The organism is Candidatus Eremiobacterota bacterium (genome assembly GCA_031082125.1).
Lineage (GTDB): Bacteria > Vulcanimicrobiota > CADAWZ01 > CADAWZ01 > Ess09-12 > Ess09-12.
This window is the reverse complement of the sequence record JAVHLM010000001.1, coordinates 259,972-375,314: the sequence shown is the minus strand read 5'-3', so window position 1 is coordinate 375,314 and position 115,343 is coordinate 259,972. Positions and strand designations below refer to the sequence as shown.

Here is a 115,343-nt window from a genome sequence, read left to right as displayed (position 1 = left end):
CAGGGAGGCCCGCCATGGCCCTCACGAGGGGGATCAGCATGATGTAGGCGTTTGAGAGGCACGAGGCAGGGTTTCCCGGCATGCCGAAAATGAGGGTGGCACCGGTTTTCCCCAGCAGCGTCGGCTTCCCCGGCTTCACGGCAATGCCGTGGAAAAGGACTTTTCCAAGCCTGCTCATCGCTTCGGCGAGCAGGTCTTTCTCCCCCACGGAGCTTCCTCCCGCTATGATGATGATATGGAAATCCCTGAAAGCCCTTATCGCCTCCTCAAGTTTCCCGGCATCGTCTTCCACCACGTGCCCGGAGAGGATCACCTCGGCGCCATGGGCTTCCAGCAGGGCCTTGAGGGTCGAGGAGTTGATATCGTATATCTGCCCCTTACCAAGGGGCCCTCCCGGCGGGACCACCTCGTTGCCTGTGGGTATCACCGCCACGCGGGGGCGGCAGAAGACGCAGGCTGTGAGGGCGCCCAGTGCCGCCAGCACGCCAATTTTTGCCGGTGACAGGAAGTCGCCCCTTCTGAGCACCGCCTGTCCCTCTTTTATGTCCTCTCCTGCCGGCGAGATATGCTGGCGGGGATACACGGGCTTATGGACCAGAATAAGGTCACCGCGGCACTCAGTGTGCTCGACCATGACTACAGCATCGGCGCCCCGGGGGACCATGGCCCCTGTGGCTATCTGGGAGCATTCTCCCCTGCCGATTTCCCTGGAAGGCGCTGAGCCGGCGTGGATTTTCTCCAGGCACCTGAGGCTCACGGCGTTGAATTCTCCCGCGCCGAAGGTGTCCTCGCTTCTTACGGCATAGCCATCCATTGCGGCGCGGTCGAAGGAGGGTATGGGCAGGGGTGCCGTGATATCGGCAGCGAGGACTCTCCCGGAAGCCCCGGCAAGAGAGATCTCCTCTTTCTCTGCGACAGGTGCGGTGTGCTCGCGGCAGATGCCGAGGGCTTCCTCCAGTGATATGAGCGTGCCAATCGGCTTCATTGCATCTGGCTCCCCTTTAACGCTTCAAAGGCCATGTGGGAAAGCTCGGGAAGGATGAGCCTTTCCATGGCGAGCCTTGCTGCATGGGGTGAGCCGGGGATCGCAATGACAATGAGCCTTCCTATGAGGCCTGCCGTCGCCCTGCTCATCATGGCACGGGTGCCTATCTCCTGGAAGCTCAGGTGCCTGAATAATTCGCCGAAGCCGTCGATTTTCTTTTCCAGGAGCTTCTCGACGATGTCAACGGTCACGTCACGGGGAGAGATGCCTGTCCCTCCTGTCAGGATGAGGACTTCAGCCTTCTCTGCGCTGGCCACGCTGAAAATGAAGCTCTCTATGCTGCCCCTTATATTCTTCAGGAGATGGCGGCTCGTGATGATATGGTCTTTTTCCCCGAGCAGATCAATGATTATCCTTCCTGATTCGTCATCTTCCAGGGTTCTCGTGTCACTCACCGTTGCCACCGTGACCTTTACCTGGCGGCAGGCCTCTTTTCCATGCGGTTCCATGCTCATGGGCTCTCCTTTTCCTCAGAATCCCTGCACCTCATAATGCCGCCCCTCTCGCGGCTCCTAAGCCTTGGCTCCCAGCCATTTCCTTATTGCCCTGGCCTTTTTCATGAAGGCTTTCACCCGGCCGGGATCAACACCGTTTCGCCACAGTCCGTCATATTTGAAGTATGAGCCTACGATAAGAGCGTCAGCACGGCCGAGATATCTCTCCATATTCTCCAGGGTGATGCCCGATCCTACAAGCACAGGGATAGTGACGGCATCCTTGACGGCAGCGAGCTCCTCCATGTCGGTCTCGGCACCCGTTGAGACACCAGTCACTATAAGGCCGTCGCTGAGCTGAAACTGCGCGGCTCTTGCGGTTTCCGCTATGTCCACGTCGGAGGTGAGGGCATGGGAGCTGTGCTTCTTTTTGATGTCAGTGAGGACCAGCACTTTAGAGGCCCCGATCTGCCGCCTGTACCTCAGCAGATCGCCGGCACACCCGTCGATAATCCCTTCATCGGCCACGTGGGCGAAGACAAATCCCTCGGCCCTGATAAAATCAAGCTCCGCCGCCATCGCGCACGCCAGGGCCTCCCTGTTGGCGGCGGCTAGAATCTGAATGCCGCAGGGGAGTCCCGTCGATTTCCGGACCTCGTAGGCAATGACGGCCATGGCGGCTACGATCTCCGGTCCCACGCCCCCCTTGAGGTAAGGCACGTCGTGCATGTTTTCAAGGGCAAGCATGTCAATGCCGCTTTCACGGTAAATGCTCGCCTCCTCGAGGGCTTTCTTCAGGACCTCTCCAAGGGATGCCTGCGCCGGCGGCGTCCCCGGGAGTGCGTCGAGGTGGATCATGCCTATGATGGCCTTGGAATCCTTAAGAACAGTGTCACGCCCCATGGCGATCTCCCTTCCTGAGCCGGGACAAGGCGCAGGCAACAGCGCTTCCCACGGCGGCATTGTGCAGTATGAGGGCTTTGTTAGCTTCAAGAGAGCGCCCCCCCGTGAGGGCATGAAGCCTTTCCAGAAGGTATGGTGTCAACTGCTTGCCTTTCACCCCGCCCTGTGAGGCCTCAATGAGAGCCTTTTCAGTGGCATCCTGCAGCTCTCCGAAGGGTATCTCGTGCTCCGGGGGGATAGGGTTGGCAATCACTATTCCCCCTCTCAGGCCAAGATCCCACTGTGTCTTGATGATTCTGGCGGCCTCTTCGGCGGTGTCGGCCCTGCAGTCCACAGGGAGGCCGCTTGTGCGCGAATAGAATGAGGGGAACTCGTCGGTGCCAAAGCCGATGACCGGTACGCCCAGCGTTTCGAGCCTCTCGAGGGTAAGGGGCAGATCGAGGATGGATTTTGCCCCGGCACATACGACCGCAACGGGCGTGAGGGAGAGCTCGGTGAGATCGGCCGATATGTCGAAGCTCATTGCGGCGCCGCGGTGTACGCCGCCGATGCCTCCGGTGACAAAGAGGGAAATCCCTGCCATGGCGGCGCAGCACATTGTTGCCGAGACGGTCGTGGAGCCATGCCCCCCCCGTGAGACGAGAATCGCGATGTCCCGCCGGCTCGCCTTGCTTACCTCGCGGCACGCGGCAAGAAACTCAAGCTGCTCATCGCTGAGTCCGACACAGATCATTCCCCCGATAATGGCGATCGTTGCCGGATGAGCCCCTCCCCGCCGGACCTCTTCCTCTACAGCCCGCGCTGTCGCCACGTTGTGGGGATAAGGCATGCCGTGGGAGATAATAGTGGATTCGAGGGCCACGACAGGTGCCCCTTCACGGAGCGCTTCCGCCACTCCGGGGTGGACCAGGAGGGGGTGGTTCTCATTGCTCATTGGGGAAGAAGTCTTTCATGATTGATTCAAGCAGGGAACTGCTGAGTGAGGGATGGACTGATTTATAGACCTGGAGCGTGGCAATCGCCGCTGCCATGCCGTATGATATTGCCCTGTCAATCGGGATGCCCTCCAGTATGGCCCAGATGACTCCCGCAGCGAAGGCATCGCCTGCACCGGTCACATCTTTGGTAGTCACTTCCCTGGAACGGCGGTGAAGGGCCTTCTCGCCGGCAAGCCACATGACTCCGTCAGAGCCAAGGGTGATGAAAAGATGCTCAAGGCCCTTTCTTATGAGCCTCCTGGCACCGTCTGTCATCTCAGGGTAGGAGAAGAGGGGCATGTCCAGCAGGGTTTCAAGCTCCTCCTTATTCGGCGAGAGGTACGTCACTTGCGCGATTCGCGAAAGGATTTTGGGCGCTTTGTCCGTTGAGGTGGGCTCAACCCAGAGGGGGACCCGCCGGGCTGAGCAGAAGTCGGCGATATATTCAATGGTGTGTTGCGGGATGTTGCAATCGGTCACCACGAGGGGAGCCTTGCCGAGGAGAGCTTCATAGGGCTCGAGGACCTCGGGGGTAATCCTGTCAAAAATGGCCATTGCGGAGATTCCTCCGTAGAGATCGCCATTTTCATCGAGGATTGCCTCGAATATGGCCGTATGCTCATCGGCATTTATTTCAATGAGCTTTGTGGCTATGCCATTTCTCCCGCACTCTTCAAGAATGCTGTGGCCTTCGGGATCATTGCCCACTATGGTGATGAAATGCGGTATTACGCCCAGCATAGCAAGGTTCTGGGCAATGTTGAAGCCCACGCCGCCAAAGCTTCTCTCAAGGCGCCCGATGGTTGAGGTGCGGGGCTTGAGTTTCGCGAAGGGCCTCCCTTTAAGATCGACTGATGCGCCGCCAATGATAACTGGTTGTTCCATTTAACACAGTATAGCAAAAAATCCTTGATTCCTCAAGAGGGTTCTCTTCCCGGGAGGATAAAGTTTATAAGGATAATAGATTTTTTCGGTAAAAATTTCTTTTCTGGGAGGCTGAATGAGTTCCCATGACCGGTCCTTGAAGAGCCGTGAAGTGGTGCAGAGCAAGAGGCTTCTTTTCCTTATTGCCGTCGTGCTTCTCATAACGGCGGTGGCCCTGTTCTTTATCATAATGAGGCTTTCCCGGTCAGGCAGCAAGATGCACAGCTCGGTGGTGAGCCTTGAGGCTGACAACGCCGAAAGAAAAATCAACGCTTTTTTCAGGCCTCTTCTTTCATGTCTTGCCATCACCAGGATGTGGGGTGAGGGAGGCGGCCTTCCTCTTAACGATGAAAAGGCGCTCACGGCAAGGTTTATCCCCATACTCATCCAGTATCCGGAGATCAATGCCCTCATAGTGGACGATTCTGACGGCAAAGGGTACGGGCTTTTCAGGGCCAGCGAAAAGTGGGTCTCGGGCCTGCGGGTGAATAAGGATGCTTCGACAGAATGGGTTTACCGTGACAGCACATCCAAGGTGATTGGCTCGGGAAAGAATGCCCCCGGAAACGGGGGAGACCTCGCGGCCATGATGAACATAGAGAGCGCTCATGCGGTGGATTACTATGACGGCGCCTATCACTGGATGGCGCCCTGCGTGGTTCCGGTCTCCAGTCTGCCCGGTATCACCTGCCTGTCGGGGTGGAAAAAGGGGGAGAAAGGGGGAATCGCCGCCTTTAACGTGGCGATTTCCCAGATCGCCACGCTCTTTTCCCCCCTCGACAGCGCGGTGGGAAAGAAAGTATTCATCCTTGCCAGCAGGGGAGAGATTATCGATCTTCTCCCGGACTGGGCAGCCACTCAGTCTTCAGGGGATGATCTCAAAAGAATTCTCTCTCTACGGGGGAAGGCCGACCCTGTCATCACTGCCACGGTGGCTGACTGGAAGGCCAGGGCAATGCCCCTCTCGGTGCCTTTAAAGCTCACCCTGGAGGGAAAGACCTGGTGGTATGATATAAGGAAAGTATCTTATGGAAGGGACGACCACTGGGTTGCCGTGGTGCTTCCCGAGGGGCCTCTTTTCACCGAGATGAAAAGCAGCACATTGCTCCTTATATTCATATCCATCACGGTCTGTCTGGTCGGCGGAGGATCGGTCATCGTCCTGGTGAGGAGGTACCGGGCGATCCTCGCGCACCTTGACAAGGAGAGGGAGTCACTTCCTGCAGGGGAGGAGGAATATCTCTCCCTTATTAAAAAGGGGGAGAGCTCGTCCCTGGAGTTCAAATCCTCACTGCGCTGGGATGTGAAGAATGCCTGCAAGGAGGCAAAACTCGAGGAGGTCATCCTGAAGTCCATAGGGGCCTTCAACAACTCGGAGGGCGGCATCCTTCTCATCGGGGTCAATGACGAGGGCGGAATCCTGGGTATTGAAGCCGATTACGGCACGCTGAAGGAGCCGGGAAAGGATTTCTTTGAGCTTCACCTCAGGAATCTGATAAATACAGAATACGGCATAGAATACGCGACCAAGTGCCTCGCCATCGGCTTCCCCATGATACAGGGTCGGGAGATATGCGCCATTCTGATAAAAAGAGGGGAGCGCCCCCTTTTTACCAGGATATCGGACAAGGGCGGCCAGAAGGTGGAAAAATTTTTCGTGCGCTCAGGAAATGCCTCAAGGGAAATCGCGCCGCTGTCCGAGCTTACCCGCTACCTTGCGGGGCGCTTTCCCATCAGTCAGAATGGAGGAGAAAAGCAATGAGCAGAAAGTACCGTGTCCTCGCCGCAATGGCCATAGCCCTGCTTTTTCTCTGCGCCTCATGCGAGCCGGTCTATATTCATGATGCCGTCCGGAGCGGCGACATGGCCAAAGTGAAAGCCATCATTGAGAAGAACCCCGATCTCGTCAACTCACCTGACGCGGAGGGCCTCACACCCCTCCACATGGCGGCAGAGAAAGGGAATCTCCCCATGGTGGAATTTCTCGTCGGTAAGGGAGCCGAAATCGGGGCAAAGGACAAGAAAGGGCAGACTGCCCTCTACCTTGCGGGAAAGCAGAATCATCTCGAGGTTGCGGAGTTCCTGAGGAAACAGGGAGCAAAGGAGTAGATTCCGCCGGTGGAGGAGAGAGCACCGGCGATGTCGTAGTATGGACAGACATCCAATGAAACGAGGTGCGCTCATGAAAAAGTATCTGTTCTGCCTTGCAGCGGCTTTGCTTCTCGCGGCATTCCTTGCTCCCTGCCCATGTGCCGCTGCCGGTGATGATGCCGAGACAAAGTCCGAGGTGCAGGCCCTCAACGATTTTCACATAATCATCTACCAGATATGGCATAAGTATTATCCGGAAAAAGACTATGAAAATCTGAAGAAAGCCCTTCCCGAGATAAAGACCCGCGCAGCCCTCGTTTACAAGGCGCAGCTCCCCGGCATCCTGAGAGACAGGAAGAAGGCCTGGGATGCCCAGGTGGAAAATCTCAAGGAATGCGTGAAAAAGTACGGCGAGGCTGCCTCGGGAAATGACAATGAAAAGCTGCTTGCCGCGGCGGAAAGCCTTCACAGCCAGTATGAAAAAATGGCGCGCGTCATAAAGCCCACCATCAAGGAAGTAGATGACTTCCATGTCGTGCTCTACAACATCTATCATAAGTATATCCCCGACTATAACTACAAAGCTCTCCAGAAAGCAGTTCCAGAGCTTGCAGAAAAAAAGGACCTCCTCATGAAGGCGTCGCTCCCGAAGCCCCGCAGGGAATCAAGTACCTATCCCGCAAGGGTAAAGAGCTTCGAGACGGCGCGCGAGGGGCTCTCAAAGGCCGTTGACGGGCTCTCCGAAGCCATCAAGACAGGCGATAAAAAGAAAATTACCGAAGCCGTTGAGAATGTCCACAAGGAGTACCTCAAGGTGCAGCAGGTTTTTGAGTGAGGGATCACGGAGTCATGAGTCGATAAAGGGATAGTCTCCCCCGGAGGAAATGGAGGAAGGGGGATTTTCCATAAGGCTCTCCATCTGCTCCAGCTTCTTCTCGAGCTCAATGAAGTCATTCTGGAAGGGATCGTTGAAGGAGAGGGTTCTCGAGGGAAGGAACGTGAGGGGCCAGAGGGTGCAGAATACGTTCCAGCCAATCTTCACCTTCGAGAGGTCTTTCAGCCTGAATGCCTCGGGATTCTCGGCGTCGAAGTGCATGCCATACCTCTTGATTAGCTCGCCCCTGATGAGTGCCCTTGTGTCCAGCGGGGGATCAATCGTGGCCCAGGCAATCTCCTCGGGCGTAAAGAGCCCCTCAACGAGCTCTGACCGTGCAAGCTGGTAGTAGTAGCCTTCATCGTCAAGCTGGTGGAACTTGAAGTCAGCCTTGGCTACTTCGTAATAGAGGCGCCAGCGCTTCACGAACTCTTCGTAAGAAAGCTCATTGAGCTCCAGAAAGCCCCTGAACTCGCTGAAGGATTTTTCGTCCAGGGCATTCTCGAGGAGCTCAAGGGTATAGAGCTCGCCGGGCCACTTGTCGGGACACTTCAGGGTGATCCAGGCGATCCAGTGGGCTATCTCGCCGATTTCACCAAGCGTTCCCCTTCCCCGGCAGATTTCCTCGATAAGGTCCTTCTTGGTGACCCAGTCTATCTTCTTGTAGAGAAGGTGGGGATTAATCTCGAGGCATGACAGCACATATTCCCATTTCTCCAGGAGATCCCTCAGGGCGTCATTCTGGAGCGCCGGGCCTGAAAAATGCTCTTTCGCCCTGGCGAGATACTTCCTCTGGATTTCCAGGGCCGTTGCTTTCTCTCCACTGACGAGCTCGAGCTTTTCCCTGAGAGAGGTGTCGCATGCCACGACCTTCAGGGCATCAAGGGGATCCCTGAGCCTGACCTCCTCAAAGGTGACGCCATCCTCTATCATCTCGATGATGAGGCCCGTGATGCCAAGCTTGAGATAGACGCCGATGGATGACATATTGGTGTCGCTGAAAAGGAGGTGCATGCGCTTTTTGCGCCTGAAGGCCGAGAGAGGCTCCAGGAAGCAGTCCCTGAGATCGATGAGGGGCCTTATCTCGTCATCAAAAAATATTCTCGCCACGGCCTTCATGGCCATGGCGCGCTGGGAGATCTGGAAGAGGGAGCGGTACTCCCCGCTCTCCTTCGAGGGAATCTCCTTTACCTCAGGGAGGGTTATTTTCCCTGATCCCGAGAAAAGGGTCCTCGTGCAGAGGAAAGGCACGAGATCCTGCTGGTAGCGGTGGAAAACAAAGGGCGAGATGACAAGGGAATAGAGCTGCACGAGGGGATAGAAAAGGATATAGGAGAAGTCCCCCTGGACCTTGACAAAGTAGCTTGTAAAGCACTCTTCGCTTCCCAGGATTTTCTGCGCAAAATCGGCGAGCTTCTCACCCTTTTCCTCCATGCCCTTCAGGCCGGAGAAAAATGACACGAGGAGCCCCGAGCCGAATGAAAAGCCGGCCGTGATGAGGAACATGATGATGAGGGGGATGTAGGAGACAAGGGTGAGAATTCCATAGGCGGCGTAAAAGAGAGGCGCTGCCAGCAGGATGACAAACCTGCCGGCAAATGGCATGTTATCTTCGACAAGGTAGTTTTCGTGGGAGCTGATATATTTTCCCGAGGCGTCCCTGTTACTCTTGCCGATAATGATCTTTCCCTGGAAGGGGCCTGAAGAGTCCTCTTTCAGAGGGGTGAACATTCTGAGCATGTCAAGGATGATCAGCATCATAAGGGCAGGCAATGCGAAGAGGTGCATCCAGGAAAGCCCTGTAAAGAGCATATGAAAGAGCACTATCACGAAGGCGGCCATCAGGAGTGGGCCGAAAGAGAATTTGCTCTCGTCAAGGGACAGCTGCTCTCCTGAGGTGCCAAGGCCGCCGGGATCGTCATTCACTTTCTTTATCATGTCCCTCAGCAGCTCGGTCTGCGCCTCGTGGTAGCGCGCCGCCTCCCTGGCCGTGCGGCATTCGGGGGTAGCCATCTCGACGAGGCCGTCAAGAAAACGGGAATGGAGGGCCTCATAGTTGAAGAGCCCTCCATTCTGCATGAAGATTCCCTTTTTCCTGTAAGCTCCCGGGAGCACCTTGAGCCTCAGGCTGATGAGGCGCTCAAGGGCGTCATATATCCTGAGCCGTCTTACCTTCCCGGAGTCTCCCTTGTCGTCTGAGATGATGAGGGCGAATTCTGTCTCGTAGCCATAAATTCTCTCGTTCACCGCCGCGCTCACTTCTCCGGGACAGAACGGCTTTTATTCCCCTTCCGCAGGGATCTTGAAGTCATTGACGTACTTTTCCGGGCACGTCCTCGCGTCTTTCACTATTGCCGCTATGACAGGGTGGGTCCGCTCCTCGCCGGTGGTTTTTGCGTTTCTTGCTATATATTCTGCCCTCGCTATGACATTCTCCTTTTCGCTGGTGACCATTGCGCTTCCCTCCTCATTGATATCTTTCGCACCTTCATTGTATGATATTTTTCCCTGAGAGTCTGTACTATAAGACACAGAAGAGTTCACAAATGTTACATTATTGTAACGTCTGGATCGCCAAAAATGGCTTTACAGAGGCACTTCTGCCTGCTATAATAAAAGGTGACGGAGGATATTCATGATGAGGACCATGACATTTTCAACGCAAAGCCCGCTGCATCTCTCCATATACGGAGACGGTGCAGTCTTTGCATTGAAGAGGGTCATGGTGAGCTCGGGGTAAAAGAACGCTATTTTGCCAGCTCTTCACAGGGCCCTCGAATGAGGGCCCTTTTTATTATGCCGGGAAAGGAGGTGAGCACGATGAGGATGACCAGGGAGCAGATTCAGAACAGGATCAGGGTGTTCATGGAGAAAATGGCTAAAGTCAGGGAGAAAAGGGAGGTGAGGACCGCTCATGGAAAGTACAGGATCAGGCGGACAACCTTGCGGCGATATGTCTAGCGGTCCGGCCGGTGACCACCCGGGGTGAGGCCGTCTCGAAAGAGGCGGCCTCATCTCTTGTACAAGCTACTTGCCGCTGCCGATTGGGAGGTACACCACCTCATTGCCGCACCATGCAATGAATTTTTCGAAGTCATTGAAGCTCAGACCCACCGTGGCAGTATTCACGTTGGGATGGAAGTTGACGGTGGCTTCCTTTTTAAGGTCTTCATCGAGGACCACTTTCACCGCTCTGGCATGGTCGTTGATCAGACCGAAGGGCGAGACTGCACCCGGCATGAGCCCCAGGCAGTTCAAGAGGCGTTCAGGAGAGCCGAAGCTCAGCCTGTCCTCTCCCAGTGCCGCAGTAAGGGTTTTCATATCGGGGCTCTTGGCGCTCAGCACTGTGACAAGGTAGTGGTGGCTCCCCTTCTTGTTGCGGAGGAAGAGGTTCTTCAGGTGGGCTCCCGTGAGGGAGCTCCAGTGCTTCTCGGCCTCTTCGACGGTATAGACGGGAGGGTGCTCGTGGAGGGTGAAGGCAATGCCCAGGCTCTCCAATGCCGCAATGACTTTCTGTGCTTCCTGTTCCATGATCATACCACCTGGCCTTATAGTAACGCTTCGTCGCTCCACCCGAGCTTTATCAGGTCAATTCTCTTCAAGTCACTGACCCCTATTCCATACTCCCTGTCGGCAGCCTGGATATGGTTGACAGGCGTCACCGGGCGGTTCTCGCCGAAGGAGGCGACCCTCTTTTTCAGCAGGAGCTGGGCTCCCAGGGCATCGAGGGCCACGGGATCGGTGGAGACCATGATGCCTTTATAGGGCCACACATAGCGCGGGTCGAAGTGATGGGGGCCCCGGCCGTAGAATTGAGGCGTCAGCAGCACCAGGATGTTGAGCCTCGTTTTTCCTTTCACCACGGGGAGATTCCAGATGGCTCCAAGGGAGGCACATGAGTTGTCATGATACGACGACGGGTTATCAACAAACATGATGTAATTCTTGATGCATCCCCCGATACCCGCCCAGTGATGGCTCCTGAGGGGCCTCACGTTGATGAGGGCAGTCGAGGCCGCCAGGGTCTCCCGTGCGCCCCTGTCATCAGCATGGACATTCTTTTCATCGACGCCGGCGCTCTCGACGCGGCTTTTTATAATCTCCACGAGCTCGGGGGGCGTGGGCAGGTATTTCCACACATTGCTCTTGATCCCCACCCTGTCAGAAGGGGTGACTACTTTCTTCCATGCCCCGGCGGCATTGGGCGCCTGGAATAACCGGGTGACCGCTTCATCGAGCATCTCTCCCAGGATCCTGCTGTCCAGGGTGCCATCATCCCTGACGGCCCGGGCATTCCTTACGAGGACTACCCGGGCTTTCCCCTGTCTCTCCTGGGCCTTTTCACTGCCGGCCACAGCCTGGCCTGCCAGGGCCGGGAGCCCTGCCGCCGCCAGCAGTGCCGTGGTAGCGGCAGCCTTCATAAAATCACGGCGCGTGACGATGCTTTTATCTTTCACAGTGGTCCTCCTTCAGAAGCTGCAGTACCTTCTCCGCCAGCCGGGCTGCCTCCGCCTGCGACGGCGCGTCAAAAACCGAGAAGACAAAGTTTCTCGTGGTCCTGGCGCAGGTCCAGCAGCCATTTTCCGTTTTGACAGGGCCGCCGGTGGGGGCATCGGGAAGATAGGCCCTGGTAAAGGATTGAAAAGCCTGCCCGGCATCTTTCCTCGTTTTGTATGCGATGAGCAGCAGGGAGCAGGGAGGATTGCCGCTGCCATACCGGGCCAGCACTGCCTCAGTGTCCCTGCTGAGAGAGAGTATATTCTTATCTGCCAGGAAGTAAAGGCGGTTCAGCGAATCAACGGTATGGAAATACCGGCACGACTTGAGGCCTTCAGAGGGAAGGTGATCGAGGAGCCGGGGCTTTCTTTCCGGCGCCGGGAGAGCCGCCGCAATGCGCTCCCCCATGGCGAGGGCCCCCATTTTCGAGGAGGGTGTGTCTTTGTCGGCGATGACGCAGACAAAATACCTGCTCTTCCAGAAGCGCAGGAGGCCGGCCATGTATTCGCCCCCCTGCCCCGCGCTCACATTCTCCTTTTCGAGCTCATAGGAATAGATGCCGTAGGCGTCCCCGGGGCTCCCCATGTCAAATACGGCCACTTCCAGGGGAGGCTCTTCCTGTTTCTCGTAAGTGCGCACCGCAACGGAGGTGAAGCCGTAGGCAAGATAGATCTCGCCGCCGCCGTCGATATAGTCGAAGATCGTCCTGCGATCAAAAACCCTTTCGGTGCCACTCACCTTCCATCCCTGCACCTCCGCAGGAAAAGCATGCCACGCCGGGGGCGGGGGAGTTCCATCGCCGGCAAAAAGAGCGAGAAGCAAGAGCATGTACACCATGGCGGAAGAACCTCTTTCTCCTAATTGATTCGGCACCGGGCCGCCGAATCACTGCAAGGTCACCTGCTTTTCGGCAAAAGAGTCTGTCCGCTTACCAGCATTCATCTACCGTTTCATAGACACCTGGTTTTAAGGGGTTGATTTCCATGTCAGAGACACAGGTGTCATCATACTTTGTCCCTGCATATACCTCCCCGATGATGAGCTTCACGGAAGAGGTCATTACCGGCTTGAATGAGAATGCGTCGGCTTCATAGGAGGCACTGCCTCTCTTAGGAAAGGCGATCTTCTTCCGTGAATTGTCTGAAAACTCAAGGTACGCGACCTTGAGCTGGTTGTTTTCAAAAAAAAGCCTGCCAGAAGGAATTCCTCCCCTATTCTTCCCGTAACCGGGGTAAATAGTGATTGCCGAGACCTCTTTCTTTTTTCCCCAGCTTATTTTTACCCATTCGCCCTTACCGGGGCCTTTTACCCCTTCCACCCAGGCGGTATTGAGATCTCCGTTCGAGTTAAATGCAGAAAACGCGTCAAAGACATTTTCAGGGAGGTACTGGCTCCCGGCGCTTGAAGAAGCAGTGACCTGCAGGTCCAGCAGCTCTGGCCTTACTTCAGATATGGCGGTGTCATCATACTTTTTTCCCTTGTACACCGAATCGATTTGAAGGGCAATGCCGTCAGCGCAGAGAAAACGGCCGATCTCAACATCATGCCATTTTATGCTGTCTTTCAGTTCCATTGACTTCCTGAGGACACAGAAGCCCCGCGTCACCCCGCGGTTGCTGAGCCTGCAGAAATCGAGCCGGACCTTCCGCGGCCTGTTGTTGGCCTGGAAAGCCTCTTCACTCTTTCCATACCCTGCCAGTATCGACACGCCGGAGAGGGGACCCCCCTTGAGCAGGGAGAATCGTGACTTCACTGGGATCCTGAGGCGCTGGCCGCATCCCGGCCCTTTCACTCCCTCGGCCCAGCAGGTGGCCGGGTCGCCGTCTACCGCCTTGTCCGCGGAGTAGCGGAAAGAGTTCTCCAGGACCGAAGTGGCACTGAGGGGAGGGTGACCCCATCGGAGCCAAATATCATCAACAGGCTTATAGTTTTCAAAATGCCAGACGATGGTATTCCCCTTTATCGTGAAGCCGGGAGGCGACACACCTACGAGAAAGTTGTAGGTGCAATCTGCCTTCATGGCATCCATATCATCTTTTACACGGGTATAAAACGATGCGAGCTTTTCTTTGAAAGGAGGTGTGTAGTACTCCAGGGAAGTGTTCTCGGAAAGATCGGCCTCCATATCGACATTCTTTATTGACTGGCTCCACGTCGATCCTGTTTTCATCATGTAAGAGAGACTCCAGAAATGGTCAAGCCCGCCCAGGAGATACTCGTAGGAGCACCTGATTGTTTTCTCCTCACCTTCATTGAAATGGGTCTTCCACATGTACCACTCCGAAGAGTAAATGCTCTCCCAGAAATGCTCGGAAGAGCCGGGAGGCGCAGCTTTCTGCGAGGGAAGGCCCAGTTTTTTCACTTTTCCCTTTTCATCCTTCAGTATCCACGTGTTTTTTTCTTTTTTTATCAAGGCTGAACGGTACTGCACAGGGATATCATTGACGGAGACAGAGAAATCCCGGGGTTTTCGGAGCCCCATCTTCTCGTTGGGCTTGTGCGGCCTGGCATGGGGGAAGCCTATTTCCACGGTATTCTCCCTGCCGGGGTTGCAGAGAGAGTATATTCCTTCAACAAAGGCAAAAGGCGGGGTGATCCTGATGAGCACTTTCTCTTCTCTCAGGACAAGGTTTCCCTTACCGGTCAATACGATGTGCTCGCCTTCGCCCCCGAAAAATCCGGGGTTTGCAGAGGCAGGGGATGCCGCCCTCACCGCCATGAGAACGGCAAGGCACAGTATGACAAAGAATCCGTCTCTCTTATTCCTCAATGTCGGCAGATACCTCATGGCAAGGTTCTCCTTCAGGCCTTTACAGAACTGAGGCTTCTCAGAGGCCTCCTGTTATTTGCCTCCCTCTGTTTCTAGATCAATTTCTTTTTCTTGAGCATTTCCTTGAGCTCGGTGGAAAATCCGCTCCCCTTTTGATCCGGCCAGAAGAAATCGGAGATGCGCCAGACCCCGTCCTTTTTTGTCAGCTCCACGATTCTTATCACTTTTTTGCCTCTCTCCAAGGTCAGAGTCACCGGCACAGTCGCTTTCACGCCCTTTATTTCCGCATTTCCTATGGCATATTTCTTGAGTAATACCTGGGTCGGGTTGAACGGCTGAGCGTCGATCAGGTCCATATCGTTATCCTTCCAGCTCTTCATGGCATTTACCTTGGCAAATACTATTGATAACATGCTATATAAATCAGGCTGAAAGAGCTCCTTGACCTGGGAGAAAGTTTTCCTGAAATCATTTTTGCCGGCATCTTGACCCTTCCCGTCAGCAACGGGAGAATTTTTGAAATACCATGCATAGCAGGCGTCCACGACCTGTTCCGGTGTCTTCTCGGCAGCCTGGACGGCAGAGAGCGCACCTGCGATAAGAATAAGGCAAAGACAGAGAGCGAATATGTTTTTGAGCATTGTTTTTCCTTTCTTTGCACAGGAGATATTTTTGGAAACCCGTTAGCTGTCCCTTCTTTCGTATAAACACTACTAACGGGTAGAGCTATAGAGTGTGTTGATTATTGTTTAATCCCTTCTACCTTGGCAAATCCGCGACTGTCAGTCGCAGGATCATTCAGCCATCTGGCCGGGTTTGAGTCAATGACTTTGTAACGACCAGGTTTTAGAGTAATATTTGGACATACCTCCCACCATGTATTATCACTCGATATGCTTTTGGCCTGCCATGGTCCGTACATGGTTCCATCTTCATATTGCAGCCCTATCGTGCCGGGGGTGATAGGCTGATTCGAGCTAAAAGAGTGGTAAGTCACTATTTTAGTGATCTTGTGCGGCGTTTGGATAACAAAGGTCGTGGGTGACGTAGGGCGCGATGGCCCTGATAATACCCACTTGCCAGACTCATCCCGAATCACACGGGGGGAAAAGCTGTGATAGTTGTTAAAAAGCTCCACCTTTTTACCCGGTGGCTCAGTGGATGAAGTACCCGCAGTGGGAGAGTCGTCTTGAGTCCCTTTCACACTCACTGTGGTGGAGCCTTCCTTGATATTTCCTTCGCTGTCGGTGACACGTACTGCATAGGTCCTGCTCCCGACCTGACGGTGAGTCACATATACAAGGTCTGTACTTTTAGAGCTGCTGGCACAGAGCTTATCCCACTTCTTTCCGTCCTTGTACCAGTCATACTGAAAGGGAGGCGTTCCGCCCTGAACTATAGCGGTAAAAGATGTTTCCTCACCGACAGAGGCTGTCGTCGCTGATGCAGTGATGGATACTGAGAGCGGTGAGGATGCGGCTGTCTGAGGGGAGGTGACGATGACCCTGGTGTTCGCCTGGGCGGCGGTATCGCTGCTGTCCCTCACTATCACCGACTCGGTGAACTCCCGGGGCTTCCCCAGATTCCACTGGATGGCAGAGGCAGTGAATTCCTCCTCCCTCTTGCCGTTCTCATACCACTCATAGGTATAGGGCGGCACACCTCCGCTGGGCTTTGCCACAAGGCTCACCTTAAGCCCTGTCGGGCCGCTCAGCACGGGGGGATCAAGCGTCACCGTGAGGGGTGTGGATGCGGCTGCGTTCCCTATGTAACGGTGCTGGTGGTTTATCGACACATAGGTATTGAAAGCCCCGCAGTCAGTATCAAGGCACTTGTGACTGTGCTGGTGGCTTATGGGCACATAGGTATTGAAAGACCCGCAGCCCGTATCCAGGCATCTGTGAGTGTGCTGGTGGTTTGCCGGCACAGGCTGGTTGAAAGACCCGCAGCCCGTATCCAGGCACCTGGAGCCGCTCCCGGGAGATGGTGGAACAGAAGCGCCACCCAGTGGCTTGATCAAGATTACGACCGCGGCATCATCTTTATTCTCGGGCAGGTAGGGATAGGCGTACCAGTTGCCGGCGCTGAGCACAGTGCCTTTAGAATTCCCAGCATTCAGGTTCCTTATTACTCTTCCATTCGGTCCCTTGAGCCAGAAGCCTGCCCCTGAATCGGCTGCGCCGACTATTGTACCGCCCGCTGTCAGATTCAAACCGCTGCACTTCAGCGTCCCGTCAGTCCCGCGGCCTCTGGTCTGGTGGCCCTCCAGTGACACATTCTGAGCCCATGCCGGCACCACGAGCGCCAGGCACAGGAATGAAACAATAAGCATGGTGACCAGCAATTTTGACATAGTTTATATCTCCTTTCTTAATGAAAACCCTTGCCATATTCAGTTGCTGCTCAGTAACAGGAGTGACGCACAGGGGCGCAGAATGACCCTTACCGGTGCCGAGCGCGAGGAGGAGCAGCAGATACAGCATAATAGCATACTTCGATAAATCGGGGCGAGACTCCTATTTTACCCGCCGGTGTACACCCCGGATCCAATTACTTATGGAGCTGAGAGCATGAAAGACGAATGCCTGGCAAGGATGACAGGCAAGGGGCAGATCACTCTGCCGGCCCGCACTCAGAATTTTCATCCATCCGGGCCGACTCCTGGTAAAGCTCCTCGCCGCCGGGGGCTTTTCTCTGTCCTTCAGGTGATACAATCTGAGTCTCCACCCCATGCTCTTCATAAGCGCGGCCTTCAAGCGGCAGCCTTGATAATTGAAGGAATACCAACCACAATGTGGAAATACTCAATTATTACCATCGAAAAGGGGTGAGCGGCGTGAAAAAACTGGGGTGGGAGATTCTCTTTTCAAGCTTCCTGATTGTCTCTTTGCTGCTTGTTCAGGCGGGGTCCGCATCGGCGAATGCGGTGTGGAAGATTGATTTCTCTTCCGATATCAGGCCTGAAGGGGTGAAGACCTCTACGAACTACTGCTGGGATGGATCGAATTACCTCACCATGTATACCAAGGACAGCTCGCTGAGCATCCATTTCACCCTCGCCAAGGATGACTACAAGGGCTATTCCCTCAAAGTGACCGACAGGGGGACCATCCTGAACATGGAGTCTGTACCGGAGCACGGGGGAGGAGTCTTCTCTCCCTATAAGATCTCCGTGAACGGCGTTCCCGTTGCCGAACATGTTGACATCAAGTGGACAGCAGATAAAACCACAGGATATGACATCGGAAAATACCTCAAGGAAGGCGAGAACGTCATAATGCTCAGCCTCCTGATAGACGCGAGGACCAAGTACGAGGTCAAGAGCCTCACGCTGGAAAAATAACATGCCGGCGCGAAGGGAAGCCACTGCAGAACTGTCCCGGCTCACTTCCACAGGGAATGAATAAAAGAATTCCAGTCCGTGGTTGCCGAGGTGTCCAGCCCTGTTGAATATGAGGGAGGGATTTCGAATTTATCATCCGCAGGCAGATAAATACTCACAAGACAGCATTTACTCCAGTCAAATCTGTCATCCGGGTTGTACCTTTCAGCATAGAACTTGAAGTTCTGCGTTCCCGTCTCGAGATCAGACGACACCAGTGAAGCAGCATCTTTCAGGCTCTCACTCAGCACAGTGCTCGCACTCACCGATTTTGCAAAAAGTCCCAGATCACGCAGGTTATAGTCAGCGGTAAACTGTTCGGAATAGCCCTCTGTATAGGGTTTCTGTACGAGTGCCCGAAGCTCTTTTTTATACGCAGAGTCAGTAAGAGCGTTGTTGCACTCCCTGGCAAAGACGGTGAAATGCTCATGCACAGGGCCTATTTTCGCCAGCGCCACGGCAGTGTAAGCAAAATGCTCAATGTTAAACTGGATTTTATGCTCTCTGAAAGTGTCGAATGCAAGCCCCTCGGCAATCGCATTGGATGATGCATAAGGATTTGAAGATATACGTTCCAGAAAGACAGCATAAGGCTCGAATGGAAGGGAATTCTTACCCCACACGGCAGGCGGTGAGGCGACACAATAGTCCACTGAGTCCCTGATCTGATAAAACGTTTCATAACCTCCCATGAGACAGCAGCTTATTACCAGAATCTCTATGTTTTTTCCAAGCTGTGTCCGAATGGAGAGGAGTGACTCCTTGAGCTGAGGCATTGAGATGAAATTAAAGGTGGCATAATCCAAACATATGTCGCGCCGGATATTCTTCCTGCCGGAAGAGCCTTTCAAGGCCGGCCCGCTTCCGTGGTTCCAGAAATCAACGATATGATGCCGGGCGGGATAATACGCCAGCGATTGCTGCGCGAATTTCTCAAAGACCCTGTAATCTCCTGAATCCTCGTTTCTGCCATAATCAAAACAGGGAGAGGAAATAGACGACAAATCCGCATCTTTTCTTATATAATACATCTTTGTATTCGTCTTCTCCTCATCAATGAAGGCAACTGCGTGCATACCGGCCGTAGAGCCGGCTTTCTCCATGTACTTTATCACCTTTCGTGAGATATAGCTGGGAGATGAACCAAGGTCGTTGTCTGAGGCGATATAACAGATATAGAGCCATTCCTTTTTCAGGGGCGAATCATCTCCAGGCGGTATCAGCACCGCATCATAGTCCGGCGTGTTTACTGCGGTAACCTTATCTGCACTGACAGAGACAGTGAGTGCTGTGGTTTTCAGCCCTTCGCCGGTGAAGGTCAGTGTGGCATTTCCGGCAGGGATCCCTTCGAGCTTGAAATATCCTCTCTTATCGGTATAGACCTTTTGCGAGGGATAATCCAGGGTAACGCACAGGTCTGCCGCAGGCCCGTATCCCGGCATAACCGCCTTCGTCTCTTCTGTCTTACTGCCCTCTTCTGATGAAGAAAGGGTATAGCAGTACCCTTCACAGGAGCCCGATGCAGAGCTCTCTTCTGATGACCCTGAGGGCAGCACTGAGTCTCCTAACGAGTTTCCACCGTTGCTGCAGCCCGAGATCACAGTCACGGAGATGAGGATGAGCAGGAACAGCAGACACAGGCAATACATGGTAGTTCTCATTTTCCACCGCTTTCTGTGTGAAGCATTGTGCCATTCATTCCTGCAACCCACCCGTGGAGAGAGTCAAGAAAAAACACACCACGCAGCCACAAATCAGTTCCAGAATCCTGAGAGACCCAGTGAGCACCGCCATCTTCCGTATTCAGAATGATGCCATCAGGTCCCACTGCCCATCCATTTCGGTTGTCGGCAAAGAATATATCTTCCAGAGTTCCTGTCATGCCGCTATTCTGGCGCGTCCAGTTACTTCCGCCGTCCGAGGTATGAAGTATGGTTCCATTATATCCGGCAATCCATCCCTCCTGCGGGCTCGTAAAAGTAATACCCCTGAGGTGGGAATCCACCGGTGAGTTCTGGGCAATCCAGGTAGTGCCGCCGTCTGCAGTGTGAAGTATTGTGCCTGATCCGGCGATCCATCCCTGTTTCTCATCTACGAAGGCCAGATCAAAGAGAAGGGTTTCTGTGCCTGAAACCTGCTGATTCCAGTGATCGCCACCATCTGAGGTATGAATGACAGTGCCGTTGGATCCCACGATCCAGCCACAGTCTGCATTGATGAACTTAACGGCATAAAAGGAGGCAGGAACAGTCACTCCGGAGGTCTGTCTGCTCCAGGTGGCTCCACCATCGTCAGTGTGGAGTATGATATCAGAAGCTCCTGCGATCCAGCCGGCGGAAGCATTTACGAAGTAGACCGAATTGAGGTTGCCTGATACTCCCGAAATCTGGGAGTGCCACATTTTTCCACCGTCTGAAGTGTGTAGAATCGCGCCATCAAGCCCTGCTGTCCACCCATTGCTTTCATCGGTAAAGTGGACGCTCACGAAGTCGCTGGAAGAGCCTTCGCACTGTGCCTTCCATGCGGCGCCCCCATTGTCAGTAAAAAGAATCACGTTGTGCTCGCAGGCTGTCCATCCGATGGCGCCCTCTGCAAAATACATATCCCGGACAGAGGCTGTTGTTCCCGACACCTGAGAGGACCAGCTCATTCCCCCATCATCAGTATGAAGCAGAGTGCCTCTATCACCCCCGGCCCATCCGGTGCTTTCATTCACGAAAAACAGGCACTCCAGCCGCTCACCTGTAGTGGAGCTCTGAGTCTCCCAATGAACACCTCCGTCAGTGGTGTGAAGAAGCATTCCCCCGAGCCCTGCGGCCCATCCCTGATTGGTATCGATAAAAAAGACCGCGAAGAGGGATTCAGGGCTGTTCTCCATTTTGAGCCAGGTTCTGCCGGCATCAGCAGTTCGAAGGATGGTTCCGTTTCCCCCTACGATCCATCCTGCCTGACTGTTCACAAAGCAGACATCGTGAAGATCGTATCCTCCGCTTACCGTCTCCGGGATCCACGTGGCACCTCCGTCATCGGTATGGAGCAGTGCCCCGGACAATCCCACCGCCCATCCATGAGAGCTGTCGGTGAAACACACGGCTTCCAGCGTGCGCTGCGTGCCGGACACCTGAACCTGCCAGTGTGCCCCGCCATCATCTGAATGAAGAATGGTCCCGTTCTCACCTGCCACCCAGAGGTATCGCTCATCCACGCAGCAGATATCATACAGGGAGGGGCACTTCCCGGATGTGAGCTGATTCCAGCGGGAGCCTCCATCAGCGGTGTGCAGGATAACGCCATCAGAGCCCACCGCCCAGCCATTATTCCTGTTGGAAAAGACCATGCCGGAGAGATAAAGACACAATTGCTTTGTCCACTGCCGCCGGGGTGAGATGAGTACCGAGTTCTTCGAAGTGTGAACAGTTGATGAAGTGTAGCTGCCCTGAGAGGTGATACGGTATACCATCACTGCAAGCTGAGCATTCACAGAGTCCGAGGAGGGCACTGTGCACACAATTTCATCATTCTTCCACGAAGTATACTCTGTTGCGGTGAGCTTCTCCTTACCATCTGCAGATTCAAAGCACACTTGACTCTGCCCGCCGTTTTTCCATGCCCGTTCTTCTCCAAAGTTCATCCCGGTGATTCTGCATGTATCACCGGAGCAGAGAAGGGCCGGTGCGACACTCATGACAAGCGGCGTCATGGTATCAGCCCCTTCAGTCCCCGACGGCAGAGAAGAGACCGGGCTGCCACTCCCTCCACATCCCTGTAATACGATGAGCAAAAGAATTATCCCAATACACCGGATCATGGGAAACACCTCTTTTCCTTGGCTCCGGAGACGTTACGGCGATACTTCCCCGTTTATTCTCTTCCCTGTCAAAGAAAGCTTTCCCTTCAGAATTGACTGCAATACGGGAATAGCGAGGGGCCTGCTGCAGGAGGCGTAATTCTTCCGCTGTAGGAAAAAGACAGGCGGGGGGATAATACTCTTCAGTGCCATGAAATCCATACTTGTATCAGGACTCATCAACATTGAAGTGACGCTCCAGGTCGAGGGCTTTCCCATCCCCTACTTCCCCGTGCGATACCCCTTCCATGGCGTGAACAGCACCGTTTCGGGCGTGGGGTACAACGTGGCGAAAGCTCTCACCGTGCTGGGCGATCATGTGGAATTTCTTTCCATGACCGGCAGGGATCTTTCGGGAAAAATCGCCATGGAAACCCTTGAGACCCAGGGGATCGGCACAGGGCACGTAATGCCGCTCATTGAGAAGACTCCCCACTCGGTGATCCTCTTTGACCGCGATGGGAGGCGCCAGATCAATGTCGATCTCAAGAATATCCAGGAGACATCCTACCCCGGGGAGCATTTCGAAGAGGCGGCGTCACGGTGCTCAATGGCGGCGCTCTGCAATATCAATTTCTCCCGCCCTTTTCTCCGGAAAGCCATTGAAAGAGGGATGACAGTGGCCACCGATGTCCATGCCATCTCAAGTGTTGATGACGACTATAACGGCGAGTTCATGGCATGCGCTCATATCCTTTTCATGAGCGACGAGTCCCTCCCTGAAAGGCCGGAAAGCTGGGTGCGGAGGCTCCTCTCAAGGTTCGGTCCGGCCATCGTCGTTGTGGGGCTTGGTGCTGAAGGGGCTCTCATGGCGGTAAGAGACGACCACTTTATGGAGCGCATCCCCGCGGTGAAGACGAGGGATATTGTGAACACCATCGGTGCAGGCGACGCCCTTTTTTCTTCATTTATCCACTTCTACGGCAGGCATGGCGATCCTTATGCAGCACTTGACAAAGCGATGGTCTTTGCCTCTTACAAGATAGGGGAAAGCGGGGCTGCAGAAGGCTTTCTTGATGAAAAATCACTCGAGAGGCTCAGTCCCAGTCCACCGAGGCTTCATCGCCGTAATCAATGAATCTGTTGAAAGGCTGGTGCTGCTGATCGGGTGATGCATTCCCGGGGCCGGAGTCTCCCGGCGGCACCTGGGAGCGCGAGAAGTTCTGGAGCGCTATCGAGGCGAGGGCGTTATCGGTGCCCCCGCATGGTGCCATGGTCTCATAAGAAGAGAATGAAATCCCCTGAGTCCCCTGAGAATATGAGAATAGTGACGAGCTTTCCCGCGCATCCCGCCGCTCCGACATTTCTTCGGGGGCAGGGGTCTCGTCATCAATATTGATGACGTACCACGCTGTTTTGAGCTTCAGATTGGCGGAGTTTTTCTGATTGAGGAGCTGATCATCGCCGGCGTAAGGCTCCTGAGGAGCCTTGAGGGTGGTGCCCGCCGATTCCCGCGAGGAAGGGGAAAAGTGACGCTGGGGATAGAGGGTGCCGCGGCTCAGTACTTCATCCATGACCTTGTCTCCTTGATTCTTTTCATCTCTCTTTTCTTGAAACCGGTCTTCTGAGAGTGAACGAAGCTTACTCTCCTTATATTCTCTCCCGGTCAGAAGTTCCCCTTTCACTTTAACTATAGGCCTGAAGAGGGAAAAAGTCAATCGCCGGGGGGACCATTTTGTGGAAATGTGGAAATATCTGGTAAGATTTTAACAAATTATTTATTTTTTCTGCCCCATTGCATGTGCTATAATAAGTGCGGAATAGTCCTATTATTTCTATGAAGTGAAGGTGGAGCCATGTATATTGATCCCTCAAGCGACCCGTCAAACATATACCGGAAGATAGCGTCGCCGACCAATTACGGCCTCATGAAGGAGATTTTCGGCAATGACTTCATGGCAGAGGCCCCCACGGAGAGCGTCGAGCTGAGCAAGTCCAGGGGGAAGAAAAAGGCGGAAGCCGCAGGTGCCGAGAAGACGGCGACCGGGAAGAAAGCGCCCGAGAAAACGGCTGAAGGGTCTTCAACAGAAGCAAAGGCTCAGGCAGAGTTGCCCAGGGAAAAGAAGGCCCCCCCTTCAGGCGGCAATATTGCCACTCTCTCCGTCATCGAGGGTGAGGGGATGGTGGCCAGCAGCGCTTACAAGCAGGGCCGGACCAGTGATCAGTACCTCCTCAGGGACGGCTTTGACGAGAGTCGTGACATCACGGGCGTGAAAGCCGAGGAAGGGAAGCCCGGCGAGCCTTTCCGCTTCACCATAGATCTCGCAAAGCTCAGAGATAACGCCGAGCAGGGCAATCTGGACATGTATCTCCTTATCAGCCTGGGGAACAAGGGCAAGGTTGAGCTTCCCGATGGAATTCCCGGCATCACCTCGAAGCCATGGACCCTTGCCGTGGGAGGCTATGATGCCGACCATTTTTCCATCTACGATGAAAAGGGCCAGGTGGACGGGAAATACCTGAAGGAGATGAAATTCAACAAGGAAAAGAGCGCCGTGGAATTTTCCCTGGACAAGGAGGCCCTGCGCTCCCATGGCTGGAAGGACGGCGATCCCGTGCAGCTCCAGCCTTTCACCGCCAGGGACTTTGTCAAGAAAATCATCGATTCACTCGATGAGGCGGGACAGAAGCCCTGGGACACGGGGAAGCTCCAGGCATTCCTGGATACCGCAGGCGGCGCGGAGAGCGCACCTCCCCCGGCGGCAGGCCCTGCTGCCGAGCCCTCTGCCGAGCGCAAGCCCATCGACACGTGGAAGAACGATCTCATTTACTTTTTGCTTACCGACCGCTTCCGTGACGGCGACACGACCAACAACCAGGACGTGGTCCCTACCGACATGAAAAAATATCACGGCGGCGATATCCAGGGCATCATAGACAAGCTGGACTACATCAAGGACATAGGCGCCACGAGCATATGGCTCACTCCCGTGATGACCAACCAGACCCACTTCTTCGACACTGACAGCTACCATGGATACTGGCCCATAGATTTTTACAATACCGACAAGCACGTGGGCGACATGGCCAAGTTCCAGGAGCTCATTGACAAGGCCCATGAGAAGGGAATGAAGATCATCCTGGACATCCCTCTGAACCACACGGCCTGGGAGCATCCCCTCTACAAGGATCCAAAAACCCATGACTGGTTCCATCATATAGGCGACGTGAAGGACTGGGAAGACCCTTACTGGGCGGAGAACGGCTCCATTTTCGGTCTTCCTGACCTTGCCCAGGAAAACCCCGCTGTCGAGAAGTACCTCACTGATATCGCCAAGTTCTGGATAGACAAGGGCATCGACGGATTCCGCCTTGACGCGGTGAAAAACGTGCCCCTCTCCTTCTGGGCGAAGTTTGACAGGGCCATCCATGACTATGCCGGCAAGGATTTTCTCCTTGTAGGCGAATACTTCGACGGAAACCCCGCCAAGGTGGCCAAGTACCAGCGCGAGGACATGGATTCCCTCTTCGATTATCCCCTCTACTGGACTCTCAAGGACACCTTTGCCAAGGACGGGAGCATGAGGGGCCTGGCCGACAAGATGGCCGCCTGTGAAAGAGAGTATCCCAACCCCGGCGTGATGTCAGTCTTTCTTGACAACCATGATACGCCGCGGTTCCTCACCGAGGCCGGAGGCGACAAGAACAAGCTCAAGCTGGCTCTTGCCTTTGCGATGACTGTCAACCGAATCCCCACGATATATTACGGCACGGAAACGGCCATGGAAGGCAACTGTGATATCATGGGCGCCGTCGATAACCGCAAGGATATGCAGTGGGACAATGATCCCGCTATGCGCGAGTACTTCAGGACTCTGGCTGTGTCTCGCAAGAACAACGTGGCCCTCAGGGAAGGCAAATTGCTGGAAATGTGGCAGGATGACAAGGTATATGCCTATTCCCGCCTCCACCCCGACCAGGAAGCAGTGGTGATCCTCAATAACGACTATGGCACGCAGCAGAGGGAGATACCCCTGAGGGGAGAGAGCGCCCTCAAGAACGGCACAGTGATGCAGGACCTGCTCACCGGCGAGAAAGTGACCATTCAGGGCGGGAAGATCAGGACAGAGGTGGCAGGCAAGCACGCCAGGGTTTTTGTGCCGGTAAAATAGACAGGCTTTTCATGGGAAAATGTCGAATCAAGGGCGAGTATATCGCCCTTCTCTATTGGGTGTGATAAAGGAAAGATGGAGGGAGCAGTATGGCACGGTGGATTCTTGTTCTGATGCTCTGCGCCGGTCTTGTCGCTGGCGCGCTTGCCGCGGCAGCATCCACGGAAGGGAAGCTGGGGGGGTCGCCAATGAAAAGTGCAAAAAAGACTGCCAGGGGCTGGATCCCCGAGTGGGCAAAGCACGTCGTCTGGTACCAGGTCTTCCCCGACAGGTTCAGAAACGGCGATCCCTCCAATGACCCGAAGGTGGAGAGCCTCAAGGGCTCCTGGCCCCATGACCATACGTCGCCCTGGGAGGTCCATCCCTGGACGTCGGACTGGTATGAGCTGCAGCCCTACGAGAAGAAAAACGGCAAGGACATATTTTTCAACATCCAGCGGCGCCGGTACGGCGGCGATCTCAAGGGTATCCGCGACAAGCTTGACTACCTCCAGGACCTGGGCATCACGGCCATCTATCTGAATCCCGTCTTCGAGGCCCCATCGCTCCATAAATACGACACCATCCGCTATCAGCACATCGACCCGAACTTCGGCCCCGATCCCGAAGGAGACAGGAAGCTCATGGCCGCAGAAAAGATAGAAGAACCCTCAACATGGGTCTGGACCGCTGCTGACAAGTACATGCTCGAGCTTATCAGGGAAGTGCACCGCCGCAAGATGCGCATTATCTTTGACGGTGTCTTCAACCACATAGGCCTTGCCAATCCCTTTTTCCAGGACGTGGTAAAGAACCAGCAGAAGTCGCCCTACAAGGACTGGTTCATTGTCAAGAGCTGGGATGATCCCGGGAAGGGCACGAAATTTGATTATGAGGGATGGTACGGTGTAAAAGAGCTGCCCGAGTGGAGGGAAGACGAAAAAGGCATTGTGGCGGGGCCCAAGAAATATATCTTTGACATTACAAGGCGCTGGATGGATCCCAACGGCGACGGAAACACAGAGGACGGCATAGACGGCTGGAGGCTTGACGTGGCGTTCTGCGTGAAGCATGCCTTCTGGAAAGACTGGTGCACCTTTGTCCGCGGGCTTAATCCCCAGGCCTACATGACGGCTGAGATCATTGAGGACGTGGAGGCCAACAAGCCTTATCTTCAAGGTGACGAGTTCACGGCCGTCATGAACTACAATTTTGCCTTTGCCTGCTCAGAGTATTTTGCTGACAGGAAGATCCGCATCAGGACCTCCGAGTTTGACAGGCGCCTCAGGGAGCTGAGAGAGGCCTACTATCCCGCTGTCTCTTACGTGATGCAGAACCTCGTGGACAGCCATGATACCGATCGCATCGCGACAAGAATTGTGAACAGGGACAGGAACGATATCAGGCAGTGGAAGAAATATTATGAGCATTCCCAGGCCCGGAATTTCACTTATGACACAAGAAAGCCCACGCCCCAGGAGCTGAAAAGCCAGATGCTCATCGCTATTTTCCAGATGACCTACGTGGGAGCCCCGATGGTCTATTACGGCGATGAGGCGGGGATGTGGGGAGCCAATGATCCATGCTGCAGAAAACCCATGGTGTGGGACGATATGTCATACTGTGACGAGGTCTATCTTCCCGACGGCAAGAAGAGGAAGGTGCCCGACAAGGTGTCTTTCAACAAGGACCTCCACGATCACTACAAGAAGCTCATAAAGATAAGGAACCGCCACGAGGCGCTCCAGAACGGAGATTTCACCACGCTTCTGTCCGACGACGCGAAGGAGGTCTATGCCTTCAGGAGAAGCCTCAAGGGCCAGAGCCTCGTCGTGGTTCTCAACAACAGCGGGAAGGCGCAGAAGGTCACTATTAAGCCCGGAATTGACGGCAGGTTTGTGGACCTCCTCAACGGGGGAAAAGCTTTCTCCACGGGGAAAAAGCATGAGATCACCGTGGAAGTGCCGCCCCAATGGGGAAGGATCCTCACCGCGGAAAAGAAGTGAGAGCCAAGAGGCCTCCTGAGTTGTAAACTCCCGGACACAATTGTTTACATATTGTTCATAATTGCAACAGCCCCTCTCTGATAAAGGCTCCTGCGGCATGCTATAATCAAGGTGAGCAAAGCTGAGAGAGAGAGGCGGAACATCGTGATACAACCCGTAGGCGAAGGAAATTCAAGCACAGGATATACCCCTCAGGCAACGGCACCGCAATTCACCCCGGTGCGATCATCGGGGTGCGCTCCAGGCGGCTGAAGGGCGCCGCAGGACGGCCTGACCGTGAGTCGGGAGTCAATGAACGGAGCTTTTCCCCAGGGCCTCGCCGCAGGCATGCCGAACGCGATGGCCAACGCCATGCCGAACATGACGCCCAATACCATGCCGAATATCAATCAGGGCCCGCAGGCCATGATGCAGATGATGACGCAGATGATGACCCAGATGATGCAGATGATGACCCAGATGATGCAGGTCATGATGTCTCAGATGGGGCAGAACGGGGGGAACAACCAGAACAACAACAATGCCAACAATACTCCCAATAACACTCCCAACAATACGCCCAACAACAACGGCGGCAAGGTGGACAACAATCCTCCCGGCGGACTCCCCAACGGCCTCGCGGAGATCCAGAAGACTTTCGGCGCCCCCGGCGCCAACCAGACTACGGTGAAAATGCCGGCGGGGCCCGGAGGAAAAATGATTAATGTGACCTGCAATGCCAAGATTGCCGACAAGATGAAGTCCGCCTTCGAGGAGATAAAGGCCCAGGGCCTCTCCGGCTGCATCAATTCCTTTGACGGCTGCTTTAACAACCGCAACAAGAGGGGAGGCTCCTCGAAAAGCACCCATGCCTGGGGCATTGCCTTTGACGTGAATGCCTCCTCCAACCCCATGGGGAGCAGCAGGCAGACCGCAGACCAGCAGAAGATCGCGGCCATTTTCAAGAAACACGGCTTCTACCAGCTCCCCAACGATCCCATGCATTTCCAGTTCTGCCGCGGGTACTGACCGCCATCACCTCCAGTGATCAAAAGGCGCCTGATGGCGCCTTTTTTGTCTGTGCTCTCGGCAATTCTGCCTCGAGGGACCTGCGGCTATGGCAAGGGAAATTCTGGAATGGGGGGCCTTTCTCCCGTGAAAGTAACAAAGAGTTAACACCCGACCCATTGAAAGGGCCCCGTTATCAAGGTATAATAAGTACGGAAAAGTATGCTCACAGAGCATAACTGACGGCATCATCATACTCGAAGTATGAAGCGCTTCAGTATATACCAGGAAAGAAGATGCGCCATGGATTCAATTGACCCCGTCCAGTTCGCGAGAAGCTATATAGAAAAGCTTATCGGCCCCGGCAGCTTCCAGGCTCCCGAAGCGGCTCCTGACACCCCGCCTCCCCACGATGAGATGATGTGGTACGGCAGCGAGAGCAAGACGGTGCCGGGCAGGCCCCCGTCACTTACCTCTTTTGACAGGGATATCAGGAAGCTGAGGGAGGCAGGGGCTTCGGAGCGAGTCATCAATTCGTACCTCGGGCTCTCGCTGCTTGCTGCCGTGGCTGCCGCTGTGCAGGCGGGAGTGGGCCCCCTGGCGGGCCCACTTTACGTGGGGATCGCAAGCGCACTGGGCAGAGAGCTCGCAGGGCCCGACACGGAAAAGGAGTGCGGGAGAAAGGCTTATGCCGAGATCGTGGGGAAATCAGGCATTTCCAAGGATCCCGCAATGAACGGCCGGGCTGCAGACATTGCAGGAAAGCTGCTCACCCATTCAAAGCTTGACGGAAGCTCATACAAGGTCCTCGTGCTTGCCACGGAGGAGATAAACGCCCACTCACTGCCAGGATATCTTTTTGTCACCGAGGGGATGCTCAGGAGCTTTCCTGAAGACGGGCAGGTCGCCCTTTTCATGGGCCATGAAATAGCCCACGCCGAAGACCGCGACTCCCTCGAGGGCATCGGGCAGGACATGTTCGAGCATCTTGCCATCTCGAGCACCCTGCTCAAGAGCAAGGTCAAGGTGGAGGGGAGCGAAAAGACTGTCGGTGATATCAGGAAAGCCCTGAAGGAAGGCTATTATGACGCCACGACAGCCCATGAGAGAGAGAACGAGCTCAATGCCGACAGGAGGGGTGCCCAGCTCCTTGTGGCGGGAGGCTTCTCCCCTGCAGACGCCTGTGCCGCTATTTCCGCCATCTGCAGGATAGAGGAAGAGGGGAAGCTCAAGGTGATCCGCAACCAGGTGCAGCAGGCCCTTGGTTATGTCGATGAGGCGGAAGTAGCCCGGCGTCTCGTGGAAAGCCGGAAATTCGACAACCATCCCGCAGTGGCCGAGCGCCTTGAGGCCGTGAAAAAGGGCGCAGGGAACAGTGAGAAGGCCTGAGTAAATGCAAGGAGGAGACATGCATGGAGAAACAGCCTGATTACATCATCTATAAACCGGTGATGCAGGATATTGCGCAGCCTGAAAAAACAAAGGAAGCCCCCGGGGAGAAGGTGCTCCCTATGACGGCCGGTGTATGGCAGAAGGAGACGCTTGACGTGCTGTCCCTCTATGATAAAGATGAGGGCTCCTTTTCTCCCGTCACCACCGCCGGGAGCGCCGCGGGAGAAGGGCTCTCCGTGGCGCCTCTCTCCCTCAGGCTTACCCCCGAGGAGACAATTCCCCACTGGAAAAACTTCAAGTTTCTTGCCGATGACACTCTCAGAACCTTCCGCAGGCATGTACGCTCGGAGCCTGCTGAGGTCGCTGCTGCCCCCGCCCCTGCGGTGGAAGCCCCTGAGGTGCCCAGGGCCGGAAGCCTCATGGAGCTTGCCGGTGCCGGCAGTCTCGATGAGCTGATCCAGAGAGGGCTTTTTGACCCCCAGAAGGCTGCCCTCAAGGCCGATGATTTCGAGGGAAGGGCCACTTATGCCGAGGGCGGTCTCTATGAGAAGATAAGCAAGAAAGAGGTGGAGCGTCTTCTTGCCCTCAAGAGGGCCGGGAAGCTCACTGATCCCAAGGACATTGAAAAGTTCAGAAAATACGAGGAGCACGGCAATGCGCCCAACTACCGGAAAATGGACGGAAAGCCCGTCCATGGAGTAGGGCAGCCCACCGAGAAGGGCTTCGAGGATGTGCTCTCCCACGTGGCCGGCGCCGATAAGAAGAAACCGATCGTGTGGATGAACATGCGCGCAGAGCCTGTGATATATATCAACGGCAAGCCTCTCAACATGCGGCAGATCGCCCACAGCAAGGTGAACATGGACCTTGGGAAAAATGCCACGGCCGCCGATATCGAAAAATACGAGGAGGCTCTCAAGGAAAAGCTGCAGAAGGAAGGGAAGATGGACGTCGTGGGTGAGGACGGGGTTGTCAGGACCATCGCCTTTACCCCCGATCAGGTGAAGACCACACAGGACGTCGTGGCCCAGATGCGGGGAAAAGGCTACACCGTCGAGTACAAAAGGATACCGGTCACCGACGAGTCAAGCCCTGATGAAAAGGATCTTGACACCATCAGGAATTACGTCAATGAGATGAAAAAGAAGCACCCGGGCGGGGAGGTGCAGTTCGTCTGCAACTGCCACCAGGGCAAGGGAAGGACCACGACGGCCATGGTGGCCGCGGGAATCACCCTTGACGGGAAGGGAAAGGTGGAGCTTTTCGGCTTTGACCTTTTCAAAACCGATGACCCGAAAAACCGTGCCGAAAGAACCATCAACCAGAACGCCCACGTCCAGAACCTCAGGGAATGCATCAATGAATACAAGAAACGCTCCGAGGGCGAGAGAAAAGAGGCTGAGGAGCTGAAAAAGAAGGCAGCTTCCGAGGAGAGCGAAACAGCGCGCCTGAGCCTTGAAAAAAAGGCGAAGGAGCTGGAGAACAAGGCCGCGGAGGACGAGAAGAAGACCAGAGAGTTTACGAGAAGATACGCCATGATGGTAAAATACAGCGAGTATATCTGCGAGTTCGGCTCTGAGAAGCAGAGCCCCACCTTTGAGCAGTGGATTGGAGGCACACAGCAGCAGAAGGATCTGGCCATGAAGTGGGCCAGCCTCAACGATTACTTCGGCATAAGGCAGGGCCCGGGAACGGGCCCCGCGGCGATGCCGGAAACGGCCCTTGCATAGCCATGGACCACCTTGAAGGGGGAGAGAGCGGCGGGTTTGAAGAGGAGGAAGAGGGAGGCGCCTTTTACAGCGAGGACTTTTTCGCCGAAGTCCAGGAGCAGGAAGCCGTCTTCGACGAGGAGCCTCCCGCGGAATCCCATGGCGGCGCTGTCGATTTCATGCTGGAATGGCAGGAGCAGGACGAGGGCTCAGATGATCACTTCCAAGACTCACGGGAAGCCCGTGCGATGCTTTCCGTAACAGGGCAGGACGAGGGCTCAGATGATCACTTTCATGGCTCACGGGAAGCCCACGCGATGCTTTCCATCACGGAGCAGGAAGAGGAAGCGCCGCCGGTCTGGGAGCGCGTGAGTGAGGAAGAAGCGCCATCCTCTCCCAGAATCGCTTTTGCGCCCCCCCTTCGAAAGGAGCCTGCCCCGGAATCCCCTTCGGTGCAGACTCTGCCGCAAAATACCGCCCTCTCTCCCGGAGGTGCTGCCCCGGCAGAAACGGCTCCGCCGCCTGTCTCCCACGAGGCACCGCCTCCTCCGGGTGCATCTGCCCATGAGAGTCAGCCCGGTGCGCCGCCTCAGCCCCATGGAGCAGTACAGACGACATTCACTGCCGTGCCTGCTGGAGAATCTGAAGCGAAGGGCGAAGCACCGGAATATTTCCAGTGGACGGCCGAGCGGAACCGTCTTATCGAAGAAGCCCTGCGCGAAATGACGGGTGCAAAGCTTCCAAGGGTCCATGAACAGCTTATCTCGATAAGAAGGGCCCTCCAGGAGAAGAAGCTCACAGGGGAGCAGGCTTCTGCCCTTCTCGACGAGGTGGAGCTTTATCTCGCCTCAAGGGTCTCCCGCGAGAGAGAAAAAATCCCTGTGGCCCATGAAGCGGTAATCGGCGCCCGCCATGACGTGGAGAACGGCATGGCTGCCTACAGGGAGACGGTAAACGCCCTGAGGGAGTATATAGCTACCGGTGACCGCCTTCACCTTGACCTGGCATCCTACACTGCCGATCAGGCGGCATCATTTGTTGCCAGGGCCCGCACCCTCCTCGCCGCTGCTGAGCCCGAGCGCCCTCAGGAAAAGTAAGAATCGCCGCACGGTCTGGAAATTCTTTTTATCTGTGTCGGTATCGTAAGAAATTATTAACAAAATGGCAATAAATCTGTAATATAATAAAAGCAGGACACCTATCAAAGGAGGATTGCCATGAAGAAGAAACTACAGAGAGCAGTAACGCTTATCATCGCGGCATTATTCATTGTCGGCCTCGCCTTCCCGGCAGACGCGTCAACGGGCTATAAGATCAAGAGCAGTGAGACGACAGCCCCCACGCAGTATTCCAACATCGGCACCGAAACGCATAACGTGGTGACAGGATATGCGGCGGCAGCCCTCGGAAGCTGGGCCTCCAACGACTGGGACTGGATTGAATGGTACGGCTCCCTTACCGCTGCGGAGCAGGCATGGGTGAACGCCCAGAATCTTGGTGCGGGAACGCACTGGTATCTCGATGCGACAGGCCAGACCATAGGCACCTCGATGTTCCAGGGCTACACCGAGACCGTAGGCCAGGAAACCACCTCGGTGGAAGAGTTCATCAAGGACAGCTCAGGCCACAGCATCGGCTCCAGCACCACCCACTATACCACCATTCTGCAGCAGGACGTGGCCTTCCAGCTTGTCGCCGAGTACTATGACTCCTCGCCCCTCACGCTCGATCTCAACAAGGACACGAAAATTGACGTGGCCCGCAACAACTGGATGAAGCATGCACCGAAGTTTTACGGCGAGTATGCAAGAATGTTCGACATCACCGGCGACGGCGTTGAAGACCTCACCGAATGGATGGCGGCGAAGCCCGGTGATGGCCTCCTCGCCATACCTGAGAACGGCAAGGTGGATACGGCGCTCCAGCTCTTCGGGACCGCCGGCGGCTACCTTGACGGCTACGAAAAGCTTTCCATCCTCTGCGACAAGGACAAGAACGGCTGGGTGGAAGGAAAAGAGCTGGAAGGTCTTGCCATCTGGGTTGACGGGAACAACAACTCGAAATGCGAGCCCAATGAGCTCAAGAGCCTCAGTGACTTCAACGTCACAAGGTTATCCACCAAGCACACAAATTACGTGAGCTCATACAAGACTGATGACGGCAAAGTCAGCACCATGTGGGACTGGTGGCCCTGCGTGAAGGAAACAAGGAAATTCAGAAGATAGGAATTCCCGGGGGAGTGAAGGTAACGAAGAGGGAGCATGCTCCCTCTTCTCTTTTTCCGGCAGAGCGGTGATCCTCTTCCGTGAAGGGAAGTGGCGCCGCTCTCTTGAAATAATTCTTATCATTTCACGTGGGGAGGTCCTTCCATGAAAAGAGTGCCTGCAGTTCTTGTGCTTGTCTTCGCCTTCATGATGCCCGGAGCCTTATTCGGCGCTTCGGTGGAAAAGGAGAGCCGCGTCAGCTCCTCGGTCCTGAAGAATATCCTGGGCAGGCAGCTGGTGGATTTTTCCACCATTGACATTGCCCGCGGTGACGGGAAGCTCTTCTTTCTCACAAGAGACCCGGATACCAGGGGCCTCTCATGGCACCTGGTGGACCCCTCAGCGAATAAGGTGCTCAAATCGGGCTCATGCCCCTTCAAGGTCTTCACACAGTCTGCCGTATCGCCCGACGGTACCTCTGCTCTTGTCTTCACCAAATACCCCTCGGCGCTGTGGCATCTCTCAGTGAGCGCGGGAAAATGGACCATGGTCTACCAGAACCCTCAGAAGGAAGGGCTCGCCATACTTACCTTCTCTCCTCTCACCTACGTGGAGCCATTGAAAGCCTACACGCTGCTGGATCTATGGGATGCCGGGCACTTTGTCATTGACTCCTGTGTCTCGCTTGTCAACCTCTCTTCCCTCAAGGTGGAACAGGTCACTTCCCTCAGGAAGCTCAAGGAAAAGGCACTTGCCGCCGTGAAGCCTGAAAGCGGGAAAGACCTGAGCTATCAGGTGGGCCTCATCCGCTATGGCGAGGGGGAGAAGATGCTCTATACCCTCAAGGCGGTCACAGGCAAGGGAAAGAAAGCCAGGATCCTGAGGGATTATCTGCTGGAATTCACGGCCCCTGACAAGGTTTCATGGATCAAGACGCCTGAGGGCGGCGTGCTCCCCCTTGACCTTGCCGGCGAGCCTTCCCAGGCACTCTTCACGTTGATGGGGGAAAAAAAGGGATCGGTGATTCTTTTTAAGGAGGGGAAGAGCCACGTGGTCATTGAAGAAAAGGCGCTGGCAGGCAGGATCTTGAAAAACGGACTTATAGGAATTGCGGCGCTCAACGGCCCCAAGCTCTCCATATATCTGGTGAAACAGGGAGAAAAGCCGTCACCGGTGCTCTCTCTTGGCCAGGCAAGCTCGGTGCTCTTTACCGATGACGGCAAAAGGCTTGTGCTGAAGGGCAAGAGCGAGATAGCCTATTACAAGATCTCTCCATGACTGCCTGCCGCCCGCGCTCAGAGGGCTGCCCTGCTGCAGTCACCGAGCGCGCCTTTTCCGGATTTATTGGAAGGAGCCTTCTTTTTGAAGCTCTCGGCTATTTTCTTGAAGAGAGGAAGGTAGGTGCCCTTTTCTTCTTCGTCGGAAAAGCCCTGGATGATGAAATAGTCTGTCTCCTTGAAGAGCATCACCTGGTACACGAGAGTCTTGAAGCCTTCCTTCCTGTCAATGCCGGAAGCCACTATCTCGTAACCGGTAATGCCGTCTATGGTTACCTCGGCAGTGCTCTCGACGGCAATATCCTTTACCTGCTCGACTTTCTTGACACGCTGCAGTGAATATTCCTTCTTGTCATCAACGACAAGTCCCGAGGAGACTGAGGCGCCCACTATAAAGACAGGGTCCTTTTCATTCTGTGCGGGGAATTCCCCGTTTTTCGAAAAGAGCAGGTTATTGCCGAACCGCCTTGCCAGCTTGAGAGGCGGCTGGATTTCAATGCTGAAGGGAAGCCCCTCGGTGCCCTGCGAGTCCTTCTTTTCAGAGAGCCTGAATGAGAGTATTGAAGCCTTCATTGTTTTTGAAAGCTCTTTTTCAAAGGATTCGGGGAACACTGCGGTGATCATCACCGTGGTGTCATTGTCGCCGGTGACGACTATCCACTTCCTGAAATCAGTCCCGTAAGCATTCTGGGACACGCTGAGGAGGAGCCCCCTGCCGCTTTTTAAAGGGAGGGCCTCTTTTGCCAGCAGCTTCATTCCCCTCGAGGCAAGCCCTTCTTTGGTGAAAGCCTCGGCAAATTTGCCATAGGGCGCCGTGATCTCCATGATCAATATGGAGGCATTTTTGTCCTTGAGCTGAAAGCCCTGGAAGTTTTCAGCCTTCTGAAACTTTCCAGGGGGAACGAGGCTCACTCTCGTTCCTTCTATTGCAACGCGCTCTGCGGCATACAGGGGGCTGATAAGCACCACAAGAAGAGCTGCTGCTGCGATATATCTCATAGGTTCCTCCTTCTGGTAAGGGCCCTGCCTGGAGAGAGGGCCGTGCTCTCTTTTTCGAGTGCCCGGGCTCAATGTCCTTTCGGGAGAAGGATCGGCTTGTGAAGGCCTGGAAAAAAGTTTCTGAAATCGTGGCCTGAAAAGGAGGGTTTTCCCCGTCCAGGGATAATAAAGAGTTACAAATGTATCCCATAGAATCGGGAGTGAAGGGAGGGAGCGGCCTGTGGCGAGGATGCAGGGAAATTCCCCGCGGAGCGTTGAAGGCGTCATTGATGATTTCGTAAGCGCAAGGCGCGGCAGAGAGATTATCACTCATATTGAACATATCAAAGCCCGCGAGGCACGCCATGCCCCATGGCCTTCCGAGGTGCCCGGAGATCTCGCCGGAGTCTTCCAAAACCGCGGGATCAAGGAGCCTTATCTTCACCAGCACAAGGCCTGGAATGCGATATTTGAGGGGCGCCATACTGTGATTGTGACGCCTACTGCCTCGGGAAAGACTCTCTGTTATAATGTACCTGTCCTTAAGGCAATCCTGGGCGATCCCTCGGCGCGGAACCTCTATCTTTTCCCCACGAAAGCCCTCTCGCAAGACCAGGTGGCCGAGCTCCAGGAGATCGTCAATGACCTGGGCTCATCGATATGCACCTATACCTATGACGGCGACACACCCGCCGACGCAAGGCGCGCCATCAGGGCCAGAGCCCATGTCGTCGTCTCCAACCCCGATATGCTTCACACGGCAATCCTTCCCCATCACGCCAAGTGGGCCAATTTTTTCGGGAACCTGAAATATGTAGTCATTGATGAGCTCCATACCTACCGTGGCGTATTCGGGAGCCATTTCTGCAATGTCATCAGGCGTCTCAAGCGCCTGGCGGCCTTCCACGGCTCCCGGCCCGTCTTCATCCTCTGCTCAGCGACAATTGCCAACCCCGGAGAGCTGGCCTCAAAGCTCATCGAGGAGGAGGTGTCCCTTATCGATGAGAACGGGGCTCCCTCCGGAGAGAAGTTCTTTATCTTCTACAACCCTCCCGTCATCAACGCGCAGCTCGGGATCAGGAAGAGCTATCTCACCACGGCGCGGTCCATTGCAATGAAGTTTCTCGGAAGCGGCGCGCAGACAATTGTATTTGCCTCATCGCGCCTCAATGTGGAGGTCCTCACGAGGTACCTCAAGGAGCGCCTTGAGAGGCGCCCCGACATGAAAGGCCTTATCAGGGGCTACCGCGGCGGCTATCTTCCCACGACAAGGCGCGAGATAGAAAGAGGCCTCCGCACAGGAGAGATCCTGGGAGTGGTGAGCACCAACGCCTTGGAGCTGGGCATTGACATAGGGACCCTCCAGGCCTGCGTGATGGCAGGCTACCCGGGGAGCGTGGCCTCGACATGGCAGCAGGCCGGGCGGGCCGGGAGGCACCGCGGCGTGTCGGCGGCCGTCTTCGTGGCGCGGAGCGACCCCCTTGACCAGTTCATCGTGAATCACCCCGAGTATTTTTTCGGGAAAAGCCCCGAGCACGGACTCATCAACGCCGACAACCTCCAGATCCTGGTGAGCCACATCAAGTGCGCCGCCTTTGAGCTGCCCCTCAAGGAGGACGAGCGCTTCGGCAGGGAAAACCTGGGAGAGATACTCAGGTATCTCGAGGAGAAGGGGATTCTGCACAGGGCCGGCGACGCATGGCACTGGACCCAGGAGACCTACCCTGCCGACGAGATAAGCCTTCGGACCATATCCAATGAAAACTTTGTCGTGATGGACATGGATGCCGAGAACAGGGTCATTGCCGAAGTTGACTTCACGTCGGCTCCCTCGACGCTTTACGAGGATGCCATTTACCTCTGCGAAGCCCAGAGCTACCATGTGAAGAAACTCGATTACGCCCAGCGCAAGGCTTTCGTGAGGAAGGTTGACGTGGAGTACTACACCGATGCCATCACAAGCACGAAGGTGAGGATACTGGAGAGCTTTGCACAGAACTACACCTCCGAGCTCACAAGAGAGCACGGAGAGGTCCATGTGGCCTGGAAAGTGAGCGGCTTCAAGAAAATCAAGTTCAGCACCAGGGAGAACGTGGGATACGGACCCATATCCCTTCCCGACCAGGAAATGCACACCACGGCGTACTGGTTCACGGTGAAGCCCGCCTTTCTCTTTGAGATGGGCTTCACAAGGGCGCAGGTCATAGACGGGCTCATGGGTGTGGCATACCTGCTCCACCACACGGCCCCCTTTCTTCTCATGTGCGACACCAGGGATATCCAGAGGAGCGTCGGCGACAGGAATGCCCAGTGGTTCGTGGGGACTCTCGCAAGGGAGCGGGGGCGCTCGGCGCCGGGGATAATCCATTCCGATGACGGCATGGAGCTTCCCGTGGACTCACTTGAGCGCTTCGAGCCCACGATATTTCTCTATGATGATTATCCGGGAGGGATCGGCTTCTCGCCCCTCCTCTATGATTACCACGGTACGCTCCTCTCCCGCTCGCTCTCCATAGTCTCCCGCTGCCCCTGCAGCGCGGGATGCCCTTCCTGCGTGGGACCCCCCGAGGAAATGGGCAAGGAGAGCAAGAAGACAGCCCTTGAGTTTTTAAGGAGGGTTTTGAGGGATGAGTCTCAGGTCCAGGCTTGACAGGGCTCTCGGCGGGGCGGCAAAGGATCACCCCGCGCAGGATAGGCCGGGCGAGCTCCGTGAGCGCCTTGAGCGTATTGCCGGCAGGGCTGTGGAGGCGTCAAGGAAGACCGGCCCCTCCCATGATCCTGGAGAGGAGGCCCTGGGCGGCGAAATTTTTGCCGGCGGACAAGGCTCTTTTGTGCTGGTGAGAAATACCTTTCCCGAGAGCTATTTTCATGGGACCCTTCCGCTTGGAGCCATAAGAGCCATATCCCCCCGTATCGTCTCCATGCTTACGAAGGAGAGCTTTCCCTGCGCTCCCGGGGAATGCATTTTTATCGACACCGAGACCACGGGCCTTGCGGGCGGTGCGGGAACGGTGGCTTTTCTCGTCGGGGTAGGCTTTTTCAGCGAAGGGGCCTTCCACCTTCACCAGTACTTTATGAGGGATTACCACGAGGAGAAGGCCATGCTCTCCCACCTCAGGGAAGTGCTGGCCTCCGCGAGAGGCTTTGTCTCCTTCAATGGGAAGGCCTACGATGTGCCCCTCATAGAGGAGCGTTACGTGCTGAACAGGACCAGGACAAACCTTCGGGGGCTGCCCCACCTCGATCTTCTCTACCCTTCAAGGCGGCTTTTCAAGGGCCTTTTCGATGACTGCCGCCTCAAGACCCTCGAGGTGAAAGTGCTGGGCATGGCCCCCAGGGAAGACGATATTGAAAGCTTCCTTATCCCCCAGTGCTATTTTGACTTCGTACGGAGCGGCAGGACGGCGATGATGAAGAAGATCCTCTCCCATAACAGGCTTGACATCATCACGCTTGTTGCCCTCACGGCCCACATCGGAAGGCTTCTCTCCGATCCCCTTGCCTCACCGGATGCCCATCTTGCAAAGGTAGGCCGTTTTCACCGCGAGAGCGGCGACAGGTGCATGGGCACCGCGTGCCTCGAGGAGGCGGTGAAGAGGGGAAGGGAGGGGGAGTCCTTCGAGGCGGCCCTTCATCTTTCCCTTCACTACCGGAGGGAGGGCCGGCTCGATGAGGCTGCATCGCTCTGGCACGCCATGATAGAGGAGCATCGGTCACAAGATCCCTTTCCCTTCATCGAGCTTGCCAAGTATTATGAGCACCGCCTCAAGGATCCGGGCCGTGCCCTCGAGGTGCTTGCCAGGCTCAAATACCAGGCCTCAGCCCATTCACCCCGTTTCCTGAAGGAGCTTGCCCGCCGGGAGAGCCGCCTCGAGCAGAAAGCCGCGGCAGGGAAGAGCCGGCTTAACGACCATTTTTAAGGAGCCAGTTGAAGGCATCATCAAGCTCGCTGGCCTGCATTCCCATGTGGCCTCCCGCAAGCTCCCTGTAATTGACCTTGAAGCCCTTCGCCGTCATCTCCTGATAAAGCTGCTTGGTGGCCGGCATATTGAAGTCGCTGGTCCTTGTGAAGAGGTAGAATACCGAATTTCCCTTTGCCTCGTCCTTTATAGTGCGCCATGGGCCACAGTGGCCGTTTTCCACGATGGCGCCGCGGAAGACGTCCGGATCGGTGAGCACCAGGTAGTAGGCGGTGCAGGCCCCGCCGGAGTGGCCGGCAAGAAAGGTATGCCTCTTGTCGGCACGGTACGTCTTCTGCATGGAGAGGGCGAGCTCCTTGAGCTCCTCCCTGTCCTGCTCCTCATCGCTGCCGTTATAGACGGCGCTCGAGGAGGCCAGGATCCATCCGCACCGCTCGGCAGCCTGGGCATAGTGATCCACCATATTTGAGGCACTGCCGGCAGGGTGAAGAAGGAGCATCAGAGGAAGGTTGCTCTGCTTTTCCGCTTTTGTGGGAAGAAAGCCGTAGGCCTTGCGCTCCTTCCCGCTGCTGTCCTTGTAGCTGAACCACCCTGATTTCCATGAAGAGGCGGGCTGTGACGTGAGAATGAGCAACCAGGAAATCGTGATGAAGAAAAATGCTCCCCATAGCATCAGTCCCGGCGGGCTTACCCTGTGCGCTCTCAGGAAACTCTTCATTGTAACACTCCTCCTTGCACTTTTAATGACCGGAGAGGCTTGCGCGGCTCCCAGTCAATCATACTGGCATTGTTCTAGTATTCCACATGCTTAAGGATGACAGTACACTCTCCTTCGGCCCTGAATTTCACAATGACGGAATCGTCGGTCTGTGTCCATCCTTCAGGGGAGCCCTGCACCTCCTTCAGGTCGTTGAGCTCCCCGATGAGGCGGTCCTCCACTTTCACCGTGGCAATGGAGGAAGTCTGGTTGAAGCGCACCATGTAGGTCCTTTTCGAAGGGCCCGTATGAAAAAGGATCTCCCATTTATCTGTCTCGGCTCTGAAGAGGAGCGGCTCATTGCCCTCATAGAAAAGAAATTCCGCCCTGTCGGTGAGATAAACCTCGCAGGTGAGCTGCTTTTCAGGCTCTTCACCCACAGAGGGCATGCCGGGGCTCATGGGGATGATTGAGTTGGCCCTGATGAAGAGGGGAAGGATATCCAGGGGAGCGTCATACCAGACATCCGAGGGACCGCTGTAGATCTTTCCCGTCCAGAAGTCCAGCCATTTTCCCTCGGGGAAATAAAGGGCCCGCCCCTCTTCGGCCTCGCAGACAGGGGCTACGAGAAGCTCCCTTCCCAGAAGGTATTCAAGGTCCTCTTCCCAGGCTCTCCTGTCACCGGGGAACTCCAGCAGCAGGGGGCGCATGAGAGGCATGCCTGTAAGGGAAGCCACATGGGCGTAAGAATAAAGGTAAGGGATGAGGCGGTAGCGGAGCTTCGCGTAGGTCCTGAAAATTTCCAGGGCTCTCTCCCCGAAATGCCAGGGCTCCCTGGGCGTGGTCCCATGGCAGCGGGCATGGGAAGAGAGAAGCCCCCACTGGGCCCACCTTATGTAAAGAATCTCATGAGGCTTCCCTATAAATCCTCCGATGTCATGGCTCCAGAAAGGGAAGCCCGACAGGGCCATGCTCAGGCCTCCCCTCAGCACGCAGGCCATCTCGTTGAAGCCCGGCCGCGAGTCGCCGGACCAGTAAAGGGGGTAGCGCTGGGATCCTGCATAGGCGGAGCGCCCCCAGACAAGGCCGTAGCCCCGGTATTTTTTTGTTGCCTCATAGATGGTTTTGTTGTAAAGGAGCGGATAAAGGTTGTGCATCTCACTTCCCGTCATGCCGTTGTGATAGCGGGCATCGACAGGGGCGTACTCGCCGTAGTCCGTTTTCATCACCGCCACTCCCGTCCTGAAGAGGCTCTCATGCTTTGCCGCAAACCACCGGCAGGCTTCGGGATTACTGAAATCAACAAGGGTGCAGCAGGGATCCTCGGCAAGCCTTGCAGGGTTGCCCTGGCTGTCAAGGGGGAAGAATCCCTTTTCCTTTCCTTCCTGATAGAGGGCCGACCCCTCGTGGATATAAGGATTTTCCCAGAGGCTCAGCCTGAAGCCCTGCTTTTTAAGGCCCTCAATCATTCCCCCGGGATCGGGGAAGGCTTCTTCATCCCACGAGAGCTCGCAGGCCGAATCGCGGTCCCTCTCCTTTCTCCCCTTAAGCCAGAGCGGATCAATATGGAGCACGTCGCAGGGTATGTCACTGCTGCGCAGCCCCGCGGCCACCTCTTCCACTTCACCTCTGTCTTTGTACATGCACCGGGACATCCAGAGGCCGAAGGACCACCGCGGCGGCACCTCGGATCTCCCGGTGAGATCCGTATAACGGGCTATAATATCTCGCGGAGACGGACCGTAGATGAAGAAAAAGTCCATCAGGCTGTCCTCAAGGGAGAAGAACCAGGAGACATAGCTTCTCTCCCCAAAGTCATAGACGATCCTGAAGGAGCTGTTGATGAATATGCCGTAGCCTCTGGAGCTGAAGAAGAAGGGGATGTTCTTGTAGGCCCACTCGTTGCTGTTGGTGCCATGGGCATCGACATGCCATGAGATGAATTTCTGGTGCCGCCTGTCCAGGCTTGAGAACTTCTCGCCGAGGCCGTAAAAGTGCTCATCGGAGAAAAGATAGCCCGAATGAAAGACATGCACTCCTCCCTCCGGACCCTTTCTGAAACCGGGGGGCAGGACGCGGTAACGGTTCGGAATGCCGAATTCATCGGCATGGGAGCTTTTCATGAGCGTTTTTCCACTGGAATCGAGGACCTTCATAATCCAGGGCTTTTTCTTGAAGGCCACCGTGAGGCTGTCGCCCTTGAAGAGGAGGTCATGGGTGCTTTCCTCGGTCTTCACCTTGCCGCTGGAAAGGGGCTCCGCCACAAGCATGGCGGTGCTTTTCCGGGCGAGGGCTTTCTCGCAGGTGTACCGCATCCTGAAGATTGAATCGGAGATGAATTCCATGCTGACGGGGACTCGTTCGCTTTTCTGCGATAAAGCCTCTATGGAGAATGCGCTCTCCCCTGAGGGGATAAAGCTCTTCAGCTCGGAGAGAAAGGAAAAATTACCCATATCATCGTCAAAGAGGGTGAATTCTTCTCTTTCGTAGTTACTTGCCAAGGATCCCACCCCCCTCTGGTCATATGGAGAAAATATTAGGGGCGGTGAGCGAATTTCCTTCAGGGATGGTTCTTCTGAGATGAGGATTTCTTGTGCAGGTACGGGGAGCGGTCAGGAGCGGATATTCCTGCTGAGATCGGTGATTATGGTGATTCCCCGCGAGATGGTCCCGTCGCTGTTGTAAACAGGCTTGGCCACAATGTGGGCGGGAAAATGCTCGCCGCTTTTCCTCTTGAGGGTGAAGTCCGTCTCATAGAGTCCCCTGTCATGGGAGCCTTCCACCGTTTCATTGCTGAATTTTTTGAAGCTCTCGGGATCGGTGTGAAGTATGCTGGTCTGGAGCCCGACAAGCTCAGTACGGGAATATCCGAACATTGACTCGGCATTCTTATTGCAGTCAGAGATCAGATGCGACTGGGGATCAACGACAATGAGGGCTTCGTTGAAAAACTCAAAAACATTTCTCAAGAGCTCATCAGCCTGCCCCAGGGACTGGAGCATCGCCTTCCTTTCGGTGATGTCCCTGAAGACAAGCACTATGCCGCACACGTCACCCTTTTCATCCCTTATCGGCGCCGTGGAGTCTTCGATGAATCTCTCCCGGCCCGCCTTGTTTCTGAGCACCATGCCGTTTTCAAAAGTCGTGGTCTCTTCCTCGATGAGTATCTGTTCCACTGTGTTTCTGAGAGGCCCGCGGTTTTTTTCGTTGAAGACCTGGTAAACCTCCCAGAGCTCTTTTCCATGGGCTTCCCTGTGGGACCAGCCTGTGAGCTCCTCGGCGACCCTGTTCATGAATTTTACATAACCGCTCTCATCGGTGGCAATTACGGCGTCGCCGATGCTTTTAAGGGTGGTGGTGAGCCAGAGTCTGCTTTCCACGAGCTCCTTCTCGAGCTTGTGCTTATGGAGGGCCATCTCCACGGCAGTATAAAGGTCAGCCTCTTCAAAGGGCTTGAGCACGTAGCCGAAGGGATCGGTGAGCTTGGCGCGCTGGAGGGTGGAGTTGTCTGAATAAGCGGTGAGGTACACTATGGGGATGTCAAGGGATCCCCTGATGGCTTTGGTGGCCTCAATGCCGTCTATCTCGCCCTTGAGATGAATGTCCATCAGGATAAGGGCCGGTCTCATCTCATGGGCTTTTGATATGGCTTCCTTTCCTGAGGAAACCACGCATGACACATTGTATCCCAGGTTCCTGAGGCTTTTTTCGATGTACCTTCCCGTTATTCCATCGTCTTCAACTACCAGAATAGGAGGAGAGACCATCACGGCATCCTTTCCTAATGGCGACCCCTGGATTCCTCTGCACAAAGGGGCTGCGACGAAAGATTCAACACCTTGAGAGGTGGTGAATAAATGAGAATATCTCTGTTATTATAGCACTTTTCAAGCGGAAAATCAATAACAGCGCCTTTATTCTCTGCGAAGCAGGGCAGAGGTAATGAATGCGAATTGCCTCATACTGGCAGGAATGAATGGCAAGCTTCACGCCGCACTTCCAGCAATGCTCTCGAACCCGGCTCGAGTTCCCGGAGCCGCAGGCACCTGCCAGCGGAATAAAAGACGAAAAATCCGGTATATGATTGTGGAGAGACAGGAACGAGAGGAGGCATGACCATGGACAGGATCGGGATTTTTTCCCACCGGGGAAAGGTCAACGTAATGCTTCTTGATTCATCCTGCACAGTAGTCTTCACTGACTGCAGCATCTGCTACTGGGACGCCCTCACTCAGTGGGTGGCTCATGCATACCTGTGGGCCGAGGAATCATAAGGGCTATACAAGCACCGGTTTTTCGCCGGTGCGGTACCTTTCTATGTAACGCTCCAGCAGAGGCTGGTCCTCCCTGCGCAGTTCCGTAATCCTCAAGGCACACTCATAGAGCATCTTCCCGCGGACCACGTTTTTCCTGCACCAGAGCACCTCTCCCTTCATCGTAATCCTGGGCAGGTTCACGAGAAGGAGCATGTCCATCTCGACCCTTTCTCCCGCGCTCAGCTCAATATCCGAAGCGAACCTGATGGCCTTCGTGCTGATATTGTCTGTCATCATGCGGAACTGTTCCCGGTGGATCGAGCTTCTCGCGTTGATCATCAGGATCATCGAGATGTGCTGTACCTTGGGAGGTTCTTCCCTTCCCGCACCATCAGCCGGTGTTGTATTCTTTTTTGCAAAGAGCTGCCACATTTTCATCACCCCCGTCTTTACGGGAGCGCCTTTCATTCTCATGCTATCAGAAGGGCGCCGCTTTTTCTGTATCAAATTCACCTGAACGGGAGAAGGAATTTTAACGTATTATTAGAATATATGAATAAAAGAATCTTTTTCTAAAAAAGAGCATCGACCATGAGAGGAACAAGTGCAAAAGGAGGAATCAGAGTGGAAAAAAAGATGATAATGGAGGTTCTCGATGACCCTACGATGGGAGTGAAATGTCATTTCGGGTGAGGGCCGAAGCGATCTCTGGATGAGATTGTGAACCGTCTCCAATATTCGGTCAAGGCCTATTTCCAGGACAGGATTGAGCTGAAATACCAGAAGGTGGATGCGCAGAGCATGAAGGAGAGGCTTCCCCTCCTCAAGGTGGACGGGAAAGTGGTGAAAGAAGGCTGTATCCCTGACATGAGTATGATCATGGAGTATGCCCAGCGGGCCGGCGTGGCAGGCTAGAAAGCCTTAAAAAGCGGAGCCCGGGATTGGAAGCCATGGAGGTGAGAGCAGGTTGCGCTCATCTCCATGGCTTTCTGACAGGGTATGATCCCGTGTCCTGTTGAACATTTAACAAGATATTTACAATTGTCATATGGACTGGCTGGCGGAAAGCGACTATAATTGAGAATGAGGTTCATTCAGCCGGAATAAAGCCCTTCTATTCCCTGCAAGAGGTAAAACTCTGTGGATTTTATCAATAATGTCTCGGGTTTCAATGCACCCCGCGGAACTTCGGGGCACAATGCTTCCCGGCCCGTAGGCGCTTCCGCGGAAAACCAGGACGCGCTTGATAAGGTAAGCATCACTCGCGATACCGGCAGCGATCCTTCGGTGATGCTTTCAAAAGCGAGGAAAAAGGGAAAGCCCGGGGAGTCATCGGAGCCACTCCAGGTGACAGTGATGAGCCTCGCTTATCCTGATCCGCTTGGAGCGGAGGCCAGGAACTATGCGCCGGTCGTGATAGTTCATGGCACTCTCAGGGAAAAGGAGAGCATAGCGGATTACCATGAGGCATCTCTTGCCTCGGGCCATCCCACGGAATCAAGCACCTATATGAGCATAAAGGATGGCGAGCGCCTCGAGGTATCGGCACAGAATGTCTCCCGCACCGTCAATGAATCCCGCCTGGATATCGCAAAGAATAACTTGAAAACACTCCGGCCCATGAAAAATGACCCCGCAAGGCTCATGGAGTTTTTCGAGATGGATCAGGCCCTTTACGGGGAGGCCGATCAGAGCGTAAAAGGCATTGCCGCCCTCCTGCCGGGGGTCATTGACAGGATTGACTCCATGCTCTCGATGAAAGAGGGTGTCCTGAAAGATTCTTTCAGCACCAGGCTTAAGGAATATGAGCAGGAGCTCGCAGGAGCCATCGGGAAGACAGGATTCGCCTCGTCGCTCGAGGGAAAGAAGAAGAAGGAAGTGCTGCAGAAATGCGCCGGTGAAATCATAGAATCAATAGCGCCTAAAGCATTGCTTGTGGGGCACAGCATGGGAGGCTATGTGGCCTACCTCATCGGCATCAATCCCAAGGGGAGCCCGGACGAGAGGAGCCCTTTCACCTTTGATGCGGCAAACGGCGTCTCCACCATAATGACTCTCTCTTCACCCATTGCAAAAGGTGTCAGGAGGCCCCTTCCTAACGGGCTTGCCACTGTGGGCTTCGATATCTATGAGAAAAACGTACTTGATCCTTTGGAGCAGACTCCCGGCATGGCTCTGGCCCTGACAAATCCCCTCTTTGCCGCCTGGTACGCGGCCAACAAGGCGGTTGCCAAGGAGGCGACGAAACAGACGGCGGAGCTTTCGGCCTCGCTCACCAATCCTTATATTTATGCCCAGAAACCGGGGTATGAGCAGATCTCAGAGGGCTCGACCTTCATCAGGGAGCATGTGGAGGGAAGGAAGGTCCCCCCCGGCGTGACCCTTATTGCGGTCACCAACAGGGAGGACCAGGTCTCTGAAGCAGAGAGGTCCGTGGCCGATGAGAGCCAGGTAAATGCCCACAACCTCGATGTTGACGTGAAAGTGACCGCCGAGGATCTGAAGAATCCGACAGACACCCGCCCCCGCGTTGCTCACTTCAAAATGGCCTCATATCCTCTCGAGCACTGGGGGGAATTCAAGCGGGAGATCTGCGAAGACCCCCGGTACATCCCGAGAATTCTGGATGGCAAAAACCATGACGGCATGCGTTATAATGCCCTTGTGGTGTTGCTGGACCGTGTCATTGAAGACCGCAGTTTCCTTGAGAAGCCCGGGATGGAGGCTTCCGTTGATGCCATAAAGCAGGTGGCGCAGGAGAAGCTTCCCTTCAAGGACTCTCCCTCCTATGTCGCCTCGCAGATACTGAAGGTCCTTGACAATAACGCGGTGATACCCAAGCCTGATACGGGCAGCTGGGTTCTCTCACAGACAGGTCCTCTTCCGCTTTTTATGGAGAAGTGGCCGTCATAATGGTAAATCAGGCCACGCCCAGGGAACCCTCTCCCGGGGAGCGCAACAACTCCGCATACTTCCTGAAATAACAGGCATCGAGGATCTTATGGCGCAGCAGTCAGAGAACAGCAAGGCAGAGAAGCCAGATTCTGCAGATTCTTCTCCTTACCGGTACGTCATCGAAGTACTTATTTTTCTCACCTATGCCGCTTTCGGCATGACATGGGCCGCTGCCGGCCCTTTCCTGAAGCGGCTGATGCATGACCTGGGCCTGACGCTGAGCCAGGGGAGCTTTATGACGACCAGCGTGAGCTTTGCCAAGATATTCGGGCCCACCCTCGCGGGGGCACTTATGGCGCGCCTGGGTCTGAGATGGGCATTCATGGCGGCTTCAGCCCTCATCTGCGTGGGAATTCTTGCCCCCATGTCTCCTTCTTACGGGCTTATACTTCTTGCCCGGTTCGCCATGGGGATAGGAGGGGCCATGGTCGTGGTCTATTTCACCCCTGTCGTGATGAAATGGTTCTCCAGCCGGGAGCGCCTTGTCATTAACGGCATCAACTTCGTGGCAATCAACGTGGGTATGACAATCTCTCTCTTTATCACACCTTATGTGCAGGCTGCCCTTGGCGATTCATGGCAGAAAGCACTTATCGCGTACAGCCTCGTGAGCGTAGTGCTTGCTGTTGCGTGGCTCATACTGGGGAGAGATGCAGAGGAAAAATCACAGGAGGGTGGAAGCGGCGCCGGGGAGGCTTCTTACGGCTATGCAGGCGCTCTCAGGGATGCCAATACGTGGAAGCTTGCCTTCACCTATATGGGAGCGCTGTCGCTCTACCTGTCGATTGTCGCTTATTTCCCCAAGTTCTATGGTGATAAGTTCGGCGAGGCTGCGGGCTTCTGGATCCTCCACGCCCCGGCAGTGGCTATGGCTATGGGAATACCTGCTTCCATCATCGGGATAATGCTCACACAGAGCACGGGCCTGCGGCTTCCCTTCGTGAGGTGGGCGGGGCTTCTGCTGATTCCCTCGGTGCTGGGAATGTTCCTGCTGAACTCCACGGCCCTGTCGCTGGCCGCCTCTGTAATGACAGGATTCTGCCTCTTCATATGGGCCTCTCCCTTCTTTACCATCCCCCAGGAGCTTCCTGGCATGACGGCAAAGAAATCGGGCTACCTGATGGGAATTTTCTGGGGAGCCTGCTATATCGCCGCTACCTTCAACGTCTGGCTCGTGGGCAAGATAGCCGAGATGAACGGCAATGAGTTCTTATGGGGATTTGTGTATATCACCATCGTGAGCAGCTCCATGTTCCTGGGTTCCTTCCTGCTCCCTGAGACCGGGCCCCGTGCAAAGCCGGCTCCTTCCCTATCCCACTCTTAAAACTCCGTTTCCGAGAAATGTGGTAATGTGCCCGTATGTCTCTTCCCGCTGGGGGAAGAGGGCAACAAGGGTCACGTGGCCTGCATCAATCTTATGGTATTCCACGGGTCCGCTCACAAGCTTCGTGAGGGCTTGCGCCGCTTTCTCGGGGAACACGTGATCTTTTGCGGCGGTGATAACCTGCACGGGGCAGGTTATTGCGCCGGGATTGGCGGCCCTCCCGTTGATGAGGAGCCTTCCCTGCGCGAGCAGGTTCTCCTGGTAGAGATCCCTGATGAAGCGCCGGAACACCTGGGCGGGGAAGGGGATCTTGTCGTTTATCCACTGGTCCATTGCCCGGTAGTAAAAAAGGAAGTTCTCATCGAGCACGTTGTGGTAGAGCTTTTTGTAGCGCTCCACCGTGGCTTTCACGTCCAGAAACTGGAAGCAGCCATGGATGAACTCGGGGGGTATCACGTTGCCGAAAGACTCCACGACGTTGTCAATATTGAAGTTTTCCTTGCTGGTCCAGAGCGAGAGGAGGCCCGCGTCATGGAAGTCCACGGGCGTGGTGAGGCATATGAGCCTCTCTATCTTTTCAGGGTAGAGAGAAGTGAAAACGGCGGCGAAGGTTCCCCCGAGGCACTGCCCCAGGAGGCTTATTTTCTCCCTCCCCGTGAAGCGTGCCACTTTGCGCGCCGCCCTGCGCAGGAACGTGTCGATATAGTAGTCAAGGGTGAGGGCGCCGTGCTCGTCTCCGGGTATCCCCCAGTCAAGGAGGTAGGTGTCAATTCCTCTGCTCACAAGGTGCTCAATGAGGCTGTGGCCCTTCAGGAGATCGAGAATGTGGTAGCGCAGGATAAGGGACGGCACGATGAGAAGGGGAGTGCCGTGGAGCTTTTTTCTCACCGGAGTATAACGGTAAAGGCGGAGTGAGCACTCTTCGTGGATCACTTCCTTGGGTGTCGGCGCGAGGTTGAGCTCCTTCTTGATACGCTCGAGATCTCCGCGCGTAGCCGTTGTGGAATGGAATATTATCTCGCGGTAACGGGCATTCCGATCCTGAAGCTCCATTGCCTCCGGGGGAATCAGGTCATTAAGATTCATTTTTGTGCGCCCTTCCTGGCTGTTTTTCCCCGTTCCTTTCCCTTTGCCGCCCCGGGCTTCCCCTTCGGCTTTTTTTCTGCAGCCTTTTTTGCTGGTGATCCTGCTGTGGCGGGAGATTTTACCGGGGCTTTCAGCATGTCCTCGAGGTTTTCCAGTTTCTCTTCAAGGTCCAGGATCTTTGACTCGATGCGCTGGAGGCACTGGAGCGTTCTTGCATGGTCATCGCGTGTCGCTATGTTCATGCCCTCAAGTGACGCTCTCATGGCGGCATCGACCTTCTTCTTGCCTTCGAGGCCGCTCTCCATGCCCTTGCTCACCTGGGAGAGAAAGACAGGGCTCTCCATCAGATCCTTCATCTTCCCGATGAAAAAGGACTCCATCTGCTCCTGAAAGGCTCCGGAGACTTTGAGGGGATCGAAGAACATGGCAACCTCCCTGGATTCCTATTTTTTCGCCGCAGATTTTTTCGCCGCCGGCTTTTTCGCCGTGGCTTTCCCGGCTTTAAACTCTTTCTCCATGGACTCTATCCTGTCCTCCAGTGAGTCAAGGCGCTCATGGAGCTCGTTTATATCTTTTCCCGTGGGAAGCTCCATGGTCTTCATCGCCGTTTCCATCATCTCCCGGCTGAATTTCCTGAAGGGCGACGTGCCCTTCACCATCTCCCAGCTCTGGGCGGCAAAGCCTGGGGTACGGAGTATCCCTTCAAGGATCTCCGAGGTCATTCTGGAATGGAGGTCATACCAGCGCGAATACGTTTCGGCGCTCCAGGCTTTTCCCATGGCTTCAAGGGGATTTCTGGCCATGGCCTGCATCGTGTCAACCCATAGATGCACCATTTCCTGCATTGTCTCAGCGGTTTTTTTCATAACAGTCTCCTTTGTTTTTGAATTGTCAGCGCTAAGCTGAATGGTTTCGGGCGGTCAGGGGGCCGGACCTCTCTTCCATCCACCTCATGGCCCCGGGCCAGAGGCTTTTCAATGCCTTGCCGCTCACGGCAAGACCAATATGGCCTACCGGGCAGGAGAGCATGGCAGTGTCAGTGCTTCCCAGCGCAGGGCCTATGCCAGCACTCGACGAGGGCGGCACGGAGGTGTCCAGCTCCGCCATTATATTCAGGCAGGGGCAGGTGATGGATTTCAGGTCCGCGTGCCTCCCGCCCAGGAACAGGCTGTTGCTGGCGAGGAGGTTCTCCTTGTAGCACCAGGTAATTAACTCAGTGTATGCCCTTCCTGGCACGTCAACAGTATCATTGAGCCACTTCTCCATTGCGAAGAACAGGTCCGTAAAGGCTTTGTTCGAAGCGTTCTGATAGAGGCTCTTCATCTTGTCGCCCGCCTGGAGGGGATTGATCCAGAGAAATGACGAGCCTATGAGCCAGCCCGGGCAGTTGCCGAAGATCTCGCTGATCTCATGAACGGGCACCTCCCTGGACCACTGAAAGAGAAGGGCCTCGTCTGAGCTCGAGTCAAAAGGCGCCGCCATCAGGACGAGATTTTTCACCTTCTCCCTGTGAAGGGCCGTGTATATGAGCGACAATGTTCCGCCCATGCAGTAGCCCATAATGGTGAGGCTCTCTGTTCCGGTGATGGAGAGTGTCTTGTCAGCCATCACGTCAAGATAGTCCTCGAGATAGCTCTCGATTCCCTTGTCGCTGTCACACTTCCTGGGAGTGCCCCAGTCCAGCAGGAACACGTCAAATCCATGCTTTACCAGGAGCTCGATTATGCTCCGGCCCGGGAGGAGGTCCATGATGTAAGGCCTGTTCACCATCGCGTAGACAATGAGCACCGGCGTCCTGAAGACTTGAGGCCCGGCTGGCTCATAGTGCCGCAGGGCTGTCCGGTGCCTCCGGTAGATGATGCGCGACGGCGTCTGGCCGGGCATCACCACCGGGGGATCGGCCATAAGCATCATGAAGTCCCTCATCTTCCAGGTCTGTGCACGAGCCTGTTCTGTGAAGCGTGAAGCGAGATCCATCATGTACATTGCTTTTCCTTGTGTCAGTTCTTGGAAGTGGGTGACTTTCTATCCTTCTCTGCCTCTTCCAGCTTTTTCTCAAAGTCCTTCATTGCCTGGTCCACGGCATCCTTGTAAAGCCTGGTGAGGCCCTGGGCCTGCTTTTCCTGCTCTTTTCTCAGAGTCTCTGAAGTTTTGCTGAAGGTGTCCTGGATGGTCTCAAGCTGCTCTTTCCACTGGGCCTCGAGGCTCCTGCGGAACTCGCCGTTCTCGACGCCGTACCTGTCCATGAGTGCCCTGATGGCATCGATGCCCTTCTGGGTGCTCTCGCTGTGAATGGCCGCGAGGCTTTTGAAGGCATCCATCGTGGCATCGATGTGTTTCCTGGTCATTTCCTGGAACTGCTCCTGGACAGTGCTGCTGGTTTTCAGGGAGCTCTCCGTGAGGGTTTTCAGCATCTGCACAAAATTCTCCTGGAATTTAGTGGTGCTTGTGATTGATGACCGGTAAGTCTCCTCCATAAGATTTGTCATGCGGTTTACGTAATCCATCTGCTCTTTAATCATTGTCAATTCCTCCTTTTTGATTTTGGCTTATGGGCACATTATACATGGAAAGGGTACGTTTGTCAATGCTTTTTTACGCAAATGCGAAATAAATTTTCATAAAAATGAAAAATACTGCATAAAAACGGCATAATTGCGGTTTTTTATAACGCAAATGCAAAATACTTTACGCAAAAACTGAAAACGCCTCTGGGCCTGCAAAAAGAGCCTTTTGGAAGGGGGATATTACGCATAAGCAAAATCCACAGGGAAAGGGGATTTCCCCGCCGTCAGGAAGATTATACGGAAAGGCCCTGATTCCCATGGAAGCGGCGGCCTTGACAGGATAAAAAAGGAGTGTGTCACCATGCAGAGACATCCAGCAGTTCATCCCCTCATGGCTTCAACGCCGGCGCTTTCCATGGCAAAGGGCAAGGTCGTCACTGCCCAGGAGGCCGTCAATCTGATAAGGGATGGTGACACGATTGCCACAGGCGGATTCGTGGGTATCGGCTTTGCGGAGGCCCTGGCCCTGGCATTGAGGGAGCGGCATGAAGAGACCGGCTCGCCCCGCGGGCTCACCCTTGTCTATGCGGCAGGCCAGGGTGACGGCAAGGAGCGGGGCCTTAACATGCTTGCCCTCGAGGGGCTTCTGCACCGCGTCATCGGCGGGCACTGGGGTCTTGTGCCGGCCCTGGGGAAGCTGGCCCTGGAAAACCGGATAGAGGCCTACAACCTTCCCCAGGGGTGCATCTCGCACCTCTTCAGGGACATTGCGGCCCATAAGCCAGGGACCCTCACCCCGGTGGGGCTTGGGACCTTTGTCGATCCCCGGAAAGGCGGCGGAAAGCTCAACGAGAAGACCAGGGAAGACATTGTGCGCGTCATGACTATTGATGGAGAGGAATACCTGTTTTACAGGGCCTTCCCGATCAACGTGGCGCTCCTCAGGGGCACCACGGCCGACACTGACGGGAATGTGACGATGGAGCGCGAATCGCTCACGCTGGAGGCCCAGGCCATCGCCATGGCGGCCAAAAACTCGGGAGGCTTCGTGCTGGTGCAGGTTGAGCGCCTCGCTGAGAAGGGCACCCTTAATCCCCGGCTGGTAAAAATTCCCGGAATCCTTGTAGACTGTATTGTGGTGGCAGAGCCGAAGCATCACTGGCAGACCTTTGCGGAGCCTTACAGCCCCGCTTTTTCAGGCGAGATAAGGATTCCCATGCAGAATGTCCCTCCCATGAAGATGAGCGCCCGCAAGATTATCGCCAGGCGCGCCTCCTTCGAGCTCCGTCCCAACAGCGTAGTGAACCTGGGCATAGGAATGCCTGAAGGCGTTGCCTCGGTGGCCCACGAGGAGAAAGTGCTTGACCTGATCACCCTCACTACCGAGCCGGGCGTCATAGGGGGCCTCCCTGCTTCGGGTCTCAACTTCGGCGCCGCTGTGAACACCGAGGCAATAATAGACCAGCCTTCGCAGTTTGACTTCTACGATGGCGGCGGCCTCGACGTGGCCTTCCTGGGTATGGCGCAGGCAGACTCCCTCGGCAACGTGAACGTGAGCCGCTTCGGCTCAAAGCTCGCAGGCGCCGGCGGATTTATCAACATCAGCCAGAATTCCAGGAAGATCGTCTTCGTAGGCACCTTCCTGGCCGGAGAGAGCGAAGTGAAAGCCCATGGAGGGAAGCTTCACATAGGGAAAGAGGGCGGGAAGAGGAAATTCATAGCCGCTGTGGAGCATGTCACCTTCAGCGGGGAGCTTGCGGCAAGGCGGGGGCAGCCGGTCCTTTTCATCACCGAGCGGTGCGTCTTTTCGCTGGGAGCCCGGGGCCTTGAGCTCGTAGAGGTGGCGCCCGGCGTCGAGATTGAAAAGGATATCCTGGCCCACATGGACTTCCGTCCCCTTTATCACGGCACTATCCCCCTCATGGATGAGCGCATATTCGTCGATGAGCCCATGGGCCTCCGTGATGAGCTCCTGGCAGTTCCCCTGGAAGAGCGCCTTGTGTACAGGCCTCAGGAAAACCTTTTCTTTGTCAACTTTGAAGGGCTCTCGGTGCGCTCCACGAGGGAGATCGAGGCAATCAGAAAGCATGCGGAGAAGATCCTGTCGCCCCTCTCCCGGAAAGTCTCCACGGTGGTAAATTATGACAATTTCTCGATCCTGCCGGAGCTCATGGATGAATACATGGATATGGTCTCCCATCTGGTGAAGAAGTATTACCGCGGTGTTACGAGGTATACCACGAGCGCCTTCCTGAGAATGAAGCTGGGCGAGGCACTCGCCGAGCGCAACGTGGCGCCCCATATTTATGAGAGCCATAAGGAAGCTCATGAGGCGCTCAAGGAAGCCCGGGAAGAAATGGCGAGGCGCTGACTGTCGAAAAACTTTTGCGAGGTGGTTCCGATGATTGTGGAAAAAAAGCGTTTTTCCGCGGAGTCCTTTCATTTTGAGGAAGCTGACACCGCAATCCCTGTAAGTATTGGCTACGAGACTTACGGCGCACTCTCGGAGAGCAGGGACAATGCTGTCCTTGTATGCCACTATTTTACCGGCACAGGCCATGCCGCCGGGAGATATTCTCCCGAAGACCCGGCACCGGGCTGGTGGAACAGCCTCATAGGCCCGGGAAAGCCCTTGGACACGGAGCGCTTCTTTGTCATCTGCTCTGATACCCCTGCCAATATCAATTTCCATAATCCCAAGGTCATCACCACGGGGCCCGCAACGGTGAATCCCCTCACGGGGAAGGAATACGGTCTCTTATTTCCGATTTTTACCCTCAAGGACGTAGTGAGGCTTCAGAAGCTTCTCCTCGAGAGCCTGGGGATACCAAGGCTGCGACTTGTGACGGGCCCCTCCATGGGGGGGCTTCAGGCCTTCATGTGGGCTCGCCATTTCCCTGCTGAAGTGGAGCAGGTCATTGCCGTGTGCGCCACGCCGGAGATTGGGCCTTATGGCATCATGGTGCCTAATCAGCTTGGAATTGACGCCATCATGCTTGATCCGAACTTCAGGAACGGAGACTACTACGGGAAAGAGCCTCCCTATGACGGCCTTCTCCTTGCCTTCAAGAACCTGCTCATGGCCACAAGGACCGAGGGGTGGGCGGAGCGCAGCTTCGGCCGCGCCCATGCCGACAGCGAGTACCGTGAATATGAAGATCCCCGCAGGAGCCTGAAAGGCAAGTTTCTCGTCGAGAAGGAGGTAGAAGCCATGGTGAAATCCCGCATGCAGTTCTTCGATCCCAACTCCTATCTCTACATTGCCAAGGCGAATACTCTTTTTGACCTGCGGGAGGGTGGCGAGAGCTACGAGAAAGCCCTGGGCCATATAGAGGCGCGCACCCTTATGGTGATTGACAAATCGGACAGCATGTTCACCCCCGCTCAGGCAGAAAAGGCCCGGCGCCATATCAGGGACTGCCGGTGTGCCTATTATGACAGCGGGAACGGCCACCTTTCCTGCATCTTTGAGCAGGGATACCTGGAAAGGTACTTCAGGGAGTTCCTGGGCTGAGGGCTTTCATTTCTTTTCCGGCCGCGCGGGGCCGTGGCTCCCCATGCCGAAGCTTTTCATGAAGATATGGCCCAGCTCAAGGGGGATCCTGGAGATGTCGGTCACGGTCTGGAGGCGCTGCTCCATCTCACTGCGGTAGGTCTCGTAGGCATCGAAGGTCATTGCCAGGTAATTTTCAAAAAAGTCACGGGTATATCCCTCGTTTGCCCTTATGATCTTGTAGAGGAGCGACGCGGGGAGAAGATCCTTCTTGTTTTTCTCGTCTTCCAGGATAATCTGAGCGAGGATCTGCTTGGTGATGTCCTCGTCGTTCTGCGTGTCAATCACCCTGATGTCGCTGCCGCTCCTTATGATTTCGGCTATCTCGTCAAGCTTCACGTAGCGGCTCTCGTCAATGTTGTAGAGCCGCCTGTTGGTGTAGCGTTTTATGGTCACTACCCTGGGTTCCATAGTGCTATTATAAGGGTCTCCCGATCGCATGTCAACACCCGCCTTTTTCAGAAAAACTCCATCTCGCACTCTGCCTTGATGGTCACCTTTACGGAAGCCTGGGTCGTCACATTTCCGGCGCTCCCTGTCACTGTGAGCTCAACAGCATTCTCACCGGGTGTCTCTGCAAGCGCAACCGATGCATCAAGGCTCCCTGTCCCCGAGGCAGGGGAGACCCTGAGAAAAGAAGCCTGGGGCGGCACGGTGATTCGGAGCGATGCGCTGCCGGCAGGCATATAGGATCCCGACTCATCGACCTCCCATGCCGCCACCCTGAGGGAGGCGGGCTTCTCATTCGCCACCTCGAGGGACTGGGACGAGAGCTGGAGGATGTAATGCTTCTGCTTTTTCTTTTTCTCCTTTTTCTCGGGAGGCTCCCTGTCATCTTTCTTTGCAGGCTTCTTTGCCTTGGCGGCTGCCTCCAGGGCTTTCTTGATCGCCGCTGCGGCTGCGGCCACGGCGGCAGCTCCCCCTGCGACTATCACCCATTGCGGGAGCTCTCCGGGGTCGCCGCCGCGCGGTGCGGCAAATCCCCAGGCCCTCTCTGACGAGTCGTAGGGAAGTCCCGTGGCCATGGCAGTGTTGTCATAATAGCTGGCAAGAAAGGCTGATATGGAGGAAAGAAGGGTTTCATCGGAGGGAGAGCTCTTGAAGCTGGTGACAATCCTGGCCGTCTGGAATGTCGGGACAATCTGGACGAAGCTGAATCCCTTGGATGCTTCGTACTTCAGCATATAAAGGCACCATGACTCCCGGTAGGGTGCCCCGACGGTGCTCGGCCCACTGCTCTCGTAAACATCCTTGAAGAGCACCAGGGCATCGCTCGCTTCAACATGGATGTTGTTCACCTCCCTTGGATCATTCATCAGCTCAGGGTTGTGGACTTTCAATATCCTTGCCACGCTCAGGGTCTTTTTCCTCACGGACCCGTCGTTTCCCGATCCCGGCTGGCCAGGCATGTCGATGTTGCCATGCTCCACCCAGGAATCCCTTGCTGCCGCCTCCTGCGCGGCATTTGCAAGCTCCTGGTCGGTGGGGAGCCGGTCGGGCCAGTCAGGGGCGGCATATGAAGGGACAGCCAGGATGGCGATAAGAGCAATCGCAAGGCCTGCCATCATGGGGCAAAGGCCGATGAGTCTCTGCAGTAGCCTCTCGAGGCGGGATTTCATCATTCCATTCTCTTTCTCGCGATGGGTCCGGCAGTGGATATAATCATTACATATTGCTCTTCTTACCTCCTCTATAAAAGAGAGGGATTTTTTGGCCGGGAGGCGGGACCGGCGGGAAATGAAGCCATTCAGAGGTGAAAGGGCCCTTTTTATCGAAATAATGCCTGAGAAGAAAAATATTTCAAAGGAAAAGGAGAATTCCAATGAGACTCAAGGATAAAGTTGCCATTATCACGGGATCAGCTTCAGGAATAGGGAAAAGTGCCGCCCTTGTCTTTGCGAGGGAAGGGGCGAAGGTGGTGGTCTGTGACGTGAATGAAGAGAATATCGAGAAGACTGTGGCGGATATCAAGGCGCTTGGTGCTGAAGCCATGGGAATAGTCATTGACGTGTCCAAGGCCCCGCAGGTTGAAAAGATGGTGCAGAAAGTCCATGAGCATTTCGGGCGCATCGATATTCTCGTCAATAACGCCGGCATCACCCGTGACGCCCTTCTCATCAAGCTCTCCGAGGAGAACTGGGACAAGGTGATTGAGGTGAACCTCAAGGGGGTCTTTCTCTGCACGCAGGCTGTGGCCAAAAAAATGGTCACCCAGGGGAAGGGGAAGATCATCAATACCTCGTCAGTCGTGGGAGTCTATGGCAACATAGGCCAGACCAACTATGCGGCCGCGAAGGCAGGCATCATAGGCATGACGAAGACATGGGCCAAGGAACTGGGCCGGAAAAACGTCTGTGTCAATGCCGTGACGCCTGGGTTCATCCAGACAGAGATGACGGCGGGGCTCCCTGAAAAAGTGCTCACCATGATGAAGGACAAGACGCCCCTGGGAAGGCTTGGTGTCCCTGAGGACGTGGCCAATCTCTATCTGTTTCTTGCCTCCGATGAGTCTGACTACGTGAACGGTCAGGTTATCGGTGTTGACGGGGGCATGGTGATTTAACGCTGCCGCCGTGGCGGATTGTTAACACAAAAGGCTCGATTTTCACGGCACTCCTGTGGTATAATCATTTCCGGAAGCCTTGGCATGCATGCCGTCAAGAAGCCAGGAAGCGAGGGAGCTCCATGAACATTCTGCCGCCCGGGGGATGGCCTCCGCCTCCCACCCCAATCAACTGGAAAGCCATGTCAGCGGAAGAGATGCGGGAGCGCATAGACAGTCTCGATCAACGGATGGCCGATCTTGATGACAATGCCCGGAAAGACACGGAAGAGCTCAGGAAGGTGGCTTCAAGGCTTGACCTCAACAGGAAAATCGGCCTTGGCGGCGTGGCGGTATTTGCATTAGGCATGGCCCTCAATATTGCCTTCAAGTCACCGGTGCTGCTGGGAATAGGCGTCGCGGGAAACGCCGTGAGCATCGGCTCCATGATATACCAGTACCGCGGCGACAGCAAAAAGGACAGCCTCAGTCGCGAGATCTCGGAGCTTGAGCATCAGAAGAACCTTTCGGGAATCATGAAGACTGTCGCCACCGAAAAGCTGAGCGAAAGAACCAAGGCTCAGGAAGCCAAGGATGCCGAGTCACAGAAAGAATTCCATGAGCTGGCCCAGGGAGTGGCACCCCAGCAGGAGAGCGCGGGAATCCTCGATGAAGAGCAGTGGGTCGGTATTGACGGCGTGAAGATAAGGAAAAACCGGGAACCTTAACAGGGCTCCTATTCAGGAAAAGTGGCGCTCCCCTTGAGGGTGAAGCAGGCGCCTTCCCCTTCCTGGGAATGGGGGCCCACGAAGACCTCGAACTGCCCTTCCTCGGCGCCGTAGCTCATATCCCTTCTATAGAAAGCGAGATCCTCTGCCGAGAGGGTGAACGTGACAGGGCGCTCCCGTCCCGCAGGGATCAGGACCTTCCTGAAGCCCCGGAGCTCTTTCAGGGGGCGCGTCACGCTCCCCACAAGGTCACGGAGGTAAAGCTGCACTATCTCTTCCCCGTCGAATCTCCCCATGTTTTTCACTGTCACCGAGACAGTGAGCACGTCATCGAGGTGGAGCTCATCGGAGCTGAGCGTCACCGGTGAATACCGGAACTCCGTGTAGCTCAGCCCGTATCCGAAAGGAAACAGAGGCGTGGTGGGCATGTCCAGGTATTTCGAGGTATACCTGTTGAAGGGATCGAAGGGGCGCCCCGTGTTCTTCCCGTCATAAGCCAGGGGGATCTGGCCTAGGCTCCGCGGGAATGTGACGGTGAGCTTCCCCGAGGGATTCACGTCGCCCGACAGCACGTCAGCTATGGCATTGCCTCCCTGGATGCCGGGAAACCATGCTTCAAGCATGGCGTCAGTATGGGAGGCCTCCCAGGCAACGGTGAGCGGTCTTCCGTTAATCAGGACCAGCACGATGGGCTTTCCTGTTTTTTTCAGCTCCATGAGAAAATCGCGCTGCACTCCGGGCAGGTCGAGCGAGGCACGGCTTGCAGCCTCACCGCTCATGGCGGCGCTCTCTCCCATGCAGGCGACGATCACGTCGGCCCTCCTGGCCATGGCCAGGGCTTCCGCAAAACCCTCACGGCTTTCGCCCTCTATGCTGCAACCCTTTGCATAGAGCAGTGCCGTGCCTTTGAACCTCTTCCCCATACCCTCTCTTATTGAGACTGCATCTTCTCCCCTGCCTGCGGCGCTCCAGCCTCCGAGAAGAGCGGGCCTGTCGTCGGCAAGAGGACCGGTGAGGGCAATGGTCTTCACTCCTTTTGCCAGGGGGAGCAGCGCTTTGTCGTTTTTAAGGAGCACCATGGACTTCGCGGCTGCCCTGCGGGCTTCAATTGCAAAGCTGTCCCTGAGGACATGCTCCTTCTGCCTCTTCTCGCTTGAAAAGCGGTAAGGGTCATCAAAGAGGCCCTTGCGGAATTTCGCCGTGAGAATCCTTGCCACTGCCCTGTCTATGGTCTCCATGGATACCCTGTTCTCTTTTACCAGCCCTTCAAGAAAGGCCCTGTAGGCGGAGCTCTGCATGTCCATATCGACGCCGGCGTTGACGGCCTCCTCGCTTGCGTCCCTTTCAGTGGCTGCCGTGCCGTGGTTCACCATCTCATTGATTGCCGCGTAGTCGCTCACGACAAACCCCGTGAAGTGCCATTTCTCTTTCAGGATTTCCTTGATGAGGAAGCTGTTCCCCGTGCAGGGGACGCCGTCAAACTCGTTGAAAGCCGTCATCACCGTGGCAGCCCCTTCGGCAACGGCGGCCCTGAAAGGGGGAAGGTATATGGACCGGAGCGCACGGAGGGACACGTCCACGGTGTTGTAATCCCTGCCTCCCTCGGCGGCGCCGTATGCCGCGTAGTGCTTTGCACAGGCAAGCAACGAGTCATCGGCGCTGAGATCCCTTCCCTGGAAGCCTCTCACGCGCGCCCTGGCTATCTGGCAGGCCAGCCAGGGATCCTCGCCTGCACCTTCAGCGATGCGGCCCCACCGGGGGTCCCGCGCGATATCGACCATGGGGGCGAAAGTCCAGTGGAGCCCCTCGGCGGAAGCCTCGGTGGCCGCTATGCGGGCGTCACGCTCCATCTGCTCCAGGTCCCAGCTGCAAGACTCGGCAAGGGGGATGGGGAAGATGGTCCTGTGGCCATGGAGGACATCAAAGCCGAAGAGGAGAGGGATGCCCAGGCGTGTCTCCTCGACGGCGATACGCTGGAGGCTCCTGGTCTTCTCTGCCGTGTAGGCGCCGAAGAGGGCTCCTGCCTTTCCCGCCCTTATCTCGTCCTTATAAGACACTTTTTTCCCGGAGACTGCCACTTCGCATCCACAGGCAAGAAGGGACATCTGCCCGATCTTTTCCTCGAGGGTCATCTCTTTCAGCAGGGCCTCGATTTTTGCACCGGTGTTATTCCCGGCTCTCTGAAAGATTGTCTTATAAAGGGGTGGGGCGTTCCCCGCGGCGGCATGACTGGACAGCATAAGGGTAAAAACAAGTGCAAGGATTATGGCGGTTCTTTTCAATGGTTCCTCCGGCAGTTCAATGGGGTCCATGGTATTATGGGAAATTAAAGAAGAAAGAACTTACCTCCTGCTGCCGATTCTTGCAAAAAGTTGCGGGGGAGGTTATAATGGGACCAGTGCCGGTGGTGTAGGCAGGGGTTACTTCGCTGGTTTCTCAGGTTCGATTCCTGAACCGCGACTCCGCAAGGGGAAGCGGGATGCCCCTGCCGCCTGTTCCCCGGTGCCGAGGCCGTAAGGCCTTTTTTCTTTGTGGAGGAATGGGAGGGCCTTCTCAGGGAACAATGGGGGAGGTCTCTATCCTACGAGAGGAGCAAGGACGTCTATGGCAGAAAGTGAAAGAAAGGGAGCGCCCTCCTTTGCTTTCAGGGCAGCCGTGGCTATTGCGCTCATGATAGGTTTTTACGCGCTTGCCTTAGGGATTGTGGCGCTTTCCATCTATCTTCCCTATGCAGAGTTGCATTATGCCAACAGGATCTACCCGGAGCTCCTGATTGTGGGCATTGTGATGGTCTACTCAATCCTGAAGGGCTGCATTTTCATCTCGGCGCCCTTTGTCGCCCCGGGGCCCCAGGTCAGGGGGGAAGACGAGCCCCGCCTTTTTCAGAACATCAGGGATGTTGCCGAAAAAATCAAGACCAGGATGCCTGACGCCGTGTACCTCATCCCCGATGTGAATGCCTTTGTGGCCGAAGTGGGCGGCTTCATGGGGATGGGCACCAGGAGAATCATGGCCGTGGGCCTTGGCCTTCTTGCCGTTGACTCCGTGGGGAGCTTCAAAGCCACCATCGCCCACGAGTTCGGCCATTACCTTGGCGGTGACACAACACTCGGCGGTTTCATTTACCGAGTCCGCGAATCAATGATCCGTGTGGTGGAGAACCTGGGAGACAGCTGGCTCGCCAAGCCCTTCGAGTGGTATGCCATGCTCTTCCTGCGTATCACCCATTCAATCTCGCGGCAGCAGGAGCTTGCCGCCGACAGGGCCTCGGTGGAGATCGCGGGGAAGGAGGCCCATATCGCGGGCCTTAGAAGCGAGATGAAGGCCGGCCTCCTGTATAGTGGCTTTTTGGACAACGAGATGGCGCCCATAATCGAGGAAGGGCGCTTCCCTTCAAATCTCTACCAGGGCCTCAGGACCTATATGAAAAGCCATCATGACGAGGGGCTTGAAGAGAAGCTCGAGAAGGCCATAATGGAGCAGAAGACTGATCCCTATGACACGCATCCTTCCCTTTCAGAGCGCCTTGCCTACGCGGAGTCCCTCCCCGATCCCCATATCAAGGATGAAGAGGAGCCGGCCCTTTCGCTTCTCAAGGATCCCAGGGCGGCAGAAGTGGAAGTCTCCACTTTCATGGCCTCCTCAATCCCCGTGGAAAAGAAGCTTGTCCCCATAGAATGGGATGACGTATCCCATGAGGTCCATGTGCCCCGGGCCCGGCGCTATTCAGAAGAGTACCTGAAACAGCTGAGAGAAGCCTACAAAAAGGCTCAAAGCCCCTGCGAGATACTCATCACCCTCATGGATGAGATAAAAAGAGAAGATATCGTGGTCCTGGCCGAAAGGATCATCGGGGGAAAGGCCCCTGCGGGGACTCCCCCCGGGGAGGTAAAGGAACTGGCGCAAAGCTTCCTTATGAGCCTGCTTGCCATGGTGACGGGCGCCGCCCTCACCGAAAAGGGAGGAACATGGCAGACTGCCGTGGGAAAGAGCCTCTCGGTGAGGTTCCAGGGCGAGGAGTGCGAGATCTTCAAGTGGGCTGAGGAAGCGGTCAGGGATACCTCGAAGATGCCGGAGCTTGAAAAGAGGCTTGAGGCTCTCGGCATCAAAGCGCCCTCATCTCCCGGCAGTTAGATTCTCATGTCTTGTAAGGCTCCCCGCTCCCCGGGCGGTCATGGCCTGTTTTCTATGAGGCCTTTCACGGAATCATACTGTGGATAATCAGCGTTGATTTCCGCTTTTTCGTGATTTCTGCCCTTGCAGTACACAATGAAGTGATCGAGAGCCTTTGTACGGCAGTAGCCATAGCGGCCGGAGTCCGCCGCCGGGCACCTGGGAAGGTCTTCCAGGTAGTGAGGCGTTATCTGCCGGAGCTTAAGGGGGTATTTCCCCTCATGGGACTGGTACATGTCAAGAGCTGTAGCGATACTCTTGAGGTTTGACTTGCAGGCAGTGAGCTGCCCGAGATATCTGGGCCTGCTCGTATGAGGGACAAGGGCTGAGCCCAGGATGACAAGTATGATGAATATGATTATCACCTCGAGGAGTGTAGTGGGATACCATTGCAGGGGCTGGCCCAGGAACCTTGTGGAAACGAGGGAGATGCCTGCTCCCATAAGGATGAACACCGGGATAATGCCCAAAAGGTAGATCGATTTCCCGATAACAATGCAGCCGATGAATGATACCATGAAAAAAAGCCAGAAAATGCTCAGCACGGCGTTGAAAGCAATGGCCACAGGTCCCCCGGGCGTTATTTTTGCCGGTCCCTGCGGGCGTTTCGGCGGGACGGTGCCGAAGGCTTCATGCTCGAGGTCCGAGAGCACATGAGCCGCAGACTGGTAGCGCTCGCCGGGGTTGGGCGCGAGGCACTTCATCACGACTTTCTCAAACCAGGGCGGCACCTGCGCCTTTTTCGAGAGGGGCGGGAATTTGAAGCTGAAGGAAGCCACATCATCGCCGGTAAGCAGATAATATAGGGTAGCGCCCAGGGAGTAAATGTCGGCCCGCTCGTCAGACTGGCCGGAGCCGTACTGCTCGGGAGGAGAGAAGCCCGGCGTTCCCATGAGGAAGGTGTCTTTCACCTTCCCCGGCACAAAGAACCTGGCGATGCCGAAGTCAACGAGCCTGACCCACCCGTCGCTGCTCTCCATGATGTTCGAGGGCTTCAGGTCCCTGAATATGATGGCGTCGGGCTTCTGCCCATGGAGATAGTCCAGGATGGCGGCGAGCTGCACGGCCCATTTCTGCACCTCGTCTGAAGTGAAGGGCTTCCCATGGATCTTCAAGAGGGTCTCGAGGGTGTCGCCCTCTATATACTCCATCACCAGGTAGTGGCAGTCCCCCTGGGAGAAGAAGTCGGTCATCGCGGGGAGGCCGGGGTGATCGAGCTTTTGGAGTATTGCCGCCTCGCGGGAAAACATCTCGCGGGCGTCAGCGCGCTCCTCTTCGGGAAGGCTCGCCTCGACCACTTCCTTCATGGCCCAGGCTTTACCGGGTTCATTGAGGTCCTCTACCATGTAGACCGTGCCGTACGAGCCGCCGCCGATGGTCCTGGCCACCCTGTACCGCTGGTTCACCACATCGCCGTGCTTGAGCATGGTGGCTTAGTTCTCTTCTCCAGAATTTTTCCCTTTGCTTTGCTTCATTGGCTGATCCTGCTCCCGGGCAATGAGAAGACCGCACGGCAGATAAGGGTGAATGGGGGCAGACACTGCCTAGTCGGTGGCAAGCATCCCCTTCTCATGCACAAGCTTCCAGGTTTTATCGGGATTATATTCCTTTATCTCCCCGGCGATTTTCATGGTGTCTTTTCCCAGGTTCTTATGATAGACTTTGCCGAGCTGATTGACTATGAAAGTCTGGATTCCTGAGGTGCCGTACTCGGAAGGGTAGGCTATCAATGCATAGCCTGCCACCAGGTTGCCGTTGATAGTATAGTCATAAGCCCCTCCAGGAGCCTGTGCCCCCTGCCGTGTCAGGATTTTGAAGTAATAGCCGTAATAAGGGTCAGACTCCCTGCTGTTCGCAAGATATTTCTCTGACTCGGCAAGCGCGGGCCCGAGGGGGGAGAGCTCCTCTTTCTTTGAAGGATCGGTAAGCCAATAAAGGCCGTCCTTCTTTCCCCTGGAGCTTTCTAATTTCCCGGCATACTCAATAACGTCATCGGTGTCCCTGTCCTTGTCTGCATATTCATTCTGGGCTTTCACGTAGAGGCGGCAGCAGGCGATGGCATTGAGCTCATTTTTACCTATCTCCATGGTGAGGAGCTCCTCCCTCCCCGCCGCACTGTCAAAACGCCATCCCGCCGCCTCTTTCACCAGCGGGAAGGGGAAGGGCCATTTTATCTTTCCCAGGAAGAACACTATTTTGTCATTTCCTTTATGCTCCTTGACGAGCTTCTCAGTGGCGAGGAGGTAGAGCTCTTTTCTTATGGAGGCATCCCGCACTTTATCCTTGCTCATCAGAAGGTCCCTGTTCTCTGCGCCGAAGAGCTCGATAAGCTTCTCATCGCTGCTCGTCTTCAGGGCATCAAGCAGCATCCCGATTGCTTCGCCGTCATTGGAGAATACTTTCTGCTTCGCGGGAGCGCTTGAAGGGGCCTCCTCACCGGCCTGCAGGAATCCGGACCCTATGAGCGCACAGACGGTTACCGCTATGAGATAAAGAAACATTTTCTTCATAAGGCTCTCTCCTTTCTCGTATCAATAACCATACCTGCTGTATCCTCCCCAGGATCTCCAGTTACCATAATAGGGACTGGTGCTGAAGAGGATGGTGGACTTTTCCCATGAGGTCCCCACATCACCCTTGTTCTCGAGGATATTGAAGCCGTAGCTGCTGTTTTTTGCCCCTGTCGGCGTGCCCGTCCTGTCAGGGAGAATGCCCCTCCGGGCAGTCAGGAATTCCCATGGAGCAACGGGATCAGGCTCTGACCACAGGCCGATCCCCCTGCTTTTCGCCTCAGCCTGGGCCTGGGCAATCGCCCCGTCCTCTCCGTGGCGCCGGTCATACCAGGCCATTCCAGCGCCGGCAAGAAGCACCCCGGCATTTTTCCCTTCAATGGTGAGCTTCGACACCTGCCGGCTGTCATGATCCATCCATGACACGCTCACTTCCACGGTCTTGTCGAGTATCAGATCCTTCAGAAACTTCTGGGCCTCTTCTGCAAAGGGCTGCCCTGCAACAGGGGACATCACGCAGCTCAGCCTCACGACTGCCTCGCCTCTGTTGGACACCACGGAGATATTGCTGCTGTCAATCACTGACACCACCTTCCCCGTGTATTCCTGGGCAACGGCAACTGAGACGAGGAAAAGAAACAGAATCGGCAGCAAGAACGCAGTTTTTTTCAAGGCAATCCCCCCCTATCTTTCTCTCTTTTGAGATTAGGGAAGTCATCGTTGAAATCCTTCAAGAATCCTGCCGCGGGATGTCTTCCGGCGCTCCCCAGGCAATTCCCGTCTGAATATTAACAAATCGTTTACCGGGCCCCTGTAGAATTTTCCCCCGGATTTGCTTACAATAGAAACCAGAACAGCGCAGGGAGAGGTATGCCCGGAAGGAGCACGATATGAACATCAAGGATATGTCATCACACCAGATGATTCACCAGCCGATGGGGGAGAGAAAGCCCCGTTTTCCTGAAAAGCTCGACGTGACGGGCGAGCCCAAGGACCAGGTGGAGATTCAGTCATCAGCCGTCCGGTTTTTTGCCGATATCCCCGACGAGGAAAGAACCAACTGGCGCGATGTCGTCTCGGGAGCCCTCCTGCTCACCGGCCTCGTGGCGGGAAGCCTCACCGGCCCACCGTCGGCGGTGGCAGTGAATGCCCAGATGTCCCCGCCGGCCGTCGAGCGGGTCATGCCGAATACCGAAGCTCCGCAAAGGGCAAAGGACCCTGCGGCCCACATAATCTCCCATATCGACGCCAGCGAGCATATCATAGAGCCTTTCGCCACCAGCGAGATGCAGCAGCTTGAGAACATCAAATCTGCACAGGGAGAAAGTGTGAAGGTGGATGCCGTGATGGTGCGCGATACGGGGAATCCTTACGTAAAGATAGGCACGGGCGGTGCCGAGGGCCTCATGATCCTTGCCCCCTCCATCGGAGGCTGGGCCATATCCCGGAAGAAGTCGGCAGCGGCGGGGCTCCTTCTCATGGGAATCGGCGGTGTCCTCTCTTACGGTATTGCAAAGAGCGGCCTGGGCGTTGAGGCATTGAGAAACATAGTCTCGGGTGCAGCGGACCTCACCTCTGGTGAGCCCGTATGGAACGGGACCAGGGTCTATAATGTGCAGCCCAACACCACCGGCGCCATTGACTCGAAAGTCGTGTCGCAGAACGAGGCCCTCAAGCCCGATGCGAAGGCCCTCACCGACTTCATCGCGTCACAGATGAAGGAGTACCCCAAGAGCACCACGGTGGTCCACATGGTGGGCCACGGCCTCTCGTACCATTCATCGGCGGGCTTCGACTTCAAGGAATATTCCAAGATCCTCAATGACGCCACCGAGCAGGCCAGAAGGCCCGTTGATCTCCTCGTGGTGGAGTCCTGCCTTGAAGGAAACGTGGAAGCCATCCTGGGCACCTTCCCCAATGCCCGTTACGTAATCGTGTCAGAAGAATCGGTCGCGGCAGGGATCCTGCCTGATCTGATGAAACAGGCCCTCGATGAGCAGCTCGCCCAGGGCCCCGCAGGCCAGGAGAGGCAGATAGACGCAAAGCAGCTCGGGGAATCGATGATTAAGCATGGCAAGGAGAAATCCATGCTGAGCACCCTGGCCCTGGTGGACATGGAGAAGGTGCCGGCCTTTGGAAAGAGCGTCGATACCTTCGGGACGCTGCTTGCGGAAGAGGCAAAAGCCGGTAGAACAGCAGGCATCGCTGAGGCAGTGAAAAACACTCCCATGTATCCCCAGGGGAGTGTCACCGGCGACATGGGCCAGAAGCTTGGCATGGGCGACCTGAAGCAGTTTGCCCAGAACATCCTGCGAAGCTATGGAGACACTTCCACGGGGAAAGGTGAAGTGAGCCAGGAGGCGAGCGCCTCGCCTAAGGCACAGGAAGTCCGCCAGGCTGCCCGGGAGGTGCTTGACAGGCTTGGAGATGCGGTGCCGGCCGTCACGACGAGCGGCAGCTATCAAGGAGCCGGAGGGCTTTCAATACAGCTTCCCATCTCGAATCTTGAGAAGCTGGATAAAACCCTCAAAGAGAACAAGATGACCACTTTCCCCGAGAGCAGCGCGCCCCAGGGCTGGAAGGACTTCGTGAATGCCATGGGCCCGCACATGACACAGCCTGCCCCGGGGAAATAAAGATTATTTCAGGAGCTTCTCTATCTCAGAAGCTTCACAGACGCCTCCATGGGAGAGATAAAACATCCGGGCCCCGCGGTCCAGGAGGTTTTTTATACTCCCGCGGAGGGCTTCCAGGTCCGTGGCGAACATCGGATACTGAGGCTTTCCCCCGGGCTTCCAGCTCATGAGCAGGTCGCCGATGATTACCTCACCGCCCTCCAGAAGGTATGATACTGAGCCTGGCGTGTGGCCCGGCGTATGGATGGCCATTCCCCTGATGCCGAATTCTTCAAGGGAGAGCTCACTGTCTATCTGGAGGTGGGGCTCGATCCCGGTGAAGCGAAGGCTGTCTGCTATGGGAGGAAGCTTCGCCAGGAGCAGGAAGAGCTTTCCCGCAAAGGTGACGGGGACTACGTCGGCATTTCTTCCCCCGCGCAGGCTCGGCGCTTCAAGGCGGTGCACCGCTACCTGGGCTCCCGAGGCTACGCAGATTTTTACCAGGTCCGACAGGTGATCATGGTGGCAGTGGGTGATGAAGATGTGGGAGATGTCGGTGAATCTGAGTTTCTGTGCCTCCAGGGCTTTGCCGATTATCTCGAAGCTTTTGCCGGCTCCCGTATCGACAAGGATATTTCCCTGCCCCCGTATCAGGAAGGCCTTGCTGAACCCTGTGGTTATGGGGATGATTTCCTGTAAGGCTTCTGCCATGGCTGATTCACTCCTTTACATCGCACAGCTGCCAGGCCACTGTTTGCTATATAGGACATTTCGGGGCGGAAGCCCGGCCATTCCTTTCTCGCGGACATGATTATAATGCCGGTTTTAAGAGAATCATTGAGGAGAGGAAAGTGAGGATCCCTCAAGAATCTTTCTCTTGATGATGACGAGGTGAGAATATGAATTCATTTCCAGAAGAAGACCCCCAGGATAAGCCGGCAGCACAGGACGCCCCACTCTGTCTCCGTTTCCCCGCCTTTTTCCTGGATACGCTCCCCTTTTTTATGATGACCCAGATGTTTCCGCTCTCCTCACGACCCGGGATCAATGAAGGTTTTATCTGGATTCATTGCATTGGCCTTGCATCTCTCAAGTTTTTTGAAGCCGCATTTATCGCCTGCACGGGCTTTTCTCTGGGGCGGTGGCTTTTCAAAGTGAAACTCGTGGACTCACAGGGGAGAAAGCCCAATTTCATTGCTGCTTTTATCTACCTGATGCTTGAATGCTGCATCTCCTACCCTCTCATTTTCCCGGCATTCAGGATGCTCTGGGACCGTGAGAAAGGCATGTGGCATGACAGGATGATGAAGATCAGGGCTCTTAACACCGGTGCCTCTCTCCCGGCCGACGCCTTCGCGCCTCTTCCCAGGCTCTTATCAATCGGCGCCTTTGCACTTGTGGTCGGAATAGTCTGCTTTGCCTGCCTGGCCCTCTTCTCCCTTCCCTGTCCCGGGCCTCTGATAATCTTTTCCAGTGAGATCCTGGAACGCTCATCCTATCAAAGTTTTTTTTCCCAGATCAGCTATGTGCTGGCAATAGCGCCGTCAAGGACACTCTGGATCCTTTATGCAACAGTTATTCTGTCGCTGGTGGGAGTTCATTTTGCCTTGAATTTGCGGGGAAAGATATGCATTACGGAGCGTTCGCCTTCTCCGCATCTCACCGAGGCTGTCAACAGTGTCCTTACGCAGCAGGAAAATATGCACAGGGAGAGCAAGGCCTTTTACTGGGCCACCGGCGCCGCCACGATGATCCTCATATATGCTGCGGCATATTTCACCGCCCTTCATTCCAATGCTTTTTTCCTGGCGTCGCATTATAGGCAGGCGGGACTGAGATTTCTCTGCGGGCAGGTGAAGGAGCCTCCCCTCAAGGATATCAGCGCGTGGAATAAATTTCTCAAGGCCCATGATATGTGGCTTCGTGACGGGGAGCAGAAGAAAACTCCCCCATCTCCCAGGGAAGATGATCTGGTGAACATCCCCGAGCAGTGGAGGAGAGATGCCCGGGAGCGGGAAGCCAGGGGCGGCCGTCTCTGGCAGAAGTGGAAGCCTTACATGGACATTGATATCCGCCGGTTTATCGGCGATGGCGGCTCTTTCCGGGCAGGGTCTCCTCCCGCGTCTGAATACCGGAAGTGGTCTGATCTCAAAGACCGGAAGATTATTGTAATCAAGGGCAAGGGGGAGAGAGCGGAGGCCTTCATGGAGGTGAAAACCGACGGGATTTCCATGGTCATCGAAGATCTTGATATAGCTCCCTGGAATTACAGCATGTGTGGTGACAAGAACTTCAATGATATTCTCTTGTTTGAATGCCTCTCCGCGGCATCCAGGCTCTCCAGAGAGTGGAAGATGAAGGGCTCATTCTCAATCTCCCGGGCGCTCCTTCAGAAAGCCCGTAGTAAAGAAAACCAGGGCCCCGATGAGATGATCACTCTGAAGGGATGGATCCTCGAGGCCTTCACCTATCCGGGAGGAGGGAGACGATGAGCGAACAGGAACCTTCAAAAGAGGCCGGTGCCAGCATACTTGCCCCCGGTGCGGCCTTTGCTGCCGCGATGGTACTGGTGTTTCTTTTTGTGGTTGGAAATGAAAGGTTCCTTTTCAGGGGGATCTTTCCCCATATATTTATTTATGCCCGGTGGATAACACCTCCCGGAATTCAGGATTTACTCAGTGCGGGGAATATGATCCACCAGTTTTTCATGACCTCGACCACTATTTCAGCCCTAGTTCTTATAGTGTGCTCTTTCCTCAGGCGCGAGAGGTTCATGGCCTTCTGGGCCTGGGGTCTTGCGGTGTTCTACTCTCTGCTTTTCCTGATCTTCGCGCTGTGGTGGTGCAGGTTTTTCTGGCTTTTGGGCAGCGCTTTTTAGAGGAGGGTCTTGAACTCCCTTGCGAAGCCCGCGTTCATCTCCACCTCTCCCGGGCTGCTGCAGCCTATGACCATTGTGGAGACCGGGAGGGACAGCGAGTAGGTGATAAGCTTTTTTACTTCCCCCGGGGTGCGCCTCTCAGGTACAAAAGTGCCGCCAAGGACCTTCATCGTAATTATTCCCATGCCCTTGTCAAGCGCAATGGGAAGCACATCGGTGAGAAAAGGCTTGAAATGAGGATGAGCAGCCGAGAGAGGCATCAGCACTGTGTCAAAATCGAAAAGATGAAGGGCCTTCTTGAGGACAGAAGCATCATAATGAGCGGTGACGCCGATGAAGCGCACCTTCCCCTGGGCTCTGGCCTCCACGAAGGCCTCCAGCGCCCCGCCGGGTGACGAGATCTCTTCAAGCTCCCCATATTTTCTTATATCATGGACCTGCCACAGGTCAAGGTAGCTGGTTTTCATTGTGGAAAGCGTCGTTTCAAGCTGCTCCATGGCGCCTTTTCTTGAGCGCTCAAAAGCCTTGCTCGTGAGGAATATTGAGTCACGCCGTGCTCCCAGGGCGGCACCGTAATACCCTTCGCTCCCTGCATAAGCCCTGGCGCAGTCAAAGTAAGTGATTCCAATATCCAGGGCCCTGTGGATGACCTTCACGGCCTCTGAGGTCTTGCCGAAAGTTCTGAGCACTCCCTCTCCACCGAGCCCGATGCACGTGACAGGGAGGCCTGTTTTGCCGAGGATTCTCGTGGGGATGGAGGTGTTTTTCGCAAGGTCAGCCGTGTACATGGAGTGTTACTTCCCGGGAGCCTGTTCCCGCGGCGCAGCCTCTCCGGGGCGGAGAGCCATGAGGTCGCTGATATACCCGTAAAGGGAAGGATCGGCTTTTTTAAGGATTTCTCTCGAACGTTCGCCCTTCGTGTAGAACATGATACCGTCAGCAAGATATTCCTGAGCATTCGTAATGGCATAATCGCTGAAAAAGCCGTTGTGGCCGAGGCGGTCCCATATTCCTGCCTGTTCCGCACTTTCACGGTAGCGCTCGTACATATCCATGAGCGCCTTGTCCCGGTGTGATTTGAGGAGCCCTTCGCCGCCCTTCAGGGGCTTTCCGCTGAGGGGTGGCCCCGGTGAAGAAAACAAGCCAGACCGCTCTATCTGCATATGACCTTCCCTGGAAAATATTATAGCATGGCACAGAGGAAAAGGATATTTCCATTTGGTTAAACTTTGTCTTCCCTGAGGGTCCCGGGGAGTTTCTTGCTTTTTCTCCCCTTTTCAGTTACAATAATACTCCAGAGCATAACTGACGGCATCATTATGCATGAAAGCATAATGTGTGGCAGTATATCACCGGGGTTTTCATGCCCCATGCCAGTGTGAGGTGGTGCCGGGAGATGACGTTTCACTGTGAATTCTGCGGAAAGCAGACAGAACAGAACATCTGCAGCGACTGCAGGGAGAAGATGGCTCCCGGAGGCCCTGTAGGCCCTGTCATCGATAACCGCTACGAGATTCTCGCCGAAATCAAGTCAGGCGGAAGAGTGGCCCTTTACAAGGCCAGAAGCCTCCGCGACAGAAGTATCGTGACCGTGAAGAGGATTTACCCCTCCGGAGCCGATCCTGCCGACCTCAAGCTTATCAAGGAGCGTTTTGCCGAGGAGGAGCGCTTCAAGGACCTTGGAAAAACGCTTTCAACGCTGAATCAGCGGGGCCTTCCCCTTGTATTTGACTTTTTTTCTGCCCCTGATCCCTCGAGCGGCCAGGAAGCCTATTTTATTGTCATGACCTATCATGATGGCACTACCCTTGAGACGATGATGAGAGAAAGAAAGACGTTCCCCCTTCAGGAGGTCCTTGATTTTATCAGGCAGCTCCTGGAGACATTGAAATATCTCCATACCAGAGGCTCTGTGCAGGTTCATGGCGACATCAATCCGGCAAATATCATGATACGCGAGGGCGAGGTGACACTTCTCGGCCAGACCCTGCCGGGCTTTTCATCTCCCCGTGGAAAGAGCCTCCTTGGCGGGGGATTTCTTTCCCCTGAAGGAGAGGCTGCCTGGAAGGAGCCCCGGGGGGATCTCTATTCCATCGGGCTTCTCATGTTCTGCCTTTTAAAGGGCGAAAAGCCCGAATCACTCTCAAAGGCTTCTCTGGAGTCATTGAGGAGCGGCGCCGGCGAGATTCCCGGTTATCTCGGGAAAGTCATTGCCTCGATGGTGAGCTGGGAGTCAGGCCCTCCCCCTTCGGCAGGCAAGGTCCTTGAAATTCTCAGGATGAGCACGGAAGTGCTCCCATGGGCCGATTTCATTGCCGTGCCCCCGCCATACCCCGCTGCCGCACCGGTGAAGTATCCCGGTGATAAGGTGCCGTCTTATCCAGACAATAAGGTACCGGTCCACCCGGAAGACCGGAAGCCCTCGCATCCCGATGACCGGAGGCCCGTGCACCCTGATGACCGCAAGCCTGTCGTGCACCCTGACGACCGGAAGCCCGCGCACCCCGATGAAAAAGGGAGTGTAAAGCCTGAAGAAAGAACCCCGGCAGCCTTTGAAAGAAGAAAAGCCCGGTCATCCATGCAGGCCGAGAAGCCCCCTCATCCTTCCGAGGCTCCCGCGCCCGTGAAGATCATCGTCAACGAAGCCCATGTCACCGAGTTCAGGAGATGGCTTGAAAAGAACAAGGTGACAGAGCCCCCGGGCAAAAGCGATTCACCTTCCCCCGGGGCGCCGGGAGAGGGTGGAGAAGACTCCAAGAAAGAGCTGGAGCTCCTTTCCTCATTGCCCCAAGAGGCCCAGGAGGAAAAGATAGAGCTCATCAACTCCTTGATCAAGGTGATGGACACCATCAAGGTGAAGGAAGAGCCCAAGGAAAAATAACCTTTTAAAAAACACCTGAGACTGAAAGGAGAGGATTCCATGCTCAGATTCTGTGCGATGATTCTCGGGACTGTGATACTATGGCTCTGTGCAGCGGGGATATCATGCAGTGCCAACGACCCGTCGGAAGCCTATGTGAAGTACCTGGCTACCCTGGAAAGTGCGAAGAGCATCAAGGATATCTCGTCATGCCTCTCGAGCGCCAGGCTCAAAGAGCTGGACATGCAGGACAGGGAGAAGGCATTCAAAGAAATGAAGAGCCGCGCACCCGTCGATCTCTTTATCGTAAACAGGATTCCCGATGGCAAGGATATGAGGCTGATAGTGGTCGGAAAAGAGAAACTGACGAAAAAAGAATGCAAGGGAAGCGTCACAATGGTTCTGGAAAACGGATACTGGAAGATAGGCCGGGAATTTTACCAGTCAAAGTAACCAGAGAACAGCACAGTCCGGCTTTCTGGCGGCACAAGTGAGGCAGGGCCAGCCTGGAAACAATTTGTTAACATGACGTTCATATATTGTTAACGGCAATTGTGCCAAAACATACACTCCCATGGAGACCCCTGGAATTATAATGGAGACAGAAGAGAGAAGCCGAAGGGTGCCAGGGGGAGGGGTCCGCCGTGAGAGACAGAGAACAGGGTTATCTGGAGGAAATCCAGGCGCTGAGAGAGCGCACAGGGATGCTCGAAGAGGAGCTCAGGTCCCTGAGAGAGCTGGTGAATCTTGACGACCTCACGGGCCTTCATAACATACGCTACCTTGGGAAGCGGCTTGAAGAGGAGATCAGGGGATTCCAGGAAAAGGGCCGCGAGTTCTCCCTCGTGATGATAGACATCGACAATCTCAAGGCAGTCAATGATTCCCTCGGCCATCTCGCAGGGAGCTCTGTGATAAGAGCCGTTGCCCGCTGCCTGAAGACCACCCTCAGAGCCTATGATGTCTGTGTGCGTTATGGCGGCGACGAGTTTGTTATCTTGCTGCCTGAAACGGAAGAGGACAAGGCGGCAGGAGTCGCCTGGCGGATTGTGCATTCCATCGCCGGCCAGGCTTTTGTCTATGACCGTCATCCACTGAGCATCACGGTGAGTGCCGGAGTTGCGGGGATCTCACGCTGCCCTGGAGGGGCCGGAGAGGTCTTCAGGAAAGCCGATGAATTCCTCTATCAGTCAAAAAGACAGGGCAGGAACCGTGTGAGTGCCGGGATGACACCGGCACTTCATGCCCGTGTGGGGGGGAACTAGATGAGTGTGAAGAAAGTGCTTGATGAAGTTGACGAGATGTATTTCAGCAGGGAACTGGTCATTGAAAAACGTGATGCCGCCAGAGTTCCCCTTGGCGAGACTTCATTTTATTTTACCTATGGCGGCAGGTGCCATCAGGCAAGGATCATCGACATAAGCTTCAGGGGGATAAAAATGGCCCTGGAACATCACCTGCCTCCTGTGGAAAGCGGTGAGGTGCTTATATTTTACAACGGGACCTCCCTTCTTCTCCCTCTCAGGATAGCATGGTCCCGGCAGCGCAGGAGCATTTCAGAGTGCGGTGCGGAGTTTCTCTCCCTCTCCCCTGAGATTAAGGGTCTCATAAGGAGATATCTCTCTTTTATCCGCTATCAGGCTGAGCTGGGAGCCTCCGCTGCCTGATGGGGCCCGGGAGCGCGAAAAGGAAAAAGACCTGCCAGCAAGAACTTTAGAGGCATGGCGAGCACCAATGAAACCAGGTCCCGTTCCTTCTCTCTCTCCATAGGAATATGCTTTTTCCTCTCCGGGATGTGCGGCCTCGTGTACCAGGTCCTCTGGGTCCGGATGCTGGGCCTTGTATTCGGCCACACTACGTACGCCGTGAGCACAGTGATTACGGCCTTTATGGCGGGCCTTGCACTGGGAAGCTTTTACTTCGGGAAATGGGCCGACAGGGGAGTGAGGCTTCCCGGCCGGGGTGTCATATCGCCCCTGCTTCTCTACGGCCTCCTTGAGGGTGTCGTGGGCCTTTACTGCCTTTTTACGCCAGCCCTTTTCAAGGGAATAGAGCATCTTTATGTGGTCTTTTCCGGCTACCCCATCGTTTTTCAGAGAAGTCTCTGTTTTGTGCTGTCGATGGCCGCCCTCATCATCCCCACCTTCTGCATGGGAGGAACGCTGCCGCTCCTTTCGAGGACCCTTATCCGCTCATACGGAGAGCTTGGAAGCCGCCTCGGGCTCCTCTATTTCGTCAACACGGCAGGCGCCGTGACAGGCACCATCCTCTCCGGTTTTTACCTGATTGCCAACTTCGGCATCACCGCCACGCTCCAGAGCGCCGCGGTGATAAACCTGGGCATAGCGGTCCTTGTATATTACCTTGACAGGGAGATGAAAAAGCTCCCTGCAGCACAAGAAGAAGATAGAGCTGCGGCCCCTGGCGGCGCTGAAACGGCAACCCCGGAAGCCTCAGAAACAGCTCTTCCCGTCCCCCTCGAAGAAGGCCGGGAAAGGCGCCTCTCTCTGTTCATAGTATCAGTCTTTGCCCTCACAGGTTTTGCCTCCATGGTGTATGAGCTTGCATGGACCAGATCGCTCTCCCTTTCCCTTGGAAGCTCCACCTATGCCTTTTCCACCATGCTTGCGTCATTTCTCGCGGGAATTGCACTCGGGAGCATCATATACAGCGTGCTCTCCAGGAGGTTCGCCTTCCCGGCCTCATCGTTCGGATGGCTCGAGATTGTGCTTGGCGCTTCATGCGTTCTCATCATCCCCCTGCTTGGGGTAATGCCTCTCCTCTTCATAAGAATCTACCCCATCGCCAAGGGCTCGTATTCCATGGTGGTGGCCCTTGACTTCCTGCTCTGCTTTGCCGTGATGCTTCTGCCCACGACCCTGATGGGCTTTATCTTCCCCCTCGTGGGGAAGCTGGCGACCAGGAGCATGGAGTTTCTCGGCAAAAGCATAGGAAGCATCTATGCCGTCAATACCCTTGGCTGCATCGCCGGCTCCTTTCTTACCGGGTTTGTCCTCATCCCCGTCATAGGCGTGCAGAACAGCCTCAGGATTGGCGTCCTGCTCAACGTGGTGGGGGGGCTTGCAATACTTTTCATGGTCAAGGGCCGCAGGGGAGCGAGGACCCTCTGTCTTTTCATCGCGGTGCTGGTGGTGGTCCTGTCGGGCCTCTTGCCGCCGTGGAACCCCGCAGTCATGAGCAGCGGTTCTGCCATATATGCCGAGGTCTACCAGGCAATGCTTCCTGATTTCAAGAAAGTGGCCAGGGAGAACGTGGAGTTTTACCGTGACGGCATAAGCGCCACGGTGGCAGTATACAGAAACGCCGAGGGGCACGATCTCAGGATTAACGGAAAAGTTGATGCGAGCACGGGGGGGGATATGCCGACACAGCTTCTCTCCGGATACCTTCCCGCTCTCTCGCTGAAGAGCCCGCGGAATGTATTCATCCTCGGCCTTGGAAGCGGCATCACCGTCAAGGCAGTGCTGGATTTTCCGGAAATCGAGTCAGTGGAATGCGCGGAGCTCGAGCCTGCAGTGATCGAGGCGCAGAAGTTTTTTGCTCCTTATAATGGCAATATCCTTTCAGATCCCCGCCTCAAGATGCTCCCCAATGACGGCAGAAATGCCCTTCTCTGCTCAAAGAAGCTTTATGACATAATAATATCAGAGCCTTCAAATCCATGGATTTCGGGGGTGTCGAGCCTTTTTACCCGGGAGTTTTACCAAGTCTGCCGGTCCCGTCTTAAAAAGGAAGGGATCATATGCATCTGGGTCCATATCTATTCCATGGAGCCTTCCAACGTGAAAATGATCCTGCGGACCTTTTTCAGCGTCTTTCCCGAGGGCAGCCTCTGGTTTGGCGCAGCGGGCGATCTTCTCATCATGGGGAGCCCTTCGCCGATCTCGATGGATTACAGCCGCATCAGGGCTGCCTATGAGCAGAACAGCTCCTTCAGGGACGCCCTTCGGAAGATAGGCATCACTGCCCCTGACAGCATCTTTTCCCATTATCTGGCACTGAGCGCGGAGATAAGGCCTCTCGCAGAGACGGCAATGCTCAATACCGACAATTACCCGCTGCTGGAGTTCTCGGCGCCTGTGAGCCTCTTTACCCACAAGGAGCTCATGATAACAAGGGCCCTTTATGAATTCAAGGCTCACTCCGTGCCGCCCGGCACGGTGAATGCAGAGAAGACGCTGAGCGGCAATTTTTATTCTGATTCCTACGAGCTCTACCGCAGGATGATGATCCCCCTGTCAGCCAGGGTGCTGAGGGAGGGGCTTGCGCTTTATCCAGGCGATGAAAGGCTTAATGCCCACCATGTGCGCAGGCTTATTGAAGCGAGGCAGGTCATGAAGGCCCAGGAGCTTCTGAAGACCCTCACCATGGGAGATCACGGGCCTGCTGAATATTACCTCATCTATGGCGGGCTGCTGGAGGAACAGAACTGCTTTGACAGGGCGGAAGAAATGTACCGTGCCGCCTGGAGCCTTGACAAGACCAATGAGGAGACGCTGAAAAAATATATCCTGGTCATGATGGAGCAGAAAAAATATGATGAAGCGCTGGATCTGCTTCAAGGTGCAACCGGAGTGAGCTCCTCCAACAGGGATCTTGCCTTTCTGAAGGCGCAGCTTCTTATCCAGAAGGGAATGCTCCCCGAGGCCCGCGGGATCCTTGAGAGGCAGAGGGAGATGGACCCTTCAAATCCCGTCATTCTCCGAAGCCTCCTTGCCATAGCCGGTGCTGAGAATGATTACCCGTCAACGATCACTCTTGCCCGTCTCATTCTCTCCACCGAGCCTTCCGACGAGGGAGCCATCCTTGACCTGTCAAAGGCTTATTCCCTCACGGGGAGGCGCGATGAGGCGAGAAAGATTCTCATGGGGGGACTCGCACGGCTGCCGCTTTCCAGGAGGCTTGTGGAAGCCCTGGCTGCGCTTGAAGCAGCGAAGCAATGAGCTCCCTGGATGAAAGAGCGCGAAGAGCCTGTGCCCTTGCGGGCGGCGAGGACTCGCAAGGTGCGCTTGAGGAGCTCAGGACCCTTCTGGAGAGCTTCCCGGAGACCGTGAATGTGAGGGACGGGAGGGGCTTTCTTCCCCTTCACCTCGCCGCAAGGCAGGGAAATGACCACTTTGCTGCCCTCCTGCTCAGCTGCGGCGCCCTGCCTGATGAGCCTGAGTCTGAAGGTCGGACCGCTCTTCACTGGGCTTCCAGAGAAGGCCACAGCCCCGTGGCGGAGCGGCTTATTGATGCAGGGGCCTCCATAAATGCGAAAAACAGGGCGGGAGCCACGCCCCTTCACGGCGCGGCCTATATGGGACACCTGGCCATGGCGGCCCTTCTTATCCGCAATGGGGCAGACATCGATGCCCGCGATAACAAAGGCACCACTCCTCTCGCCGCAGCAGTATTCCGTGATCATGGTGATCTGGTGAAGCTTCTTGTGGCCTCGGGCGCCGAGGTAATGGGAAAGAACAATGACGGGGCTTCGCCTCTCCACCTTGCGATGTCGCCGCAGATGGCGGAGCTCCTGATATCGCTCGGCGCCGACGTGAACCTCCGTGATGCCAGGGACGCCACGCCCCTCCACCATGCCGCCATGGAAGGCCTTGGCGAGGTGATGGCCATGCTCTTCGCAAGGGGAGCCGATATGAAAGCCGGCGATTGTGACGGGTGGACACCCCTCCACTGGGCCGTGAGAAAGGGGCAGGTTGACAGCGCCGCTCTCCTGGTGAGGCTTGGCGCCGATGTAAACGGAAGAAACAATGACGGCGGCACAGCCCTTCATTGGGCTGCCATGAACGGGAGAGAGAACCTCGTCTCTTTTCTCCTCGCAGCAGGCGCCGATATAAAGGCACGCGACAATGACAGCTGGACGCCTCTCCACCTGGCCACGACAGGAGCTGTTGCCTCTCTGCTTGTCCTCAGGGGTGCCGAGATCGCCGCCAGGGACAAGGATGGGTGGACACCCCTTCACTGGGCGGCCCACGAGGGCCTCGAGGAAGTGGCGAAAGTGCTGCTGGAGGGCGGCGCCGAGCTTGGCGCCAGCGACAGCGAAGGCAATACTCCTCTGTTCAGGGCGGTAAAGCGCGGCCATCTCAGCATTGTCAGGCTTTTCCTTGAGAGGGGCGCCCCGGCCGGGGGGCGCCTTGAGAACGGCTGGAGTCCTCTTCACCTTGCGGCATACATGGGATACAGGGAGATGGCGGAATTACTGGTGGCGCGTGGAGGCGAGGTGAGCGGAATAGACAGGAAGGGAGCGACGCCCCTTCACCAGGCGGCTCTTAACGGCCAGGTTGACGTGGCGGCAATGCTGCTCTCCCATGGCGCGTCAATAGACAGCACCACGGAAAGCGGGTCATGGCCCCTTCATTTCGCTGCCATGGGAGGCTCCCGTGACATGGTGGCCTTTCTTCTCGAGAAAGGCACGCCCCTTGATGCCATAACAGGGGAAGGACTTAATGCACTTCATATTGCGGCGGCCGAGGGGCATGCCGGCCTTGTTGATTTTCTGCTGGAAGCGGGACTTCCTGTGAACGGCGCCGATAAAAGCGGGGGAACCCCCCTTCACCATGCCTGCCTGCGCGGCAACTGTGAGACGGTGCAGCTTCTGATTTCACGGGGCGGCTCCCCGGAGAGCCGCCATGGTGACGGCTGGACGGCCCTTCACCTGGCAGCCCAGGAAGGCCACAGGGCCCTTGCCGGGCTTCTGATCGAAAAGGGCCATTTCGTCGATGCCCGCGACGGCCGCGGGGCGTCAGCCCTTCACATCGCAGCGCAGAAAGGCCACAGGGAGATCGTGGCGCTCCTGGTGGAGAAAGGCGCCGAGCTGGACATGACCCGCCGTGACGGCCTCACGGCAGCTCATCTTGCCGCCATTGCAGGCCATGAGGAAGTAGTGGAGTTCCTTGTCAAAAAGGGGGCCCGCGCCGCTCCGCCGAAGCCGGACAAGCAGGCTGAGGGGAAATAAAAAAGCACCGGGTGCCCGGTGCCCATCATCGGGAAACCTTCTCTATTTCGATCCTTTTTCTTCCTTGGCCTCATCTGAGAGACCAGCCTTGTCCTTTTCGTCTATTCCTCCAGATTTTATTGCGTCTGATGCTTTTTCAATACGCTTGTTGTCGTGGGACTGCTTTGATTCCAGGAGCTTGTCAAATTCCTTCTGGCTTGACTGGTTGATCTTTCCCATCTCTTTTATGAATTTCTCTTCACTGCTCATGTGTTCACCTCCTTTGAAAGAATTTACTCCTCCTTACCAAAATTATAAGATATGTGAAGCTGGAAGTCAATTCTCCCGGCAATTTTCATCCTGCAGCTCATTATCGATGCCCTGCTGCTCCAGGATGATGGCGGAAAAATCCAGTATCTCCCTGAGCTTCTGGATCTCCTTGGCAGAAATCGGCTGGTCATCCGGTGCCCCCGTGAACCTGATTGCCCGGTAGAAAGTCTCCAGGAAGGAGCCGTAGCGCTCCACAATTCCGTTGAGCATCCCGGGGCTCACGCCCTTCTTGGCAAGGGCCTCCCTCAGGCCGTCGAAATGAGGCTTGGTAATGTCCTCACGGGAAAAGGAGCGTAACCGCTCTAGCCTCTCCCTTATCTCCTCGACAGTACCGGAAAACAATTCAGGGAAAGCCTTCAGGGGGGCATAGTCCATCAGGGCGAGGCATTGAAAGGCGAAGAGGAGCCTCGCTATGTCGGCGGAGTCCACGTTGAGGTGCATGGGGAAGATGTCAGGCCGGTTGAAGAGCTTTTTCCCCACCATCAGGTGGAGCAGGATGGTATTGAGGAGCCTTTTCATCTTCCTGGGGTTAAAGCCCGCAGACCGGTCCAGGAGGTTCACGTAAAGCTCGACGTCCTTGTCGCTGTGCTTGATTCCCAGGCTGTCGAGAAGGTGATGGGTGTAAAGGCGGTTCCCGGCCCTGTCCTGGGGGACTCTGAAAGGGACCTGGATGAGCTTGTCAAAATAGCTCTCCAGGCTTTCGGCCTTGGCAATGCCGAATTTTTCCTCGAGGCCTCTCCTGATCACCTCGTAGTCAATGGCAAGCACAAAGACACACCCCTCGCTCTCCAGGAAAAGCTTCATCACCTCCAGAAGCTCGATGGCCCTCACGGGTCTTATCCTGTCAAGGTCATCGACAAAGATGACCAGCCTGCCGCTCGTTCTGGCCTTGGCCCTGATGAGCTCCATGAGCTTCTCGTGGAGGTCCTCGATCTCATGGGCCATATCGGTCCCTTTTGACATTTTTTCCAGGTTCGCGATGACGTTCTTTGCCGCCTCGCCCTGTCCCACAATGCTCGCGGCGCTGAGAGCTATGCCCTTGCCCAGGGCTCCCGTGATGGAGAGGAGTCTGTTGGTAATGTCGTTGGATTTTCTGCTGTCAATCTTTCTTGCGAGATCCTGGATGAGCAGGAAGGGCAGGTTGTCAGCCTGGCTGAATTGGGAGAACTGCCAGGTGTGAAACCAGAGGGTATTGATGGGGCTGTCTTTCTGGCTTCCGCTTTCAAGCTCTGATTTGATGAGGCGCATAAGGCTTGTCTTGCCGCAGCCCCAGTCGCCCTGTATGGCTATAGTGGTGGGAGTGCTGCAGTCCCTTATATAATCGGCGAAGATCTCGGCATATACTTTCAGGCCCAGGCGGTCCTCGCCGGGTGAGCTGATAGGTAAATCGCGGAGGCCCATCATTTTCATGGCTCTATTATACCAGAACCATGCAAATTCCGTGAAGAGCCGATCTGCTCCTGATCACCTTGTAGGAAAGACCGGCTTCCCGTTCCTGAGGTCGCGGGGCCACACTATGACGCGCACTCCCTTCTGCACCTGCTGGATGAGGGGATAGTGGCTGTTCTGGTTGGTGTAATTCTCAAAATTCTCGAACTTTATCCGCCCGAAGATGGTTTCCGTATCAAGGGAGCGGAGGGCATTCCTGAGCGATTCCCTTGTATGGAAGGGACGGTGGATATAGCACGCGGCAACGACCTGGACGGCGGCATAGAGGTTGGCGCTGTGCTCGTCAGGGTACGAGCCGAAGCGGGTCTTGAATTTCTTGGCAAACTCACGGGAGCCCGGCCATTTGACCTGGGGGTTCCACTGAACCGCTGAGAAGGTGAGCTCGGCATCCTTTTTCCCCTGGGTGATGAAGTCGGGGAGCGAGAAGCCTGATCCCATGCCTGCAATGGCCTTCATCCTGATTTTCAGCTTTCTTGCGTCCCTCATGATCTGCAGGGCATCCTCTATGTGGGCGGATATCACGAAAGCCTGGGGTTTCTGCTTCATGGCCTCCCTGATGACCGGCCTGAAGTCAGCGGTCTTGTAGGCAAAGCCTTTTTCGTAGACAATGCTGCATTTCATCTCCCTTGCATAGCTCTTCACGCAGTTCGCAAAATCTATGCCTGCATTGTCTGTCTCGTTGAGGAGGGCAATGCGGTCTATCTCTGCGGCATTGCCAAGGAAATCAATAAGGGCCAGGGCATAGTGGGCCGACGGTGCGTTAGTGCGGAAGACCCACTTGCATCCTCTCGTGGATATCTCGGTACCGGAACTTATGGGTGTTATCTGCGGTATCTTTGCTTTTTCCGCGATATCGCTCACCTTAAGGGTGCAGAGGTTGCTGTATGAGCCGATGAGGATCGTGATATCGTCGCGCCTCACAAGCCTTGACGCTGCTTTTGCAGCTCCCTCCGGATCGCTTCTGTCATCGGTAAAAAGGCATACAAGCTTCTTTTTCAGCTTCCCTGAGGCGTTTATGTCCTCAATAGCCATTTCCATGCCTCTTTTCATCGCAAGCCCGAATTGCGCCCGAGAGCCGGAAAGAGGCAGTATCACTCCTATCCTTATCTCGGGGCAGGTGATCCTGAGCAGGTTTTTTATGCCGAAGTATGCACAGACGGCCACGAGGCAGAGAAGTACCGTGCCGGCGAGAGCCAGGGGCCAGTTTTTCTTTTTCTTCTTTGCCGATGTCTGTGCTGATTCCATATCAGGATTCCCCAAAAAATGGCAGGCCCGGCTCCCTGGCAAGCAGGGCACCGATTGTTGATTTTCCTGAGCCTGCGACACCTATGACGATAATGATCATGAGGAGACCCGCTCCTTTTCGCACCGGCCTACCGCATGTTGAGAGCCCGGAGCAGAGTGACAGCCTTGTCGGGGAAGTCGGTGAAGAGGCTGTCCACGCCGTAGAGCATGTAAAACTGGTAGAGCTCCTGATCAAAGGATGAATATATCCTGGGAAGGGCATCTGCGCGGAACGTGTAGGGTCCCACCTTGAGCCCTGCCTTGTGGGCCATCTCCACTATCGCCGGGTTCTTTTCAATCCGGGACTTGTGGGGAGAGAGAATGGTGGCGTAAGCGGCAATTTCTGCGATATTTTTCTCGTTGAGCTCTCCCGTGAAGGGCTTTTCCACGGGATCGACATCATCAGGCTCCGAAACAAGCTGCATGAGGGGCATGGTGCAACCGAGCTTTCTGAGCTTCTTCAGGGTCTCAGGCTCAAAGCACTGCACGATTACAGGCGCTCCCTCCTTCATGTAGCCGTATTCCCTGATGAGCCTGATAAAGCGCTCCTCAACGGGAAGGCCTTCCTTTGCATGAAACGAGGGCTGCTTGAGCTCCGGTATGATGCCCGTGTTCCTGGAGCGGCTCTTGTTGAGGCCCTGGACCAGCTCCATCATTTCCCTGAAGGTGGCAATCTCGAACTTTGACTTGCCCATGGGGAAGCGCCCTTTGAAGGCAGCGGTTTTGCCGTCAATGGAGCGCTCATGGACCGAGAGGCTCTTGATCTCGGCAAGGGTAAAATCGATGACATACCAGTGCCCGTCATGCCTCGCCTTCCTGGGGAAGAGGATGGCAGCGTTGGTGGTATCTTCCAGGTAATAGTCATGCACGCAGACGAAGACACCGTCCTTGGTGAGCACAAGATCGGGCTCTATGAAATCGGCCTCCATGGCGTGGGCCATCGCGTATGCCGGGAGAGTGTGCTCAGGGAGGTAGCCGCTTGCCCCCCGGTGGGCATAGACTTCCTTCTTTTCTTTCTCGCCGGAATGGGCGGGGAGTGCCGTGATACAGGCAATGAAAAAGATTGTGAGGAGAACGGGGATCGCTCTTTGCTTCATCATATGCACCTCTTTTCTTGAAGGAGGGAGGCTTCAGGCGCCTCCCTCTCCTATCAATATTCTACGGTGGTGTCTTTTTTCTTCCATCCTGAGGTAAAAATATTGGATGCCGCTCTCTGCCGGGCTGAGTGTCCTGCCTCACGGAATCTCTTTTCTGCCGAGAGGAGGAGGCAGCAGGTGAGGAGAATCAATTCAGTGCTGTTTAATGAGGAGGTGGGGCGGAACAGCCTTGGCCGGAACATGTCAGATGCACTGCATCCAGGAAGAGCCGCATACCATGGTGACGAGATTGACAGGCTTACAGGCCTCCCCGGCCGGAGAAAATGGCATGGTGAGGCATCATCTCCCCTTAAAAAGACCGGTGAACCCCTCTCTCTCTTCCTTATCGACATCGATCACCTTTCTTCAATCAATGAAGGTCATGGCCCCACTTCCGGGGATTTTGTCATTGACGGGCTTGCAGTTTTTCTCAGGAGCCACCTTGGAGAGAAGTGCTCTCTTTACCGCTATGGCGGTGACTGTTTCCTTGCCCTCTTCCGGGGAATCATGGAACAGGAGGCATACTCCTGGGCGGATTCGCTGCTGAAAGAGATGGCGGAGTACCGCATTGAGCTCCCTGATGTTGATGAGCCTCTCCACCTCTCGGTAAGCATCGGTTTCGTGCATTCCGGGGAGGGGGGAGCACCCCTCAGCGAGCTTGTGTTGAAGGCCGGCGAAGCACTGCACCTTGCAAAAAAAAGCGGGAGGAGGCAGTTGTGCCAGGAGTTCCCTGAGAAAGCCCCTCTGCCTTCCGAAGGGTATCTGTGCCGCTTTTTCCCCTCGCGCCGCTATTTCAAGAAGGGTGACACTCTGGAGAAGCTCATCTCCTGGGTATCCGACTGGAGTAATACCTCTCACCTCTTCACCTTTCTCACAGGCCCCCCGGGGTCAGGGAAAACGAGGCACCTGAGAGAGCTTGAGGGAGCTCTTGCTTCGTCAGGTGAAACATCGCTCATCATGGAGCTCACGCATGCAGGGGCCCTGCAGCCTTTCACCGCTGTCCTGGCGGCCTTGAGAGTCTTTTTTAAGAAGTTCCCTGACCTGGTAGCGCCTGCAGCAGGGTCCCTTCAATCAGAGCAGGTTGAGGAGCTCCTGCCGTTTATTGCTGAGTTTCTCCCCTTCAGGCATGATAAGCCGGCCAGGCATCTTACCCCCCGCGAGAAGCAGACGGCACTCCTGGAAGCGCTTGTCTCCATTCTGGAGGTGTGCACCCAGAGAATGCGCCTTGTGATGATTTTCGATGATCTTCAGCATGTTGACATAGGCACCATCAAGCTCCTGGATCATCTTTACCGGCTTACGGAAAAGGGTAAAATAAAGGTGGCTGTTACTGTTGAGCAGGGCTCCCTGCTGGAGGGGAACATGGCTCTGAAGGATTTCATGGAGCGCCGCAGCGAGCGGGGGGACTCACTCTTTCTTTCTCTTGATGCGCTTAATGAAAAAGAGGCCGATGGCTTTATATCCCTGATTCTCCCTGCTCTGAAAGGGAGAGAGCAGCTTGTACCCCTGGTCTGGAAGGCTTCAAAGGGGATACCCCTCTCTATCGAGGAGACTCTGAAGTTTTTTCTCATGAGGGGCTACTTTCACCTCGAAGGAGAGGGCCTTTGCGCGGGGGACATTCCCCGCGAGGTTGTTCCCCTCACGGTAAGTGAGGCCGTGCTGAGGCGGACCGAGTATCTTGGCCACGAGTGCCGGGCTCTCCTCTCGAAGGCGGCGGTGATAGGGAACAATTTTGATATAGATATGCTGGAAAAGCTTACAGGGATGGAATACATCACCTTCGTCGAAAATCTGGACAAGGCCGTGGCTGCATCAGTGCTGAGAGAGAAGGAGACTTTCGGCACTTATGCCTTTGTGCATGACCTGGTGCGCCAGGCATTGTATGGCGAGCTTCCCGACGATGACAGGCGGAAGTTTCATCACACTCTCGGCACCTTTCTCGAGTCGGAGGAAGACTCCCATGGTAAGCTGGCGGGGCTTGCCTACCATTTTGAGCAGTCAGGTAACATCGAGAAGTCCCTTGAGTACATCAATACCCTTGCCCAGGTCTATGAGGGCTTCATCACGCCCCAGGCCCTGAATGTCTATATAGGCCGCATGCCCCAGCTGAAGGACTGGGGCACGGAAAAGGAGCTCACGGCCGAAGAGGAGAGCGATGCTTTAAAAGCTTTTGCGATGGTGGGGCTGAGCTTCGGCAACATCAGAAATTATTCTGTCGAGAGCGTGGTAACGCAGACAACGCTCGATGCCGGTTTCTCGATGCTGGACAAGGTCCTCACCACGGTGGGCTGTATTGGCCTCTCTTTTGCAGAGGAGCAGGTAATCCTCAACGGAAAAGAGCTGATGACAGCGGGCGAGAATCTCAAGGAACTGCGCGAAGCCTTTCACGGCCATAGGATAAATGGAATAGTGCTGAAGCCCGGCGTTGACCGCCAGCAGTTCCAGGATTTCTCGACTCTTCTTACCCTGCCTCACGATGCCGTAGTCTCCTCGGGAGGATGGAGCCCCGCCCTTAAAAAGCACCGTGTCACCCATATAGTGGTGAATGAAAAAATCATGGTGGCTGTCGGCGAGAAGGATATCTTTGACCCGGCGAAGCTTGTGGATGCCCATTCTGTAGCCATAAGAGACAGCCTTTCCGCACTGGCTGATACTGAGCCTCCTGACCTGTCACCTGGCGGCCTTTTCGACAAGCTTGAAGGAGAGCTTGAGAAAGTCAAGCTGGATAAAGCTGCCCACGGAGCTGTCCTGGGAAGGATAGACCGTCTTACCTCTTTGCTGGCAGGTTTCCGGGATATGGCTTACAGGGAGCCGGAGAAGCTCAGGGAGGCTCATTCTCCCGGAGAAGGCATGCCTCTTTTTTTCGATGAGAAGGCCGCCCCGCAGGATGAAACCGCAAGCGCCTGGGAACAGGTGGCTCATCGTATCGGGAAGCAGGAGATAAACAGGATCCTCTCCCTTATGAGAAGCATTGACATTTCACTTCTGGAGTATCTCCAGCAGACCCCTCCCTTTCTCCTTGCGGAGCTTGAGTCAGACGACAGGAGCAGGGTGACGGCTGCGGCAATGGGGCTGTGGAATACCGGCAGTGAAGCGGCGGGGTGGCTTGTGGGCTACCTTGCCACCTCTGACAATGCACGGGGGAGGATTATTGCCTCCTATCTCCTCAAGAAAATGAGGCCTGATTTTGCCGGGCCTGTCCTCATACGCCTGATGGAAACGCCCTCTCCTGATGAGAAAGCGAGGCTTCTCGAGGTGCTCTCAGATTCAGATGTCCCTGAAGTGAACCATGTACTTGCCGCCCTCCTCAATCACCCTCTGCAGGACATACGGCGGAGCGTTCACCGGTACCTCATCAGGGCAAAGCTTGAAGGGAAAGTGGATATTCTCAGGTCGGTCCTTCAGAAAGGCGAGCCTGCTGCCGCTTCCGATGCGGCTCTCTGCCTCGGGGCTCTCGGGGCGAAGGAAGCGCTCCATGATCTGATGAAGGTTCTTCAACGAAAGTGGCAGAAGAGCAGCGATGAGCTCATCGCCCTCGAGAGGGAAGCCTGTGTCGCCCTGGGTAGAATAGGCGATCCTTCGGCAGTCCCGCTTCTTTCAGGCGTGCTCATCGAGGGGACTGCGGCGCATTTCATGGGAAAAAGGGACCCATCGGTCCGTGCTGCGGCTGCCTGGGCTCTCAGTTATTTTGCCCCCGACAAGGTGAAGGATCTGCTGGAGAGGGCCTCAAGAGAACCCCATCCCGTGATAAGCTCCGCGGCAAAGCTCGCTTATGAGCGCCTTGCCATGCCTGTTGAAGAGAGAAAGAAAAAGGAGCAGCCTTTCGCCGAAGATGAGTTCCGCTCTCTCCTTGACGGCGTTGAAAAGAAAGAGGGCCTTACTGCCGGCTCCACCGAGGGGCTTGAAGGTTCAGGCGGAGCAAAAGAGGTGAGCTCCTGAAAGGAAGAACGCAGATTTAAGTGCGCGGCACTATAAATATAAGGAGGAAGACAATGAAAAGAATGATTTTGTGCTCAGCCATAATACTGGGAGTGATTCTCTGGGTCCTGCCGGCCTGTGCCGGGCAGCCAGACAACTACTGGACAAAGTTCGGCGTGGGGAGCTGGGTCCTTTCGGAGATGCAGGGCGGCATGCAGCAGAAGCAGACCCTCATCCAGAAGTCGCCGAGCGAGTTCACGCTCAGAATCGAGATGATTATGAACGGGAAAGTCATCAACACTACTGATACAAAGATACCCCTCAAGTCCGGCACTGCCACCTCGGGCAAAGAGGTGAAAGTGAAGGAATACCCCGACAGTTACCTGGTGAAGGCGAAAAAGCTGGCATGCAGGGTCTATGAGACAGGCACGCCGCAGGGCGTCTCGAAGAGCTGGGTATGCGACAAGGTCCCCGGGGGCTCAGTGAAGCAGGTCATCGGGAACAACGAGACGCTCAAGGTTATTGATTTCGAGGCAAAATAGGGCCCCGCCTGCTAATGGTGCTCTGTCTCATAATACTCGTAGTAGCGCGGTATCACCACGATGCCTGAAGCCGTGGTGTGGGCTTTTTCCAGGAGCTTCCTGAAGATGCGCATGCGCTCGGCCTGCTCCTCCTTGTACTGCTCAAAGTCCTGCACGTCGTATTCAAAGCCCACGTGGTCCTGGAGATAGACGCGGCCTCCGGTGATGACCGTTCCCGCGGGGACCTTCACGTTTTTGTCAATGATGACGCGCTCCAGCACGCAGCGGCGCCCTATGTCCACGTTGTCAAAGATGATGCTGTGCGAGACCCTTGAGAAGCTGTTTACGCGTACCTCCGGCGACAGTATCGACTCCTCCACGTAGCCGCCGCTTATAATGCAGCCGTCGCATACGATGGAGTTTATGGCCTCGCCGCGCCGATCCGAGCCTGAGAAGACAAACTTGGCCGGCGGGAGAGAGTCGGTCACCGCCGAGTAGATGGGCCAGCTCTTGTCATAGAGGTTGAAGATGGGGTTCACCCCCACGAGGTCCATATTGGACTCGAAATAGCTGTCCACCGTTCCCACATCGCGCCAGTAGCCTACCTCCGATTCCTTCACCGGCTCGCGGGACCAGCGGTTATCCATGAAATCATAGACAAAGACCTTCATGCCCTTCATTTTGGAGAGCCTGGGAATGACGTTCTTCCCGAAGTCATGGGATGTCTCCCTGGCAGGAAGGTGGGCGTCGTGCTTCAGGGCATCGACGAGGACATCCCTGTTGAAGATGTAGTTTCCCATGGAGACAAGGGCATGAGCGGGATCGCCGGGGATGTGCTTGGGATTCTGGGGCTTCTCCTCGAAATCGATCATCCGGTAGTTTTCATCGACCTGGATGACGCCGAAGGAGCGGGCGTGCTCTATGGGGAAAGCCCTGGCGCAGACCGTGAGGTGGGCGCCCTTGGCGCGGTGAAAGTCGATAATGGACTCGATATTCATCTTGTAGATATGATCCCCGCCGAAGACTGCCACCAGGTCAGGCATCTCCTGATTGATCTGTATCATGTTCTGGTAGATGCAGTCGGCAGTCCCGCGGTACCACACGGGCGGCGCCGGTCCTATGCAGCGCACGTATTCGCTACGCGAGCCGAAGCGGCGGTTCCAGCTGTGCTCCACGTGATCGACAAGGGAGAAGGAGCGGTGCTGGATGAGCACGTAGAGCTTCTTGATCCCCGAGTGAAAGAAGTTGGTAAGCACAAAGTCGATGATCCGGTATTTACCGCCGAATGGCACTGCCGGCTTGGCCCTGATGTCGCTCGTGAGGACCTCGAGCCTCTTTCCCTCGCCGCCCGCCATGATGATTCCCATTATTTTCTGCATTACAATCCCGCCCTTTCATAGAAATCGGTGATTTCGTCCAGTCCCCGCAGTTCAAGATATGCCGCCCCTGCCCGCCGCCGGGACAGGCAGGTGCCGCCGCGGCTTTCTTATGAGCCTGTGTAGAGCACCAGCTCGTAATAGCGCGGCACCGCAACGATTCCCGATGCGGTGGCGTGGCTCTTCTCCACAAGGCCTTTGAACCTCTCAAGGATAAACTGCTGCTCCTCTTCGCCTGCCTTTTTTACCCCTTTCCCCAGAGCGGCGCTCCCTTTGGGAATATCCACCTTGCCGCCTTTTATCACGGTGCCGTCGGGAACGACAACACACTTGTCTATGATGGCCTTCTCAATTCTGCAGCCCTTGCCGATCTTCACTCCGTCAAAGACAATGCTCTCGCGGAGCTCGCTTCCCGAGTTCACTTCCGTTCCCGGGAAAAGGATTGACTTGTGGATGTGGCACCCTCTCAGCACGCAGCCGTCGCTCACGATTGAGTGGGTTACCTGCTGATTTCCCCCGTTATTGAAGTCCCCATAGAATCTCGGCGGTGGGAGGTTGTCGGTGTTTACCGAGTAGAGGGGCCAGGAAGGATTGTACAGGTCAAAGAGGGGCTTTTCCTCGAGAAGGTCCATGCTTGCCTCGTAATAGCTGTCAACGTTGCCGATATCACGCCAGTAGCCCGGTTTCCCGGTGGATCTGCCCCCTTCACCGGGAAGGCCGGTGAACTCATAGACAAAGATTCTGATGCCTTCTTTTTTCATGAGCATGGGGATTATGTCGTTGCCGAAGTCATGCTTCGTATCCTTGTCAGGGAGCCTGGAATTGTGCTCCAGGGCCTCAATGAGGATTTCCCTGTCAAAGATGTAGTTGCCCATTGAGATCCACATGTGGTCCTCATCACCCTTGATGGGAATGTGGCGCGATGACTTCTCTTCGAAGTGGACAAGCCTGCCCTTCTCATCGCGCTCAATGATGCCGAAGCGCCCCGTGGATTTTTTCAGGGGGAAGCGGATGGCACAGATGGTAAGATGGGCCTCCTTTTCACGGTGGAATTTTACCATCTCCCTTATATCCATGCGGTACACATGGTCACCGGCGAAGACAGCCACCATGTCAGGATTCTCAATCTTTATCCTGCTTATGTTCTGATGGACGCTGTCGGCGGTGCCTTTCTGCCAGTGAGGCGGCATGGGCCCCAGGACCCTGATGAACTCGTCACTTGAACCGAACCGGTAATTCCAGTTCTCCTCAATATGCTGCACAAGGGAAAGAGACTTGTGCTGGATCAGGACATTGATCTTTTTAATCTCCGAGTTGAAAAAGTTGGAGAGGGCAAAGTCAATGAGCCGGTATTTACCGCCGAAGGGCACGGCGCTCTGGGCCCTCACATCGCTTGTGAGCACCTCAAGCTTCCTGCCGACACCTCCGGCCATAATCATGGCAAGCACAGTATTTCTCACGCTATTCATCGTATCACCAGGCTTTCAATATTTTTGCGGGGCCTCTCGGGGATGCATATGGACCCTCATGAAGAGTTGGGGACAACGGGTGGATTTTCCTGCTGTATTTACTTTTCCTGTGATGTCGTGAAGAAAGAGTATCCTGGAAAAGGGGGGAAATTCATGAGATCATGGAGCAGGGCTTTTTTCTTGATAAGCGCCATAGTGCTCATCATGGCAGGCTTTGCATATGCCCAGTCTGCCGGTACCTACCCGAGGTCTTCCTCTGCTTTCGGGCCGGCGCTGGGCTGCGCCCTTTTCATGCTTGTCGTGGTCTTTCTGATAATGGCGGCGGTCCTTCATTTTGCTGCGGGGATGGCCCAGGTTGAGAATCCCACTTTTGGCAAGGCGGCCCTTTCAATGTTTCTCATAGGCCTCATCGGGGCGCCTCTCAAGTTCGCCGATACAGTGCTCGCAGGGGGCTTATCATATTTCTCAGCAGGTCTGGGGTGCTTTTTCGGCATCCTCGTCTTTATCTGCATTGTCAGCCTCAATATCATAGTGGTGAAATATGTGTACGGCACCGAGTGGAAAAAGGCAGCCCTTGCCTACGGCTACTCGATACTGGTTTATATTGCAATGGGCGCAGGCCTGTATTTCCTTGGAAGGGGCTGCACCTCCATGTTCTAGAACAGGCGGCCCTGTCATCGGCAGCTGTGGCTCCTGAAGAGCTCTATAATATCATTGAACCTGCCTTCCTTCGCGTAGGCCATTGGCGTTTTTCCCTCGCGGTCCACGATGTTTCCGTAGGCCTTTTTCTCAAGAAGGAGCTCGGTCATTTCCGTGAAGCCCTTTTTCGCCGCAAAGTGGAGGGCTGTCCTGCCGTCCGGTCCCACGGCGTTCACATCGGCGCCTTTTTCGATGAGGAAAGCCGCTGTCTCCACCTGATCGCCAATGGCGGCATAGTGGAGGCACGTGAAGCCGTCATTGTCTTTTTTCTTTGCCAGGGCAGGATTGACCGCGAGGAGTGCTTTCACTTCCGCCATGGCGCCCTCGCCCGATTTTTCGTTGAGCCGTCGCACCTGCTGAGGGACGGGTGTCTCTTCGGGTGTGGCTTCCATGACCGGGGGAGCGGGGTGAGGCTCTCTGGCGGTGCAAGAGGCCAGCGTGAGGGCAAGGACAAGAGCGGCGAGAGATAATATCTTCTTCATGCCAGTGCTTCACAATTCCTCATAGCAGGTGAGTCCGCTCTCCTGGAACAGGGGCTTTTTCTCCTGACTCCTGTCTTCTGGCTCCTATTTGCTTGAAATCCTGCCCTTGACGTGGCCCATATTCTGGAACTTACCGCCTATGGTGGTCACGTCCCCCTCTATGGTCCCTGTGTTTACAAGGGTGCCGTAGTTGGTCACATTGCCTTCCAGGGGCGCCATTATTGTTGCGCTTGCGCCCTTGCTCACGGTGAGGCTCCCGCGGAGAGTGGCCATGAGGTTGAGCTTTTTCCCGGACGGGACCACGTAATTTCCTTCAAGCTGGTTTACGACATTCCCGCTTATCTCGTTTCCCTTCACTGCCGAAGACAGTGAAGTGCTGTTCTTGCCCGTATCTTCAGGGGCGGCAGTCGTTCTTCCCCCCGGCGATGATGAAGATTCTCCCTGTGAGCCTGCAAGGTCCGTCACCACATTCACCATCGTTGCCGTGGCTGGCGTCCTGGAGATAGAGATAGCGATGGTGCCCTTGCCCCTGGCGGCCTTGAGGGAGATTGTCTCTACGGAGAAGGCCGCCGTGGAGGAGTCTTTCGAGATGGTCCACTTCAGGCTTTTCAGCTTCTCCCGGATGAGGTCCGCTATCTTGTCGCACTCGCCGGAGTAGGTGTAAGTGCGCTCCTCATACCAGTCCTCGGCGTTCTTGGAGAGGGGCTTTATTCCCGGCACGGTGGCAAGCCATTCATTGATCTCCCTGCCCTCCGTGGCGACCCTCAGGAGGCCCGTGAGGATGTCGGAGTGGTATGGAGCTGCCTCGGAGAGGCCTGCCATGGCAATGGTGATCACGGCAATGGCAAACAGGACAGTGCATGACTTTTTCATTATTTTCTCCTCTATTTTCCTCGTTTTCTCAAGCTCCAGCCCCTGAAGCCTATGAGGCGGCAGCTCCCTGGCCCTGCTCTCTGATCTGGTATTCCCTGCGGATAATATGCTGGGCCTTTTGAAGCTTCATTGTCCCTTTCCATATCTCATCTTTTGCGTTGGTGAGCTTATCACCCGAGAGGGCCGATGCAAACTCTCTGAACAGCGCCATGCCCCGTGCGAACCCCTCGACTCCCTCCCTGTAGGCCCCCGATGCTTCCTGGAGGCGGGCCTTGATCGTGTCAGCCTTTTTCCCCAGCTTCTGCGCCATTTCCGGCGTCACCCTGGGCACCTGCTTCACCCGCCGCGAGGCGATGGCGAGGCGCTGATCCATATCGGAGAGGACTTTTTCGAAATCGGCGGCGGTGATGGCTCCCTCCATGAGCTTTCCTGCCGACTCGAAGAGGTTGTTCACATAGACTGTCATGCGGGGCTCATCATCCCTGGGCTTTTCCTTGACGCCCTCGTCGGAGAGGTAGTCCACGAAGGTGGAGAGCTCGGCGCCTACCTGGGGGAGAAGAGCCCTGCAGTTGCGGCAGTGAATCTCTCCGATCACATTGCTGTGGCCGCAGTAAAAGCAGGTGATCTTCCCGCTTTCCTCGGCTATTGACTGGAGGTTCTCGATGGCGGCGCTGAAATTGTCGGCCGCCGACCTGAGCACCTCGTCATGGACATAGAAATCGTCTATCGAGGCGGTCTCGCTGAATTTTTCCAGGCCCTCGATGGCGCCGGCAATTTCCTCAAGAGTGGCCCCGATAAGGGCGGTGTTCTCACTCTGCTCGGGCGTTTCGGGCTTTGCCCTCGACGTGATCTCGTCATACCTGAATTTCACGCTGGTGTAAAGATGGCGCAGCTCCTGGAGATAGTAAAGGAACACTTCCTTTTCCCCCGTGCCATGGTAAATCCAGTTATACCCCGAGTGGATCACCAGGTTCACGAGAGGGATGGGCGTCGGTGTCTGGGAGAAGAACCTGAGATGGGAGATGATGTCATAGCGTTCGTAGTAATCCCCCCACTGGGCCATGCTTTCCTCGATGGCTGCCAGGGCTGCGGCATCCTGCGCTTCGCAGTGGTAGGCAATGTTCTGCAGAATAGTCTCGTAGTTTGAATAGAAGGTGGTGAGGCCATCGGTAAAGATTGTCTGCTCGCCCTGCTCTATGAGCTCCCGGGCTTTTGGGATGAGGGACAGCTCTGTTTGTGCCGTCTTTTTCAGCTCATCGAAAGCCCCGGCGCCGTTCGTGATGTCCCTTATGAAGAGCAGCACGGTGTTTGCCCCGGGATGACCTGTAGGTCCCCTTGCGATGAGGGCATCGCGACGGAAGTCCAGGAATGCCGACTGGATTGACTCCGCGATGGTATTCGCCTTTTCCATGAACTCTTCAATAAGGGATTTCGTGAGCTTTACGCCGTGGGAGGTGACATCCTCGACGGCATGAAGGTAATCATCAAGGAGCCTGTGGACGCTCCCGATTGACTCGCGGCAGTATTCCTGCACTTCCTGGCTCTCAACAGAGACGGCGGCGTTGAAATCGGCGCGGAGATCCCTTATCCCCTCCTCTGCCGTGGGGAGGATCTCCAGGAACCGGTAGGCAGGTGCCGTGCCGGTCATGATTTCATGGGCCTTTTCCTCAAGGAAGGATGTAACCTCCCTGTGGGTCCTAGGGGCCATATGCCACCTCCACCTCTCTCAATGACACGCATAGAGTAATTTTCCCTTCATGGGAAATTCCCTTCTTCCCGGTCATCGGTTACCAAAATGTAACAAAAATGTAAAACTTTTCTTACAATATGTCTATTGACTTTTCCTCTTTTTGTACTGATAATAAAAGATAGAGAAACTTTAAGGAGGGGATAGTATGTACACTGGATATAACGGAATCAATGGCAATTACCCCATGGTAATACTGCCGCAACAGTTCATCGCCGACATTGCCTTCAACAGTTATGCCCAGGGGATGTACGACGGCGCCAACGGCCTCATGGGGCCCACCATGGATGGGTCGTACCAGAACTATGGTGCAAACGGCAGCTATTCGGGGACCAACTGGATGGCGGAGTTCATGCAGCTCCCCTACTTTCAGCAGCAGGCAATCATGCAGGGCATGATGAGCCAGTTCCTGGAGCAGTATGCGAACGACAATCCTTACCTGCTCCCCCGCGGCACCACAGGCGACAATGCGAGGGATGTGGGGACCAGGGGCGATGACAGCCAGATACGCTTCGGCACGGTGAACAATGATACTTACAGGCAGTATGGCTATGCCGGGAATGACACGCAGTATGAAAGCGGCAACGCCGGTGATGACAGGCTTTACCAGTATGGCGGCGCGGGGAATGATACGCAGACTACCGATGCCGGGTCGGGCAATGACTATGTCTATCAGACCGGCGATGCCGGGAATGACGGGATGGTTGCCAATGGTGGTGAAGGCAATGACAGGCTGTACCAGTATGGTGGGACGGGGACAGATTCACTGAATTCTACAGGTGGCTCTGGAAATGACTATATTTATGAAGATGGCGGTGCAGGCAATGACACGCTTCGCGTAGATGGAAATGATGGTAACGATACTGTTCGTATGTATGGTGGTTCTGGAAACGATAATATGACTTATGTGGTAAGTGGTGGAACTGATAATGTTGTGATCGACGGCGGCACAGGCTCAGGCGACTACGCCACCATCAATGCCAACAACCAGAACTTCACTGTGAAGGATTCCCGCGGCAGGGTCCTCTACAAGTCGGGCGACGGCGGCTCAACAATCACGGTGAAGAACACCGAGCACTTCAAAGTAGTCGATCCGAACGGGAATGTCCTTTACAACAAATAGGATATTTCAGCAGAATAACATCCAGAGAGCCCCGCAAGGGGCTCTTTTATTTATATGCGGGCCTCTCTCAGCAGGGCCATGATATAGTTGCCCACCTGCTTCACCTGGGTATCTTCAAAATTTATGAACTCGACGCCCAGAGTATAATCCTCTGTCTTTTTGTTGTATGCGCTCCGCTTGATAATGCCGCGGCACTCCATGAGGGCGAGGTTTTTATAGGGGCCGATGCGGAGCGTCACCTCTTTGTCGATGCCGGGGTCCCTTATGAGGTTCATCTTGATGCCCCCCAGGGAGAGGTCGATGGCCACGCCGGTGAGCCACTTTCTTTTTTCCAGCACCACCTGGACAGGGAGGCTCGAGGTGACGCGCACGGTCCTTCTGCGCCCGGCATCGCCTGTTGAGGCCACTCCGTGGCGGGAGAGCTCCTTGTACACCCAGGTATTCCTGATGGTCTCCTCATCTTCCAGGAACATGGCGCCGGCATAGAAGAGGGGGAAGCCTCTCTTCTGCCGGCACCAGACAATCTCGGCCTTGAGGAGCACCGTGTGGCGGCCCTCTCCTTCGGTCTCATCAGGCAGGGTGAGGGCTTTTACCGTGAGGATGTCACCCCTGGAGAGCTTTACCGGCGAGAGGAGCCTGAGGCCTGTGGCTTCTAGGGCGATAATAGTCCCCTCAAAGGTATATTCGCCTACGCTGAAGGCTGCTTCTATAAAGCAGCTTATCCTGGGCGCCCGGCGCCGCTCCTTGAGGATAAGATCCTCCTCGCGGCATTTCGTCACTATCTCCTTGAGCTTTGAGAGCCAAGCCATAATAGTTCCTCCGCATTACCACCAATGAGTGCATGTGATGGGGTAAAGAAGTTCTTCGTGATCGCGGGGGACTTTCCTTCCTGGCGCCGCCGTGTTACAATAGGGATGAGGTGATTACCATGGCCGACTCCGCAGAGGTACGAAGGGCATTGCTGACTTACGAGGATTATCTCTGCCTTCCTTCTGACGGGAAGCGCTACGAAGTGCTGGAAGGAGGGCTTATCATGAATCCTGCACCCGACCTTTCCCACCAGGGAGTATCGAGAAACCTTGTAGTGATTCTCAGTAATTTCCTCAAGGGAACAAATACGGGAGCTCTCTACCATGCTCCCGTGGATGTCGTTCTTGATGACCGCACGATTGTACAGCCCGATATTATCTTTATCTCAAAGGAGAAATCATCAATTCTGGGCTCCCGTGGCATAGAGGGAGCACCCGACCTGGTGGTGGAGATCCACTCGGCCTCTACCATGAGGACCGACAGGGTCATCAAATTTCAGCTCTACGCGCAGTTCGGCGTGGAGTGGTACTGGATGCTGGACCCCAGGGTGAAGGTCCTGGAAGAATATGCCCGGAAGGGCGAAGGTTACACCCTTGTTTCTGAGCACTCGGGCAATACCATCTTCAAGCCCGCCCTTTTCCCCGGCCTCGCGATTGAACTCGGCGAAGTCTGGGAGTGACAGCCCTTAGAAGGGGATCATGCGCCAGAGCACCACTTTCATGCGGTCCTGGGGGCGGAGGAAGTCGTTGAGGTTGAAGAGGAAAATTGAAGTGGAAGAACTACTTCCCCCATCATCGTCGTCACCTCCAGTACCTGCTCCGATGGCATCTGCAAGCATACTTCTGCTGTAACTGGTCTGATCTTGATTAAGGGGATCACCCCATATATTCTGGACTATTGTATTGAAATCGGGATTTTGGCAGGCCTGTAAGTATTCCATGAATGCAGTTTGCCCTTTTTTTGTGTATATATATTGACCCAACTCATTACTTACCCAATTTCCAATATGATAACAAAGTGAGTCTGTGTCTGCGATCTTTGTAATATCTTCATCACTGTTGACACATTTATCAAAATACTGTGCTTCGGTCTGTTTCCCATCAGTGACAAGCATATATTTATTATCAGTTGTCTTGCTTACAGTCCACTCAGGGCTCCATTCAGTTCTTAACTTGTTCAATAGACTAGGATTTGAAGCTAAAAGAGCTTGACTGTGGATGTCGTCTCCTATGTGAAATGTCTGAGGTTCGCCTCCCCCGCCAACAGTTGTCGAAACAGAGATACTCTGGTATTCCGGCACGCCCACCATCTTCACGTTCGTCACGTGGATCTGAGAGGTGGGGGACCCGGCATTGATGAAGGCGCCGCAGATGGTGATGTCGCTCGCCGTGAAGTCCCCCTTGGTATACACCAGGCCCTGGAACGACGAGCTCGCGGGGCTCACGCCCCCGAGGGTCACGTTTCCCTGGGCGAGCATCGCCACCTGGTTGTCTGTCTCCAGGATGCATCCCGATCCTACGCTCACGTTGCCCTTGCAGACGATGGCGCCCTTCCCCTTGACACCGCCAGTGATGAAGAGGTCACCCTTCACAAAGAGAAGGGCGCTTGAAAGGTTCAGGTCACCTGATACGGTAAGGGTGCCGTTGCAGATGTTGAAGCCCGTCACTGTGGGGCTTGCGGAGAGCGACGTGATGGTGTTGAGGCCTGGCTTGGGAGTCGGTGTCGAGGGATCGTACGTATCGAGGTTGATATCGGGCAGGCTTACGACGCTCTGCTTCTCCCGCTCTTCACCGCCGATAATAATGGTAGCCGAGGCATTCTTCTTGATCTCGCCGGCAGTCTGCACGTCGCCGGTAATCTTGCTGTTCCCGTTAAGGGTTACGGATTCGGTGCCGGTATTATTTGAAAGAAGGTGGCCCGGCTGCATCTCGCTGTCTTCTATACCGCCTGCAAGAGCCAGCTTGCTGGTCACCGCCGCTACAAGGATCTCACTGTCGGCGACAAATTTTCCTGAGGTGGCGATGCAGTAAGGGAAGGGGGGGAGGTGTATGATGGCCTCGACGGCCTGCACGGCTCCGTTGCACTTTCCCACGCCTATGAGGTGGAGGCTGTTCTGGGGCACCACTCTGTCGCTCCAGCCTACCGTTGAGGAGCTCGACGCCAGGTTGTTCGTGGAATAGGGGATTTTAAGCTCTGTCGCCTTGGCGGTGCTGAAGGTGAGCTGCCCTTCGGCATCCTTATTGTCACTTCCCTTGTGAAAGTCGAGGGTCTCGGTGTCTGTCCTTGCCACGCCGAAGTTCAGGTTCGCGCTGGAAAGGGTTTTCTCCAGGGCCAGCACGGTAGCGGCATCGGCGCAGTTGCGGGCATCGGATGAATTCCCCTGGCTCTGGGCCACGTTGAGATGGAGAATGCTCCCCCCCGCGAGGGAGAAAGCCACTACGGATGCAAGGGCCACCACCATCAGAAGCGTAGCCATCGCTATTCCATTAGGTGTTTTGCGTCTCACTGTCACCACCTCGTTTTCATAGAACTCTTACCTTTATTATACTAAAAGTTTCCCCCTCCCTTCAATAGATAATGGTGACAGACTCCGATAATTACAAAATTGTAACAGGTGATACCCTGCTGAATGCCTTCAGACGCCGCGGGGGAAGATGAAGGTGAGGTTATGAGGCGCCGTGCCCCTGATGACAAGGTGGCCCTCATGGACGCACCTGAGGTGGTGGGCCATGCAGAGGGTGATTCTGTTGTGAAGCTTATCGCTTCCCCCGTGGGAGCGGAAGATGATGTGATGGGAGTGAAGATTGCGGCGCGAGCGGCAGCCCGGGGCCTGGCACTGGTAATTATCACGGGCAAGGGTGCGGTGGTGGATGTCCCGCTTCTCGGGGAGGTCCCAGGCGGAGAGGAAAGTGTCAAGAAGGGCCTCGATGAAGAGCGCGAGGTCCTGTCCGCCCTCGGCGGCTTCTTCGGACCTGCCGGCGGCCCAGAGCCTCACCGCGTGGTTCCAGAGGGGGATGAGATCTTTTTTGATGAAAAAGCGGATGATGGCGCCCCGGTCTGAGGGATTTGACCCGAAGGTCCCTTCTTCCGGGGTCTCTCCCGAGAGGATGGAGAGAATCTCAGGGAGATCGGGGTGCTCCCTGCCCTGGGTGACCTCCCAGATGACGGCTCCCCCGGAACTATGTCCCCCTTCCCCTGTTTTTTGCTGTGCGGAAATCTGGACTGCGGCATCCAAACCCATATCCCCATTGGGTTCATGGGCATTTGAATCAGCCTGGATAATCCTTTTGACTGACCTTCCCGTGACGACCACCTCGAAAGCCTCGGGAGCGATGTCCCATTTCTTGTGGACCGCTCTCTTCGCGAAGCGGAGGAAGCCCTCGACCGAAGCCATGAGAGTGGCAACAGGGACCTCCTGAGCATAGGAGAGCCATGCCCCCTGGACGCGGGTTCCCTCAATGAAGACCCTGGAGAGATGGCGCGCCTGCTCTGGGGTGAGCTTCCCCTCCTGCACAAGGTCCAGCATATCGGGATACTCCAGATAACTCCTTTCCTGCTTGATGAGGGAATAGGCGGTGCTGCGGGACATCCCCAGGCGCTCCCTGGTATAGTGCCCGAGGGAGAGGAAGAGCATGTCTTTATAGAGTCCGAAATTGTTGAGGGTCCGCAGGAGCCTTCCCTGGTAGAAGGAGAGGGAGTGGCGCAGCGCCGCCATCTTCCGTAGCCTTGCGACCGTCTCGAAGGGATCGGCGGGAGGGCGCACCAATGTCCCGTCCGGGGCCCCGACGGCGGTATCGGCATCGGAGCAGTGGCTCCCGGGAGCCTGAAACTCCGAAGGAAGCTCCACCGTGACTGGCTTCCAGGGGAGGAACTCCCAGAGGTGCGACACCTCTTCGAGGTCCTTGTGGACCTGCCGGGCAAGCTCCCTGTCCCGCTCGCCGAAGAGTGCCTCGTCATCGAGGGAGCCGATGGCACCCGCCAGGGCGCCAAGGAGAAGGGCTTTCTCCTCGATGGCGGGATCGGCGCCGGTCTCCCTTGTATCGGAAGCATCAGAGCCGTCACGAGAGGGTGCCCCTTCGCCGTGGGTGGCGCAGTCGCCATGGGATTCATTCCCCTGCAGGCGGCAGAAAGAAGCTCCCGCGGCCTCCCGGGCCCCCGGTTTCCCTGTCCCGGAATCGGAATCCTCCGGAGACTGCACCATTGTGCCAGGATCCCCGAGACCCTCGAACGGTGCCGAAGAGGCGAACTCGGCGAGAAGAGCCTCCACGAAGGACTCCGAAGGGAGGTTCGCCTCCTCCATCCTGCGAAAGACTTCAATGGCCCTGTCCCACTTCGCGGCAACAGAAAAAGGAACCCGCGCGCTTACGGCGAGGCTCCCCGTGTCCTCTTCGTCGTCGTCCCCGGCGACAAAAGCTGCGATGCCGTTGCTCGCCATGGGATTGCCCTCGGTTTTCCCCGAAACGTCCAAGGTGCCGGCCTCCCCAGCCCCTAATTTAAACCTCTTCACCTCCTCTTCAATTTCTCTCACGGTGCACTGCATGGCCTTTGAAAGCCATTCGGCTTCGGTTTCAGGCTTCACGACCTGGAAAAGATACCGCAGTGCGCTCTTCCTGAGCTGCCCCTTTTCAAGAGCCTCCCTGATGAGGGGGAGCTTCTGAAGGGCCTTCGCATTCCTCATCAGCTCATAACCGCTCCGGGATGAGATCCCAAGCTCCTCGCGCACAAAGTCGGAAACCCGCACATAACCGAGCATCTCAAGCTTCCCGTTCAGGGAGAGGAGAGCCTCCCCGATGTGAAGATCGAGCCTGTAACCGGCCTGCGAGAGGCACCAGAGGTTCCAGTCCAGGACCTCCCCGGTGAGGTCCCTGAAGATATGCCGGCTGTCAGAGCGCGAGAGCAGCTCGTCGGCGCCGTAAGTCACCAGGGGAAGGCCGGGGCCCGCCTTGAAGACCTGTCCACCCTTCATGGTGGCCTCGTAGCCGGGATACTCGCGGATCACGCCGATATTCACAATGATCCTCCTTTCATGTCTTTTCAGGCAGTTTGGATACAATTGTATCCCTTATATTATTATACAAAATTATAGTGTTCATGTCAAAATGGTTAACCGTTGAAAAGCTTGTCGCTATAGTCTTTAAAGGCCATGGCAGAATGGGTCATGGAGGGCCGAAAGAGCCTGGTATGTGATTTTTTCAGTAAAAGCTCCTCAAAGGCTCTCCAGTGAAGAGAAAAGCCCTGCTGCACGAGGGCAAAGAGTAAGCTCTGATGACGGGCGGCGGCAGAAAAATATTTTCAAGCCGCAGATTGTTCTTGGTAAGATGCGCTGCATTTTCTTCACATGAGGCCCTGGGCCACCTTCAGCATCGGCGCCATCGTGGCTATTATGATGAAGCCCACTATGACGCCGATAAGAAGGATGATGATGGGCTGGAGGGCTTCCAGGACTACATTGATGGCATGCTCGGCATTCTGCTCGCATATCCAGGCGGCCCAGTTCATCATTGAGCCCAGCTCTCCCGTCTGCTCGCCGGCGGTGATGAACTGGAGGAACACCGGCGGGAAGTAAGGGGATTTCCTGAAGGAGTCATAGATGGTATCGCCAAGGGTCACCGATTTCTTTACCATGTCAATAGCGTCCTGAAGGTCTACTATTGAGACGACCCTCTTGGTCAGCTCCAGGCCCGGCAGGAGCAGGATTCCCGATTCGAAGATGATGGCCAGGGTGCGGGCCAGCGTGGCTATCTCGCTGGTATGATAGAGCTTTCCCACGCCGGGGATGGCAAGGATCAGCCGCTGGATGAGCCTCCTGCTCTCCCTGTTTTTCCAGAGGCTCCTGGCGAGCATGAAGATCCCGAAGAGCAGGATGGGGAAGATGACGAAAAAGAGAGGCGACCGGACCATGGCCGATGAAAAGATGAGCACATGGGTAGGGAAGGGGAGATCGGTCTTGAGGTCCTGCAGGAACTCCAGGATCCCCCTGAAGACAAAGGCGGGGCCGATGATGAGGAAGGCGAGGCACAGCGCGATGACAAAGACAGGGTAGGCAAGGGCCGTAAAGAGCTTCATGAATTTTTCCCTGGTCTTCTCGGCATGGAAGGCGATTTTCTCAAGCATCTGCTCGAGCCTTCCCGTGTTTTCCCCCACCTCGATGAGCCTCACATAGAGCTCGGGGAAGACGCCTGGATAGATGGAGATGGCGTTGGTGATGGTCCATCCTATATTGATGTTGTTCACAAGCTCCGTGAAGACGATCTTGAGCGTGGGGTGCTGCGTCTGCTGGGATATGATATAGAGGGCCCTTCCGAAGGGGATGCCCGCGCGGTAGAGGGCTGCAAGCTGCCTGAGGCAGATGATGAGCTCTGTCGAGGGGGCGACAGGTGACAAGGGCGAGTTGTAAAGGCTTCCCCCCTTCTGTTTCATCAGTTTTCAAGCCTCATTTCCCTCGTTTTCATCTTTGAAAGGTAGTCGCTCGCAGCGAACTCAAAGTGCTCAAGGGCTTCCTTCACGCTCTTGAAGCGCTTGTCAGGCTCCTTCTCCATCATGCGCAGCAGGATCTTCTCGAAGCTCTCGGGATAATCGGGCTTGAGGCTCCGAAGCGGCGGCGGCGCGTCAGTGACGTGCTTGAAAAGGATGTTGATCGTCACGTCATCATAGAAAGGAAGCTGTCCCGTCAGCATGTGAAAGGCCATGATCCCGATTGAATACTGGTCGCTCCGGCCGTCAACCTCCTTGCTGGTGACCTGCTCAGGTGACATATAGGCCGGCGTGCCCAGGGTCGTTCCTGACTGGGTAATGTTGGTGCCGTCCTTGCGCCGCGCCAGGCCGAAGTCCATCACCACAACCTTCCCGTCGTCGCAGAGCATGATGTTTTCAGGCTTGAGATCCCGGTGGATGATCCCGCGCTCGTGGGCATGCTGCACGCCCTTCATCACCGGCGTGATTATCTCCATGAACTTCTCCACGGGTAAGCCTTCTGGGGGGATAACCGCCCTGAGGGATTTCCCCTTCAGGAGATCCATTACAATGAAGAGGAGGCTTCTCTTCTGGCCCTCAATCTCGACTTCCTGATCGCCGAAATCAAGTATCTTAAGGATGTTGGCGTGGTTGAGAGCGCTTGAAATCTTCATCTCCCTCTTGAAGCGATCAAGCGACTCCTTGTCTTCCATGATGTCCTGATGCATCACTTTAATGGCGACGCTGTCCTCTTCTTTAAGATTCTTAACAGGTACGGCGCGATACACGACAGCCATGCCTCCTGAGCCAAGCTTGTTCACGACCCGGTACTTTCCTATGTCGCGGCCGAAGAGGGGGTCATCCCTGTTCACCTTCGTTGCAAGGGCCTCCCAGGCGGCGACCCTCAGGCGCTCGGCTATAAAGGCACTGATGTGCTTTTTCAGGTAAGAGATTATGAGCACAATAATAATAAGGGAAAGGATCGAAGTCGAGTAAAAATAAAAAGGATGATATTTTGCCCAGAATTTGAGATGGCTGATGACAGGTATATCGGGTATCAATGTTATCTTTGCTTTGTAATAATAGAGTGGAACACCCTGTGCTCTCTGAGATTCAATTGCTTTAGATGGCTTGAAGCCCTGGGGGATATCTTTTTCGCTGAAATCCCGAAGGGCGATTTCTTTGGGATAATCCTTAAAGAAATCCTGTTGAAAAATAAAGCGTAGGCTCTGTTGCTCGTCTGGAAACAAAGTCTTTTTTACACTCAGGACTTTGTCTGTTTTTCCCAGGAATTCCATCGAAACGGCGCTTACTAAATAGACGAATACCCGGGCTCCCGGCGGATCGGTAAAGAACACAAGATCTTTTGTCTCTTCGTAAAGCTGGTAAGGCACCTTGTTGGAGCCCCCTCCCATGAGCTCTTTCAGGGAATAGCATATGGTATCATTTGTGCCATTCTGCTTTTTGACCCCCCTGCCCCTCGAGAGATATCCCCATTTCTCCAGCCTGAAGTCCATATGGTCGGGGTCCGCAAGAAGAAACGATTCATTCTTTCTGTCAACAGTGTCAAAGGTCATGCGGAATTTCCCGTTCTCCTCCGTGACGGCGAAGGTGAAGGGCTTTCCTGATTCGCCTATGCGGAAAGGGAATTCGCCTTCAGTGCCCACAGGCGTTATGATTTTGCAGTACATCGTCACTTCTACTGGAGTGGGCAGCGTATTGAACGTGAAGCTTGTCATCACGGTCTTACCGGCAGCCTTCGCTGCGGGAGCGGCCTTGACAGGAGGGGCGCCGCCTGCAGCCTTCATAGAGGGGTAGCCCACGGTGATGCTGGCCGGGGGAATTCCCGCCGCCGGCGGAGGCACAGGCAGCGAAAGCACCCCGCATATCAGCAGTGCTGCGGCGAGCACGATGGGTGTTCTTTTCAGATAAAGTGATGCGTGAATTCTCATGGCGTCTGGTTCCTCAATCCTATGGTTCTTGAGAGCTCAAAGACCTCGGGGTCCTTGCGCCCCGTGGCAGCCTCCCTGCTGAGCTTTATGGTGATTTTCACAGGCGAGGACACCGTGGGAGCCGCCGATGAAGACTCCATATTCAATTCCGCCACGTCGCGGGCCACGATCTGGCCACGCAGCAATGGCTCGTCGGCGATCTGGATAATCTGCGACTGCAGGAATCTTGAAGGAGTGGTAAAGGTAAGGCCCAGCGCAGGCTGTGATGACGGTGTCCATACCTTGCGCACCAGGGGCGTGCCGGGACCTTTCCAGGAATATACCACCAGGTTGTCCTCCCAGAGCTGCTTTCCCTGGGGATCGACGTAGGAAAGCCTCATTACCGAGAGATAAAGGGGGCCCTGCTTCGGCACTGCGCCCGTGATGTAAAGGCCCACGCCGGCAGGTACCGAGAGATCGAGATCGGTGTTGATTTTCTGGATGGAGCGGAGGGCTTCCTGCTGGATCTCCACGCGGGCCGCCCCCAGGGCCGAGATCCTCATTCCCGGCACCAGGAAGGCTATCACGAGGGACATGAGAATGACAAGGACCGCGCAGGCCACGAGAAGCTCCAGGATCGTGAAACCCCTTTTATCGCTGTACAACGCTGACATAAACCTCCTTGGTGATGGTGAACTTCCTTTTGTCCTTCTCTTCCCATGAGACGGTGACGCGGATTCCCTTTGCTATATTTTCGTCTGCGCCGGAAATGGTGAATTTCTCATAGTTTTCCAGGTGATACAGGGTGTCATCGCCGCCCTTGAGGTCTGCGACAGCAGGCGCGGTATCGAGATCTGTGTAGCTGCCGCCTCTTTTCTCTTCAATGATCGACTGGGCAAAGTTCCCGGCGATTATCCTGTGCTCGGCATGACGTATGGCGCCTATTGAGCCGGGGTAGAGGTTGAAGAGGACCATCATGATGAATCCCAGGAGGGTGACGGTGATGACGATTTCCGCAAGGCTCACACCGGCAGGCTTCCTTGGTCCTTCCCTCGCCGATCTCTGGTGCATAGGCGCTCCTTGCCAGTCGTTTTGCTCCATATTCTTCACTGCGGAAGATTTCCCTTTTGCAGCCCCTGTGTACTATATCACGCAATTCCCTCCATAATAAAGAATCAGAATCTTTGCACTTTGCTCCCCTCCTGGAATCCCTTGTGTTGAATATATATCAAAATTTCTTTATACAATCTTTATAAAGGTGCAGTAGGAATAGCGTCATGCGGCGCGAATACTTTCATGCATTATAGAGACACCTGATTTATATGAAGCATCTCAACAGCCATATTAAGGATATAGTAAAGCCCCTAGGTATTGTATTCGGCGATATAGGCACCAGCCCCATATATACCATCTCGGCTCTTTTCCTCTTCCTTGAGCCGGAGCCCTACCATATCAGGGGAGTCCTCTCCATGATCGTGTGGTCAATGATCATAGTGGTCTATGTCCAGTACACCTGGCTTGTGATGAACCTGAGCATCCGCGGGGAAGGCGGTATCGTCATTCTGCGGGAGATTCTGACCCCTCTTCTCAAGAACAAGAGGAGTGTCCGTGTTCTCACCTTTGTCACTTTTATCGGCCTTTCCTTCATTATGGGAGATGGCGTTATGACACCAGCCATTACTATCCTGAGCGCCGTTGAGGGGCTGGAGCTGGTGCCAGGCATAGGGCATATCCCTCTTTTCGTCGTGCTCCTCATCGCCATGGTCATCACCTTCTTTCTTTTTGCCTTCCAGAAGCGAGGTACCGATAAGGTTTCAAGGTATTTCAGCCCCATCATGATACTATGGTTTCTGGCACTGGCTTTTTCAGGGATATTCTCCATAGGCCGTGATCCTTCGATTCTCTCCGCCCTGAGCCCGTTCACTGCGATTGATTTTATATGGACTCATCCCCATATCAGCTTGCTTCTGCTCTCGGAAGTCATTCTCGCAATTACGGGAACGGAAGCTCTTTACGCCGATATGGGACACCTGGGGAAGAAATCCATCGTGAAATCGTGGCACTTTGTCTTTGTGTGCCTTGCCTTGAATTACCTGGGGCAGGGTGCCCACCTCATCCAGAATCCCCAGACCAAGTCGGTGCTTTTTGAGATGATTCTCCATCAGGCTCCTTTCTTTTATGTGCCATTCCTTCTTCTGACTGTCTGCGCCACCATCATCGCCTCCCAGGCCATGATAAGCGCCGTCTTCTCCATAGTCTACCAGGGCATCAACACCAATATCCTGCCCCGCATGAAAGTGGAGCACACCTCGAAAGAGCTTTCGACGCAGATTTATATAGGCGCCGCGAACTGGATGCTTTTTGCCGCGGTGATATTCATGCTCCTCCTTTTCAAGAAATCAGGAAACATGGCCCTGGCCTACGGCTTTGCCATCAACGTGGACATGAGCATTACGGCTGTTCTTCTCATATGCATCTATTACCTGAAAGGGGAGAAAAGGCTAGCCGGGGCATCATGCTGCACCGCCGTGGTGATTCTCACCTTTCTCGCGGCCAATATTCACAAAGTGCCCAAGGGGGGCTACTGGTCCATCATCATGGCATGCTTCCCGCTCCTCTTGATTCTTCTCTACCGGGCCGGCCAGGTGAAGCTTTACAAGGCCCTCAGGCCCATGGCGCTCAACAACTTCCTGGTGAGGTACGAGGAAGCCTACAAGAACCAGAGCAGGATAAAGGGCACCGGCATCTACCTGCTGAGGGATGTGAAGAATGTCTCGCCTTATATCGCCAACACCATGTTCCGTCATAACATATTTTATGAGAACAACATCATCCTCTCCATATATACCAAGGACAAGCCCTTCGGCCTCAAGAGCTACTTCAGGGACAGCCTGGGAACCAACCTCAGGGTTTTTGAGATTCATTTCGGTTACATGGAGGTCGTCAATATCGAGGAAGTCCTCAAGGAGCACGGGATAGAGGAAAAAGTCATCTTTTACGGCATTGAGGATATCAGCACCAAGAGCTTCCTGTGGAAGATCTTTGCCATAATAAAGCTTCTCTCCCCAGCCATCGTGCAGTTCTATAACCTCCCCCCCGAGAAGCTGCTGGGCGTCGTCACAAGAGTGAAGATCTGAAGGCCCCGTGCCGTCCCTCCTTCGCTTCAGCGGTAATAAAGCCTGAAACCTTCCAGTTCGGCCCAGGGGGTTATTTCATGAAGCTCCTCAAGGCCCCTGTCTATGAGGTGCCTCACCCTGACACCCCGGGCGGCAAGGCTGTCGGAGAGAAGATTCCGGTGGCACTGGCGCCGGTCCCTCTCTGCGCACATGATGGCTGTAGTGCTGGTGCCGGCAAGGCTGATGAGCTTTTCCACCTCACGGTCAAAATCGGCAGTGAGCATGTAGTCGGCATATCCCCTGAACATGTTATCGTGCAGCCCCTTGTTCGGTGAGTCTTCACGCGACTCCCTGAACCCTCCCAGGCCTGGCAGATGAGTGTAGAGAATCCCTTCCGAATTGAGAGATTCCCTGAGGGCATTTCTGTTGAACTGGGGGGAGCGGCGCGAGCCGGGATAGGATCGAATGTCGGCACAGGTCTGGATGCGGAATGATTTCAGGAGCATGATGAAGTCGCCGGCGCTCCGGTTTGAGTGGCCCACGGTGTAAATAACAGGTCCCTCTTTCCCCATGCCCTCCATTTCGCAGGGGCCGCCGCAATCCCCTTTATGCTGACGCATGTGCTTCTCCCAATTCTGATGATGCCGTCAGTAATGATCCGTGAGTATAATTTCCCTGAAACGGGAGGAGAGGGGCAAGGAAAGGTGAAGTGTTGAAAGGTAGTCATACAATATCGACAGGGGGTAGTACATTGGTATGAAGGCTGTCCTCTCCTTTCTTCTCCTTATCCTTGCCACCGTCATGGTCTTTGCCGATGAGAACGACGATTTTTTCAATGCCGTCGTGGGTTATGACGCAGAGAAGGTAAAGACGATGCTGGAAAGCAATCCCTCCCTTGCGAAATATCAAAACAATATCGGAGTGACGCCGCTCCACCGCGCTCCGTCAGCTGCAATCGCTGGCATCCTTCTCAAGTACGGGGCCGATGTGAATGCCCGTGACGTGATGGGAGTGACACCTCTCCACAGCAGCGCAATTGCCTCGGAAAAGCAGGTGACCGCAGTGCTGCTCGCGGCAGGAGCCGATGTGAATGCTCAGGACAAGGACGGCGCGACACCTCTTTACTGGATGGCAGGCAACGGTGATGATGAGGGAGTGAAACTGCTTCTCTCCAAGGGAGCGAAAGTGAATATCGCCAGCAAGAACGGATGGACGCCACTCCATATGGCGGCCAGAAACGGTTATGCCGAGACAGGCGCCCTCCTCATCGCGAAGGGTGCTGAGGTGAACGGCACCGATAATAACGGCAGAACCTCCGTTTTCCTCGCCGTAATGGACGGATCAGAAGGCTTTGTGAGACTGCTCATCTCCCACGGGGCCCGTGTCGATATCATTACCGACAATGACTGGACCCCTCTCCATGCCGCGGCGGAGCAGGGTTATGAGAAAATCGTGAGGATTCTCCTCGATAATGGCGTTCCAGTCGATGCGAAAACTGACATGGGGCAGACGGCCCGTGATCTCGCCGAGGGACATGGATACCGGGAAATTGTCACCATGATTGATGCCTTCAAGGCAGGGAAAAATCAAGTTCCGCGGTGAAAGGCTCTCTACCGCAGGTGGGAGAGGTGTACTATGGGATACCAGTTCCCCTATAATGCTGATACGCAGGTAATGAGCCCTGTCAGGGTGCATTCCCGACTCAGGCAGGGAAAAGCAAGCTACCTGGTCCTCAAAGAGCCTTTCAATGCGGAAACGGCAAAAGGCTCCCCATGGGAGGGGAGTATCCTTGTGACTGAAAAAAAGCTCATCAACGGCAACAAGGCTGCCCAGTTCTCCGTAGCTCTCAAGGATTCTCTTTCCCTTTCACGGTTTAAGGATCTCGTGCTGGGCAGGAAGCCTGTGGTAATCGATGTGACACTTGTTCCCGATACCCAGGGCTCCTCTCCCGGAGCACCCCCTGCCCTGCCTCCGGTCACAAAGCAGGCCCAGGTAGCCATACCTTCTATTGCCCCTGCAAAAATCGAGGTCAATGTTGAATCTGTCACCATGCCGGAGCCCGGCACCTACGTGAAGGCCCGTGTGTCGCTCCCGCCCTTTGTTAAGGCCGCCGGTACCGAAACGATGGCCATGATGAAGTCTATCGGCTTCATGGGGGACTCAAGTGCCATGACGCTTGAGAGCGTGACTGAACAGGGGGAATGGCGCATCGCTCTCTTTCGTCCTGCAGAGGGAGTCTCACTGGAGACCATCGCAGGCGGCAGCTATCATGTGATGGTGACTGCCATGGCAGTGGGCATACCCCTCAGGCAGGAAGTCTCCATTTCTTTCAGGATGCAGAGGCACCTTGTTCTCCAGCTCTCCAAGGAGAGCATTATCGTCAATGAGAAGAAATCGGCGTCATTTCTAGCCGCCGTGTGGGATATTGATGAGAGCGGTGTTTATCAGCCTGTCCCGGAGGCGTCGCTCTCGGTTTTGCCGGGAGGTCAGGGAGAGCTTGCAGTGACGCCTCTCTCGGGAAGCGGAAGCATTGAGTTCACGGTAAGCCTTATAAAGAAAACAGAGCAGAAGTCGGCTGCCGTCACAGTGACGGCAAAGGCGGATAAGAGTAAGTTCTCAGAACAGGTGGCAGTCGTGATAGGTGACGTTCCCCTGGCGGGCGACCTTGAAGTGGAGTTCGTTCCTCCTGATAAGAATGAGATTGATCCCGCTCTGCGGGGCGATGTAGTGACCCTCAGGGCGCGGGTAAAGCCTCCTGAGACGGGAGAGTTTGATGCCGAGGCCTTCGGCAAAGCTCAGAAGTCTGTCGTGTTTGAGAAAAATGGCAATGATGAGTGGATAGACGGCCCGAGCGGCACGGTTCCCGCGGCCGAATGGTGGGTCCACGCGAATGTGGGCGCCTCAAGCCCCGATCCCAGCAGGAATCTCGCAGTGCCCCCATCGATAGGCATAGTGGTCAGAGCCGCGCTTGGTGACAGGCAGCTCAGCAAAGACGTGACAATAGGGCTCCTGCAGCCTCCCGAGCTTGCCGTGACGCCGGAAGAGCTCAAGTTCCTTGCAAAGCCGCCGAGTGATCCAAAGATAAAGGCTGATGACAAGGAAAAGAAAGTGATCCTCACGGTAATGAATGCGGGGAAGGCGTCCTGGAGCTACAGCCTCACCGCCGATGATGAGACGAAAAAGCTTGTCACCGTTTCAGGCCCCAAGAGGGAAGGAAGAGGCGCTGTCTTTGCCGTCACAGCCGTTAAGCAGCCCGATGAGACTCCACAAGGCGAAAAGCCCACGTGGAAGATTTCGGGAAGGCTTGCCACTAAGGCCGCTGACGGCACCAGGAAGGTTGAGGGGCGGGATGTCATAGTGTCAGTGCTCCGCGAGGGGCTTTTTGTAGAGAAGGTGTACACCCTCCAGAAAAGCGGTGCCTACAAATATGATCCCGCCATCACCACAGTGCCTGTCCGTGTCGATCTTCCCCTGGACAACCAGCTCAGAGTGACCAAGGTGAAGTTTGCCGCCATGAAATGGAATGGCACCGAGCTTGTCCAGGACGATGAGCTTGCCGATGACCGGCACCTCTCCTTCGGCGAGGTGGCCGGTGACGATCCCAAAGCCAAGGCATTTGTAAAGCTCTTCAAGCTCGAGGTGAAATACAACGAGGACAGCGATGTTTACAGCTATCTCAACAAGACCTGGTCTTTCTTCATTGACAGGATGATACCGGGGAGGGGAGAGCGGATTGCCGCAACAATAGAGGCGACCTCAAAAATAGGCACCCTGGCGGTCCCCCTTGAGTTCGTGACCGCGAAGCCTGACGCGAAAACCGGGAGCATCCAGGTGGAAAAGGAAAAATGCATCAAGCTTATGAAGGCCTGCATCCCTCCTGACCGCTATATTGATATTCTCAAGGATATGAACAGTCTTGCCTCTCCAGGAGCCGATGATTACAGGGTCTTCAGGGACAAGATTTGGGAAACGGCCTGGAAGATATGGGCCGAGGACCAGAAGGATTACCAGTACTGGGACAACGGATGGGGAAAATACCTGATCTACGGGGCGGAAGGCCTCAAGATGGCCGGCGACCTCAGCTTTATGCTCGTGGTGGGCTATTATACCTCCCACCTGGGCCCTGTAAAAGCTTTTGGTGTATCAACAGTTGCAGCAACCTTCAAGGACACCGCCATTGAGTTTTACGCCTATTATATCGAGAGGGGTAACGGCAGGAGCCTCTCGGAAGTGGGGTGGGAGTATGCAAGCAGCAACTACCAGGAGTTTCTTATCGCCAACGGCGCAACAGTTGTTGACATGTTCATACTTCATGGCTTTGATCCAAAGAACCCTGCCACCTACAGGAAGTTCGCCTGGCTCTGGATATGGAAGGTGTCTTTTCACTGGGCCCACGACACCAACGAAAAGAAGGAGCGCCTGGGCCTTCTCAACGCCCTCTATGCGGGGACCAAGGATGTGTTTCACATGGCATTCATCATGGTGCTCCAGGAATTTGTCAACAAGAATGCCGAAAAGTCGATGGGGGAGCTGTGGGATTCCTTCAGAAAGAGGGTGAACCGAGCCGCCAAAGGTGAGAAGCTCCAGGGCCCCGAGGATGGCGAAGGCGGGAAGAAGGCCGACAAGGAGAAGGCCGACAAGGAGAAGGCCGACAAGGAGAAGGCCGACAAGGAGAAGGC

94 protein-coding genes (1 of these 94 running past the window's edge) are annotated in these 115,343 nt (G+C 55.4%); 42 read left to right on the top strand and 52 right to left on the bottom strand.

Going from position 1 to position 115,343, the window contains the following annotated elements:
* The 5 genes in view from RDV48_01470 to RDV48_01450 are tightly spaced (at most 57 nt apart) and all read right to left on the bottom strand, a layout consistent with a single transcriptional unit that may run on beyond the window.
* Nucleotides 1-985, bottom strand: partial view of a molybdopterin-binding protein gene (locus RDV48_01470; protein MDQ7821442.1) — the 5' portion only. 224 nt of this gene lie to the left of the window's left edge; only the first 985 of its 1,209 coding nucleotides appear in the window; its start codon is at nt 983-985; its stop codon lies off the left edge, out of view.
* Nucleotides 982-1,500: a molybdenum cofactor biosynthesis protein B gene (locus tag RDV48_01465; protein ID MDQ7821441.1), complete on the bottom strand. Its 519-nt coding sequence runs from the start codon at nt 1,498-1,500 to the stop codon at nt 982-984. Before RDV48_01465 ends, RDV48_01470 begins: the two co-directional genes overlap by 4 nt.
* A gap of 57 nt (nt 1,501-1,557) precedes the next feature.
* Nucleotides 1,558-2,382, bottom strand: a complete 825-nt coding sequence (locus RDV48_01460) for a BtpA/SgcQ family protein (protein MDQ7821440.1) — start codon at nt 2,380-2,382, stop codon at nt 1,558-1,560.
* Nucleotides 2,372-3,316, bottom strand: coding sequence for a pseudouridine-5'-phosphate glycosidase (locus RDV48_01455; protein ID MDQ7821439.1), 945 nt, complete (start codon nt 3,314-3,316; stop codon nt 2,372-2,374). The genes RDV48_01460 and RDV48_01455 overlap by 11 nt, the downstream gene beginning before the upstream one ends.
* A complete protein-coding gene (locus tag RDV48_01450) occupies nt 3,306-4,244 on the bottom strand; it encodes a carbohydrate kinase family protein (protein MDQ7821438.1) in 939 nt (312 codons plus the stop codon). Before RDV48_01450 ends, RDV48_01455 begins: the two co-directional genes overlap by 11 nt.
* A 115-nt stretch (nt 4,245-4,359) precedes the next feature.
* On the opposite strand from RDV48_01450, the gene RDV48_01445 reads away from it, so the two are divergent.
* From RDV48_01445 to RDV48_01435, 3 genes are all read left to right on the top strand, one after another.
* Entirely contained in the window at nt 4,360-6,045 is a 1,686-nt protein-coding gene (locus tag RDV48_01445) for an ATP-binding protein (GenBank protein ID MDQ7821437.1), read from the top strand.
* Nucleotides 6,042-6,392, top strand: a complete 351-nt coding sequence (locus RDV48_01440; protein MDQ7821436.1) for an ankyrin repeat domain-containing protein — start codon at nt 6,042-6,044, stop codon at nt 6,390-6,392. Before RDV48_01445 ends, RDV48_01440 begins: the two co-directional genes overlap by 4 nt.
* A 73-nt stretch (nt 6,393-6,465) precedes the next feature.
* Complete coding sequence (locus RDV48_01435; GenBank protein MDQ7821435.1) at nt 6,466-7,209, top strand: hypothetical protein; 744 nt, start codon at nt 6,466-6,468, stop codon at nt 7,207-7,209.
* A gap of 12 nt (nt 7,210-7,221) precedes the next feature.
* Here the strand turns inward: RDV48_01435 and RDV48_01430 are convergent, their stop codons facing one another.
* Both RDV48_01430 and RDV48_01425 read right to left on the bottom strand, forming a co-directional pair.
* Entirely contained in the window at nt 7,222-9,495 is a 2,274-nt protein-coding gene (locus RDV48_01430) for a proteasome accessory factor PafA2 family protein (protein ID MDQ7821434.1), read from the bottom strand.
* A gap of 33 nt (nt 9,496-9,528) precedes the next feature.
* Nucleotides 9,529-9,702: a hypothetical protein gene (locus RDV48_01425; protein ID MDQ7821433.1), complete on the bottom strand. Its 174-nt coding sequence runs from the start codon at nt 9,700-9,702 to the stop codon at nt 9,529-9,531.
* A 366-nt stretch (nt 9,703-10,068) separates the two neighbouring features.
* Here RDV48_01425 and RDV48_01420 point away from each other — a divergent pair, with 366 nt between their 5' ends.
* Nucleotides 10,069-10,209: a hypothetical protein gene (locus RDV48_01420; GenBank protein MDQ7821432.1), complete on the top strand. Its 141-nt coding sequence runs from the start codon at nt 10,069-10,071 to the stop codon at nt 10,207-10,209.
* Between the two features lie 66 nt (nt 10,210-10,275).
* On the opposite strand, the gene RDV48_01415 is transcribed toward RDV48_01420, so the two are convergent.
* The 6 genes from RDV48_01415 to RDV48_01390 all read right to left on the bottom strand — a co-directional run bounded on the left by RDV48_01415 (nt 10,276) and on the right by RDV48_01390 (nt 16,868).
* The gene (locus RDV48_01415) at nt 10,276-10,779 is read right to left on the bottom strand and encodes a prolyl-tRNA synthetase associated domain-containing protein (protein ID MDQ7821431.1); all 504 of its coding nucleotides are present in this window, start codon (nt 10,777-10,779) and stop codon (nt 10,276-10,278) included.
* Between the two features lie 17 nt (nt 10,780-10,796).
* Nucleotides 10,797-11,705, bottom strand: a complete 909-nt coding sequence (locus tag RDV48_01410; GenBank protein MDQ7821430.1) for a DUF362 domain-containing protein — start codon at nt 11,703-11,705, stop codon at nt 10,797-10,799.
* Complete coding sequence (locus RDV48_01405) at nt 11,695-12,582, bottom strand: hypothetical protein (protein MDQ7821429.1); 888 nt, start codon at nt 12,580-12,582, stop codon at nt 11,695-11,697. The genes RDV48_01410 and RDV48_01405 overlap by 11 nt, the downstream gene beginning before the upstream one ends.
* 91 nt (nt 12,583-12,673) lie before the next feature.
* The gene (locus RDV48_01400) at nt 12,674-14,533 is read right to left on the bottom strand and encodes a hypothetical protein (protein MDQ7821428.1); all 1,860 of its coding nucleotides are present in this window, start codon (nt 14,531-14,533) and stop codon (nt 12,674-12,676) included.
* Nucleotides 14,534-14,607: 74 nt separating this feature from the next.
* Complete coding sequence (locus RDV48_01395; protein MDQ7821427.1) at nt 14,608-15,156, bottom strand: DUF3828 domain-containing protein; 549 nt, start codon at nt 15,154-15,156, stop codon at nt 14,608-14,610.
* 101 nt (nt 15,157-15,257) lie between these two features.
* Nucleotides 15,258-16,868: a hypothetical protein gene (locus RDV48_01390; GenBank protein ID MDQ7821426.1), complete on the bottom strand. Its 1,611-nt coding sequence runs from the start codon at nt 16,866-16,868 to the stop codon at nt 15,258-15,260.
* A gap of 441 nt (nt 16,869-17,309) precedes the next feature.
* Between RDV48_01390 and RDV48_01385 the strand changes: the two genes are divergently transcribed.
* Nucleotides 17,310-17,858: a hypothetical protein gene (locus RDV48_01385; protein MDQ7821425.1), complete on the top strand. Its 549-nt coding sequence runs from the start codon at nt 17,310-17,312 to the stop codon at nt 17,856-17,858.
* A gap of 41 nt (nt 17,859-17,899) precedes the next feature.
* Here RDV48_01385 and RDV48_01380 read toward each other — a convergent pair whose 3' ends face one another.
* Together RDV48_01380 and RDV48_01375 are read right to left on the bottom strand one after the other, a co-directional pair.
* A complete protein-coding gene (locus RDV48_01380) occupies nt 17,900-19,339 on the bottom strand; it encodes a clostripain-related cysteine peptidase (GenBank protein MDQ7821424.1) in 1,440 nt (479 codons plus the stop codon).
* Nucleotides 19,340-19,554: 215 nt separating this feature from the next.
* Nucleotides 19,555-21,597: a YCF48-related protein gene (locus tag RDV48_01375; GenBank protein MDQ7821423.1), complete on the bottom strand. Its 2,043-nt coding sequence runs from the start codon at nt 21,595-21,597 to the stop codon at nt 19,555-19,557.
* A 298-nt stretch (nt 21,598-21,895) separates the two neighbouring features.
* Between RDV48_01375 and RDV48_01370 the strand changes: the two genes are divergently transcribed.
* Nucleotides 21,896-22,822 (top strand): carbohydrate kinase family protein, encoded by a 927-nt coding sequence (locus RDV48_01370; GenBank protein ID MDQ7821422.1) that lies wholly within the window; start codon nt 21,896-21,898, stop codon nt 22,820-22,822.
* Here RDV48_01370 and RDV48_01365 read toward each other — a convergent pair.
* A complete protein-coding gene (locus RDV48_01365; protein MDQ7821421.1) occupies nt 22,782-23,258 on the bottom strand; it encodes a hypothetical protein in 477 nt (158 codons plus the stop codon). The genes RDV48_01370 and RDV48_01365 overlap by 41 nt on opposite strands.
* A 282-nt stretch (nt 23,259-23,540) precedes the next feature.
* On the opposite strand from RDV48_01365, the gene RDV48_01360 reads away from it, so the two are divergent.
* The 8 genes from RDV48_01360 (at nt 23,541) to RDV48_01325 (ending at nt 35,411) form a co-directional block, all read left to right on the top strand.
* Nucleotides 23,541-25,856: an alpha-amylase family glycosyl hydrolase gene (locus tag RDV48_01360; GenBank protein MDQ7821420.1), complete on the top strand. Its 2,316-nt coding sequence runs from the start codon at nt 23,541-23,543 to the stop codon at nt 25,854-25,856.
* An 89-nt stretch (nt 25,857-25,945) separates the two neighbouring features.
* Nucleotides 25,946-27,841, top strand: coding sequence for a glycoside hydrolase family 13 protein (locus tag RDV48_01355; GenBank protein MDQ7821419.1), 1,896 nt, complete (start codon nt 25,946-25,948; stop codon nt 27,839-27,841).
* Nucleotides 27,842-28,132: 291 nt separating this feature from the next.
* Entirely contained in the window at nt 28,133-28,849 is a 717-nt protein-coding gene (locus RDV48_01350; GenBank protein ID MDQ7821418.1) for a M15 family metallopeptidase, read from the top strand.
* Between the two features lie 282 nt (nt 28,850-29,131).
* A complete protein-coding gene (locus tag RDV48_01345) occupies nt 29,132-30,217 on the top strand; it encodes a M48 family metalloprotease (protein ID MDQ7821417.1) in 1,086 nt (361 codons plus the stop codon).
* Between the two features lie 23 nt (nt 30,218-30,240).
* Nucleotides 30,241-31,950 (top strand): hypothetical protein, encoded by a 1,710-nt coding sequence (locus RDV48_01340; GenBank protein ID MDQ7821416.1) that lies wholly within the window; start codon nt 30,241-30,243, stop codon nt 31,948-31,950.
* A gap of 2 nt (nt 31,951-31,952) precedes the next feature.
* Nucleotides 31,953-33,026 (top strand): hypothetical protein, encoded by a 1,074-nt coding sequence (locus tag RDV48_01335; protein ID MDQ7821415.1) that lies wholly within the window; start codon nt 31,953-31,955, stop codon nt 33,024-33,026.
* Between the two features lie 120 nt (nt 33,027-33,146).
* Nucleotides 33,147-34,154 carry a hypothetical protein gene (locus RDV48_01330; protein ID MDQ7821414.1) on the top strand — a complete coding sequence of 336 codons (1,008 nt, stop codon included), beginning with the start codon at nt 33,147-33,149 and terminating at the stop codon, nt 34,152-34,154.
* A gap of 144 nt (nt 34,155-34,298) precedes the next feature.
* Nucleotides 34,299-35,411: a hypothetical protein gene (locus RDV48_01325; protein MDQ7821413.1), complete on the top strand. Its 1,113-nt coding sequence runs from the start codon at nt 34,299-34,301 to the stop codon at nt 35,409-35,411.
* Nucleotides 35,412-35,428: 17 nt separating this feature from the next.
* Here RDV48_01325 and RDV48_01320 read toward each other — a convergent pair whose 3' ends face one another.
* Nucleotides 35,429-36,409, bottom strand: coding sequence for a hypothetical protein (locus tag RDV48_01320; protein ID MDQ7821412.1), 981 nt, complete (start codon nt 36,407-36,409; stop codon nt 35,429-35,431).
* A gap of 229 nt (nt 36,410-36,638) precedes the next feature.
* Between RDV48_01320 and RDV48_01315 the strand changes: the two genes are divergently transcribed.
* Together RDV48_01315 and RDV48_01310 are read left to right on the top strand one after the other, a co-directional pair.
* Nucleotides 36,639-39,038 carry a DEAD/DEAH box helicase gene (locus RDV48_01315; GenBank protein ID MDQ7821411.1) on the top strand — a complete coding sequence of 800 codons (2,400 nt, stop codon included), beginning with the start codon at nt 36,639-36,641 and terminating at the stop codon, nt 39,036-39,038.
* Nucleotides 39,016-40,308, top strand: a complete 1,293-nt coding sequence (locus RDV48_01310; protein ID MDQ7821410.1) for a ribonuclease H-like domain-containing protein — start codon at nt 39,016-39,018, stop codon at nt 40,306-40,308. The genes RDV48_01315 and RDV48_01310 overlap by 23 nt, the downstream gene beginning before the upstream one ends.
* Here the strand turns inward: RDV48_01310 and RDV48_01305 are convergent.
* The 3 genes from RDV48_01305 to RDV48_01295 form a co-directional block, all read right to left on the bottom strand.
* Nucleotides 40,292-41,026: a hypothetical protein gene (locus RDV48_01305; protein MDQ7821409.1), complete on the bottom strand. Its 735-nt coding sequence runs from the start codon at nt 41,024-41,026 to the stop codon at nt 40,292-40,294. The two genes, RDV48_01310 and RDV48_01305, sit on opposite strands and share 17 nt — an antisense overlap.
* Nucleotides 41,027-41,100: 74 nt before the next feature.
* A complete protein-coding gene (locus tag RDV48_01300) occupies nt 41,101-43,506 on the bottom strand; it encodes a glycoside hydrolase family 31 protein (protein ID MDQ7821408.1) in 2,406 nt (801 codons plus the stop codon).
* A 111-nt stretch (nt 43,507-43,617) separates the two neighbouring features.
* Nucleotides 43,618-44,772, bottom strand: a complete 1,155-nt coding sequence (locus RDV48_01295) for a PAS domain S-box protein (GenBank protein MDQ7821407.1) — start codon at nt 44,770-44,772, stop codon at nt 43,618-43,620.
* Between the two features lie 351 nt (nt 44,773-45,123).
* Between RDV48_01295 and RDV48_01290 the strand changes: the two genes are divergently transcribed.
* A complete protein-coding gene (locus RDV48_01290; GenBank protein MDQ7821406.1) occupies nt 45,124-45,279 on the top strand; it encodes a hypothetical protein in 156 nt (51 codons plus the stop codon).
* 3 nt (nt 45,280-45,282) lie between these two features.
* On the opposite strand, the gene RDV48_01285 is transcribed toward RDV48_01290, so the two are convergent.
* Nucleotides 45,283-45,693 (bottom strand): PilZ domain-containing protein, encoded by a 411-nt coding sequence (locus tag RDV48_01285; protein MDQ7821405.1) that lies wholly within the window; start codon nt 45,691-45,693, stop codon nt 45,283-45,285.
* 288 nt (nt 45,694-45,981) lie between these two features.
* Here RDV48_01285 and RDV48_01280 point away from each other — a divergent pair, with 288 nt between their 5' ends.
* From RDV48_01280 to RDV48_01270, 3 genes are all read left to right on the top strand, one after another.
* Nucleotides 45,982-46,176 (top strand): hypothetical protein, encoded by a 195-nt coding sequence (locus RDV48_01280; protein MDQ7821404.1) that lies wholly within the window; start codon nt 45,982-45,984, stop codon nt 46,174-46,176.
* Nucleotides 46,177-46,401: 225 nt separating this feature from the next.
* Complete coding sequence (locus tag RDV48_01275; protein MDQ7821403.1) at nt 46,402-48,174, top strand: hypothetical protein; 1,773 nt, start codon at nt 46,402-46,404, stop codon at nt 48,172-48,174.
* Nucleotides 48,175-48,262: 88 nt separating this feature from the next.
* Nucleotides 48,263-49,540 carry an MFS transporter gene (locus tag RDV48_01270; protein ID MDQ7821402.1) on the top strand — a complete coding sequence of 426 codons (1,278 nt, stop codon included), beginning with the start codon at nt 48,263-48,265 and terminating at the stop codon, nt 49,538-49,540.
* On the opposite strand, the gene RDV48_01265 is transcribed toward RDV48_01270, so the two are convergent.
* From RDV48_01265 to RDV48_01245, 5 genes are read right to left on the bottom strand one after another with little or no spacing between them, the layout of a single operon-like run.
* A complete protein-coding gene (locus tag RDV48_01265; protein ID MDQ7821401.1) occupies nt 49,526-50,626 on the bottom strand; it encodes an alpha/beta fold hydrolase in 1,101 nt (366 codons plus the stop codon). The two genes, RDV48_01270 and RDV48_01265, sit on opposite strands and share 15 nt — an antisense overlap.
* Complete coding sequence (locus RDV48_01260; GenBank protein MDQ7821400.1) at nt 50,623-51,051, bottom strand: hypothetical protein; 429 nt, start codon at nt 51,049-51,051, stop codon at nt 50,623-50,625. The genes RDV48_01265 and RDV48_01260 overlap by 4 nt, the downstream gene beginning before the upstream one ends.
* 18 nt (nt 51,052-51,069) lie before the next feature.
* Nucleotides 51,070-51,492 (bottom strand): hypothetical protein, encoded by a 423-nt coding sequence (locus RDV48_01255; protein ID MDQ7821399.1) that lies wholly within the window; start codon nt 51,490-51,492, stop codon nt 51,070-51,072.
* Between the two features lie 31 nt (nt 51,493-51,523).
* A complete protein-coding gene (locus tag RDV48_01250; GenBank protein MDQ7821398.1) occupies nt 51,524-52,612 on the bottom strand; it encodes an alpha/beta fold hydrolase in 1,089 nt (362 codons plus the stop codon).
* Between the two features lie 14 nt (nt 52,613-52,626).
* Nucleotides 52,627-53,148 (bottom strand): hypothetical protein, encoded by a 522-nt coding sequence (locus RDV48_01245; GenBank protein MDQ7821397.1) that lies wholly within the window; start codon nt 53,146-53,148, stop codon nt 52,627-52,629.
* Nucleotides 53,149-53,524: 376 nt separating this feature from the next.
* Here RDV48_01245 and RDV48_01240 point away from each other — a divergent pair, with 376 nt between their 5' ends.
* Both RDV48_01240 and RDV48_01235 read left to right on the top strand, forming a co-directional pair.
* The gene (locus tag RDV48_01240; protein MDQ7821396.1) at nt 53,525-55,504 is read left to right on the top strand and encodes an acyl CoA:acetate/3-ketoacid CoA transferase; all 1,980 of its coding nucleotides are present in this window, start codon (nt 53,525-53,527) and stop codon (nt 55,502-55,504) included.
* A gap of 30 nt (nt 55,505-55,534) precedes the next feature.
* The gene (locus RDV48_01235; GenBank protein MDQ7821395.1) at nt 55,535-56,647 is read left to right on the top strand and encodes a homoserine O-acetyltransferase; all 1,113 of its coding nucleotides are present in this window, start codon (nt 55,535-55,537) and stop codon (nt 56,645-56,647) included.
* A 6-nt stretch (nt 56,648-56,653) separates the two neighbouring features.
* On the opposite strand, the gene RDV48_01230 is transcribed toward RDV48_01235, so the two are convergent.
* A complete protein-coding gene (locus tag RDV48_01230; GenBank protein MDQ7821394.1) occupies nt 56,654-57,127 on the bottom strand; it encodes a polyhydroxyalkanoate synthesis regulator DNA-binding domain-containing protein in 474 nt (157 codons plus the stop codon).
* 17 nt (nt 57,128-57,144) lie between these two features.
* Nucleotides 57,145-58,308 carry a hypothetical protein gene (locus RDV48_01225; protein ID MDQ7821393.1) on the bottom strand — a complete coding sequence of 388 codons (1,164 nt, stop codon included), beginning with the start codon at nt 58,306-58,308 and terminating at the stop codon, nt 57,145-57,147.
* Nucleotides 58,309-58,508: 200 nt separating this feature from the next.
* Between RDV48_01225 and fabG the strand changes: the two genes are divergently transcribed.
* A complete protein-coding gene (fabG, locus tag RDV48_01220) occupies nt 58,509-59,249 on the top strand; it encodes a 3-oxoacyl-[acyl-carrier-protein] reductase (protein MDQ7821392.1) in 741 nt (246 codons plus the stop codon).
* Nucleotides 59,250-59,371: 122 nt separating this feature from the next.
* Nucleotides 59,372-59,956 (top strand): hypothetical protein, encoded by a 585-nt coding sequence (locus RDV48_01215; GenBank protein ID MDQ7821391.1) that lies wholly within the window; start codon nt 59,372-59,374, stop codon nt 59,954-59,956.
* Nucleotides 59,957-59,964: 8 nt separating this feature from the next.
* Here the strand turns inward: RDV48_01215 and bglX are convergent, their stop codons facing one another.
* Nucleotides 59,965-62,238, bottom strand: a complete 2,274-nt coding sequence (bglX, locus tag RDV48_01210; protein MDQ7821390.1) for a beta-glucosidase BglX — start codon at nt 62,236-62,238, stop codon at nt 59,965-59,967.
* A gap of 322 nt (nt 62,239-62,560) precedes the next feature.
* Here bglX and RDV48_01205 point away from each other — a divergent pair, with 322 nt between their 5' ends.
* Entirely contained in the window at nt 62,561-64,090 is a 1,530-nt protein-coding gene (locus tag RDV48_01205) for a M48 family metalloprotease (GenBank protein ID MDQ7821389.1), read from the top strand.
* Between the two features lie 38 nt (nt 64,091-64,128).
* Here the strand turns inward: RDV48_01205 and RDV48_01200 are convergent, their stop codons facing one another.
* The 3 genes from RDV48_01200 to RDV48_01190 form a co-directional block, all read right to left on the bottom strand.
* Nucleotides 64,129-65,556 carry a serine/threonine-protein kinase gene (locus RDV48_01200; protein MDQ7821388.1) on the bottom strand — a complete coding sequence of 476 codons (1,428 nt, stop codon included), beginning with the start codon at nt 65,554-65,556 and terminating at the stop codon, nt 64,129-64,131.
* Between the two features lie 117 nt (nt 65,557-65,673).
* Nucleotides 65,674-66,639, bottom strand: coding sequence for a DUF2950 domain-containing protein (locus RDV48_01195; GenBank protein ID MDQ7821387.1), 966 nt, complete (start codon nt 66,637-66,639; stop codon nt 65,674-65,676).
* A gap of 21 nt (nt 66,640-66,660) precedes the next feature.
* Nucleotides 66,661-67,311: a thermonuclease family protein gene (locus RDV48_01190; protein ID MDQ7821386.1), complete on the bottom strand. Its 651-nt coding sequence runs from the start codon at nt 67,309-67,311 to the stop codon at nt 66,661-66,663.
* A 218-nt stretch (nt 67,312-67,529) separates the two neighbouring features.
* Here RDV48_01190 and RDV48_01185 point away from each other — a divergent pair, with 218 nt between their 5' ends.
* Complete coding sequence (locus RDV48_01185; GenBank protein ID MDQ7821385.1) at nt 67,530-69,275, top strand: clostripain-related cysteine peptidase; 1,746 nt, start codon at nt 67,530-67,532, stop codon at nt 69,273-69,275.
* A gap of 3 nt (nt 69,276-69,278) precedes the next feature.
* Here the strand turns inward: RDV48_01185 and RDV48_01180 are convergent, their stop codons facing one another.
* Nucleotides 69,279-69,965 (bottom strand): MBL fold metallo-hydrolase, encoded by a 687-nt coding sequence (locus tag RDV48_01180; GenBank protein ID MDQ7821384.1) that lies wholly within the window; start codon nt 69,963-69,965, stop codon nt 69,279-69,281.
* 188 nt (nt 69,966-70,153) lie between these two features.
* Between RDV48_01180 and RDV48_01175 the strand changes: the two genes are divergently transcribed.
* Nucleotides 70,154-71,746: an RDD family protein gene (locus tag RDV48_01175; GenBank protein ID MDQ7821383.1), complete on the top strand. Its 1,593-nt coding sequence runs from the start codon at nt 70,154-70,156 to the stop codon at nt 71,744-71,746.
* Nucleotides 71,743-72,132, top strand: coding sequence for a hypothetical protein (locus tag RDV48_01170; protein ID MDQ7821382.1), 390 nt, complete (start codon nt 71,743-71,745; stop codon nt 72,130-72,132). The genes RDV48_01175 and RDV48_01170 overlap by 4 nt, the downstream gene beginning before the upstream one ends.
* Here the strand turns inward: RDV48_01170 and RDV48_01165 are convergent.
* A complete protein-coding gene (locus RDV48_01165) occupies nt 72,129-72,920 on the bottom strand; it encodes an aldo/keto reductase (protein ID MDQ7821381.1) in 792 nt (263 codons plus the stop codon). The two genes, RDV48_01170 and RDV48_01165, sit on opposite strands and share 4 nt — an antisense overlap.
* Nucleotides 72,921-72,926: 6 nt before the next feature.
* Complete coding sequence (locus RDV48_01160) at nt 72,927-73,295, bottom strand: hypothetical protein (GenBank protein MDQ7821380.1); 369 nt, start codon at nt 73,293-73,295, stop codon at nt 72,927-72,929.
* Nucleotides 73,296-73,528: 233 nt separating this feature from the next.
* Between RDV48_01160 and RDV48_01155 the strand changes: the two genes are divergently transcribed.
* From RDV48_01155 to RDV48_01130, 6 genes are all read left to right on the top strand, one after another.
* Nucleotides 73,529-75,013: a protein kinase gene (locus RDV48_01155; protein ID MDQ7821379.1), complete on the top strand. Its 1,485-nt coding sequence runs from the start codon at nt 73,529-73,531 to the stop codon at nt 75,011-75,013.
* 39 nt (nt 75,014-75,052) lie between these two features.
* Entirely contained in the window at nt 75,053-75,445 is a 393-nt protein-coding gene (locus tag RDV48_01150; protein MDQ7821378.1) for a hypothetical protein, read from the top strand.
* A gap of 191 nt (nt 75,446-75,636) precedes the next feature.
* The gene (locus tag RDV48_01145) at nt 75,637-76,257 is read left to right on the top strand and encodes a GGDEF domain-containing protein (GenBank protein MDQ7821377.1); all 621 of its coding nucleotides are present in this window, start codon (nt 75,637-75,639) and stop codon (nt 76,255-76,257) included.
* Nucleotides 76,258-76,659: a PilZ domain-containing protein gene (locus tag RDV48_01140; protein ID MDQ7821376.1), complete on the top strand. Its 402-nt coding sequence runs from the start codon at nt 76,258-76,260 to the stop codon at nt 76,657-76,659.
* Between the two features lie 54 nt (nt 76,660-76,713).
* On the top strand, nt 76,714-79,956 hold the full coding sequence (locus RDV48_01135; protein ID MDQ7821375.1) for a fused MFS/spermidine synthase: 3,243 nt from the start codon (nt 76,714-76,716) through the stop codon (nt 79,954-79,956).
* Nucleotides 79,953-81,968, top strand: a complete 2,016-nt coding sequence (locus tag RDV48_01130) for an ankyrin repeat domain-containing protein (GenBank protein MDQ7821374.1) — start codon at nt 79,953-79,955, stop codon at nt 81,966-81,968. The genes RDV48_01135 and RDV48_01130 overlap by 4 nt, the downstream gene beginning before the upstream one ends.
* 42 nt (nt 81,969-82,010) lie before the next feature.
* Here the strand turns inward: RDV48_01130 and RDV48_01125 are convergent, their stop codons facing one another.
* The 4 genes from RDV48_01125 to glpQ all read right to left on the bottom strand — a co-directional run bounded on the left by RDV48_01125 (nt 82,011) and on the right by glpQ (nt 86,110).
* Nucleotides 82,011-82,217 (bottom strand): hypothetical protein, encoded by a 207-nt coding sequence (locus RDV48_01125; GenBank protein MDQ7821373.1) that lies wholly within the window; start codon nt 82,215-82,217, stop codon nt 82,011-82,013.
* Between the two features lie 66 nt (nt 82,218-82,283).
* Complete coding sequence (locus RDV48_01120) at nt 82,284-83,687, bottom strand: P-loop NTPase fold protein (protein MDQ7821372.1); 1,404 nt, start codon at nt 83,685-83,687, stop codon at nt 82,284-82,286.
* A 54-nt stretch (nt 83,688-83,741) separates the two neighbouring features.
* Nucleotides 83,742-84,971, bottom strand: a complete 1,230-nt coding sequence (locus tag RDV48_01115) for an ABC transporter substrate-binding protein (GenBank protein ID MDQ7821371.1) — start codon at nt 84,969-84,971, stop codon at nt 83,742-83,744.
* Nucleotides 84,972-85,099: 128 nt separating this feature from the next.
* Entirely contained in the window at nt 85,100-86,110 is a 1,011-nt protein-coding gene (gene glpQ / locus RDV48_01110) for a glycerophosphodiester phosphodiesterase (GenBank protein ID MDQ7821370.1), read from the bottom strand.
* A 192-nt stretch (nt 86,111-86,302) separates the two neighbouring features.
* Here glpQ and RDV48_01105 point away from each other — a divergent pair, with 192 nt between their 5' ends.
* Both RDV48_01105 and RDV48_01100 read left to right on the top strand, forming a co-directional pair.
* Nucleotides 86,303-90,085, top strand: coding sequence for a diguanylate cyclase (locus RDV48_01105; GenBank protein MDQ7821369.1), 3,783 nt, complete (start codon nt 86,303-86,305; stop codon nt 90,083-90,085).
* A 53-nt stretch (nt 90,086-90,138) separates the two neighbouring features.
* Nucleotides 90,139-90,606, top strand: a complete 468-nt coding sequence (locus tag RDV48_01100; protein ID MDQ7821368.1) for a hypothetical protein — start codon at nt 90,139-90,141, stop codon at nt 90,604-90,606.
* A gap of 11 nt (nt 90,607-90,617) precedes the next feature.
* On the opposite strand, the gene RDV48_01095 is transcribed toward RDV48_01100, so the two are convergent.
* Both RDV48_01095 and RDV48_01090 read right to left on the bottom strand, forming a co-directional pair.
* Complete coding sequence (locus RDV48_01095; protein ID MDQ7821367.1) at nt 90,618-91,964, bottom strand: glucose-1-phosphate adenylyltransferase; 1,347 nt, start codon at nt 91,962-91,964, stop codon at nt 90,618-90,620.
* 107 nt (nt 91,965-92,071) lie between these two features.
* Complete coding sequence (locus RDV48_01090) at nt 92,072-93,430, bottom strand: sugar phosphate nucleotidyltransferase (protein ID MDQ7821366.1); 1,359 nt, start codon at nt 93,428-93,430, stop codon at nt 92,072-92,074.
* A 153-nt stretch (nt 93,431-93,583) separates the two neighbouring features.
* Here RDV48_01090 and RDV48_01085 point away from each other — a divergent pair, with 153 nt between their 5' ends.
* Entirely contained in the window at nt 93,584-94,090 is a 507-nt protein-coding gene (locus RDV48_01085) for a hypothetical protein (GenBank protein MDQ7821365.1), read from the top strand.
* A 14-nt stretch (nt 94,091-94,104) separates the two neighbouring features.
* Here RDV48_01085 and RDV48_01080 read toward each other — a convergent pair whose 3' ends face one another.
* The 3 genes from RDV48_01080 to RDV48_01070 all read right to left on the bottom strand — a co-directional run bounded on the left by RDV48_01080 (nt 94,105) and on the right by RDV48_01070 (nt 97,192).
* The gene (locus tag RDV48_01080) at nt 94,105-94,611 is read right to left on the bottom strand and encodes an ankyrin repeat domain-containing protein (protein MDQ7821364.1); all 507 of its coding nucleotides are present in this window, start codon (nt 94,609-94,611) and stop codon (nt 94,105-94,107) included.
* 84 nt (nt 94,612-94,695) lie between these two features.
* Entirely contained in the window at nt 94,696-95,484 is a 789-nt protein-coding gene (locus tag RDV48_01075) for a hypothetical protein (GenBank protein MDQ7821363.1), read from the bottom strand.
* A gap of 49 nt (nt 95,485-95,533) precedes the next feature.
* Entirely contained in the window at nt 95,534-97,192 is a 1,659-nt protein-coding gene (locus tag RDV48_01070; GenBank protein ID MDQ7821362.1) for a hypothetical protein, read from the bottom strand.
* Nucleotides 97,193-97,379: 187 nt separating this feature from the next.
* On the opposite strand from RDV48_01070, the gene RDV48_01065 reads away from it, so the two are divergent.
* A complete protein-coding gene (locus tag RDV48_01065) occupies nt 97,380-98,354 on the top strand; it encodes a hypothetical protein (protein MDQ7821361.1) in 975 nt (324 codons plus the stop codon).
* 50 nt (nt 98,355-98,404) lie between these two features.
* Here RDV48_01065 and RDV48_01060 read toward each other — a convergent pair whose 3' ends face one another.
* The gene (locus tag RDV48_01060) at nt 98,405-99,163 is read right to left on the bottom strand and encodes a PilZ domain-containing protein (GenBank protein ID MDQ7821360.1); all 759 of its coding nucleotides are present in this window, start codon (nt 99,161-99,163) and stop codon (nt 98,405-98,407) included.
* A 119-nt stretch (nt 99,164-99,282) separates the two neighbouring features.
* On the opposite strand from RDV48_01060, the gene RDV48_01055 reads away from it, so the two are divergent.
* Nucleotides 99,283-99,843: a Uma2 family endonuclease gene (locus RDV48_01055; GenBank protein MDQ7821359.1), complete on the top strand. Its 561-nt coding sequence runs from the start codon at nt 99,283-99,285 to the stop codon at nt 99,841-99,843.
* Between the two features lie 6 nt (nt 99,844-99,849).
* On the opposite strand, the gene RDV48_01050 is transcribed toward RDV48_01055, so the two are convergent.
* The 6 genes from RDV48_01050 to RDV48_01025 all read right to left on the bottom strand — a co-directional run bounded on the left by RDV48_01050 (nt 99,850) and on the right by RDV48_01025 (nt 108,619).
* Nucleotides 99,850-101,670 (bottom strand): hypothetical protein, encoded by a 1,821-nt coding sequence (locus RDV48_01050; GenBank protein ID MDQ7821358.1) that lies wholly within the window; start codon nt 101,668-101,670, stop codon nt 99,850-99,852.
* Nucleotides 101,671-101,799: 129 nt separating this feature from the next.
* Nucleotides 101,800-104,175 (bottom strand): hypothetical protein, encoded by a 2,376-nt coding sequence (locus tag RDV48_01045; protein ID MDQ7821357.1) that lies wholly within the window; start codon nt 104,173-104,175, stop codon nt 101,800-101,802.
* 323 nt (nt 104,176-104,498) lie between these two features.
* Nucleotides 104,499-105,584, bottom strand: a complete 1,086-nt coding sequence (locus RDV48_01040) for a type II secretion system F family protein (protein ID MDQ7821356.1) — start codon at nt 105,582-105,584, stop codon at nt 104,499-104,501.
* Nucleotides 105,584-107,569: a serine/threonine-protein kinase gene (locus tag RDV48_01035; protein ID MDQ7821355.1), complete on the bottom strand. Its 1,986-nt coding sequence runs from the start codon at nt 107,567-107,569 to the stop codon at nt 105,584-105,586. Before RDV48_01035 ends, RDV48_01040 begins: the two co-directional genes overlap by 1 nt.
* Nucleotides 107,566-108,222, bottom strand: coding sequence for a type II secretion system protein (locus RDV48_01030; protein MDQ7821354.1), 657 nt, complete (start codon nt 108,220-108,222; stop codon nt 107,566-107,568). Before RDV48_01030 ends, RDV48_01035 begins: the two co-directional genes overlap by 4 nt.
* A complete protein-coding gene (locus RDV48_01025) occupies nt 108,200-108,619 on the bottom strand; it encodes a hypothetical protein (protein MDQ7821353.1) in 420 nt (139 codons plus the stop codon). Before RDV48_01025 ends, RDV48_01030 begins: the two co-directional genes overlap by 23 nt.
* A gap of 251 nt (nt 108,620-108,870) precedes the next feature.
* On the opposite strand from RDV48_01025, the gene RDV48_01020 reads away from it, so the two are divergent.
* Nucleotides 108,871-110,685 carry a KUP/HAK/KT family potassium transporter gene (locus RDV48_01020; protein MDQ7821352.1) on the top strand — a complete coding sequence of 605 codons (1,815 nt, stop codon included), beginning with the start codon at nt 108,871-108,873 and terminating at the stop codon, nt 110,683-110,685.
* Between the two features lie 26 nt (nt 110,686-110,711).
* Here the strand turns inward: RDV48_01020 and RDV48_01015 are convergent, their stop codons facing one another.
* Nucleotides 110,712-111,284: a DUF488 domain-containing protein gene (locus tag RDV48_01015; GenBank protein ID MDQ7821351.1), complete on the bottom strand. Its 573-nt coding sequence runs from the start codon at nt 111,282-111,284 to the stop codon at nt 110,712-110,714.
* Nucleotides 111,285-111,420: 136 nt separating this feature from the next.
* Here RDV48_01015 and RDV48_01010 point away from each other — a divergent pair, with 136 nt between their 5' ends.
* A complete protein-coding gene (locus RDV48_01010) occupies nt 111,421-112,266 on the top strand; it encodes an ankyrin repeat domain-containing protein (protein MDQ7821350.1) in 846 nt (281 codons plus the stop codon).
* A gap of 33 nt (nt 112,267-112,299) precedes the next feature.
* Nucleotides 112,300-115,343, top strand: a 3,044-nt coding sequence (locus RDV48_01005; GenBank protein MDQ7821349.1) for a hypothetical protein, incomplete at its 3' end; no start/stop codon positions are given.

What these genes read in the sequence shown, in the direction of transcription:
- RDV48_01465 (MDQ7821441.1), bottom strand. Translation starts at nt 1,500, where the DNA reads ATGAGCATGGAACCGCATGGAAAAGAGGCCTGCCGCCAGGTAAAGGTC.
- RDV48_01460 (MDQ7821440.1), bottom strand. Translation starts at nt 2,382, where the DNA reads ATGGGGCGTGACACTGTTCTTAAGGATTCCAAGGCCATCATAGGCATG.
- RDV48_01455 (MDQ7821439.1), bottom strand. Translation starts at nt 3,316, where the DNA reads ATGAGCAATGAGAACCACCCCCTCCTGGTCCACCCCGGAGTGGCGGAA.
- RDV48_01450 (MDQ7821438.1), bottom strand. Translation starts at nt 4,244, where the DNA reads ATGGAACAACCAGTTATCATTGGCGGCGCATCAGTCGATCTTAAAGGG.
- RDV48_01445 (MDQ7821437.1), top strand. Translation starts at nt 4,360, where the DNA reads ATGAGTTCCCATGACCGGTCCTTGAAGAGCCGTGAAGTGGTGCAGAGC.
- RDV48_01440 (MDQ7821436.1), top strand. Translation starts at nt 6,042, where the DNA reads ATGAGCAGAAAGTACCGTGTCCTCGCCGCAATGGCCATAGCCCTGCTT.
- RDV48_01435 (MDQ7821435.1), top strand. Translation starts at nt 6,466, where the DNA reads ATGAAAAAGTATCTGTTCTGCCTTGCAGCGGCTTTGCTTCTCGCGGCA.
- RDV48_01425 (MDQ7821433.1), bottom strand. Translation starts at nt 9,702, where the DNA reads ATGGTCACCAGCGAAAAGGAGAATGTCATAGCGAGGGCAGAATATATA.
- RDV48_01420 (MDQ7821432.1), top strand. Translation starts at nt 10,069, where the DNA reads ATGAGGATGACCAGGGAGCAGATTCAGAACAGGATCAGGGTGTTCATG.
- RDV48_01415 (MDQ7821431.1), bottom strand. Translation starts at nt 10,779, where the DNA reads ATGGAACAGGAAGCACAGAAAGTCATTGCGGCATTGGAGAGCCTGGGC.
- RDV48_01405 (MDQ7821429.1), bottom strand. Translation starts at nt 12,582, where the DNA reads ATGGTGTACATGCTCTTGCTTCTCGCTCTTTTTGCCGGCGATGGAACT.
- RDV48_01400 (MDQ7821428.1), bottom strand. Translation starts at nt 14,533, where the DNA reads ATGAGGTATCTGCCGACATTGAGGAATAAGAGAGACGGATTCTTTGTC.
- RDV48_01395 (MDQ7821427.1), bottom strand. Translation starts at nt 15,156, where the DNA reads ATGCTCAAAAACATATTCGCTCTCTGTCTTTGCCTTATTCTTATCGCA.
- RDV48_01390 (MDQ7821426.1), bottom strand. Translation starts at nt 16,868, where the DNA reads ATGTCAAAATTGCTGGTCACCATGCTTATTGTTTCATTCCTGTGCCTG.
- RDV48_01380 (MDQ7821424.1), bottom strand. Translation starts at nt 19,339, where the DNA reads ATGCCGGGATACGGGCCTGCGGCAGACCTGTGCGTTACCCTGGATTAT.
- RDV48_01375 (MDQ7821423.1), bottom strand. Translation starts at nt 21,597, where the DNA reads ATGACGCCGCTTGTCATGAGTGTCGCACCGGCCCTTCTCTGCTCCGGT.
- RDV48_01370 (MDQ7821422.1), top strand. Translation starts at nt 21,896, where the DNA reads ATGAAATCCATACTTGTATCAGGACTCATCAACATTGAAGTGACGCTC.
- RDV48_01365 (MDQ7821421.1), bottom strand. Translation starts at nt 23,258, where the DNA reads ATGGATGAAGTACTGAGCCGCGGCACCCTCTATCCCCAGCGTCACTTT.
- RDV48_01360 (MDQ7821420.1), top strand. Translation starts at nt 23,541, where the DNA reads ATGTATATTGATCCCTCAAGCGACCCGTCAAACATATACCGGAAGATA.
- RDV48_01355 (MDQ7821419.1), top strand. Translation starts at nt 25,946, where the DNA reads ATGGCACGGTGGATTCTTGTTCTGATGCTCTGCGCCGGTCTTGTCGCT.
- RDV48_01350 (MDQ7821418.1), top strand. Translation starts at nt 28,133, where the DNA reads ATGAACGGAGCTTTTCCCCAGGGCCTCGCCGCAGGCATGCCGAACGCG.
- RDV48_01345 (MDQ7821417.1), top strand. Translation starts at nt 29,132, where the DNA reads ATGGATTCAATTGACCCCGTCCAGTTCGCGAGAAGCTATATAGAAAAG.
- RDV48_01340 (MDQ7821416.1), top strand. Translation starts at nt 30,241, where the DNA reads ATGGAGAAACAGCCTGATTACATCATCTATAAACCGGTGATGCAGGAT.
- RDV48_01335 (MDQ7821415.1), top strand. Translation starts at nt 31,953, where the DNA reads ATGGACCACCTTGAAGGGGGAGAGAGCGGCGGGTTTGAAGAGGAGGAA.
- RDV48_01330 (MDQ7821414.1), top strand. Translation starts at nt 33,147, where the DNA reads ATGAAGAAGAAACTACAGAGAGCAGTAACGCTTATCATCGCGGCATTA.
- RDV48_01325 (MDQ7821413.1), top strand. Translation starts at nt 34,299, where the DNA reads ATGAAAAGAGTGCCTGCAGTTCTTGTGCTTGTCTTCGCCTTCATGATG.
- RDV48_01320 (MDQ7821412.1), bottom strand. Translation starts at nt 36,409, where the DNA reads ATGAGATATATCGCAGCAGCAGCTCTTCTTGTGGTGCTTATCAGCCCC.
- RDV48_01315 (MDQ7821411.1), top strand. Translation starts at nt 36,639, where the DNA reads ATGCAGGGAAATTCCCCGCGGAGCGTTGAAGGCGTCATTGATGATTTC.
- RDV48_01310 (MDQ7821410.1), top strand. Translation starts at nt 39,016, where the DNA reads ATGAGTCTCAGGTCCAGGCTTGACAGGGCTCTCGGCGGGGCGGCAAAG.
- RDV48_01305 (MDQ7821409.1), bottom strand. Translation starts at nt 41,026, where the DNA reads ATGAAGAGTTTCCTGAGAGCGCACAGGGTAAGCCCGCCGGGACTGATG.
- RDV48_01295 (MDQ7821407.1), bottom strand. Translation starts at nt 44,772, where the DNA reads ATGGTCTCTCCTCCTATTCTGGTAGTTGAAGACGATGGAATAACGGGA.
- RDV48_01290 (MDQ7821406.1), top strand. Translation starts at nt 45,124, where the DNA reads ATGGACAGGATCGGGATTTTTTCCCACCGGGGAAAGGTCAACGTAATG.
- RDV48_01285 (MDQ7821405.1), bottom strand. Translation starts at nt 45,693, where the DNA reads ATGTGGCAGCTCTTTGCAAAAAAGAATACAACACCGGCTGATGGTGCG.
- RDV48_01270 (MDQ7821402.1), top strand. Translation starts at nt 48,263, where the DNA reads ATGGCGCAGCAGTCAGAGAACAGCAAGGCAGAGAAGCCAGATTCTGCA.
- RDV48_01265 (MDQ7821401.1), bottom strand. Translation starts at nt 50,626, where the DNA reads ATGAATCTTAATGACCTGATTCCCCCGGAGGCAATGGAGCTTCAGGAT.
- RDV48_01260 (MDQ7821400.1), bottom strand. Translation starts at nt 51,051, where the DNA reads ATGTTCTTCGATCCCCTCAAAGTCTCCGGAGCCTTTCAGGAGCAGATG.
- RDV48_01255 (MDQ7821399.1), bottom strand. Translation starts at nt 51,492, where the DNA reads ATGAAAAAAACCGCTGAGACAATGCAGGAAATGGTGCATCTATGGGTT.
- RDV48_01250 (MDQ7821398.1), bottom strand. Translation starts at nt 52,612, where the DNA reads ATGTACATGATGGATCTCGCTTCACGCTTCACAGAACAGGCTCGTGCA.
- RDV48_01245 (MDQ7821397.1), bottom strand. Translation starts at nt 53,148, where the DNA reads ATGATTAAAGAGCAGATGGATTACGTAAACCGCATGACAAATCTTATG.
- RDV48_01240 (MDQ7821396.1), top strand. Translation starts at nt 53,525, where the DNA reads ATGGCTTCAACGCCGGCGCTTTCCATGGCAAAGGGCAAGGTCGTCACT.
- RDV48_01235 (MDQ7821395.1), top strand. Translation starts at nt 55,535, where the DNA reads ATGATTGTGGAAAAAAAGCGTTTTTCCGCGGAGTCCTTTCATTTTGAG.
- RDV48_01230 (MDQ7821394.1), bottom strand. Translation starts at nt 57,127, where the DNA reads ATGCGATCGGGAGACCCTTATAATAGCACTATGGAACCCAGGGTAGTG.
- RDV48_01225 (MDQ7821393.1), bottom strand. Translation starts at nt 58,308, where the DNA reads ATGATGAAATCCCGCCTCGAGAGGCTACTGCAGAGACTCATCGGCCTT.
- fabG (MDQ7821392.1), top strand. Translation starts at nt 58,509, where the DNA reads ATGAGACTCAAGGATAAAGTTGCCATTATCACGGGATCAGCTTCAGGA.
- RDV48_01215 (MDQ7821391.1), top strand. Translation starts at nt 59,372, where the DNA reads ATGAACATTCTGCCGCCCGGGGGATGGCCTCCGCCTCCCACCCCAATC.
- RDV48_01205 (MDQ7821389.1), top strand. Translation starts at nt 62,561, where the DNA reads ATGGCAGAAAGTGAAAGAAAGGGAGCGCCCTCCTTTGCTTTCAGGGCA.
- RDV48_01200 (MDQ7821388.1), bottom strand. Translation starts at nt 65,556, where the DNA reads ATGCTCAAGCACGGCGATGTGGTGAACCAGCGGTACAGGGTGGCCAGG.
- RDV48_01195 (MDQ7821387.1), bottom strand. Translation starts at nt 66,639, where the DNA reads ATGAAGAAAATGTTTCTTTATCTCATAGCGGTAACCGTCTGTGCGCTC.
- RDV48_01185 (MDQ7821385.1), top strand. Translation starts at nt 67,530, where the DNA reads ATGAACATCAAGGATATGTCATCACACCAGATGATTCACCAGCCGATG.
- RDV48_01180 (MDQ7821384.1), bottom strand. Translation starts at nt 69,965, where the DNA reads ATGGCAGAAGCCTTACAGGAAATCATCCCCATAACCACAGGGTTCAGC.
- RDV48_01175 (MDQ7821383.1), top strand. Translation starts at nt 70,154, where the DNA reads ATGAATTCATTTCCAGAAGAAGACCCCCAGGATAAGCCGGCAGCACAG.
- RDV48_01170 (MDQ7821382.1), top strand. Translation starts at nt 71,743, where the DNA reads ATGAGCGAACAGGAACCTTCAAAAGAGGCCGGTGCCAGCATACTTGCC.
- RDV48_01165 (MDQ7821381.1), bottom strand. Translation starts at nt 72,920, where the DNA reads ATGTACACGGCTGACCTTGCGAAAAACACCTCCATCCCCACGAGAATC.
- RDV48_01160 (MDQ7821380.1), bottom strand. Translation starts at nt 73,295, where the DNA reads ATGCAGATAGAGCGGTCTGGCTTGTTTTCTTCACCGGGGCCACCCCTC.
- RDV48_01155 (MDQ7821379.1), top strand. Translation starts at nt 73,529, where the DNA reads ATGACGTTTCACTGTGAATTCTGCGGAAAGCAGACAGAACAGAACATC.
- RDV48_01150 (MDQ7821378.1), top strand. Translation starts at nt 75,053, where the DNA reads ATGCTCAGATTCTGTGCGATGATTCTCGGGACTGTGATACTATGGCTC.
- RDV48_01140 (MDQ7821376.1), top strand. Translation starts at nt 76,258, where the DNA reads ATGAGTGTGAAGAAAGTGCTTGATGAAGTTGACGAGATGTATTTCAGC.
- RDV48_01135 (MDQ7821375.1), top strand. Translation starts at nt 76,714, where the DNA reads ATGGCGAGCACCAATGAAACCAGGTCCCGTTCCTTCTCTCTCTCCATA.
- RDV48_01130 (MDQ7821374.1), top strand. Translation starts at nt 79,953, where the DNA reads ATGAGCTCCCTGGATGAAAGAGCGCGAAGAGCCTGTGCCCTTGCGGGC.
- RDV48_01125 (MDQ7821373.1), bottom strand. Translation starts at nt 82,217, where the DNA reads ATGAGCAGTGAAGAGAAATTCATAAAAGAGATGGGAAAGATCAACCAG.
- RDV48_01120 (MDQ7821372.1), bottom strand. Translation starts at nt 83,687, where the DNA reads ATGAAAATGATGGGCCTCCGCGATTTACCTATCAGCTCACCCGGCGAG.
- RDV48_01115 (MDQ7821371.1), bottom strand. Translation starts at nt 84,971, where the DNA reads ATGGAATCAGCACAGACATCGGCAAAGAAGAAAAAGAAAAACTGGCCC.
- glpQ (MDQ7821370.1), bottom strand. Translation starts at nt 86,110, where the DNA reads ATGATGAAGCAAAGAGCGATCCCCGTTCTCCTCACAATCTTTTTCATT.
- RDV48_01100 (MDQ7821368.1), top strand. Translation starts at nt 90,139, where the DNA reads ATGAAAAGAATGATTTTGTGCTCAGCCATAATACTGGGAGTGATTCTC.
- RDV48_01095 (MDQ7821367.1), bottom strand. Translation starts at nt 91,964, where the DNA reads ATGCAGAAAATAATGGGAATCATCATGGCGGGCGGCGAGGGAAAGAGG.
- RDV48_01090 (MDQ7821366.1), bottom strand. Translation starts at nt 93,430, where the DNA reads ATGAATAGCGTGAGAAATACTGTGCTTGCCATGATTATGGCCGGAGGT.
- RDV48_01085 (MDQ7821365.1), top strand. Translation starts at nt 93,584, where the DNA reads ATGAGATCATGGAGCAGGGCTTTTTTCTTGATAAGCGCCATAGTGCTC.
- RDV48_01080 (MDQ7821364.1), bottom strand. Translation starts at nt 94,611, where the DNA reads ATGAAGAAGATATTATCTCTCGCCGCTCTTGTCCTTGCCCTCACGCTG.
- RDV48_01075 (MDQ7821363.1), bottom strand. Translation starts at nt 95,484, where the DNA reads ATGAAAAAGTCATGCACTGTCCTGTTTGCCATTGCCGTGATCACCATT.
- RDV48_01070 (MDQ7821362.1), bottom strand. Translation starts at nt 97,192, where the DNA reads ATGGCCCCTAGGACCCACAGGGAGGTTACATCCTTCCTTGAGGAAAAG.
- RDV48_01065 (MDQ7821361.1), top strand. Translation starts at nt 97,380, where the DNA reads ATGTACACTGGATATAACGGAATCAATGGCAATTACCCCATGGTAATA.
- RDV48_01060 (MDQ7821360.1), bottom strand. Translation starts at nt 99,163, where the DNA reads ATGGCTTGGCTCTCAAAGCTCAAGGAGATAGTGACGAAATGCCGCGAG.
- RDV48_01055 (MDQ7821359.1), top strand. Translation starts at nt 99,283, where the DNA reads ATGGCCGACTCCGCAGAGGTACGAAGGGCATTGCTGACTTACGAGGAT.
- RDV48_01040 (MDQ7821356.1), bottom strand. Translation starts at nt 105,584, where the DNA reads ATGAAACAGAAGGGGGGAAGCCTTTACAACTCGCCCTTGTCACCTGTC.
- RDV48_01035 (MDQ7821355.1), bottom strand. Translation starts at nt 107,569, where the DNA reads ATGAGAATTCACGCATCACTTTATCTGAAAAGAACACCCATCGTGCTC.
- RDV48_01030 (MDQ7821354.1), bottom strand. Translation starts at nt 108,222, where the DNA reads ATGTCAGCGTTGTACAGCGATAAAAGGGGTTTCACGATCCTGGAGCTT.
- RDV48_01025 (MDQ7821353.1), bottom strand. Translation starts at nt 108,619, where the DNA reads ATGCACCAGAGATCGGCGAGGGAAGGACCAAGGAAGCCTGCCGGTGTG.
- RDV48_01020 (MDQ7821352.1), top strand. Translation starts at nt 108,871, where the DNA reads ATGAAGCATCTCAACAGCCATATTAAGGATATAGTAAAGCCCCTAGGT.
- RDV48_01015 (MDQ7821351.1), bottom strand. Translation starts at nt 111,284, where the DNA reads ATGCGTCAGCATAAAGGGGATTGCGGCGGCCCCTGCGAAATGGAGGGC.
- RDV48_01010 (MDQ7821350.1), top strand. Translation starts at nt 111,421, where the DNA reads ATGAAGGCTGTCCTCTCCTTTCTTCTCCTTATCCTTGCCACCGTCATG.